This window comes from Sporomusa rhizae, assembly GCF_041428845.1.
Classification (GTDB): Bacteria; Bacillota; Negativicutes; order Sporomusales; family Sporomusaceae; genus Sporomusa; species Sporomusa rhizae.
In genome coordinates this window covers 3,842,501-3,957,843 of the sequence record NZ_CP156925.1, presented here as the reverse complement: position 1 = coordinate 3,957,843, position 115,343 = coordinate 3,842,501, and the positions used below count along the sequence as shown (strand labels likewise).

The 115,343-nt window shown below is 42.7% G+C and carries 103 protein-coding genes, 3 rRNA genes, 1 pseudogene, 2 riboswitches and 2 other annotated features (2 of these 111 running past the window's edge); of the genes and pseudogenes, 83 read left to right on the top strand and 24 right to left on the bottom strand.

Annotation, left to right across the window (positions count from 1 at the left end):
- Positions 1-734, bottom strand: the 5' portion of a protein-coding gene (locus SRRS_RS18745) for a sodium:solute symporter family protein (protein ID WP_371362654.1). It extends 667 nt beyond the left edge of the window; 734 of the gene's 1,401 nt are visible here — the first part of the coding sequence; the start codon lies at positions 732-734; the stop codon falls past the left edge of the window.
- 82 nt (positions 735-816) lie between these two features.
- Positions 817-1,090 (bottom strand) — a binding site (T-box leader).
- A gap of 152 nt (positions 1,091-1,242) precedes the next feature.
- On the opposite strand from SRRS_RS18745, the gene SRRS_RS18740 reads away from it, so the two are divergent.
- Together SRRS_RS18740 and SRRS_RS18735 are read left to right on the top strand one after the other, a co-directional pair.
- A complete protein-coding gene (locus tag SRRS_RS18740; RefSeq protein ID WP_371362652.1) occupies positions 1,243-1,428 on the top strand; it encodes a hypothetical protein in 186 nt (61 codons plus the stop codon).
- A gap of 153 nt (positions 1,429-1,581) precedes the next feature.
- Positions 1,582-2,109 (top strand): nitroreductase family protein, encoded by a 528-nt coding sequence (locus SRRS_RS18735; RefSeq protein WP_371362650.1) that lies wholly within the window; start codon positions 1,582-1,584, stop codon positions 2,107-2,109.
- A gap of 241 nt (positions 2,110-2,350) precedes the next feature.
- Here the strand turns inward: SRRS_RS18735 and SRRS_RS18730 are convergent, their stop codons facing one another.
- Positions 2,351-2,554 carry a CD3324 family protein gene (locus SRRS_RS18730; protein ID WP_371362648.1) on the bottom strand — a complete coding sequence of 68 codons (204 nt, stop codon included), beginning with the start codon at positions 2,552-2,554 and terminating at the stop codon, positions 2,351-2,353.
- Between the two features lie 774 nt (positions 2,555-3,328).
- On the opposite strand from SRRS_RS18730, the gene SRRS_RS18725 reads away from it, so the two are divergent.
- Positions 3,329-3,616 carry a YciI family protein gene (locus tag SRRS_RS18725; RefSeq protein ID WP_371362646.1) on the top strand — a complete coding sequence of 96 codons (288 nt, stop codon included), beginning with the start codon at positions 3,329-3,331 and terminating at the stop codon, positions 3,614-3,616.
- 306 nt (positions 3,617-3,922) lie between these two features.
- Positions 3,923-7,030: an EAL domain-containing protein gene (locus SRRS_RS18720; RefSeq protein ID WP_371362644.1), complete on the top strand. Its 3,108-nt coding sequence runs from the start codon at positions 3,923-3,925 to the stop codon at positions 7,028-7,030.
- A gap of 143 nt (positions 7,031-7,173) precedes the next feature.
- On the opposite strand, the gene SRRS_RS18715 is transcribed toward SRRS_RS18720, so the two are convergent.
- Positions 7,174-9,033 (bottom strand): APC family permease, encoded by a 1,860-nt coding sequence (locus tag SRRS_RS18715; protein ID WP_371362642.1) that lies wholly within the window; start codon positions 9,031-9,033, stop codon positions 7,174-7,176.
- Positions 9,034-9,171: 138 nt separating this feature from the next.
- A complete protein-coding gene (locus SRRS_RS18710; RefSeq protein WP_371362640.1) occupies positions 9,172-9,390 on the bottom strand; it encodes a hypothetical protein in 219 nt (72 codons plus the stop codon).
- A 199-nt stretch (positions 9,391-9,589) separates the two neighbouring features.
- Here SRRS_RS18710 and SRRS_RS18705 point away from each other — a divergent pair, with 199 nt between their 5' ends.
- Together SRRS_RS18705 and SRRS_RS18700 are read left to right on the top strand one after the other, a co-directional pair.
- A complete protein-coding gene (locus SRRS_RS18705; protein ID WP_371362638.1) occupies positions 9,590-10,864 on the top strand; it encodes an Nramp family divalent metal transporter in 1,275 nt (424 codons plus the stop codon).
- Between the two features lie 735 nt (positions 10,865-11,599).
- The gene (locus tag SRRS_RS18700) at positions 11,600-12,967 is read left to right on the top strand and encodes an amino acid permease (protein ID WP_371362636.1); all 1,368 of its coding nucleotides are present in this window, start codon (positions 11,600-11,602) and stop codon (positions 12,965-12,967) included.
- 65 nt (positions 12,968-13,032) lie between these two features.
- Here SRRS_RS18700 and thiT read toward each other — a convergent pair whose 3' ends face one another.
- The 3 genes from thiT to SRRS_RS18685 all read right to left on the bottom strand — a co-directional run bounded on the left by thiT (position 13,033) and on the right by SRRS_RS18685 (position 15,408).
- Positions 13,033-13,683 carry an energy-coupled thiamine transporter ThiT gene (thiT, locus tag SRRS_RS18695; RefSeq protein ID WP_371362634.1) on the bottom strand — a complete coding sequence of 217 codons (651 nt, stop codon included), beginning with the start codon at positions 13,681-13,683 and terminating at the stop codon, positions 13,033-13,035.
- A 61-nt stretch (positions 13,684-13,744) separates the two neighbouring features.
- Positions 13,745-13,847: riboswitch (TPP riboswitch) on the bottom strand.
- Between the two features lie 46 nt (positions 13,848-13,893).
- Entirely contained in the window at positions 13,894-14,610 is a 717-nt protein-coding gene (locus SRRS_RS18690) for a thiamine diphosphokinase (RefSeq protein ID WP_371362632.1), read from the bottom strand.
- A 234-nt stretch (positions 14,611-14,844) separates the two neighbouring features.
- Positions 14,845-15,408 (bottom strand): helix-turn-helix domain-containing protein, encoded by a 564-nt coding sequence (locus SRRS_RS18685; protein WP_371362630.1) that lies wholly within the window; start codon positions 15,406-15,408, stop codon positions 14,845-14,847.
- Positions 15,409-15,798: 390 nt separating this feature from the next.
- On the opposite strand from SRRS_RS18685, the gene SRRS_RS18680 reads away from it, so the two are divergent.
- From SRRS_RS18680 to SRRS_RS18645, 8 genes are all read left to right on the top strand, one after another.
- Positions 15,799-17,145: a D-serine ammonia-lyase gene (locus SRRS_RS18680; protein ID WP_371362628.1), complete on the top strand. Its 1,347-nt coding sequence runs from the start codon at positions 15,799-15,801 to the stop codon at positions 17,143-17,145.
- Positions 17,146-17,225: 80 nt separating this feature from the next.
- On the top strand, positions 17,226-17,603 hold the full coding sequence (locus SRRS_RS18675; RefSeq protein WP_371362626.1) for a RidA family protein: 378 nt from the start codon (positions 17,226-17,228) through the stop codon (positions 17,601-17,603).
- 18 nt (positions 17,604-17,621) lie between these two features.
- The gene (locus tag SRRS_RS18670; RefSeq protein ID WP_371362624.1) at positions 17,622-18,320 is read left to right on the top strand and encodes a DUF5058 family protein; all 699 of its coding nucleotides are present in this window, start codon (positions 17,622-17,624) and stop codon (positions 18,318-18,320) included.
- 23 nt (positions 18,321-18,343) lie between these two features.
- Complete coding sequence (locus SRRS_RS18665) at positions 18,344-19,024, top strand: hypothetical protein (protein ID WP_371362622.1); 681 nt, start codon at positions 18,344-18,346, stop codon at positions 19,022-19,024.
- On the top strand, positions 19,017-20,636 hold the full coding sequence (locus tag SRRS_RS18660; RefSeq protein ID WP_371362621.1) for an amidohydrolase family protein: 1,620 nt from the start codon (positions 19,017-19,019) through the stop codon (positions 20,634-20,636). Before SRRS_RS18665 ends, SRRS_RS18660 begins: the two co-directional genes overlap by 8 nt.
- Positions 20,637-20,694: 58 nt before the next feature.
- Complete coding sequence (locus SRRS_RS18655; RefSeq protein ID WP_371362619.1) at positions 20,695-21,831, top strand: alanine racemase; 1,137 nt, start codon at positions 20,695-20,697, stop codon at positions 21,829-21,831.
- A complete protein-coding gene (locus SRRS_RS18650) occupies positions 21,828-22,649 on the top strand; it encodes a cache domain-containing protein (protein ID WP_371362618.1) in 822 nt (273 codons plus the stop codon). Before SRRS_RS18655 ends, SRRS_RS18650 begins: the two co-directional genes overlap by 4 nt.
- An 8-nt stretch (positions 22,650-22,657) precedes the next feature.
- Positions 22,658-23,404 carry a methyl-accepting chemotaxis protein gene (locus SRRS_RS18645; RefSeq protein WP_371362617.1) on the top strand — a complete coding sequence of 249 codons (747 nt, stop codon included), beginning with the start codon at positions 22,658-22,660 and terminating at the stop codon, positions 23,402-23,404.
- A 93-nt stretch (positions 23,405-23,497) separates the two neighbouring features.
- Here the strand turns inward: SRRS_RS18645 and SRRS_RS18640 are convergent, their stop codons facing one another.
- Both SRRS_RS18640 and SRRS_RS18635 read right to left on the bottom strand, forming a co-directional pair.
- Positions 23,498-23,815: an AzlD domain-containing protein gene (locus SRRS_RS18640; RefSeq protein ID WP_371362616.1), complete on the bottom strand. Its 318-nt coding sequence runs from the start codon at positions 23,813-23,815 to the stop codon at positions 23,498-23,500.
- Positions 23,808-24,494 (bottom strand): AzlC family ABC transporter permease, encoded by a 687-nt coding sequence (locus SRRS_RS18635; RefSeq protein ID WP_371362614.1) that lies wholly within the window; start codon positions 24,492-24,494, stop codon positions 23,808-23,810. Before SRRS_RS18635 ends, SRRS_RS18640 begins: the two co-directional genes overlap by 8 nt.
- A 254-nt stretch (positions 24,495-24,748) precedes the next feature.
- On the opposite strand from SRRS_RS18635, the gene SRRS_RS18630 reads away from it, so the two are divergent.
- Together SRRS_RS18630 and ltrA are read left to right on the top strand one after the other, a co-directional pair.
- Positions 24,749-25,321 carry a helix-turn-helix domain-containing protein gene (locus tag SRRS_RS18630; RefSeq protein WP_371362612.1) on the top strand — a complete coding sequence of 191 codons (573 nt, stop codon included), beginning with the start codon at positions 24,749-24,751 and terminating at the stop codon, positions 25,319-25,321.
- Positions 25,322-26,509: 1,188 nt separating this feature from the next.
- A complete protein-coding gene (gene ltrA / locus SRRS_RS18625; RefSeq protein ID WP_371361643.1) occupies positions 26,510-27,892 on the top strand; it encodes a group II intron reverse transcriptase/maturase in 1,383 nt (460 codons plus the stop codon).
- 107 nt (positions 27,893-27,999) lie between these two features.
- On the opposite strand, the gene SRRS_RS18620 is transcribed toward ltrA, so the two are convergent.
- Positions 28,000-29,265, bottom strand: coding sequence for a cation:dicarboxylate symporter family transporter (locus SRRS_RS18620; protein WP_371362610.1), 1,266 nt, complete (start codon positions 29,263-29,265; stop codon positions 28,000-28,002).
- Positions 29,266-29,430: 165 nt separating this feature from the next.
- On the opposite strand from SRRS_RS18620, the gene SRRS_RS18615 reads away from it, so the two are divergent.
- The 5 genes from SRRS_RS18615 to SRRS_RS18595 all read left to right on the top strand — a co-directional run bounded on the left by SRRS_RS18615 (position 29,431) and on the right by SRRS_RS18595 (position 35,378).
- The gene (locus SRRS_RS18615) at positions 29,431-30,717 is read left to right on the top strand and encodes an ATP-binding protein (RefSeq protein ID WP_371362609.1); all 1,287 of its coding nucleotides are present in this window, start codon (positions 29,431-29,433) and stop codon (positions 30,715-30,717) included.
- 5 nt (positions 30,718-30,722) lie between these two features.
- Positions 30,723-31,649, top strand: a complete 927-nt coding sequence (locus SRRS_RS18610) for a response regulator (RefSeq protein ID WP_371362608.1) — start codon at positions 30,723-30,725, stop codon at positions 31,647-31,649.
- Positions 31,650-31,748: 99 nt separating this feature from the next.
- Positions 31,749-31,919, top strand: a riboswitch (M-box (ykoK) riboswitch).
- Between the two features lie 285 nt (positions 31,920-32,204).
- The gene (locus tag SRRS_RS18605) at positions 32,205-33,491 is read left to right on the top strand and encodes a magnesium transporter (protein ID WP_371362606.1); all 1,287 of its coding nucleotides are present in this window, start codon (positions 32,205-32,207) and stop codon (positions 33,489-33,491) included.
- A gap of 6 nt (positions 33,492-33,497) precedes the next feature.
- On the top strand, positions 33,498-34,766 hold the full coding sequence (locus SRRS_RS18600) for an Nramp family divalent metal transporter (protein WP_371362605.1): 1,269 nt from the start codon (positions 33,498-33,500) through the stop codon (positions 34,764-34,766).
- Positions 34,767-34,961: 195 nt separating this feature from the next.
- Positions 34,962-35,378: an acyl-CoA thioesterase gene (locus SRRS_RS18595; protein ID WP_371362604.1), complete on the top strand. Its 417-nt coding sequence runs from the start codon at positions 34,962-34,964 to the stop codon at positions 35,376-35,378.
- An 18-nt stretch (positions 35,379-35,396) separates the two neighbouring features.
- Here SRRS_RS18595 and ytaF read toward each other — a convergent pair whose 3' ends face one another.
- From ytaF to SRRS_RS18560, 7 genes and pseudogenes are all read right to left on the bottom strand, one after another.
- Positions 35,397-36,035: a sporulation membrane protein YtaF gene (gene ytaF / locus SRRS_RS18590; protein WP_371362603.1), complete on the bottom strand. Its 639-nt coding sequence runs from the start codon at positions 36,033-36,035 to the stop codon at positions 35,397-35,399.
- Positions 36,036-36,377: 342 nt separating this feature from the next.
- Positions 36,378-37,736: pseudogene (locus SRRS_RS18585) on the bottom strand (IS1182 family transposase); the annotation flags it as partial.
- 132 nt (positions 37,737-37,868) lie between these two features.
- On the bottom strand, positions 37,869-39,089 hold the full coding sequence (locus SRRS_RS18580) for an LCP family protein (RefSeq protein WP_371362602.1): 1,221 nt from the start codon (positions 39,087-39,089) through the stop codon (positions 37,869-37,871).
- Positions 39,090-39,399: 310 nt separating this feature from the next.
- The gene (locus SRRS_RS18575) at positions 39,400-40,341 is read right to left on the bottom strand and encodes an LCP family protein (protein WP_371362601.1); all 942 of its coding nucleotides are present in this window, start codon (positions 40,339-40,341) and stop codon (positions 39,400-39,402) included.
- Between the two features lie 181 nt (positions 40,342-40,522).
- Complete coding sequence (locus tag SRRS_RS18570; protein WP_371362600.1) at positions 40,523-41,026, bottom strand: CBO0543 family protein; 504 nt, start codon at positions 41,024-41,026, stop codon at positions 40,523-40,525.
- A gap of 110 nt (positions 41,027-41,136) precedes the next feature.
- Positions 41,137-41,310 (bottom strand): hypothetical protein, encoded by a 174-nt coding sequence (locus tag SRRS_RS18565; protein WP_371362599.1) that lies wholly within the window; start codon positions 41,308-41,310, stop codon positions 41,137-41,139.
- Positions 41,311-41,504: 194 nt separating this feature from the next.
- Positions 41,505-42,383, bottom strand: a complete 879-nt coding sequence (locus SRRS_RS18560; protein ID WP_371362597.1) for a LysR family transcriptional regulator — start codon at positions 42,381-42,383, stop codon at positions 41,505-41,507.
- Positions 42,384-42,553: 170 nt separating this feature from the next.
- Here SRRS_RS18560 and SRRS_RS18555 point away from each other — a divergent pair, with 170 nt between their 5' ends.
- The 20 genes from SRRS_RS18555 (at position 42,554) to SRRS_RS18460 (ending at position 64,166) form a co-directional block, all read left to right on the top strand.
- Positions 42,554-43,204: a LysE family translocator gene (locus tag SRRS_RS18555; protein ID WP_371362596.1), complete on the top strand. Its 651-nt coding sequence runs from the start codon at positions 42,554-42,556 to the stop codon at positions 43,202-43,204.
- 54 nt (positions 43,205-43,258) lie between these two features.
- Positions 43,259-43,684 (top strand): response regulator, encoded by a 426-nt coding sequence (locus tag SRRS_RS18550; RefSeq protein ID WP_371362595.1) that lies wholly within the window; start codon positions 43,259-43,261, stop codon positions 43,682-43,684.
- Between the two features lie 158 nt (positions 43,685-43,842).
- A complete protein-coding gene (locus tag SRRS_RS18545; protein ID WP_371362594.1) occupies positions 43,843-43,989 on the top strand; it encodes a hypothetical protein in 147 nt (48 codons plus the stop codon).
- Between the two features lie 83 nt (positions 43,990-44,072).
- Entirely contained in the window at positions 44,073-45,398 is a 1,326-nt protein-coding gene (locus SRRS_RS18540; protein WP_371362593.1) for an MATE family efflux transporter, read from the top strand.
- Positions 45,399-45,706: 308 nt separating this feature from the next.
- The gene (locus SRRS_RS18535) at positions 45,707-47,158 is read left to right on the top strand and encodes a DEAD/DEAH box helicase (RefSeq protein WP_371362592.1); all 1,452 of its coding nucleotides are present in this window, start codon (positions 45,707-45,709) and stop codon (positions 47,156-47,158) included.
- Positions 47,159-47,200: 42 nt separating this feature from the next.
- A complete protein-coding gene (locus SRRS_RS18530; RefSeq protein ID WP_371362591.1) occupies positions 47,201-48,352 on the top strand; it encodes a polynucleotide adenylyltransferase in 1,152 nt (383 codons plus the stop codon).
- Positions 48,353-48,421: 69 nt separating this feature from the next.
- A complete protein-coding gene (locus tag SRRS_RS18525) occupies positions 48,422-48,685 on the top strand; it encodes a GlsB/YeaQ/YmgE family stress response membrane protein (protein ID WP_371362590.1) in 264 nt (87 codons plus the stop codon).
- Between the two features lie 493 nt (positions 48,686-49,178).
- Positions 49,179-49,553, top strand: a complete 375-nt coding sequence (locus SRRS_RS18520; protein WP_371362589.1) for a GntR family transcriptional regulator — start codon at positions 49,179-49,181, stop codon at positions 49,551-49,553.
- Between the two features lie 18 nt (positions 49,554-49,571).
- Positions 49,572-50,513 carry an SPFH domain-containing protein gene (locus tag SRRS_RS18515; RefSeq protein ID WP_371362588.1) on the top strand — a complete coding sequence of 314 codons (942 nt, stop codon included), beginning with the start codon at positions 49,572-49,574 and terminating at the stop codon, positions 50,511-50,513.
- 2 nt (positions 50,514-50,515) lie between these two features.
- The gene (phsA, locus tag SRRS_RS18510; protein WP_371362587.1) at positions 50,516-52,816 is read left to right on the top strand and encodes a thiosulfate reductase PhsA; all 2,301 of its coding nucleotides are present in this window, start codon (positions 50,516-50,518) and stop codon (positions 52,814-52,816) included.
- 15 nt (positions 52,817-52,831) lie between these two features.
- A complete protein-coding gene (locus SRRS_RS18505) occupies positions 52,832-53,401 on the top strand; it encodes a 4Fe-4S dicluster domain-containing protein (protein WP_371362586.1) in 570 nt (189 codons plus the stop codon).
- Complete coding sequence (nrfD, locus tag SRRS_RS18500; protein WP_371362585.1) at positions 53,401-54,420, top strand: NrfD/PsrC family molybdoenzyme membrane anchor subunit; 1,020 nt, start codon at positions 53,401-53,403, stop codon at positions 54,418-54,420. The genes SRRS_RS18505 and nrfD overlap by 1 nt, the downstream gene beginning before the upstream one ends.
- Positions 54,421-54,562: 142 nt before the next feature.
- On the top strand, positions 54,563-55,591 hold the full coding sequence (locus SRRS_RS18495; RefSeq protein ID WP_371362584.1) for a 4Fe-4S dicluster domain-containing protein: 1,029 nt from the start codon (positions 54,563-54,565) through the stop codon (positions 55,589-55,591).
- A 262-nt stretch (positions 55,592-55,853) separates the two neighbouring features.
- Complete coding sequence (locus SRRS_RS18490) at positions 55,854-56,882, top strand: ABC transporter substrate-binding protein (RefSeq protein ID WP_371362583.1); 1,029 nt, start codon at positions 55,854-55,856, stop codon at positions 56,880-56,882.
- A gap of 90 nt (positions 56,883-56,972) precedes the next feature.
- Complete coding sequence (locus SRRS_RS18485; protein ID WP_371362582.1) at positions 56,973-58,091, top strand: ABC transporter ATP-binding protein; 1,119 nt, start codon at positions 56,973-56,975, stop codon at positions 58,089-58,091.
- Positions 58,084-59,739 carry an ABC transporter permease gene (locus SRRS_RS18480; RefSeq protein ID WP_371362580.1) on the top strand — a complete coding sequence of 552 codons (1,656 nt, stop codon included), beginning with the start codon at positions 58,084-58,086 and terminating at the stop codon, positions 59,737-59,739. The genes SRRS_RS18485 and SRRS_RS18480 overlap by 8 nt, the downstream gene beginning before the upstream one ends.
- Before the next feature lie 36 nt (positions 59,740-59,775).
- Positions 59,776-61,473 (top strand): sensor histidine kinase, encoded by a 1,698-nt coding sequence (locus SRRS_RS18475; RefSeq protein WP_371362578.1) that lies wholly within the window; start codon positions 59,776-59,778, stop codon positions 61,471-61,473.
- Positions 61,474-61,513: 40 nt separating this feature from the next.
- A complete protein-coding gene (locus SRRS_RS18470; RefSeq protein WP_371362577.1) occupies positions 61,514-62,320 on the top strand; it encodes a response regulator in 807 nt (268 codons plus the stop codon).
- A gap of 13 nt (positions 62,321-62,333) precedes the next feature.
- Positions 62,334-63,152, top strand: a complete 819-nt coding sequence (locus tag SRRS_RS18465; protein ID WP_371362575.1) for a Cof-type HAD-IIB family hydrolase — start codon at positions 62,334-62,336, stop codon at positions 63,150-63,152.
- Between the two features lie 255 nt (positions 63,153-63,407).
- Positions 63,408-64,166, top strand: coding sequence for a hypothetical protein (locus SRRS_RS18460; protein WP_371362574.1), 759 nt, complete (start codon positions 63,408-63,410; stop codon positions 64,164-64,166).
- Between the two features lie 85 nt (positions 64,167-64,251).
- On the opposite strand, the gene SRRS_RS18455 is transcribed toward SRRS_RS18460, so the two are convergent.
- Both SRRS_RS18455 and SRRS_RS18450 read right to left on the bottom strand, forming a co-directional pair.
- Positions 64,252-65,328 (bottom strand): Glu/Leu/Phe/Val dehydrogenase, encoded by a 1,077-nt coding sequence (locus tag SRRS_RS18455; RefSeq protein WP_371362573.1) that lies wholly within the window; start codon positions 65,326-65,328, stop codon positions 64,252-64,254.
- A gap of 213 nt (positions 65,329-65,541) precedes the next feature.
- Entirely contained in the window at positions 65,542-67,302 is a 1,761-nt protein-coding gene (locus SRRS_RS18450; RefSeq protein WP_371362571.1) for a sigma 54-interacting transcriptional regulator, read from the bottom strand.
- A gap of 344 nt (positions 67,303-67,646) precedes the next feature.
- Here SRRS_RS18450 and SRRS_RS18445 point away from each other — a divergent pair, with 344 nt between their 5' ends.
- Entirely contained in the window at positions 67,647-69,449 is a 1,803-nt protein-coding gene (locus tag SRRS_RS18445; protein WP_371362569.1) for a von Willebrand factor type A domain-containing protein, read from the top strand.
- A 116-nt stretch (positions 69,450-69,565) separates the two neighbouring features.
- Here the strand turns inward: SRRS_RS18445 and SRRS_RS18440 are convergent, their stop codons facing one another.
- On the bottom strand, positions 69,566-70,042 hold the full coding sequence (locus SRRS_RS18440; RefSeq protein ID WP_371362568.1) for a hypothetical protein: 477 nt from the start codon (positions 70,040-70,042) through the stop codon (positions 69,566-69,568).
- Between the two features lie 265 nt (positions 70,043-70,307).
- Between SRRS_RS18440 and SRRS_RS18435 the strand changes: the two genes are divergently transcribed.
- The 10 genes from SRRS_RS18435 to SRRS_RS18390 all read left to right on the top strand — a co-directional run bounded on the left by SRRS_RS18435 (position 70,308) and on the right by SRRS_RS18390 (position 81,433).
- Positions 70,308-70,973, top strand: coding sequence for a YkgJ family cysteine cluster protein (locus tag SRRS_RS18435; protein WP_371362566.1), 666 nt, complete (start codon positions 70,308-70,310; stop codon positions 70,971-70,973).
- Positions 70,974-71,198: 225 nt separating this feature from the next.
- On the top strand, positions 71,199-71,786 hold the full coding sequence (locus SRRS_RS18430) for a hypothetical protein (RefSeq protein WP_371362564.1): 588 nt from the start codon (positions 71,199-71,201) through the stop codon (positions 71,784-71,786).
- 142 nt (positions 71,787-71,928) lie between these two features.
- Entirely contained in the window at positions 71,929-72,303 is a 375-nt protein-coding gene (locus SRRS_RS18425; RefSeq protein WP_371362563.1) for a zinc ribbon domain-containing protein, read from the top strand.
- 122 nt (positions 72,304-72,425) lie between these two features.
- Entirely contained in the window at positions 72,426-73,487 is a 1,062-nt protein-coding gene (locus SRRS_RS18420; protein ID WP_371362561.1) for a hypothetical protein, read from the top strand.
- A 113-nt stretch (positions 73,488-73,600) separates the two neighbouring features.
- Positions 73,601-74,317 carry a peptidase C39 family protein gene (locus SRRS_RS18415; RefSeq protein WP_371362560.1) on the top strand — a complete coding sequence of 239 codons (717 nt, stop codon included), beginning with the start codon at positions 73,601-73,603 and terminating at the stop codon, positions 74,315-74,317.
- 281 nt (positions 74,318-74,598) lie between these two features.
- Positions 74,599-75,195 carry a hypothetical protein gene (locus tag SRRS_RS18410; protein WP_371362559.1) on the top strand — a complete coding sequence of 199 codons (597 nt, stop codon included), beginning with the start codon at positions 74,599-74,601 and terminating at the stop codon, positions 75,193-75,195.
- 186 nt (positions 75,196-75,381) lie between these two features.
- The gene (locus tag SRRS_RS18405; RefSeq protein WP_371362558.1) at positions 75,382-76,386 is read left to right on the top strand and encodes a GNAT family N-acetyltransferase; all 1,005 of its coding nucleotides are present in this window, start codon (positions 75,382-75,384) and stop codon (positions 76,384-76,386) included.
- A 56-nt stretch (positions 76,387-76,442) separates the two neighbouring features.
- The gene (locus SRRS_RS18400) at positions 76,443-77,810 is read left to right on the top strand and encodes a carboxyl transferase domain-containing protein (RefSeq protein ID WP_371362557.1); all 1,368 of its coding nucleotides are present in this window, start codon (positions 76,443-76,445) and stop codon (positions 77,808-77,810) included.
- A gap of 173 nt (positions 77,811-77,983) precedes the next feature.
- On the top strand, positions 77,984-80,176 hold the full coding sequence (locus SRRS_RS18395; protein WP_371362556.1) for an ATP-binding protein: 2,193 nt from the start codon (positions 77,984-77,986) through the stop codon (positions 80,174-80,176).
- 111 nt (positions 80,177-80,287) lie between these two features.
- Positions 80,288-81,433, top strand: coding sequence for an HD-GYP domain-containing protein (locus tag SRRS_RS18390; RefSeq protein WP_371362555.1), 1,146 nt, complete (start codon positions 80,288-80,290; stop codon positions 81,431-81,433).
- An 84-nt stretch (positions 81,434-81,517) separates the two neighbouring features.
- On the opposite strand, the gene SRRS_RS18385 is transcribed toward SRRS_RS18390, so the two are convergent.
- Complete coding sequence (locus SRRS_RS18385; protein WP_371362554.1) at positions 81,518-81,895, bottom strand: DUF4870 domain-containing protein; 378 nt, start codon at positions 81,893-81,895, stop codon at positions 81,518-81,520.
- 135 nt (positions 81,896-82,030) lie between these two features.
- Between SRRS_RS18385 and SRRS_RS18380 the strand changes: the two genes are divergently transcribed.
- Together SRRS_RS18380 and SRRS_RS18375 are read left to right on the top strand one after the other, a co-directional pair.
- Entirely contained in the window at positions 82,031-82,909 is an 879-nt protein-coding gene (locus SRRS_RS18380; protein ID WP_371362553.1) for a DUF6612 family protein, read from the top strand.
- A 206-nt stretch (positions 82,910-83,115) separates the two neighbouring features.
- On the top strand, positions 83,116-83,379 hold the full coding sequence (locus SRRS_RS18375) for a DUF1294 domain-containing protein (protein WP_371362551.1): 264 nt from the start codon (positions 83,116-83,118) through the stop codon (positions 83,377-83,379).
- Positions 83,380-83,515: 136 nt separating this feature from the next.
- On the opposite strand, the gene SRRS_RS18370 is transcribed toward SRRS_RS18375, so the two are convergent.
- On the bottom strand, positions 83,516-84,031 hold the full coding sequence (locus SRRS_RS18370; protein ID WP_371362549.1) for a hypothetical protein: 516 nt from the start codon (positions 84,029-84,031) through the stop codon (positions 83,516-83,518).
- A gap of 33 nt (positions 84,032-84,064) precedes the next feature.
- On the bottom strand, positions 84,065-84,487 hold the full coding sequence (locus SRRS_RS18365) for a PaaI family thioesterase (RefSeq protein WP_371362547.1): 423 nt from the start codon (positions 84,485-84,487) through the stop codon (positions 84,065-84,067).
- 217 nt (positions 84,488-84,704) lie between these two features.
- Between SRRS_RS18365 and SRRS_RS18360 the strand changes: the two genes are divergently transcribed.
- From SRRS_RS18360 to SRRS_RS18240, 25 genes are all read left to right on the top strand, one after another.
- Positions 84,705-85,175, top strand: a complete 471-nt coding sequence (locus tag SRRS_RS18360) for a DoxX family protein (protein WP_371362545.1) — start codon at positions 84,705-84,707, stop codon at positions 85,173-85,175.
- A gap of 116 nt (positions 85,176-85,291) precedes the next feature.
- Positions 85,292-85,576: a binding site (T-box leader), on the top strand.
- A gap of 79 nt (positions 85,577-85,655) precedes the next feature.
- Positions 85,656-85,763 (top strand): symporter small accessory protein, encoded by a 108-nt coding sequence (locus SRRS_RS18355; RefSeq protein ID WP_371362543.1) that lies wholly within the window; start codon positions 85,656-85,658, stop codon positions 85,761-85,763.
- Between the two features lie 79 nt (positions 85,764-85,842).
- Positions 85,843-87,426, top strand: a complete 1,584-nt coding sequence (locus tag SRRS_RS18350) for a sodium:solute symporter (RefSeq protein WP_371362542.1) — start codon at positions 85,843-85,845, stop codon at positions 87,424-87,426.
- Positions 87,427-87,607: 181 nt separating this feature from the next.
- Complete coding sequence (locus SRRS_RS18345) at positions 87,608-89,590, top strand: sigma-54-dependent Fis family transcriptional regulator (protein WP_371362540.1); 1,983 nt, start codon at positions 87,608-87,610, stop codon at positions 89,588-89,590.
- Between the two features lie 269 nt (positions 89,591-89,859).
- Entirely contained in the window at positions 89,860-90,222 is a 363-nt protein-coding gene (locus SRRS_RS18340) for a Lin0512 family protein (RefSeq protein ID WP_371362539.1), read from the top strand.
- A gap of 200 nt (positions 90,223-90,422) precedes the next feature.
- The gene (locus SRRS_RS18335) at positions 90,423-91,385 is read left to right on the top strand and encodes a thiamine pyrophosphate-dependent dehydrogenase E1 component subunit alpha (protein ID WP_371362538.1); all 963 of its coding nucleotides are present in this window, start codon (positions 90,423-90,425) and stop codon (positions 91,383-91,385) included.
- 25 nt (positions 91,386-91,410) lie between these two features.
- Positions 91,411-92,379, top strand: coding sequence for an alpha-ketoacid dehydrogenase subunit beta (locus SRRS_RS18330; protein ID WP_371362536.1), 969 nt, complete (start codon positions 91,411-91,413; stop codon positions 92,377-92,379).
- Between the two features lie 25 nt (positions 92,380-92,404).
- Positions 92,405-93,397, top strand: coding sequence for an ATP-NAD kinase family protein (locus SRRS_RS18325; protein WP_371362534.1), 993 nt, complete (start codon positions 92,405-92,407; stop codon positions 93,395-93,397).
- 95 nt (positions 93,398-93,492) lie between these two features.
- The gene (locus SRRS_RS18320) at positions 93,493-94,689 is read left to right on the top strand and encodes a dihydrolipoamide acetyltransferase family protein (RefSeq protein ID WP_371362533.1); all 1,197 of its coding nucleotides are present in this window, start codon (positions 93,493-93,495) and stop codon (positions 94,687-94,689) included.
- Positions 94,690-94,745: 56 nt separating this feature from the next.
- Positions 94,746-95,072 carry a carboxymuconolactone decarboxylase family protein gene (locus SRRS_RS18315; RefSeq protein WP_371362531.1) on the top strand — a complete coding sequence of 109 codons (327 nt, stop codon included), beginning with the start codon at positions 94,746-94,748 and terminating at the stop codon, positions 95,070-95,072.
- Between the two features lie 14 nt (positions 95,073-95,086).
- On the top strand, positions 95,087-95,956 hold the full coding sequence (lipA, locus tag SRRS_RS18310) for a lipoyl synthase (protein WP_371362530.1): 870 nt from the start codon (positions 95,087-95,089) through the stop codon (positions 95,954-95,956).
- Between the two features lie 41 nt (positions 95,957-95,997).
- The gene (locus tag SRRS_RS18305; protein ID WP_371362529.1) at positions 95,998-96,297 is read left to right on the top strand and encodes a DUF6506 family protein; all 300 of its coding nucleotides are present in this window, start codon (positions 95,998-96,000) and stop codon (positions 96,295-96,297) included.
- On the top strand, positions 96,294-97,013 hold the full coding sequence (gene lipB, locus SRRS_RS18300; RefSeq protein WP_371362527.1) for a lipoyl(octanoyl) transferase LipB: 720 nt from the start codon (positions 96,294-96,296) through the stop codon (positions 97,011-97,013). The genes SRRS_RS18305 and lipB overlap by 4 nt, the downstream gene beginning before the upstream one ends.
- A complete protein-coding gene (locus SRRS_RS18295) occupies positions 97,010-98,101 on the top strand; it encodes a biotin/lipoate A/B protein ligase family protein (RefSeq protein WP_371362526.1) in 1,092 nt (363 codons plus the stop codon). Before lipB ends, SRRS_RS18295 begins: the two co-directional genes overlap by 4 nt.
- Before the next feature lie 63 nt (positions 98,102-98,164).
- The gene (locus SRRS_RS18290; RefSeq protein ID WP_371362524.1) at positions 98,165-98,581 is read left to right on the top strand and encodes a glycine cleavage system protein H; all 417 of its coding nucleotides are present in this window, start codon (positions 98,165-98,167) and stop codon (positions 98,579-98,581) included.
- A gap of 168 nt (positions 98,582-98,749) precedes the next feature.
- Positions 98,750-100,204, top strand: coding sequence for an FAD-binding oxidoreductase (locus SRRS_RS18285; RefSeq protein ID WP_371362522.1), 1,455 nt, complete (start codon positions 98,750-98,752; stop codon positions 100,202-100,204).
- Positions 100,205-100,207: 3 nt separating this feature from the next.
- A complete protein-coding gene (locus SRRS_RS18280; RefSeq protein WP_371362521.1) occupies positions 100,208-101,377 on the top strand; it encodes a (Fe-S)-binding protein in 1,170 nt (389 codons plus the stop codon).
- 26 nt (positions 101,378-101,403) lie between these two features.
- A complete protein-coding gene (locus SRRS_RS18275) occupies positions 101,404-101,814 on the top strand; it encodes a glycine cleavage system protein H (RefSeq protein WP_371362520.1) in 411 nt (136 codons plus the stop codon).
- On the top strand, positions 101,807-102,928 hold the full coding sequence (locus tag SRRS_RS18270) for a hypothetical protein (RefSeq protein WP_371362519.1): 1,122 nt from the start codon (positions 101,807-101,809) through the stop codon (positions 102,926-102,928). Before SRRS_RS18275 ends, SRRS_RS18270 begins: the two co-directional genes overlap by 8 nt.
- A gap of 2 nt (positions 102,929-102,930) precedes the next feature.
- A complete protein-coding gene (locus tag SRRS_RS18265; RefSeq protein ID WP_371362517.1) occupies positions 102,931-104,013 on the top strand; it encodes a geranylgeranyl reductase family protein in 1,083 nt (360 codons plus the stop codon).
- A gap of 43 nt (positions 104,014-104,056) precedes the next feature.
- Positions 104,057-105,130 carry a radical SAM protein gene (locus SRRS_RS18260; RefSeq protein ID WP_371362515.1) on the top strand — a complete coding sequence of 358 codons (1,074 nt, stop codon included), beginning with the start codon at positions 104,057-104,059 and terminating at the stop codon, positions 105,128-105,130.
- Positions 105,123-106,007, top strand: a complete 885-nt coding sequence (locus SRRS_RS18255; RefSeq protein ID WP_371362514.1) for a radical SAM protein — start codon at positions 105,123-105,125, stop codon at positions 106,005-106,007. The genes SRRS_RS18260 and SRRS_RS18255 overlap by 8 nt, the downstream gene beginning before the upstream one ends.
- Positions 106,008-106,065: 58 nt before the next feature.
- The gene (locus tag SRRS_RS18250) at positions 106,066-106,704 is read left to right on the top strand and encodes a biotin/lipoate A/B protein ligase family protein (protein ID WP_371362512.1); all 639 of its coding nucleotides are present in this window, start codon (positions 106,066-106,068) and stop codon (positions 106,702-106,704) included.
- A gap of 47 nt (positions 106,705-106,751) precedes the next feature.
- Positions 106,752-107,663 carry a DUF116 domain-containing protein gene (locus SRRS_RS18245; RefSeq protein ID WP_371362510.1) on the top strand — a complete coding sequence of 304 codons (912 nt, stop codon included), beginning with the start codon at positions 106,752-106,754 and terminating at the stop codon, positions 107,661-107,663.
- Positions 107,664-108,104: 441 nt separating this feature from the next.
- Positions 108,105-109,160, top strand: a complete 1,056-nt coding sequence (locus SRRS_RS18240; RefSeq protein WP_371362508.1) for a 2,3-butanediol dehydrogenase — start codon at positions 108,105-108,107, stop codon at positions 109,158-109,160.
- 98 nt (positions 109,161-109,258) lie between these two features.
- Here SRRS_RS18240 and SRRS_RS18235 read toward each other — a convergent pair whose 3' ends face one another.
- A complete protein-coding gene (locus tag SRRS_RS18235; protein WP_371362507.1) occupies positions 109,259-111,175 on the bottom strand; it encodes a sigma 54-interacting transcriptional regulator in 1,917 nt (638 codons plus the stop codon).
- Positions 111,176-111,576: 401 nt separating this feature from the next.
- Between SRRS_RS18235 and bfr the strand changes: the two genes are divergently transcribed.
- The 4 genes from bfr to SRRS_RS18215 form a co-directional block, all read left to right on the top strand.
- Complete coding sequence (gene bfr / locus SRRS_RS18230; protein WP_371362505.1) at positions 111,577-112,044, top strand: bacterioferritin; 468 nt, start codon at positions 111,577-111,579, stop codon at positions 112,042-112,044.
- Positions 112,045-112,503: 459 nt separating this feature from the next.
- A 16S ribosomal RNA gene (locus SRRS_RS18225) occupies positions 112,504-114,058 on the top strand.
- Between the two features lie 149 nt (positions 114,059-114,207).
- Positions 114,208-114,324, top strand: a 5S ribosomal RNA gene (gene rrf, locus SRRS_RS18220).
- 318 nt (positions 114,325-114,642) lie between these two features.
- Positions 114,643-115,343: ribosomal RNA gene (locus SRRS_RS18215) — 23S ribosomal RNA — on the top strand; it runs 2,214 nt beyond the window's last position.
- The 16S, 23S and 5S rRNA genes sit together here, the layout of an rRNA operon.

Here is a 115,343-nt window from a genome sequence, read left to right as displayed (position 1 = left end):
CTTTGCAGGGACAAGTTGACCGTCACTAAGACGACAATCCAGCTGATAATGCCAAGGATACCAACACCGTCAAAGAAATCCATATAAGGAATGTTGGCTGGAAGCTGAGCCTTGATGTTGGCAATTCCGCCGGCATGATTTACGCCGACAATAGTAGCAAGGATGATGCCGATATACTTAAGGCTAACATTTAATAGATTGGATAGGCTGGCAGACCACATACCGCCAAGGGAAGTGATACCAATAAATACAACTGCGCTTGTCAGCATACCTGTGGTTAAGGTGAAAAATTCAGGCATGAGGGCACACAGGATACTGCCGCCGGCGATATACTGAAGGGACATGACGACAAGTTGAATGACAATCTGGCAGGCAATGCCGGCGATCATTCCCTTTTTGTCATAATAGCGGCCAAGCAATTCGGGGATTGTAGTGATGTTGAGTTCCCGGTATTTTTTGGCAACTAGCAGGCCCATAGCAATGGCACCAAGTCCCCAGGCCGTAGTGTACCAGCCGGCGGAAAGGCCGACTTTATAGGCCTGTTCGGCCACGCCAATTGTGGAGGCACCGCCAACGGCAAGGCCTACAATAGATACTGTAATCAGCGGAGTAGTGAGCTGTCTGCCAGCAAGCACATAGTTTGTTGAATTACCGGCGGAACGCCGTTTGGCATAATAACTTATCAAGAACAATAAGATAATATATAGGCAAACAATGATAAAAGGAATATGCATAATAACCTCCTAAAATATTGAGCGCATTCAAATTTTGTTTTTCTTCTATGCCGGCTATAGAAGAAAAAAATCGCCCCTCTAAACGAGGGACGATAGTTATCGTGGTACCACCCAACTTTGGATCTTAGATAAATAAAAAAAGGGTGTACCTAAGGGGCGAAAAAGCCGCGGTACCACCCTGTTTTAATCCTAAGATCTACTCTAAGTCTGTAACGTAGACAGTACGGCAGGGCCTACTATTGGTTCAGCCTGCAGTTCGGGAAGGAACTTCACCCGGCATTTTCAACTAGTTCACACCAACCACTAGCTCTCTGTATGAAAAGTACTGAGTTACTTTTTTCCGTCATTACTGATAAAGTTATTTTGTTTATTCATGATTATAGGCATATGATGGACATTTGTCAATAATAATTTTACGAAAAAATTACAAATATGCGATAAAAACAAAAAAATATAAAAAGAATATTACATTTTGTAATGACCTAAATTTGTATGAGGAGGTATTATTATGGCTGGAGCTCCGACTATCTGGGTAAATGGGGATATGAGTGAACAAATAGCCGATTTCAACGGTCAATATGTCCTGATAACGACAAATGATATGAAAAAGATAGTATTGGGGAAAACACTGGAAGAGGCGAGAGAAAAATTAAAAGAGATTGGCAGGCCTGATATTGCTAATCAGCTAAAGTAACATCGACTTCCGCTTTCGCCAAAGGCTCGGCACAAGCCGTGTTTTCTTTAGCGGTATGATTGGTTCGTAAGCAAGGTCCTTCCTGTTGTTGCCAGCTCATTTTTGTTATATAATAATTATTATAGCAACTAATAAGGCAATGAGGTGAAATGAATGGACTTTGAACAGGTATTATCTTTACGGAAAACTACCCGGAAATATCAGGAAACACAAATCCAGGAATCAGATTTACAAAAAATATTAGATGCCGCGCAGACAGCGCCTTTAGCTGCGGGGGATGATAAAACTACACATATTACTGTTGTACAGGATCCAACCTTACTCAATAGTATTCGAGAAGTAACTCAAGTAGTTTCACGTAAGACTGGTAATCTAATGGATGCATTTTATGGAGCGCCAACCCTTATCTTTGTTTCTGCGACCGAATTATCAGAGGACTCTATTGAATATGCCAACGTGGGTTGTGTAATGGAAAACATGATGTTACAGGCAACTGCACTGAATCTTGGCAGTACTTATATTTGGGGATGCTTAGAAAAATTACGTGCTAAGCCAGAATTATTACAAAAAATGAATATTCCAGATCAATATAAAATCTTATCGGCGTTGTCTGTTGGTTATCCCGTTAAGCCACTAGAACAACGTGAGAAAAAAGATAAAATTGCAGTAACTAGAATTTAGCTTTAACATAATGTAAGCTAGGGACTATAAATAAAACCCGTGAATTTTTCACGGGTTTTTTGCTGTTTTGGACGGTAGAGATTTATTGATTGTCAAATTAAAACTCGATCTCAAACACAGTAACGCACAGAAGAAAAAGAACGCCATACATGAAATATGACATTCTCCTAAGTATTCACCTTTTCATTTTAGCTACAATCGCATAAACTGTTTTAATGGATAAAAAGTATTCTTCTGCCAATCACCCTGCTGAAGTACCAGACAAATACCTGCTGAAAATTTCTCTGTTTCGTTCAAGGGTATATTGCTTGCTCTGCTTAGTTGTTCCCCATGACTTTTTATTACATGGCTTGCGGGGGATATAAATGTATTCTCCGTCAACATATTCTTGGATTGCGGTCAACAGATTTTTCGGTAATAATAATTTGCCATTATAATAGTCCATTACGCTTCCTCCTAATGTTCGGTAAAATATTAGGATTGAAGCAAAGGCTATTTAAGTTTCAGGATTCACTACAAATAGCCTTTGCTATTCGTAACGAACCGACTCTAGTGTACTTGTTAAATTGATACGTCATGCTCCTCTCAAAATATGGTATATTTTATTATATCAAATTATCAGCTCAGAAGATATAGCGGATTAAACTTACCGCCAAGGAGAGGTAATGCGGTCAAATAGAGCAATAACCAGACCGACTATTAAAATTACTGCTATGATTGCAATTATTGTCATTAGTTTCTCCTTGTTTTGCCTCAGGGCGTAGTTTTTCATTATAAGTTTATCCGGGATCGGATTATTTATGCTACCAGACCATATGGCCTGGCATAGGATGATGTCTTTAAGATCTATTAGATTTCTTTATCAATGATTTAAACCAGCTCAAATGGACTACCAGATGCAGCATGACAAAAAAAGTTAAGATGTAACTAACCCATTCATGCAAGTGCTTGACGTTTATGGTACTTAGAAACGGTTTTAACACCGGTAGTTTTACTGACATTGCAAATCCCGTGAGAAAGCTAATTGCTCCGAGTATTATTAACGTTATATTTAGATATGCGTTACTTTTCGGCTTTAAAATCATAATAACCCTCCTATTCTTTTTTAATTAATATACACGAAGAATGTGTCAGAAGTATGGCGTAAATGTGACAAAACTTGTTCACCTTATGGTAGAATTAAGACTGACAATATTACTATTGCTGAAGGAGGGTTGTAATGTTTCTTATTATATTAAAATATGTTAAACCCCTGGAATACTTGGATGAATTAATACCTGCTCATATCGAATTCTTGGATAGGTTTTATAACCAATATAAGTTTATCGCTTCAGGAAGAAGGAACCCGCGCGTAGGTGGAGTTATAATTGCTAAAGCTAGTAGTGAAGAAGAAATATGGGAAATAATCAAACAAGATCCATTCTATACTAACGGCGCTGCAGAATATGAAGTTATTGAGTTTATTCCTTCTAAATATGATCCGCGCTTCGAATGTTTTGTAAGTTAATTATTTATTGAACGGCAAAACCGGTCTAGTTGTCGACAGTCTGACCCGCGAATTCTTTCGCGGTTTTTTTTGTCCTTAGAAAGTATAACTTTCGCCTGGATAAGGGCAACATCGGCTTCGCTTTCGCCAGGGCTCGGCGTAAGCCGTGTTTTCTTTATGGGCATAAGAATTTACGATGGAAGCATTACAAAGTATGGTGTACAAAAAGGAAAAAATATCTTTAGCAAGGATTTGGCAAAGATTTGTCGAAATTCGTAAAAAATACATTACTGGTAATGAAATGCGACAGGAAAAGAGTGAATTTGTATGTTTTACTCAATTCGTCAACAATTTACTTTAATTATATGCTCGTTGATTTTGCTCGCGATGGTTTCAACTCTAATGATTAGTCGCTCTTTAATTTCCCAAGATTACGAAACGAAAATGCAATATAACAATTCTGTTATGGCGGAGAGTCTGGCGTCTAATATTGCTCAGTTTATGCAAAACGCCTATAATATTAACCAACTTATAGCTCAATATCATGATTTAGAAAAACTGGATGCCACAAAACAACAAGAATTATTGATGGATACGGCAAGTCGGTATCCATTTTTCCAACTTTTGGCTATTAATAATCTTAATGGAGATCAAACAGCCAGATCCAGTGGTCCTTTGGGTAACCGGGCCGAACGCTGGTGGTTTAAACATTTTATGGCGGAAAGACAGCCATACATATCGAAAACTTATTATTCTGTAACTTCCGAGTCCCCTATCACAACGATTGTTCATGGCATATATTCACAGGGCAATTTAGTCGGTGTTCTCATGGCCGATATTGAAATAAATAAATTACAGCAGATGGTCGAGAATTACAATTCAGGAGCAGGCAGCTATGCCTATCTTTTAGATGGGGAAGGTGCGGTAATTGCTCATCCTGACCGGCAACAAGTTGCCGAGCTGTATAATTACAAAACTCTGAAGAAAAGAGTATTATTAAGAGATTCTAACGGTAAAATGCTGAAGGATTACAAGAATAATGAAATCACTAGAGAGCTTAACTTTGAAGTTGCGCCTTCCCTTGAGGCCATTGTTGCTAAGGTTATGGCAGGCGAGATTGGGGTAGGGGAATACACTGAACTTGACGGTGAGAAGTACATATGTGCTTACCGGGCTATTTTGCTGCCTGGAGCATCTAAGCCATGGAGTTTAATCGTTGTGCAAAAGAAAAGTGCTGTGATGGCTTTTATGGGTCAGGTGACATTAAGGACCACGGGTGTGGGACTGTTGGCCCTTGGGTTTTCAGTACTATTGGCCATTTGGTTCTCAAGGAAAATTACTAATCCTTTAATCGATATTGTGAATGCTACTAACAAAATCAAAGAGGGTGATTTGGCAGTGCGGCTTACCACTAAATCATCCAATGAAATTGACAGGTTAGCTGCAAATTTTAATCAGATGGTATGTGAATTGCGCCAACATCGCGAGAAGTTAGAGGAATTGGTGGAAGTACGGACAGCTGAGCTGGGTGCCGCCAATCAAGAAATGGTAGCCATGAATGAAGAACTGGAGGTTACCAATCAACGCCTGCATGCTGAAAACAAAGTCAGGCGTCGGACGGAAGAAAATCTTTTATTGCGGGAACGGCAATATAGAGCTATTACCGGTCTCTTGGCACAACCGACTGATGAAACGGAAGATATTCTCGAGACTATCCTGTATAATGCAGTCCAGTTACTCGGCGCGGTAGTCGGTTATATCGGCTTGTACGAGGATGATGGAAAGACTTATCATATTAAGCATGCCATTGGGATTGACAAAGCCCGGTGCAAGGAAGACAAGCCAGCGCAATCCGGGATGCAAGGGCACGTCTATGCTACCGGAGCGTTATATTATGTAGATGACTATCGTGTATATCCCCAGCGCATCAGCGACCCATGGGTGGGGCCATCAGCCACTACGGTGATTATGATCCCGCTGAAACAAGCGGATAAGGTCAAAGGTATCCTTGTTGTAAGCTGGGTGGACGTCGTACATTCTGTCAGCAGTGAAGACCTTAATGCATTGCGCCAGTTTGGTGTTTTGGCATCGGTGGCTATGGAACAGGATACTACCCAAAAGAAGATCCACCATATGGCATTTTATGATACGTTAACAGGTTTGCCGAATCGTGCGAGTTTGAACCTTCATCTTGAGATGGAAATGGAGAAGGCTCGTAGCGGTGAAGCAAAGGGTGTTATTCTGTTTATTGATATCGATGATTTCAAATCGGTAAATGATAGTTTTGGGCATTCTTTTGGCGACAACTTCATTGTTACAGCAAGTCGGCAGATTATTGCTGCCGTCGGTGAACCAGCTTTTGTATCCCGCCTCGGTGGTGATGAGTTTGTTGTTGTTGTGCCGGGAAAAAATGATCGGGAAACAGCGGCTCAAATTGCTGATAAAGTGATTAAAAGCCTCTGTAAGGAATATGAAGTAGCTGTTGAGAAACTATATATATCGGCCAGTATTGGCGTGTTAGTCTATCCTGATGATGGAAATGTGCCGGAGGATATTCTGAAAAAGGCCGACAGTGCCATGTATGCCGCTAAGAAGGCGGGAAAAAACTGTTGGCGTTTTTATCAACCAAGCTTACTGGAAGAAGCGTATAAAAATATGATGCTAACAAACGGATTGCGTCGGGGGTTGGAACGGGGCGAATTTTCCTTGTATTATCAGCCTCAGTTTACTGTGGATGGGGATCGTATTGTTGGTTTTGAGGCCTTGCTGCGGTGGAATAGTTCTGAATATGGGTTTGTATCACCCGCTAGCTTTATTCCGTTGGCCGAGCAAAGCGGACTTATTTTGCCTATCGGTCAATGGGTATTTGAAGAAGCCTGCCGGTTTGCCCGGAGGCTGGGTGATATGGGCAAAGAAAATGTTGGTGTAGCGGTAAATATATCGCCACGCCAGTTGAATTCAGAGGATTTTGTTACCCATCTTCGCAGGAGTATTGAAGTGACAGGTATAAAACCGCAGCAGATTAAAATTGAAATTACCGAAAGTGTTCTTATTGAATCCATGGAGGATAATGTTTTTAAACTTTGTCAACTACGTGATATTGGTGTGCTTCTCGCGCTTGACGATTTTGGCACAGGCTACTCTTCGTTAACTTATTTAAGAAGCTTGCCGGTTGGGATATTAAAGATAGATAAATCATTCATTGATAAGATTGTTGAGGATGAAATACAGCGGCAGGTGGTAGGTTCAATTATTGATTTAGGTCATACGCTGGGCTTGACCATAGTGGCTGAAGGAGTAGAAACGAAGGAACAGCTAAAAATATTGAAGAAGCTCGGATGTAACCATATACAAGGATATGTTTTCAGTAAACCATTAGCGGAGGAAGCTGCCGCTGTGTTAGTGGTGAATTCAATCCTTAGTGAAAATAATTAAAACCCGCGAATTTTTTCGCCGGTTAACTTGTCCGGATAGAAAGTATAACTTTCGCCTGGATAAGGGCAACAGTGGCTTCCGCCTTCGCCAAGGCTCGGCGTAAGCTGTGTTTTCTTTATGTTTAAAAGAAGCGTGATAAAATTTTATTTTTTTAAATGATAGGGTAGTGTAGATACAATAACGTTTTCACGTAAGATTAGCAAAGTTCTTAAAATCCAACCGGTCTGGTTGTGAAGTATTCGATGCCACCATTTAGCCGTTTCAAACTCCGGAATAACGATGGTTATGTAATGGTAGATACTCCTGTGCATCTCTATTTCATTCACGTAAGCTAAGATAGGTTGGACGATGGAGCGATAAGGAGAATAAAGCAGGCGCAACGATACGTCGATGTTTAGACTATTCCATTTTTCTTCAAATTTTTCACGTTCTTCCTCGTCAGTATAGATATATAGGGCGATAACATCCCCGCCCATCGCCTTAGAATATCTAATTGAGGCAGCAACTATTTTGGTTATACCGGATACGGGAACAATAATAAGATTTTTTGGATTTTGTATTTCGAGATGCTCAGCAAAATCAGCCGTTGAAATCCGTAATTGTTCCGCGGTAGTTTTATAGTGACGATGAATCGCCTTAAATATAAAAATCATGGATGGAATAAAAATAAGGACTATCCATGCGCCGTGACTAAACTTCGTAGTTGCTATGACTACTACGACAATACCCGTTACACAAGCGCCAAAACTATTAAGGATAGTACGGGATATCCAGCCGGAGCTTTTTTCTCTTATCCACTTAACTACTAAGCTGGATTGGGCAATGGTAAAGGATAGAAATACGCCGATAGCGTAAAGTGAAATCAAATGCTCGACATTACCTTGAAAAACAATAATTAATGCAGCGGAAATCAGACTTAAAAATACTATTCCTTTGCTATACCCTAATCGCTCACCTCTTTCACCAAGATATCTGGGCACGTAGGAGTCGCGTGCCATGATAGACAGAAGGGGTGGAAGACCGTTATAAGCAGTATTGGCGGCCAAATACAAAATAAGCATGGTTGTCAACTGGATGTAATAGTATGCCCATCCTCTGCCAAAGACTTGCTCGGCCAATTGCGAGAGCATGGTCACATTTTCGACGGGAACTAAATGATAATGTAAAAATAAAAAGGATATTCCGGCAATCATGACGGCAAGTAAAGAGGACATTATATAAGTAGTTCTTATTGCGTTATTTACGCTGGGCTCTCTAAACATTGGGACTCCATTAGAAATGGCCTCAATACCAGTCATAGAACTACACCCATTAGAAAACGCCCGTAGAGCGAGCAAAATCACTACCCAGTCTGCCTGTTGGCGTTCGAGTGATTCGGCAGGCACAATTGGCGATGTCCCGGTGAAGGAGTTGTACAAGCCTGCCAGGATCATACATATTATACCTAAAATGAAAAAGTAGGTAGGCCATACAAAAACGTTAGAGGACTCCCTTACACCTCTCAAGTTGATTAGCGTCAAAATAACGAAAAGAACAATCAAGTCTAAAGTAACTTCCCAGCCAATAAGGAGAGGAAACGCTGAGACGAGGGCTTCGGTTCCTGAAGAAATACTTACTGCAACAGTGAGCACATAGTCGGCTACCAGGGCAGCGGCGGCAACAAGTGCGGGTAATTCCCCTAGATTATGGAGCGCAATGGAGTAGGAGCCGCCGCCCCCGGGGTTAGCTCTGGCAACTTGGGCATAAGACAATGTCACAATGGTTAAAAGCGCAATTACAGCTAGTGTAGCGTAGCTAAAATATCCATAAATCAACAGGCCCGGAACGGCCAGTGTTACGATAATTTGCTCCGGGCCATATCCCACTGAGGATAATGCGTCAGAAGAAAAAATCGATAGTGCCTTCCATTTGGGTAACTTTTCGTGAGACGCCTCTTCTGACCTAAGTGGTTTGCCGGTAATTAGTCTACGAAAATTCACGAGCGCTTGATCCTCCTTGGTCATATCTAGTAGTGCGGAGCGAGCAAGGAAATTAGACGGGGATTATGCACAATTGGCATTACTATAAGATGCAGTGTTTCCTATTAGTTTATATACCATACCTTTTGGTTTTTTGCGTAATTGAACAAGAGCATGTATAGGTTAGACATCTGTGTCGTGTTCTGTATCCAATTTGTTTTGCATGGGTAGGTTGGGTGTGTGAAAATGTCCCTGGAAAAGAGCAATTATACAAAAGAACATGACTGCAATTTCAAATACAAACCCGGCGATTGTTAAGGCATACTTAGCAAACGGCGCGTTTATTAATATTCCTAAGACTATAGATATAGTAATTAAAACACCATATATTATGACACTCATATTTGTCATCTCCAATAATTTAGTCTTAGTATTTCATGCTTTTTATTAGCCGTCTGTTTGCAGGCGGCTATATTTTTTATATAAATAAATCACCGATAATCTGTTTTCTTCATATTCTAAAGTAGCTGCACAAAATTTGTAGCTAGTCTAATACTTAATGTTTGGGGTGGTTGTAGTCAATACGGAGGGACAATAGTACATGAAAGAGGAGCCGCTTACATCGAATCTCCCGTTGACCGTGTTAGCGGAATCGGAAGAAGTGAAGGAAAAGGCCAAAGGAATTTTCAAATATCTTGGCCCCGCGTTCATAGTTAGTGTAGCATATATGGATCCTGGAAATTTTGGTACGAATATTACCGGTGGATCGCGATTTGGTTATAATTTAATTTGGGTTATTCTATGGAGCAATCTAATGGCCATCTTCATCCAGATTTTGTCGGCTAAACTAGGGATTGCTACCGGAGTTCATCTACCTGATCACTGTGGGAAAATTTTTTCACGGCCTGTTAACTGGGGCTTATGGTCAATAGCCACTGTGGCAGCGATGGCTACAGACCTTGCAGAATTTCTGGGGGGAGTACTTGGGTTTTACCTTTTATTTGGAATACCGCTTGGATGGTCTGCAGTTCTTACCGGTGTAATTACTTATGGAATTTGTCATATGCAAAAATATGGGCAACAGATTGTCGAACGTGTTATCACAGGGATGGTAGCCGTTATTAGTATCGCCTATGTCTGGGAAATGTTTATTGCAAAACCCGATTGGGATCAGGTAGCTTACCATGTTGCCGTGCCAATACTTACATCCGATAGTGTCCTGGTAGCAGTTGGAATGTTAGGAGCAACTGTAATGCCCCATGTAATATATCTTCATTCTCATCTAGTTCAAACAAGAAGAACAGAATGTATGGAAGATTGCAGGCGGCACCTAAAAATGGCAAAAATTGATGTGTTCGTTGCGATGAACATGGCGTTTGTTGTTAATGCCGCTATGGTGATTGTTTCGGCAGCCGTTTTCAAGGGTAATGGCTTTGACGTGGATAGCATTGAGGCCGCCTATATGACTTTGCAACCGCTAATGGGTAACATGGCTGCCGGGGCTTTCGGGCTGGCTCTCTTGGCATCGGGATTATCCTCATCTACTGTCGGCACGATGGCTGGCGAGGTTATTTTAGGCGGATTTGTGGGCTTCGATATACCTGCAAGTATTCGTCGGTTAATCACGATGGTTCCTGGCTTAGCGATTCTAATGTCAGGTGTGAATCCCATGGAGGCGCTGGTATATAGCCAAGTATCACTCAGCTTCGCTTTGCCGGCAGCAATCATTCCTTTGATGATTGTAACTAACAAGGCGGGCATTATGGGCAAATTCAAAAATGGGTTACTGACAAATTGCGTTGGTTGGGTTATCGTAAGTCTGATTTTAGTACTAAATGCTGTTTTATTGTACCTTACCTTTACGGGCCAAGCGTAACCGGGTTTGTTCCGCAAGGTTTGAATAGGTGGCAGCCTATTTTAAATCTTGCGGAATTTCTTTAAGAAAATTAGAAAAGACCTTTATATCCAGCAGAATAGTTGGATATAAAGGTCTCGCTAAAGCAGTGGTGCTGCCAGTAGGGCCGGGCTTGCGCCAGTGTGTCGACCCTACTCACGGAAAGGTAATCCGTTAGCTACTCCCCTTTATGGGATATTAATTTACTGTATAATATGATTCTCGTTACTATAATGACACACCTATTTTTTTGAACCCTGAAATAATTTTAGTATCGTGCGAGTTTATAACAGCACCGATACTAGTTAATACATATATTATGCTGTTTGTTGGGTGTTGCCACTGCTGTCAATAATTATTTTACCCCTTCTGCCGTAAACAAAAAAGTTGTCTAAAACTAAATTAATAATGGCCTTTAAAATCCAGCCTTGTTATGGTGGAGAATTAAAGGCCATTTCTGTATATGTGGAGTCCGTCTACCAATCCTATTCAAAGATAACAAAATCATCTCGTTAATTCCTTTTTAGGGTAGCCTGTATTTATTTTTGCTAACAGAGCATTCTATAAAATGTAATATTGGCAGATTCCTGGAGGGTTCACCCTTGTCAGCCGTAATTGATGTCGAGGCAGTCGTAAAAGATAGCGGTCTTTCTTATGCAATAAAAATCTTATGGAACTAAATGCGCATTGTATGATGACTAGGAGGGTACGAAAGTAATGGAAGAGAAAGAATTAGCCCGTGGGCTAAAGGCTCGCCACATTGAATTAATAGCCTTAGGCGGCACCATCGGCGTCGGTTTATTTATGGGGTCAGCAAGCACAATTAAGTGGGCTGGGCCTTCGGTATTGCTTGCCTATATGTTAGCCGGTATTGTTATGTTCTTTGTTATGCGTATTATGGGAGAAATGTTGTTCCTCGAACCAGTCACCGGCTCTTTTGCAACTTATGCCCATAAGTATATTAGTCCTTGGGCGGGATATCTGACGGCCTGGTGTTATTGGTTTTTGTGGGTTACAGTAGGAATGTCAGAGGTTACGGCAATTGGAATTTACATGAATTATTGGTTTCCCACGCTGCCGCAATGGCTGCCGGCGCTTGTTGGCGTGGCGATTATTGCGATGGCTAACTTAGTTTCTGTTAAATACTACGGTGAATTCGAATTTTGGTTCGCGCTCATTAAAGTTGTTACGATTGTGGTTATGCTGGTAGTGGGACTAGCGATTATCTTTTTGGGTATTGGTAATGCGGGCCAACCTGTGGGGATTGCCAATCTTTATATTCATGGAGGATTTTTCGCTGGCGGTTGGGAAGGATTCCTGTTTGCACTATGCCTGGTAACGGCTTCTTACCAGGGGGTTGAACTTGTCGGCATAACTGCTGGTGAGGCAGAAGATCCTAAAAACACCTTGCGTAGAGCGATAAAAAATATTATCTGGCGTATTTTAATTTTCTATGTCGGAGCTATATTTGTTATTGTAGCTATTTATCCTTGGAACCAGATCGGCACGATCGGCAGTCCTTTTGTGTTGACGTTCGCAAAAATCGGGATTACTTCGGCAGCCGGTATCATTAACTTTGTAGTTCTTACTGCCGCAATGTCCGGTTGCAATAGCGGTATATACAGCGCCGGGAGAATGCTTTATACGTTAGCAGAAAACGGGCAGGCGCCAAAATTTTTCGGAAAAGTTTCAAGTGGTGGCGTTCCCAGCAATAGTATTAAAATCACCATCGCTTGCTTAGTAATCGGAGTCTTTTTCAATTATATCTACCCGAATTCAAAACTATTTATTTATATTTACAGCGCCAGCATTCTGCCTGGCATGATTCCGTGGTTTGTACTATGCATTAGTCAAATTAAATTTAGAAGGAAATGGGAAAAGGAAATGGATTCGCATCCATTTAAATCATCGCTATTTCCGATTAGCAACTATATAACAATTATCTTTTTATTCTTAGTCTTAATCGGAATGTGGTTTAATAGTGACACGCGAGTATCATTAATTGTTGGCATAGTTTTTTGTGCGATTATCACAATATTCTATTATGCGCTTGGTATTGGAAAAAGAAACGAAACAGCTGGATAAATGAAGTCAGGCAGTGTTCAAGTAAGAGAAAATCCGCATGATGTATGCACGCGGATTTTTTTGTTTTATTTATAATTATCGCTGACTAACGGTTGACGCCTAATCGTCATTTCAATTCGCTCAATAGGCAAAACTCGCATTAAAACAAGGCAAATAATGCATTCTACACCTAGATAGCTGGCGTTAAACAGGAATGAATACAGATACGGTGAAACCCCTTGTGGTGCATAGCTGGCAAAAAACACGATACCGGAAATGAAATGAAACAAAAACCGACCAATAATACCGACGACTGTTCCCACCAGATATCGGCCTTTAAAATATCCCGCCAAGCCTAAAGCCATAAAGGGCAACGGATAATCAAACAACACCTGTACCGGGTGCAAGATAAAGGGGTCTTGGATCAAATTAATCATGCCATACAAAAAACCGGTGAGATATCCGGTTTCTGCGCCATAAAAAAATGCTATAAGAAGTATAGGAATCATACTGCCCAGAGTTACACTGCCACCTTGCGGCATATGGTATAGTTTAAATGCATGCAGAATAGCGGCCAGAGCAAGTGCTAGACCGATATGAGCCATCATTCTTGCGCTGAAATTAACCTTCTTCATTCGCATCAATGCCACGACTAATAAAATAACACCCGCCAGAATCAGTATCGTAGTCGGACTTGCTGCAATCGTTGCTATGTTGTCGACAAAGGTACCCTTCATATCTTTACCCTCCAATAATAAAAAATTTAAGCCGCAACCAATTGTAGGTTTGCGGCTTTCTCTATTATTCAAGTCGCTTCCCTACGCTGGCATTATCCAGATCAGGTTAAGGGTTAATGAAATAATACTCATCTCTCAGCCCGTAGGCACCCCTAGCACATATGTCATTTTATTCCACTATAACACTATTTTATGCACAGGACAAGTAATTTATAAATGTTTATACTGCAAATAGACTCCCAGTAAACCTTTACCCAGTGAAACAAATACTTCCTGGCAGTTGACTAACGGCTGATTGCTAATTGCGTAGGGCAGGGTGCGCTTAAGTTCTGCGTTTTGTAACGGCCAGCGCACGCCGGCAATAGTAACACCTAAACAGCGGTTTGATAGGGAAATCAGGGATATGACGTCAGGCATTACTTCTGTTTTTATTTTTACATTATCCTGACCTGATAAAAAAAACAAGACTTCAGATTCATCGGCGGCAATACTTTTGATGCCAAGCTCTTCATAACCGGCTAGTGATTGTATGTTGCCAAAAGCATGGTCAAACCGTCCTCCCCATATCCCGGTGATAATTGCGGTAGTCGTACCATATATTTCTTTCGCTCTAAGCAAAGCAAGCTGGAGATCAGTATAATCCTTATCTTCCGGATAAATCTCAACCGGTACACCCAGACTTCTCCCCCATGCCCAGGCTTCAGGATTGGCACTGTCACCATCACCAATAATTCTGTCCGGCGTTATACCGGTTTGCCGGCAAATATGGATACCACTGTCGATACACCATATAGGCAGGCCTGCTGCCAGCGTCGAAAACCATCTATTTTCCGGCGGCCTGCCGCCGGCTGTCATCAGCAGCGTTGTTTTTGGGAATGATTTTTTAAACGTAAGCTCAGTTTGTGGTAGTTTTAAACTTTGTATCATCGATTACACCTGTCCAAATTCCAGTATTTCAAGATGCTTATTTCACCTTTATTGCTTTATTATCCTTCTTTATTCCGATGTATTCGGAGTTGGTAAATTGTATCGCATTTAAAATCACATCCATAGCATGAGGATGATCGCTTACGAAATGAAGCACCTGAGATCCATATATATTTGGTTCTCAGGTGCTTTATTGTGAGGCAATGAGTAATGGCCTTCTGCCTTGGTTAACAGTTAAAAATCCGGCGGAGTTACGGCAAAGATTACGTCGGCATTGGAGCTGTTGTCATTTTTCCACATATGACGTGAGCCGGGGGGGATTTTTACACTATCACCTTTTTCGAGTGTTTCCATGGAGTCCTCAAGATAAAGTGTAACAGTACCAGACAATACGTAGGCAATTTCCTCTCCTGTATGGGATAAAGGAATCTCCGAGGATTGGGCATGAGGAGGGATAGTCATTAAAACCATTTCAATTGCTCCGCTTAGATCTGGGGAAAGCAGTGTATATTCCCAATTACTATGCGGAAATATGATTTTTTTGCGATTGTTGGCACGGGTAATTAATTTATCAACATTTGCAGGTTCAGTAAAAAGACTAAAAAGGGGTATATCCAAAGAAACTGCAATCATACGAAGCGTATTAAGTGATGGATTTGCAAGTCCGCGTTCAATTTGGCTTAACAATGAAGGCGTAACATTTATCCTTTCAGCCAATTGACGTAGGCTAAGGTTTTTACTAGTTCTTGCAGCAGCAATTCTTTGTCCAAGTTCGACACTGTCGTCGGTATTTTGCATGTAAGTATATTCTCCTAACAAGATTTTATTGTGTTCAATACAATTTAATATTATCAAAACTTGTATTATTTAACAACCATGTATAGCGAGTTTTCTTTATTAAATTAGTATGGTGACTTATATAGGTTGATTATTAACCAAAATGCTATTTTTGTCTTTTAAAATCTAGTATAAAGATGAATTTTAAAATATTACAAATAAAGAAAAATTTTATTTTTTATACTATTGCAAATAGTAGGGACATGATGTATATTAAATGTGATTAAACAATTCAATCACATTTAACTAATGTAAAATATAATTAAATATGGTTGAAAGTTTTATGGAAAGACATTGATAGTTGATGACCGCAATATCTGATTTACTTAAACTGAATCATCGGAGGGCTATATGAAAAATTCTACTGTTTTGGAGAAAAAAATCGAAGAATGGAAAGCGGAGTTCCCACTTATCGAGGATTTGATGAGTACCCGCGAGGTATTTTGGGTGAATCCGCTTTATGGAAATAAACAAGAAGAATCTCTTCATTCTATTACGGAAAAAGATATTCAAGATGCCGAAGCAAGACTTGCTAGATTTGCACCATTTATTATGAAGGCTTTTCCGGAAACTGAACAGAGTAATGGCATCATTGAATCTCCTCTTGCGTTCATTCCGAACATGCAGCAAAAACTTAGTGAATTATGCGGCTTAAACATTCCAGGAAAATTATGCGCAAAATTTGATAGTCATCTTCCAATTTCCGGCTCAATAAAAGCGAGGGGAGGCGTGTATGAAGTACTCTATTTGGCAGAAGCCATTGCAACGAAACATACTAACTTATCGTGGACAGATGATTATTCAATATTAAAAAATGATGATTTTCGAAACCTGTTTCAAGAATACACAATTGTTGTTGGCTCTACGGGAAATTTAGGTTTGAGCATTGGAATTATGGGGGCAGCACTGGGATTTCGAGTAGTTGTGCATATGTCTGTGGAGGCGAAGCAATGGAAGAAGGATATGCTTCGGAGTAAAGGCGTAATTGTAGTTGAACATACTGCTGATTATTCTCAGGCAGTTGAAGCGGGGCGTAAAGAAGCCGAGCAGGATTCTAAGAGTTATTTTATTGATGATGAAAGTTCACGTCACCTTTTCTTGGGATATGCGGTAGCTGCTAAAAGATTACAGCAGCAATTAATAAATCTTAATATAGTTGTCGATGAAGAACATCCACTTATCGTACATTTACCTTGTGGCGTTGGCGGAGGGCCTGGGGGTGTTACTTTTGGCCTGAAATCAATATTTAAAGAAAATGTTCATTGCTTTTTTGCAGAACCCACTCATTCGCCGGCAATGTTACTCGGTTTGATGACAGGTTTGCATGAAAAAATAGCCGTACAAGATTTTGGCATTGATAATCGTACTGCTGCAGACGGCCTAGCTGTTGGTAGACCCTCTGGATTGGTTGGAAGAATTTTGGAACGGGATATCGCGGGTGTATTTACTGTGCAAGATGAACATCTTTATCTGCTGCTAAAAATGTTAGCTGACTCCGAAAATAAGTTTTTGGAACCATCTGCTTTAGCTGGATTTTTTGGGCCTATGCAATTGATGGCAACGAAATCAGGCAGAAGATTCCTGAAGGAAAGAAATCTCTTAGATAAAATGCCTGGCGCTACACAGATAACTTGGGCAACCGGAGGAAGTATGGTGCCAAAAACGGAAATGGATAAATTTTACCAACAAGGTGTGTAAGTTGCTGAAATCGTACGTGTGCTTAAGGAAAAGCAGGGTATTAGAAATTTATACAAATAACTAGAAAGAAGGTTTGCAAAATGAAAAAAATAGTAAATACGGAAAAAGCACCAAAAGCAATCGGGCCATACTCTCAAGCTATTGCCGCCAATGGTTTTTTATTTGTATCTGGACAAATTCCGGTCAATCCTGCCACGGGTGAAGTTGCTAGTTCTATAAAAGAACAAACGCAGCAATCATTGGACAATATAAAGGCTATATTAGCTGCTGAGGGAAAAACATTAGCCGATGTCGTTAAAACCACTATTTTTATAAAAAATATGAATGATTTTGCACTTGTAAATGAAGTATATGGGACTGCTTTCGCTGAAAATCCTCCGGCCCGTTCCTGTGTGGAAGTTGCTCGACTTCCTAAGGATGTGTTGGTTGAAATAGAAGCAATCGCGTTAGTCAAGTAAAAAAAAGGGGGGTTATTTGTGGATTTAAAAACAGTTATGAACAGTCCGGGTATGTGGTTTGCTTCAAGCATAATAGTTATTGTGATACTGTTTCAAAGTCTTATTTATTTGCGTGAAGCGTTTAAAACAGCGGAAAAACTAAATATGCCCCGGGAAAAGTGTTATGCAGGCATGAGATCGGCAATGATTACAGCCCTTGGACCGGCGTTGGCTCCCGTCATCGTACTTCTTGCACTAATTGCTGTGGTAGGTGCACCTACTGCATGGATGAGATTAAATGATATAGGTGCTGCACGGACCGAATTGGCAATGATTACATTAGCCGCAAAAGTAATTGGGGTCGATCCTCAATCCGCTGCGTTTAATTTAAAAGCATACACGTATTCTTTATGGGGAATGGCGCTTAATAATATGGGGTGGATGCTGGTCGCTTTACTGTTTACGCCCCAAATGGGCGGTATGGTTACCAAATTAAATCAGAAATATGATCCTAAGTGGATAAAGTATTTAATGACAGGAGCAAGTGTAGGGTTATTTGCATTTTTGTTATCAGGGCAATTGGTTAATGCTAAAATTGGTAACTGGTATGCAGCGTTTATTTCCGCAGGCTTCATGCTAATAATATCTAGAATATTCAGAAAGTATCAAAGGCTGCAGGAGGTAGCGCTTGGTATTTCGATGATAGCAGGGATGATGCTGGCAACGGCGATATCATAAAATTCGGGCAAAGGAGAGGTACAATGAATAATGACAAGGTTGCTTTAAATTCGCGGTTGATAAAAATCGGAGCCGTGACATTGAGTGCGGGCATTATTGCGAATTTTGCTCCGGTAATCTATTTATGGATGGCATATGGAGAAATACCGCCCCTTGAGGATATTTTGAAAATATGGACGGTAGCGCTTGTAACTTTTGGTGTTTCGTGGCTGGTTCAACCACTTACCTTTTTTAGTATGTTGGGGACAAGCGGTTCATACATCGGCTGGTTAGCAGGCAGCGTTGCGGATCTAAGGTGTCCGGCAGTTACCATGGCCCAGAAGGTTTCTGGATATGAGGCGGGTACACCGGAAGGGGATGTTATCTCGACGATTGGTATTGCGGGGTCGGTACTGTTGTCTGTATCGGTAATTACTGTTTTTACCATTATAGGCGCGAATATTATTGAAATTTTACCGGCCTTTATCAAAGCGTCATTCAAAGTAATTTTACCCGCGGTATTTGGTGCAGTTTATGTGGAGTTAGCCAGCAAACACTTAAAAATGGGCGCAGCCACCATTCTAGTTGCATTGGGTTTTAGTTTTTTGGCGATTAAACTCGGAGTTCCTGGATGGCTCCTTAATATAGCTATCATCGGCGCAGGTATTGTGATTGCAAGAATCCAATATTTGAGTGAAGCAAAAAGGAGTGGGGCAAATGTTTGATTTGAAAATTACTAATGGATTAATCATTGATGGAAGTGGTAAAGCTGCTTTCCCCGGCGATATTGGGATAGTGAAAGATAAGATTGTAGCAATAGGGGATCTGAGTGCGCAGGACAGCGTCGAAACAATCAATGCCAATGGCAATATGGTGGCACCTGGATTTATTGATATGCATACTCATTCGGATTTGTCGTTTAAGTATGATAGACGCGCTAATAGCAAGCTTTTTAGTGGCGTAACAACAGAGGTCACCGGAAATTGCGGAATTTGTGTAGCTCCAGTTCGGGAAGAAAATAGACAGCTTTTAATTGATTACCTGGGAACCCGGCTTATTGGATCTATTCCGGTTAATCTGGAGTTGCCATGGACAAGTTTTAAAGAATATGTAAACTGGTTTGACGAAAATCCACCATCCATCAATCTTGCTCCACTCTTGGGTCAAGGTGTTGTGCGAATTGCAGTTATGGGATTTGCAAAAGGAATGCCCAATGCTGCAGAATTAAAGGATATGCAGCAAATTACTGATACAGCTATGTCGGAAGGAGCTCTAGGATTAAGTTCCGGTTTGGTATATCTTCCTGGTGAATATTCTTCGAAGGAAGAAATTGCGGAGTTATGTAAGATGATGATTCCTTATCAGGGCATCTATAGTACCCATATGCGCACGGAAAGCGATGGCATTATGGATGCAATTGACGAAGCCCTTTGGATCGGTGGAACAGCAGGGGTACCTGTTCATATTTCTCATTTGAAACTTTTAAGCCAGAATATGCTGGGAAAAACAGATTTAGTATTAGAACGTATGGCGCAGGCAGAGCGTTCAGGCATTGAAGTATCGTACGATATTTATCCGTATACCGCAGGGTTAACTTCTCTTTCCGCTTGCTTACCTCCCTGGATTTTTGAAGGGGGAGTTGCGAAAATGATTGAACGGTTACAGGATCAGAGCATTTGCAGCAGAATCCGTAAAGAAATTGCAGAAGGTTTACCAGGATGGCAAAATTTTGTTAAATCTGCAGGCGGTTGGGGAAAATTCTTTGTATCATCTGTACGCAGTGAAGAGAATAAACATCTTGAAGGAAAATTTATTACAGAGATTGGCGAAATGCAGGGGAAAGATCCTTATGATGCAGCCTTTGATTTGCTTATCGCAGAGAACGGCCGGGTTCAGATGAATTATTATGCTATGTTAGAGGAAGACGTAATGACCTTCCTGCGTCAACCCCGGGCTATGATTGGATCGGATGCTATGAGTTTATCTGCAGAAGGCATTATGTCTTTTGGTAAACCTCATCCCCGGGCGTTTGGCACTCCAACGAGATTTTTGGGAAGATACGTACGTGAAAAGAAAATTCTATCTTTTGAAGAGGCAGTCAAGAAAATGACCAGTTTGCCTGCTAAAAGATTGGGACTTAAGGCTAGAGGTCTTATAAAGGAAGACTATTATGCTGATATTGTCATTTTTAATCCCGAGACAGTGCAGGATAAGGCAACTTATGTAGATCCTAAACAATATTCTCAAGGTATTGAAAATGTTATTGTCAATGGACAAGTTGTAGTGGATCATGGCTTGCAGAAGGATGTATATGCAGGAAAAGTTCTAGGTAGATAATAAAAAAGATGAAGTCTTAAATGGCTTCATCTTTTTGTGAAATTGGAGGTACCAAGATATGATAAGAATAAACCAACTTACTACTCCTAGCTTTTTGGTTGATCTGGATAAAATGGAACAAAATATTAGCGATACGGCTGAATTATGTAAAGTTAACAGCAAAATGCTCTGCCCTATGGTGAAAACACATAAAAGTATTGAGGTTGCCAATCTGCAAAAAGATCATGGAGCTACAGGATTTTTGGTTGGGACACTTGATGAAGCAGAGAAATTGGTGCAGCATGGTTTTAAGGAAATTATCCTTGCCTATCCCGTTGCAGCTATAGAAAATATTGAAAGAGTGATTGAGCTTGCCAAAAAGGCCCACATTCTTGCAAGCTTTGATGGAATTGAAGCGGCTTTGCAGATGCAAAACTTACTCGTAAAGGAAACGTTGAACATAGATTATCTAATTATTATCGATTGTGGTTTACACCGGTTCGGGGTTAAGCCGGATAAAGCTGTGGATTTAGCAAGAGAACTAAGTAAATTATCCGCTTTAACGTTTAAGGGCGTTTCCACACATCCGGGACATGTATATGGAATCAATAATCTATCTGATATTGAAAGAGTTGCCAAAGAAGAAATAGAAGCTTTAGAAATGGCAAAAGATTTGTTAGTTAAAGCGGGCTTTGCCGTAGAAATAGTTGCCACTGGCAGTACTCCAACGCTGCCATTTGCTGTGCATAATAAAACGATTACTACCGTACGACCAGGAAATTATATTTTCTATGATGCGATTCAAGTCGCATTAGGCATAGTTCCAATCGAAAGGTGCGCGCTGACGGTACTAGCAACAATTATTGCTAATCCAAGTGAAAATATCTTTATTATGGATGCGGGAAGTAAGTGTTTTGGCTTAGACAAGGGAGCGCACAGTGCTTCCCTGGTAAGCGGATATGGTATTGTAAAGAAATATCCTGAACTGATTGTGGAAGGATTGTCAGAGGAAGTTGGCAAAATTAGAGCCACTAAGCAGACTAGTTTAAAAGTCGGCGATAAAATTGAGGTTATTCCCAATCATGCATGTGCTGCTGTGAATATGTCAAGCTTTTTATTCGGACATCGGCAGGGATTTGTGGAAAAAGTGATAGATATTGATGCAAGAGGAGGAACAAATCGAAAGATAGGAATAAATGTTGAGGCGAGTCTATGAAAAGTATTCAAACTAAATTGACCATAACTGTACTCTTGATTTTTTTCCTGGCACTTAGTTTTCTGGGGGGAATTAATTACTGGAAGGCCAGAGAGATCATCACCGAAAGTATTACAAAAGATATAAAAAGCCAGACGACAGATTGCGCCAACAGTCTTGGGGATTGGCTGGAGGTGCGCAAGACTGAACTTTCGATTATTTCAATGACACCAGCAATAAGGAGTGGCAATCCGGAGAGTATTTTACCTCTCATTAGTAACGTTGCAAAAGAGAAAAATATATATTCTATCATTGGTTATATTTTTCCTGATGGTAAAGTCATCAATACATTAGGGACTTCTGTTAATCTTAAAGAGCGTGAGTATTTTAAAAAAGCAATGCAAGGGGAGACTTTTATTGCTGATCCTTTTCCGTCTAAAACTTCCGGCCATTTGAATATCGTCGTTGCTGTTCCTGTTAAGGTAAACGGTATTGTGACCGGGGTTCTTTATGGAGCCATTGATGTAGAGGGATTGACGGAAAAAGTGTTAAATATAAAAGTTGGTCAAAGCGGATATGGTTATGTAGTACAAAGTGACGGGTTGGTCATTTTTCATGCCGATCAGGGGATTGCAATGAATTTTAATGCCCTGCAAAACAATAATGTTCCCGGTGAACTTAAGGCTGCAACTGAGCGAATGGTAAAAGGGGAAACCGGGATGGTGAGATATCTGGATGAGGGTACTAATAAAATGATGACGTACGCTCCAATTCCCGGGGTTAATTGGTCGCTGGGGCTGAAAAACAGCAAGCATCTGTCGATAAAACTGCTACAGTAGTAGGACAAATGTCAGATACTATCCAGCATATTGTTTCAAAATCCAATTCAATTGCTTCTGCTTCCACTGCATCAGCTAAAGCTGCTCAGGAAGGCAGTGAAGCGGTAGAAAAAGTTATTATGCAAATGAAAAATATTGAAGAAACTGCGGCTCGGTCATCTAAAATTGTGGGTACTTTAGGAGATAGATCACAGGAAATAGGAGAGATAATGAATACCATCTCCAATATTGCCGGGCAGACTAATCTCCTCGCACTTAATGCTGCTATTGAGGCGGCCAGAGCTGGTGAACAGGGGCGTGGATTTGCGGTTGTAGCCGAGGAAGTTCGTACGTTGGCCGAGCAGTCGCAAAATGCTGCTAAAAAGATTGCCGGTCTTATTTTAGAAATAAGGCAAGAAACCGAAAATGCTGTTGCAGCCATGAACGAAAGTACCAAAGAAGTTTGTGTTGGTACCGAAGTAGTCAATCATGCAGGACAAAGCTTCCGTGAAATCTATAAATTAATCAACGATGTTTCAATACAGATTCAAGAAATTTCGTCTACAATACAAGAAATTGCAAGTGGCAGCGAAAAAATTGTTGTTTCTATACACGAAATTGATATTATTAGCAAGAACACTGTAAGTCAGTCGCAAATGGTATCGGCTGCTACCGAAGAGCAATCTGCAACAATGGAAGAAATTGCGGCTTCAAGTAGAGAACTGGATCGTTTAGCTCAAAATTTGCAAAGTTCTATTAGTAAATTTGAGATTTAGTAAAAATTTTATGATCAGGTGCTGTAGCCAAGTTTAAAAACAAACAACCCGCGAGTTTTTTCGCGGGTTGTTTGTTTTTCACATTATTTCAACTTAACTTATAAAATAGCGAGTTAACCACCCAATCATTGCTCCAAACATCACAGAGGGAAGAAACCTTCTTGTTAATTTAATTGTTATTGCTGTAAAAAGGCAGCCCATAAGAACCGGAAAGGAAACAGCGAGTTGTCCGTCAATGGGAACGAGGATTTGTTTTACCATGAGGGCTGAGATAATGCCAACCGGAACATAGTTAAAATATAATCGCCAAGGTGGACTCATTTCTCGTCCTGCCATTATTTCGAGGCCGATGATTCGGGATATATATGTGGACAGTGCCAGCAATACAATGAGCATCCAATTATTAAGCATCTTGACCCCTCCTCGCTAAATAAAGACCAACAAGTGGTGATAAAACTCCCGTAATAATGATCGTAAATTCATTACCCGGCAGTGAATACTCCAGTCCCAAAGTTATTATTACAGCAGTCAACGCCGTTGCGATTACCGGTTTATCTTTAAGACTTGGCATAAGAAGCGCTATAAAAGTAACGGGGAACGCTAAATCTAATCCCCATTTTTGCGGATCGATCTGATTCCCAATTAAAGCTCCCATGAGCGTGGAAAAGGCCCAAGCCAGATAAAAAGTGCCAGTAACTATGCCAAAATAAAGGGGATCCGGTCCATATTTTTTAAACCTGGAAGTACCTAAGACAAACGGCTCATCCGAAACACCAAAAGCTAACAACCACTTCCAATTCTTCGCCGGGGCAAGGCCCTCCGCCAGAGCAGCTCCGTATAATAAATTGCGAAGGTTCAGTAAAACCGAGGTGAAAAGTACACTACCTAGGCTTGCACCTGTAGTTAACATTGCAACTGATACCATTTGAGCAGACCCCGAGAACACTAGCAGGGACATTGCTACCGCGCCTATTACTCCCAAATTAGCTTGAGCGGCAAGTACACCATACGATAGACCATATGCTGCAATGGCTATGGCCAGTGGTAAAGCTTCTGTAAAACCGGTTCTCATTATCATCTTTTTTTCCATCTTAAAGAATGCCCCCTACCTATACTCGCTGTTTTAACTATCCGAATTAAAAAGATTTATCCTATTACCTTACCATATACCCGAAAAGAGTATCTTTTGTAGTGAAATATGCGCTTAGATGGTATAATAAAATAAACTTATATATTATTATAATATAAAAAACATCATAATGGTATAATAAAATAAACTAAAAATATTAATAAAATATACCATATCGATGTAATATACTAAGGTCTCTTGATAGGGGGAATAAAATGAATAAGGAAAACCCTTGGGAAGAAGGGAATGTGGGACGGTATGTTGGTGCGAATTTACGGCAATTCCGGACAAATAGAGGAATTAGCATGGACGTCTTGGCCAAGCAAATCGGGGTTAGCAAATTAACATTGATCAATATCGAACGTGGGGAAGCCAATCCTACGTTGTCGGTAATTTGGAAAATCGCAAATGGTCTAAAAGTACCAATAACCGCTCTACTATCTATAGATTCGGAGGTTTCCATCAGCCGGAAAAAAGATGGGATGAAACTAATCAGTTCAAACGATGTGTTTGTCGCTGAGCCATTGTTCCGTTCTCATGGCATGATTGAGCTTTACCGCGGATACTTACAGCCGCATGGAGAATATCTATCTGAAGCTCATCAACAGGGAGTGATGGAATTTATCACCGTTATGTCCGGCCGGCTGACCGTGGAAGTGGACGGTGAGACGTATAAACTAGATGACTATGACTCTATTCGCTTTAAAGGGGATCGCCCCCATAAGTACGTCAACCCATCTTCAGACTTGGCAATTTTGCACTTTATTATTTCCTATAATAATCTTTAAGTTTGTCTACCGACGTAAAAAAGGACAAGAACCCGCGCAGAAGTTTTAACTTCACTAAGTGTCTACTAAAAGCGGGTCAGTCTAACACTTTTGCTTTTTCTACGAAATAATACTGCTCCCGATTTTACCGGGAGCAGTTACATAATGTCATAGGTGGCGAGAACGATCCGCAACAAAAAGTACTAAAGAGCTTTTGCGATTGGCCAAGCAATTATTTATGCTTAAATCCATGTTTATTATATATAAGTAGTAGCTACGTTGGTGCATCCTATGCGATGCAATTGTAGGGCAGATAGTGAGTTTTGATTAAAATCAGATAGGACGACATGGCCGGGGGACACATGTTCTGCTAGGGAAACAGATGGGCATACATGAAGTGCGCGGGCTGCAATTTTGTCTTGGTGCGCAGACACGACGAGGAAAACAGAGCGGCATGCAGGAAGCGCGTGGATTACAAGATTGTCGTGGAGCACATGTTGAAGGGAGACAGAGTCTGGCAGAGTCTTCCGATGTGGTATCATCATCGGAATCAGACATTTCCGGATATTCCCAATCTGTATCGTTGTATTTATTTGACATACTATACCTCCGATAATTTTTTTTGTGGTTCTAATAATATCTTATGCATCATTATGATGTGACGTTAGGTAAAATTAATGGAAATATGTATTACAGCGCATAACAATATAATGATAGGGCAGAATGGGCCAAGTGTTTTAAATAGGTAAGACAAAAAATGCTGCTCCCGGCTTACAGCGGGAGCAGCATTTCTATGTGCGCCCGGCATGGGCGCAATCTAACGGGTGAAAGTCCCGAGCGCGGGTAGATAGTGCCAAGCGCATAGCTCAAGACAAGGGTGTCCACCGCGAGGTGGAATCTGAAGGAAGTCGGCGGCAAATCTCTGGTCTGACGAACAGAAATCACATATAAGGCAGTGTAAACTGGGTAAGGTTGCATAACAAACCGAAGCCCGAAACTATCCGAAAGTTTGCGCTGTAAATGTGGCAGATAGATGGAGAGAAAGATTGCGTTCTTACCCGGGGAGATCTCACAGACATGTGAAGATAACTCAATCGAAGCATGGTTGAAATAAGATTTACTGTGAGAAGTCAGCAGAGGTCATAGTACCGAAGTTTTTCGAGAAGGACTGAACAATAATCGAGTTCTTGAGCAAAGGAAGGTGAAGTCATGTTAAGAGAGCAGAAAACCAGTAAAATGGGCTGCCCTTGCCAGGGTATGCTGGAAGCAGAGAGTAACAAGGGAGCGCGGAGCATGACGACACTGGAAGATGCAAAAGAGAACCGCGTAAATCTGTTAGAAGAAATACTAGACCGAAACAATCTCAATGCAGCATATGCCCAGGTACTGCGCAAGAAAGGTGCAGGCGGAGTGGATGGCATGCAGGTTGGAGATATGAAGCAGTGGCTGAAAGACAATAAAGAAGAGTTTCTTGAATCCCTGCGAACCGGAAGATACACCCCTCAACCCGTGAGAAGGGTAGAAATACCTAAGCCGGACGGAGGAACCCGAAAGCTAGGAATACCGACCGTACTAGACAGGTTAATACAACAAGCCATAACCCAAGTGTTAACGCCCATCTTTGAAAAGAAATTTTCAGAAAGAAGTTATGGTTTTCGAGTAGGCAGAAATGCGCATCAGGCGATAAAGCAAGCCGAAGCATACTATAGGGCAGGATACACGAAAGTAGTAGACATTGACCTGGCGCAGTACTTCGATACGGTAAATCATGACATGCTTATCAACATGCTCCGTGAAGAAATCAAGGATGAACGAGTCATCGTCTTAATCCGGAAATACCTGAAAAGTGGAGTCATGGAAGGCGGTATAGTCAGCCCCAGTACATCGGGAACCCCGCAGGGAGGAAACCTGTCACCACTGCTATCCAATATCTACCTGACGAAATTTGACCAACTGCTGGAGAAGCGCGGACATAAGTTCGTAAGATATGCAGATGACTGCAATATCTATGTCAGGACGGAACGTGCAGCCAAGCGGGTCATGGCGAGTTGTGTGAAATTTCTTGAGGGAACTTTGAAGTTACAAGTAAATCAGCGGAAAAGCCAAATCGGCAGTCCGCTGAGGGTGAAGTTTCTGGGCTTTGCATTGCATAAGGTAGCGGGACAAATCGGAATACGTCCGCATGGGAAAGTCTTGAAACGTTTCAAAGAGAAGATCAAGGAAATAACCAACCGAAGTCGTGGGTGGGCAATCCAAGACACACTGCAAGAACTGAGGAAATATACAACAGGCTGGTTGAACTACTTTTCCATTGCAAACATGAGCAATAACATGAAAGAAATGAACAAATGGATACGGCGCAGGCTGCGAATGTATCTATGGAAGCAATGGAAGAAAGTTCAGACTAAGTTTGTGAATCTACAAAAGCTGGGACTGGATAGGAATAGAGCTTGGCAGTATGCCAATACACGGTTAGGGTATTGGCGTGTTGCGGGAAGTGCTATTTTACAAAGGACACTAACAGACAAATACCTCGAATCTCTAGGCTATATGAACATAGCGAAGAAATACGAGGCATTTCATTTACGTTAAAATTATTGAACCGCCGTATACCGAACGGTACGTACGGTGGTGTGAGAGGTCGCTAAATAAATTAATTATTTAGCTCCTACTCGATTGTTATAGATGGCTAAAATTAGTTAGGCAGCCATCTGTTTGATAATAGCTTCTTCTTTATGAGAATCATATTGGTTTTCCCACTTGGAAATAACTATGGCAGCCAAGGCATTGCCGATAACATTTACAACCGTTCTGGCCATATCGAGGAAGCGGTCAATACCGGCAATGAAAGCTAAACCTTCGGCAGGAATACCTACAGCGCCTAAAGTGGCTAACAGCACGACAAAGGAAACGCCCGGAACGCCGGCGATACCTTTCGAGGTAACCATAAGCACCATCATAAGGTTGATTTGTGTAGAAATAGGCAAGTCAATTCCGTACATTTGCGCCAGGAATATGGCGGCGATAGCCTGATAAAGAGTTGATCCGGTTAAGTTGAAGGAATAGCCTGTTGGAATAACAAAGGAAGTTATGGCTTTAGGACAACCCATGGCTTCCATTTTGGTCATTATATTGGGTAATACGGCCTCAGAACTTGCAGTTGTATAGGCCAGAATAAGTTCGTCCTTGAGAACTTTGATAAGATTCATGATATTGATGCCAAATAATTTAGCGGTTCCGCCCAGTACCAGGATAACAAAAGCGGCCATTGACGCGTAAACAGTAATTGCCAGCTTTGCCAGGGGAATGAGAGACAGAATACCGAATTTTGCAACAGTTGTACCGATAAGAGCGAAAACGCCGAAGGGAGCAAACTTCATAATTTGTTTGGTAACCCAGAACATGGTCTCGGCAGCGCCTTCACAGAAGTGGATAATGGGGCGGCCTTTTTCACCAATAGCAGCAACTCCCAGACCGAACATAACAGAAAAGAAAATGATAGCTAGTAAATCGCCTTTTGCAAGAGATTCAAAAATATTACTGGGAACAATATTTACAAAGGTATCGGCCAAGCTGTGATGGCCTACAGTTTCAGCAGTATTCACGTAGGTTGCAATGCTTACTTTGGTTAAGTTTCCGTCATTAATGCCAATACCAGGTTGGACAGTATTGGCGACAAAGAGCCCCATAACAATAGCAACAGTTGTTACTAGTTCAAAAAATAGAAGGGTTTTACCACCGATTTTACCTAACTTTTTTACATCGCCAACTCCGGCAATGCCGACAATAAGAGAAGAAAGAACAATTGGTGCGACAATCATCTTAATTAACCGGATAAAAGTATCACCGATGGGTTTTAGGTACCCTTCAATGGCGGGATTGCCATAAAACACTGAGCCAACAATGACACCTAGAATCAAGCCTAAGAGGATTTGCGCCCCCAAACCAAATTTTAATTTCTTCATTTTCTGAATCTTTCCTTTCTGCTAAATATTCTGGTACAATAAGAACGTCTTACCCTAAGCTATTCTCTTTACACTAAAAATTTATCACACGGTCTATCAAATCCGAGAAAAAACTAGAAAACTATTAAAAAAATATTTTAATAACTCAGTGAATGGAGTCTCTACATGAAGAACAATTGGCTTGCTTTTGTCTTGATGATCATCCTTGTACCCTTGGCCGGGGAGCTTAAATTTTATCCATTTAGCAACGAATTAAGTAATTTTCGCGTAAGTTTTGGGTCACCTGCTTTCTTATTCTTTATCCTGTGGGTGCAGAAATTACCGCTACTGCTAACAGGCCTGCTATGCGGTTTATCTGTCCTAAGTTTCCGGATGATTCTCGATGTGTCTACCGGTGCTGCTATGGCTCAGCAAAGCTTTATGCTGCATGTACCGGCGTTTTTTTACTATGTAACTTATGGAGCTATTTTTTATCTGGCCAATGTGAAAAACGTTAAAAACCAGCCCTGGACAGTAGCTGCTTTATCGATACTTGCTGAGATATCGGCAAGTATGCTGGAATTATTTCTAACAAGCACAACGAATCCTTCCGAGGTTTTTCATTTTCCTGTTATCGGGGAAATTATGGTTGCTGCTGTTATCCGCAGTTTTTTTGTTCTTAGTTTCTTTTATATCATCCAGCTTCGCCAAACTGAGTTAGTTGCTGAGCAGCAAAAAGAACAAAATAAACATATGCTCCTAATCATCTCAAGCCTGTATGAAGAAATGGTTCAACTTGCAAAATCTCAAAAATATGCTGAAAATATTACCAGAGATTGTTATAATCTATCCAAAAGCCTGCAAGCTAACGATCAATCCCTTGATAAAAGCGAATTATCTAAATCAATTCTTACCATTGCTGGCCAAATACACGAGATCAAAAAAGACAACCACCGTATTTATGCCAGCCTAACCCGTCTTATTTCCAATGGCAAGATTAATGATTATATGCCTGCCGGTGAACTTGTTGAAGTAGCAGTGCAATCCCATCAAAAATATGCCCGCTCCTTGGGAAAGCACATTGAGTTTGAGATGGACGTTGCTGACAGAATCCCGCCGCTCCATGTACATACTATACTGTCGATAGTCAATAATCTGATATCGAATGCTGTGGAGTCAATAAAAGACGCCGGGCAGATAGCCACTGTTTTTACTCTAAATCATGAATGCTTGGAAATCAGGGTAGCAGACAACGGCCCGGGTGTGCCGCCTAAAAAAAGAGAAACAATTTTTCGTCCCGGCTATACTACCAAGTTTGATGCTTCCGGGAATCCTTCCACAGGTATGGGATTGCCCTATGTTAAGGACTTGACAGAAAGCCTAAATGGTACCGTTTCTCTCCAAAATTCTACTGAGTCGGATGAAACAATTTTTGTCATAAAGCTACCTCTAAATAGTGTAACGAAGGAGTGAACCATATGCGCTTTTTTATTGTTGATGATGATGCTGCTATCCGCTCTATGCTGGCCGAGATAATCGAGGATTATGACCTAGGTGAAGTAGTGGGGGAGGGAGAAAACGGTTCTATGGTGGATGGCGCCATATTGTCCATGAGAGCTGTCGATATTTTAATTATTGATTTGCTTATGCCTGTAAAAGATGGCATTGAAGCTGTCGCTGATTTAAAAGATTCCTATACCGGGGGTATTATTATGTTGTCCCAGGTGGAGGATAAAGAGCTAATTGGCAATGCCTACACTAAGGGGATAAAGTATTATATAACTAAACCCATTAATAGGCTGGAATTAGTTAGTGTCATTCGAAATCTCACAGAACATCTGCGTCTACAGAAAGTAATCAACTTTATTGAGCGGGATTTAAATATACTTCAGGGAACAAAGATTTCGACTGTTCCAATACCAGCCACACCGGACAGCAATATTATTACTTCCGGCCAGTATCTGCTAACCGAACTTGGCATGGTTGGAGAAAGTGGCAGTAAAGACATCTTGGATATACTCGAGTTTCTTAGTAAATGCGAAGCAGAACATTCTCTTTCCAACAATGATTTTCCATCTCTAAAAGATATATTTATAAATGTCGCTCAAAAACAGTTGGGTGCTGCCTCGCAGGATGATAAAGAAGTCAGTAAACGGGTAAAATCACTTGAACAACGGGTTCGCCGCGCTATCTTTCAAGGTATGATGCACATGGCATCCATCGGGGTTACTGACTACACCAATCCGAGATTTGAAGAGTATGCGGTCAGATTCTTTGACTTTCAAGAAGTTAGGAGAATAATGCGCGAGCTCGAAGAAAATGATAAGCCTTCTATCTCTAATACGCGTATAAATTTAAAACGCTTTTTAAAAGTAGTTTATCTGGAGGCAAAAAAAAGACAGTAATATTTATTTTATTGATCAGTACCGACCTTTACCATTTATTACATTCTGTTTATTATATTGACATTTAGTTTTCTTGCATCATACACTATATTAAACTAAATAATTCTCTGTTAGGTGAGGCTCCTGCATAAAAAAATGCCACTGCCCGGAAACGTCGAGAGACGCCAATGGGTTAACAGGTACTACCGAATTAAGGTTTTACTTAATGTGGCTGAGTGAGAATGCGGCTCTACGTTATGCAGTGCTAAAACTAAACGAGTAGAGAAGGTCGTAGATATTGTTATTTATTGACTATTGATAGACCTTCTTCTTATAAGGAGAAGGTCTATATTTATTTATCTGGTGACTAACCATTCTAAAAACTCCCTCTTCTCCAAGTGGAAATTTACCTAATGGGTAAAGAAGCTAAGTCTGTTTTTTTGGTATTCCTGATTTAAGGAGGTGGTGTTATTGGATTCCGGCCCTGATAGTACCCAGAGAATCGAGCAAAAAGTTCTGCCTATCATGCATAGTAAAATCGGTAGGCCGGAACAATGCACAATAGGAGGTATTGATATGAATACGGTAACGAATATTGGTGAATTTTATTTCAGCCAACTCCTGGGAAAACCAATTCTTGATGAAGCTGGTCGGTGCATTGGTAAAGTTAAAGACATGGTAGTAAAATGGGATGGCGCAGCGCCGCGAGTAACCGGAATCAAGTATGGGCGAAATACCAAGGGGTTAGTTCCTATACAGTTTGTAGCAGAAATAAACGGTAAACATCTTAAACTGACCGGACAGTTAGCTTCCGCTATATTGCTGCCGCTCAAAGATGATGAAATCTATGTCAGCAAATGGCTGCTTGATAAACAAATTATTGATTTTAAAGGGTCCAAACTGGTTCGGGTTAACGACATCACCCTAACATGGGTAGAGCATGATAATCAACGCGGGTTAGTATTAGTGGCTGTAGATATTGGCTTACGCGGCTTGTTCAGACGTCTTGGTCTAGAGTTTTTAGTTAAAAATAGGGAGCACAATTTTATTGGCTGGCAGTTTATCAAGCCCCTGGAAGACCGAACCTCAAGTTTGCAGCTTAGCCGTGATAAAGAACGGTTCAGCCAATTACATCCCGCGGATATTGCGGATATCATCGAGCAGTTGGACTATAACAGCAGGGCTAGTTTCATTAAAAACTTAGATTCTCGGCAGGCTATCAATGCTCTGGCGGAAATGGATCTGGATACACAGATCGAGATTATTACCCAGATGGATCAGGAACAAGCCTCCGACCTGCTGGAAGATATGCCGCCTGATGAAGCCGCTGATATACTGGGTGAGCTTCCTGATGAGAAATCACAGGAATTGCTTAGCCTGATGGAGTCTGATGATGCCGAAGAAGTACAGGAGTTAATGAATTATCCTGATGACACGGCAGGAGCCCTTATGACTACCGAATATATTGGGTTGTCAGCTAAAATTTCAGCCGAAGAAGCCATTGAAAGAATTCGTCAAATGGCGCCAACTGCAGAAACAATTTATTACATTTATGTTCTGGATGATAAAGAAACCTTGCTGGGAGCACTTTCATTACGTGAACTTATTTTAGCTTCACCGCAGGCTGCTTTAGACGGTATAATGCATGAAAAAGTAATCTATGTGCGTCATGATGACAGTCACCGAAAGGTAGCCGACATAATACACAAGTATGGACTACTGGCAGTTCCCGTAGTTGATGAACAAAATGCTATGCTAGGAATTATAACCGTTGACGATGTATTAGAAATACTGCTTCCTGAGCGCGGCAGAGGGGATGTAAGTTCCGGGTACATTATCAACAGACGGCTCTGGAGGTGGTGATAGGAAATGGTTCAAGGGATACGCGGACGTATTGGCATCTTTTTAGCTGTTATGGGGCCGGGTATTGTAACTGCCTTTGCTGATAATGACGCAGGCGGCGTTGCTACTTATGCGGCTGCAGGTGCAAAATATGGCTATACTCTATTATTTACTATGTTCGTTTCTACTATCTGTTTAGCTATTGCGCAGGAGATTTCGGCCCGCACCGGAGCTGTCACCGGTAAGGGGCTTGCCGACTTAATCCGCGAACAATTCGGTGTAAAGTGGACACTGTTTGCTATGGTTGTCCTGCTTATCGCTAATATTGGCACAACTGCCTCCGAATTTTCGGGTATTGCTACAAGCTTTGAAATATTTGGTTTGAGTAAATATTTTTCAGTACCTTTAATGGCGGGGGTGGTCTGGTGGCTGGTGTTAAAGGGCAGTTATGACCGGATTGAGAAAATCTTTCTGGCGCTTTGCGTGACTTTTATTAGCTATGTATTGTCAGGCATAATTGTAAACCCACCATGGCAGGAAGTAATGCTCGCCTCAGTCACACCGTCTTTCTCCCGGGATGCCGAATTTCTTCTAATGGCAATTGGCGTAATTGGCACAACCATTACTCCCTGGGGACAGTTTTATGTTCAAGCTTCCATCGTAGATAAAGGGATTACGGCCAAGGACTACGCCTATACCCGCTGGGATGTCTTTATCGGCTCCTTCTTTACCGGATTTGTTGCATTTTTTATTATCGTGGCTACTGCAGCAACTTTGTATGTTAACAATATATCAATAGAAACCGCTAAAGATGCGGCCCTTGCTTTGGAACCACTTGCCGGAAAGTACGCCAGCATGTTTTTTGCTTTTGGTTTATTAGGTGCGTCCATGCTTGCGGCATTTATTCTACCACTTAGTACTGCCTATGCAATCTGTGAAGCATTTGGTTTTGAACATGGGATTAGTAAATCGTATGAAGAAGCACCGGTATTTTTTGGGTTATATACAGCGCTGATCGTAATAGGGGCGGCACTGGTGTTGTGGCCTGGTTTATCACTCTACAATGTTATGCTGACCTCGCAGGTGGTAAACGGCGTATTATTACCGCCAATCTTAATTTTTATGGTTCTAATTGCCAGCGATAAGAATATAATGGGTGATTATTCAAATTCGCGCACGTATAATATTATTTCGTGGATGTTTACCATTGTTTTGATTATATTAACCGTATTGTTACTAGCTGCTACGGCTATGCCGGAATTGCTGGACTCGGTAGTACATTACTTAGGAGGTTAACTATATAGAATTAAGTAAAAATAGCGATATCATTACGAGATTCTAATGATATCGCTATTTTTTGTTAGTTCAAAAAGGGGAGTACTTGTTTTTTTCTTTCCGGAAGAGTTATTTTAGCCTGGTACTTTTTACTGGCGGTGGGTATAATAGTAAATCATATTGCAGATAGCAATGTGTTTATAGGAGGGAACAAGTTTGGAAGTTAAAACAGTATCGATGTGCCGTTTAGTCAAGGGCGGGGATCTCAATCATCATGGTACTTTATTTGCAGGGAGGGGAGCAGAATGGTTTGTTGAGGCAGGTTTTATTGCCGCTGCTTCGCTTACTTCACCAGAAAGCACTGTCTGCGTCAAAATTCATGGGATGGTCTTTACTAAGCCAGTTAGGAAAGGTAGTCTTATACGGTGTGAAAGTAAAGTGGTACTTGCCGGACGAACCAGCTTAGTAGCTTACGTAAAAATAGTACTCCATCCTTCTGAAGAATTCATCGTAGATGGCTTTCTAACATTTATAAACGTGGATCATCAAGGCAAGCCAACTCCACACGGAATTTCGATGGAAGCAGTTTCACCGGAAGATATTGAGCTTCAAGCCAAAGCAAAGTCTTTATAGCTACTTGTCATCCATCTCTTATACCAGGCGGGCTAATCCGATGAGGATAAGAATAGCGCCAGGTAAAAAGGGAAAGCGTTTTTTTAAGCTCTCCGATACCAGATGAGAGGAAGACCAACTGCCACAGGCGAGGAACGCCATTTGGACAACGCCCATAATGAGTGGGGTGTAAAAAGGCAGGAATCCCATCAAACTGGCGGCAAAGGTAGCAACCATGTTATCAATGCCCAGCGCAAGTCCCAGGAAAATAGCTTCCATAGGGCTGATAGATTTCGATTTATCAATGTCGGCTATTTCCGGATTCGCCATAATACAAATTATTAGTTTCCCTATTTTCAAAGTTACTTTACGGGTGTCAAATTCATTTTCTATATCAGAGGCGGGAATATCTTTGGTTAGATATTCTTGGAACAGATTGAAGCCGCCTAGCGTAATCAACAGTAGCGAACCGAAAATAACGGCGATATGAACATCGATAAATTGGCCAAGCATTTTGGCGCACCACATGGAAAAGCCGGTGCAGGCGGCAGTGATCAGGCCAATTATGGTCAGAGAACTAAACGGCATGCGAATGGCTTTTAAACCATAAGCGATACCTGCTGCAAACGAGTCAAGACTGACAGCAAAGCCTAATAGCAGTACGTAAAAAACACTCATAATATTGTCCTCCTCCAAGGTAGTGATATTTCAAATCCATGTTAATATATGATTTAATTTAAAACTTGGTTACCAACCGCGGGTTACCTAATGACGAGGAGGAGGGCCGGTTGAAGAACTCTATCAAGCAGTTGATGGTTAAATCAGAGATGTTTAGATGTGAATAGACTAAGGTCGTATATAAAAAAATGACTGCCCTTAGCGGGCAGTCATTTCAGAGTGTAGACAAATCCCGCTTCAGGCCGGAAGGCCAACAAGCGGGATTTTGTTAATAGTTACGAGTTTCATAAATTTTGATAACATAGACGGAAAAGTTCTTGAAAAAGGCGGTAACATACCGCGCTTTTTTTTCCACATTGCTAACTTCTTTAAATTCATACACGCAAAAAGAAGCGTGAGGTAGTGTTGTACTTTCCTCAAGCCACGATAGCGAGTATAGCGCATTCCATGTCTTTCTTTCGCATCTGCGAAGACACGTTCAATGGTTTGGCTTCGGCGGCGATATAGGTCTTGGCCTTGGTGAGTATGACGGACATCCTCTGCATATTCAACGCAAGATTCCCAGATATGCCGGTTTACGACTTTTGTAAAGTTTTGGCTTTGGGTACATTGCATACGCAGTGAGCATTGGACACATATCTTGGGATTGCTTTTGTATTCCCGATAGCCTTCTCTATTTGTAGTGGAATATTTTAGCACTTGGTTATTGGGGCAGATATAGCAGTCATAGTATTCGTCATAAACATACTCGTATTTCTTAAAGTATCCTTCTTTAGTCATAGGGCGTTTGTAGGGCATAACCGGTATTTTATTTGCTTGCATAATTTCACGACATACTCCCGGCGTTTTGTAACCAGAATCGGCAACTACTGCTTTTATGTCATTAAATTTTTCAATGACATCTTGAAATACATCGGTAAACACCTGACTATCATGAACATTACCTGGGGCTGTTTTAACACCAAGAATAAAATTGTTGCGCTCACAGGCCACTGTGGCGGTGTAAGCAAAGCAACGCTCTTTTTCACCTTTATGGAACATACCACTTTCTGGGTCAGTTGTACTTTCTTTGACTTCCTTTTCTTCAATCATTGTTCCGTCAGAATCATTGTCGTTGTCATCGGTAAAAGGTTTCTTGCCATGTGATTCACGGTCAGCGTTAATTTCAATCATCAATTCACGCTTATATTTATGTACTCGATGCTGGGCCATCTTTTTAACATACTTGTTTTTATTGGCGTTGGCCTTAACATGACTAGCATCAAAAAATACAGCATCTGCTTTGATAAAACCACATTCTATGGCCTCAAATAACACTCTTTCAAAGATTTTTTCAAAGAGGTCACTTTCTTTAAACCGTCTTTCATAATTCTTCCCGAAGGTAGAAAAATGCGGTATCTTCTCCTGAAAGCCGTAGCCTAAGAACCAGCGGTAAGCAAGATTGACTTGAGCATCGCTAATTGTTTGACGCATAGATGTAATACCGTACAAAATCTGCAGTACTAGCAATTTTATCAGAACGACCGGATCGATACTGGGTCTGCCAGTAGTATCACTGTATAAATCTTTAACTTCATCATATATAAAATCGAATTTTATGCTTGCATCAACTAAGCGCAGTAAATGATCTTGTGGAACTAGCTCGCTTAGACAAACAAATTCGACTTGGTCGATTATCACTCTGTTTTTCTTCTTAAGCACGATTATCTCTCCCAATCTCTTATTATCTCTATTTTACTATATTTCACACCGGATTAGAAGAGGTTCTCAAATATAAAAAGGCTGCCGACTTTGTCGACAGCCTGAAATGACTGCCCTTAGCGGGCAGTCATTTTATTGTTTTGACGTTGTGCTGGATGTTGTATTCTTTTGAACTTTGTCGCTTGGTTCTTGTACGGTAGGATTATTGGTATTACCGGTTACAGGAATTGTTTTTGGGGTGGCAGTACTTTTATCATTTTGCTGGGTAGTTTCGGTTTTTGGTTTACTAGGTTCCGCAGAAGTTTTCGTGGTCGCTGCGGGTTGCTTTTCTACATTTGTTTGCACAACCGGAGGAACATCTGCAACCTTTATTTCTTTTGGTATCGATTGCTTATATTCGTTTGATAATAGCTCGGCCGCGCGATTATATTTTTCATCAATTGGGATTGCCTGGATTTTAGCAACTTTAGCGCGAAGCTCTTTGATATCAGGCAGCCAGTAACTAACATCTTGTATCCAAATGGGGGTTCCGTCAATCCATTCTGTTTCTAGCCCTGATTTTGCAGCGTCACTTACAATAGGCGCTAATTTAAGCATTTCACCTGCAGGCATGTCCGTACTTACTGTGGTAGAAAATTGTTTAACAATATCCGGGAGCTTGGTAATAAGCTGTGGTTTAGTAAATTCCTTCATTAATGCTTTTAAAAACTTTTGCTGCCGGGCTACACGCCCAATATCTCCTTCATCATCCCGGTAACGAACATATTGAATCGCCGTTTTACCATTCATTCGTTGAACACCTGGTCTAAGATCTATATATAATCCACCGTTATCATCGTAGGGATCGGCATACAGCATTCGTTTATCAACGTCAATTGTAACTCCGCCGATGGCATCAATCATGCGGACAAACCCATTAATGTTTATTACAACAGTATAATCAATTTTTATTCCCAGCAAATTCTCGATAGATGTTTTGGAGAGTTTCGATCCACCAAAGGCATACGCATGGTTGATTTTATCCCAGCCATGCCCGGGAATTTTTACACGGGTATCACGCGGTATTGACAGCATTGTTGCCTTTTTGGTATTGGTATCAATGGTAACCACAAAGGTGGTGTCAGAACGCCCAACATCATCCTCGCGTTCATCCGCACCAAGAACTAAAATATTAATTTTCCCCTTTGCAGCAGTCGCAATTCCAGATACAGGTTTACTATCTTCAGAAAAAATAGCATACGTAATTCCCATAATAATACAAAGGACAAATGCCAGTAGAATTGCTGCACGGCCTTTTCTTAGACGGCGCTTCGCCCTTCTGCTAGGAATAGTCTCGTGTGAATTTTGAGCCATGTATCCACCTTCTATGTTTAATGTAAGCGATTACTAAATTTTCTAAGAAAAATAAAAGCAATATCTCCATGGAATAGGAAACCATTGCTTAAGACTACTATTATCTATAGTTAGAAATTGGCGTATACCAATACAATTGTTAGTGTATTACTTACTATTATTATTGTCAAGTTTCAAATTAGTTTGCAATTAAGTGCATTTATCTTATCTATTACAGTTATACTTTTTGAACAATTGCGTAAAGTATGGAGTTCTCACTCAAATAAAAGGCTAAGCATAAATAAATGTGCTTAGCCTTTTTCAACGTTGGTCATTGGTTTGTAAATTTACTATTTACTATCTTTTGCAGTTCTCCTTTATCCGGTACCCAATAACTAAGTTCGTCAATGGTTGCAAAATCGCCGGGTACCATTTGGGTGTGGAGAAAATCGGCTTTCATGTCTTTGAATATCGTTGCAATTTTAACCATTGTATACGTGTTCATATCGGTTTGAACATATTGGCTGATTGTTCCTACTAAAGCAGGTAATTTTAAAATTGTGCCTGCCTGAAACATTTGATTGGTAAGCGCTTTTAAAAAATGCTCCTGACGTTGAACACGGCCAATATCACCAAGCTCATCATGGCGGAATCTTACATATTCGCCTGCTTGTTTCCCGTTTAAGTGTTGATATCCTTTTTTTAGATGAATACTTAGGTTTTCATAAGGGTCGTCATAGTTCATATCATGTTCAATGGTTAGGTCTACGCCTCCTAATATGTCGACGACTCTGATAAATGCCTTCCAGTCAATTGCAATATAATAATTAATCGGGATATTAAAGTTATCTTCCACAGTACGTACTGCAAGATTGGGGCCGCCGTAAAAGTATGCATGCGTTATTTTATCATAACCAGGGCGACCGGGGATGGTTACTTTCGAATCGCGGGGAATGGACAAAATAGTAACGTTCTTATCATCGGGATTAATGCCTGCCACGATCATAGTATCAGAACGTCTAGGACTTCCTGGGTTATCCGGATCGCCATCATCCAAGCCAAAAAGCAAGATATTGATACGGTTGGTTACTTTTTTCTCCGGCGGTTTCGCAGCCAGTGCTGGAACATCTGATGACGATTGTTTGCTTTCCACAGCCGGTGCCTGGATTTTGCTAATAAAAGCATATGCTGCGATACCGCCGATAGTGATAATGGCTATAGTTAAACTAATTATAATAAGCAGTATTTTTTTCCATGAGATGTTAGAAATCATACGCAATACCTCCCTCCACAGTATGGAATATAAAAAGAGCCTGTTTGTTCCTATTAACAGACTCGGATTGCGCTACTTGTCATAAAGTAAGCAATGTACTAAATTATTTTAACAAAGCTTAAGAAACCATTCAACCAACTAATTATGGAAGTAAATTTGCCAGGTTTTTAATACGTTTTTCTTATCGATTATTTTTACCACGCACCTGACCGAAATAGTCGCATCCCCAGTGATAAAAGGCAATAAAAATCCTTGAAGCGAGAAATGTAATTACTAATGTGTAGAAACTTGTAAACCAGCTCCATTGAATGTATTTAATAAGGCCGGTATAAAGTTGAAGAGGATATTCTATGGCAGTTATAACTGCACTGAACAATAATGCGTACCAGATTATTGCTCCTATGCCCCGTGAGCGGGTAACCTGGTTATATAGAACACCTAGTAGTGGGAATACCCACAACTCAAAAAGTATACTTGTTTCGAAATACTCCGGAAACAGGCGGATCGGATATTTTAAGAGTTTAAGGTTTTCAACCGCGGCTCCCCAAGTAATACTTAGGGTACTTTGAAAAAGGAAAACGACGACCCAATCTCTAAAATATCGCCAATCTACCGCAAAAAGCAGTAGCAATCCAGTAGCAAGTGCCGCTATTATCATAACTATATATTCAAAGCTGAAAATCATTGAAGATATACTCCTTCAAATTGAGCTAGTAAAACCGTTCGAAATCTTTATAAAAATAAGATTATGACAGTTCGTGAAATCAATAGGCGCCCAGATTTTGGGCGCTGTATTTATTTTGTATTTTTTGCGTACTTGGCTTTCGCCTGCTCTAAGGCTTCATCTATTTTGTTATTGAACTGTTCCGTAACTGCGTCCGAATTTTGATTGCTTACGCCTTCTAATGAGTTAGCTGCGTTATCGGTAGCCTCATTCATTAACTTGCTAGAATTCTTTTTGTCCAGCATTTCCATCACCTCCTAATTAAAGTGTGCTCGATTCTGGCGATAAGTAAACCTAAAAAAGTGGGCTAATTTACTAAGTGTGGTAAATGAACAAAAAAATTATGAGGAGCATCAAGTTTAGAATAATAAAAGCATAAAAGGATTAAACAAAATGAGGACACCTGAAAAAACAGGTATCCTCATTTTGTTTAATCCTTTTATTTAAAAGTTTCCCTCAGTAATTCTAAGAAGTGCTTACTGCTAGCAGACAGCTTGCGGTTTCGCAGCCAGACAATAACGGTTTGTGTTGATACCGTGGGTTCTATTATTTTTTTATAAGTCAACGCGGAATCTGAAATGAGTCCTTCCGTAGACTTAGGTACTAAAGCCATACCGATTCCTACTTTTGTCCATAGAATATTAAGTACAATTCCATCACTTATGCAAACGATTTTCGGCGTAAAGCCGGCTTTGGCGCACCAATCGACGAATAAATTTTTCCACCTAAGTGGAATGATAAGCGGCTGGTTATTAAGCTCAATCAGTCGAACATTTTCAGGATCTTCTCCGCAATAGCATTTATCCTTTTTCATAGCAATAACTAATGGTTCATCGGGGAGAGTAATTGATTCGTAAATTTCTGAATCGAACGGTGCGCGCAAGATGCCAACTTCGATTACTCCGTTGTCCAAAAGCTCTAAAATCCGAAAGCCATCACCTTCCCATAATTGGAAAGTGACATTAGGATATAAACTGTGAAATCTACTAATCAGATTTGGCAGCAATGTAAATCCCGACGTAGTAACCGTACCTATCGAAATTGTACCGCCTAAGCCGGAATTGAATTCAGTCATTTCTTTCATTGTGCCGTCGACTAAGCCTAATATCTGTTCTACCCGTGCACGTAATAGCTGTCCTGCTTCCGTTAGTCTTATTCTCCGGCTGCCACGTTCAAACAATTGAGCTCCAAGAGCACTTTCCAGTTGTTTCATTTGTCTGCTTAGAGCCGGTTGCGCGATATTAAGCCGCTTAGAAGCGTTGCTGATGTTTCCTTCTTCAACAATAGTATAAAAATACCTCATGTCCCGGATGTCCATGTACGCACCTCTTGTATACCTTTTTGATATATAAAGTATATGAAATTGATAATTTTATTATAATTCGGACTATGTTATAATTGCAACAAATAGTAATCTTTTCGGGGCGCTCCTACGGAAATATTAATAGTATGCCAGGAAAATGGTTGTATAAAAGGGGGCTTTCTCTATTGAACTTGCCTATTGGTGGCCATGAATTGTATTCCTTTATTATTGTCATGATGCTAATGATAGTAACTCCTGGTGTCAATCAGGTGTTAGTACTCCAATCGGGACTTAGTTTCGGACATAAAGCGGCTATTTATAATGTTGTAGGAATAGCCAGTTCGATGTTTGTTCATACCACTCTTTCCGGATTAGGAATAGCCCTTGTTATTATGAAATCACCAAGTCTGCTCAGTCTGTTTAAGGTGCTGGGGGGCGGGTATCTCGTTTATTTAGCAATTAATAGTATTGTGAGTGCCTATCAGCTAAGTAAGGTATCTGAAGATACAATTGATGAAACCTACGTAAGTAATGAATTAGAAAACGGCCGTAAATCTTTTACCAAAGGATTTACTACCAATGTGTTAAATATCCAGACATCTTTTATCTTTTTGTCTATTTTTCCACAATACATGAATCTTGAGAATAATTTATTCATGCAATCGCTATTGCTTACGTTGGTATTCGTAGGTTTGTTGCTGTTATGGTATGCCATAATAATAGCTTTGATTTTTAAAATACGCCATTATTTGCTTGATCGCAGAGTTCAGCTAAGAATAAAGGCAGTTACCGGTTTTCTCTTGTTGGTAATGGCAATAAAAATGCTCCTGAAGTAATATTGCTGTTTCCATAGTAAAGATTAGTTAGAAACTAGGTGAAATCATTTGGAAATGCGATTCTTAATTGTTGATGATGACATTGGTTTTCGCAGGACAATCAGTTATATAATTGAAAAATATCATTTAGGGGTAGTTGTTGGTAATTATGGTGACGGCCTGGAGGCTGAGACCGGCATTCGTAAATTACGACCCGATATTGTCGTGGTTGATTTACTGTTACCGGGTCAAAGCGGTATTGAATTAACAAAGAAGATCAGCAGTATAAACAATAAAATCTCTTATATTATGATCTCTGCCTGTAGTAATAAATCGATAATTACCGAAGCAATGCTTAGCGGCATTGATTATTACCTCCAAAAGCCTATAAATGTTTTGGACTTTAATTCAGTAATAAAAAAGATAGCAGAAAGGAAAAAAGCGGGGCCCAAGCGGACAGGTACGCTCTGCCATAAATTAAAGACGATTTGCCGGCTTTAATGGATAAAAAAGTCGTTTTTTATCTTCTTATTTCATAAGCGAGAGATCGCTAGAGTATATTACTTCTCTTCCTATCAAAAATGATGGCGACAGATTGACAAAACAGCAAATGTTTCATAAAATGTAAAAGAAATCCATGTGAAAGGAGGCCAAGAGTGATGAAAATTGTTTTTGAGTATATGATGCTTCAAGACGTCAAATCACCTGTTCGCGCAAGCGTTTTGGACAAAAATTGGATTAGTCTGCCCATTTTTAAGCAAACCGCATATCGAAAACAGGGACCGGAAGCTCTTGGCTGCAAATAGAGAAGGATACTTCTTTTTAAAAAAATTACTGCAAAAGACGCCGGTTTATTCGGCGTCTTTTTACTTTTACAGGAGGATAATATATGCAAGAAATTATTAGCTACCAACAAATCGGGAAACTCGCTTTTCCTGTTATTATTGCCCAGTCAGTTGTATTAATTAATGGTATGACTGACCTTGTGTTCATCAGCCCCTATGGTACGGAGGCTATTGCTGCTATAGCAATAGCGAACGCCTTATGCGCAACAGTATTTAATTTTTTAGAAGGTTTTAGACTTGGTACGACTGTCTTGATCTCCCAGGCTGCGGCTGCAGATGATAGGCCGAAGGCAACAGGTGTGGTGAATACCGGATTGTTTTTAGTTGCCATTATCGGTATTGTACTCCTTGTCTTTGCCCCGCATATCAGCGAACTTGTTTATAATATCGCAGGTAACGAGCAGCTCAAGTATTACGGTTTGGATTATCTTAAAGTTTGGCTTTGGACAATACCATTCATATTATTCTCTTATGTATTTATAGGATTGTTTAGAGGACTCAGGGACACGGCGACACCTCTATATAGCAGCGTCGTAATTTGTCTTTTAAATATCTTCTTTGATTATTTATTTGTTTGGGGAGGGTTCGGCTTTCCGAGCATGGGAGTAAAAGGAGCGGCTTGGGGAACTATGTTTGCCAATGTTGCAGGATTATTGATCATTGCCTATCTGGTGTTAAAAAAATCATTTACCCGTAAATACATTCAATTGAATCAATCGTTCTTTAGATACGTTCCAGAGTATATTACTCTTGCTGTAGATGTGGGACTTAATACTGGTTTTACACTGCTGGCACTGCTGTTTTTCATCTATATAATAAAACCGCTGGGACCAGCCGCATTAGCAGTACATCAAATTACTTTGCAAGTTTTTAATTTTGCTTATCTTCCTGCAATCGGCTTTTTAATCACCGCATCCATTATTGTGCCGAGGTTATTGGAGAATCATCAGGATTCCTTGCTTATCTCTACGGTTAAGCGGATAAGCAAGATGAGTTTCGGCATTGTGTTAGTTACAAGCGGCTTGCTTTTTACCTTCGCCTCATGGGTTAGCGGTTTTTTTAGTCCTAACGATAGGATGGTAGCAGAACAAGCAGCGCACACGCTAAGACTGGTTTGCCTAGGTCAATTATTTTCCTCTGTCTATATGGTTTTGCGAGGAGCATTAACCGGCTGTAAAGATACTCGCTTTATTGTATATGAAGGTATGGTGTCAGGATATTTGATATTCTTGCCTCTTGCTTATCTTATGGCTGTACAATCTGGCTATGGGATATATGGTGGTTATATAGCTTTCCTACTATGGTGTATTACTGACTGTTTGGCGCTTGCTGGCAGATTTTATCTCTTATACGTTAAAAAATCATTATAAGTTAATATTTCTAATTGGTCAGGTGACGGTCCTGAAGCTCATCGAGTCAATGGATTCCTTTATAATTAAAGCTGGATTTTATTACAAAAACCAGGAAATGGCTAATTGTCTGTTTGATAGGCAATTAGCCATTTCACGTTAATGCTATTTTGGAGATCGTATTACTGGAACTACGAAAAATGTTTTTACGGTATTTGATGGGTTCGGATAAAAGGGGCGTGCTTAATGCTATTATATGTATAGTGAATATACAAACTACAGCAGGCTAGAGCTAGGATAATTCAAGGAAAAATGAGGGTTGAAATAGTATGGGTTTTCAAATTATCAAAAAGTATTCTTTAAGTAGAGAAATAGCAAAAGCATTAGAGGACTTGGGGTACGAGGAACTCACTGAAGTTCAGGAAGTGGTGATACCTTTAGTTCTTGCAGAGAAGGATAGCATAGTGAGATCCCAAACGGGTAGTGGTAAGACAGCGGCTTTTGCCATCCCAATTTGCGAGAAAATCGAAGTTGAGCAAAAAAATCCCCAGGTATTGGTTCTAACACCCACTAGAGAATTGGCTGTACAATTAAAACAGGACATTTCTAACATAGGAAGATTTAAAAGAATAAGATGCGCCGTTGTTTTTGGCAGACAACCGATGGAAATACAGAGAAGAGAGTTAAGACAACGAGTGCATGTTGTTGTCGGTACACCGGGGAGGACCTTAGATCACATTGACAGAGGCAACATTAATCTGGACGAAGTGCAGTATCTGATCATTGATGAAGCAGACAAAATGTTGGATATGGGATTTATTGAACAGGTGGAAGCCATCATAAAAGTGTTGCCTGCTAACAGGCATACGATGCTATTTTCAGCTACTATACCAGACAAGATTCAGGAAATCTGTAACCAATACATGAAGGAACCCGTCAAAATAGAAGTTGATTCGGAAAGTCCTAGTTTAGAAACCATTCGGCAATTTTATTATGAAGTAGAAGAAGAAGAAAAGTTCAATTTAGTTACTAAAATAATATATACTGAAAAGCCAAATAGTTGCATTTTCTTTTGTAATACAAGGGACAAGGTAGATGATGTTTTTGAAAAGATGAAGCAGCAAGGCTATTCCTGTGGAATATTGCATGGAGGTATGGAGCAACGGGATCGATTGTATTCTATTCATGATTTTAAAAGGGGAGAATTTCAGTTTTTGATTGCGACTGATGTGGCAGCCAGAGGAATACATGTAGATGATATATCTCTAGTGGTCAATTATGATATGCCGCTCAATAGCGAAAGCTATGTACATAGAATTGGCAGGACGGGACGGGCTGGGAATGTAGGAGCAGCTATTACTCTTGTAGCAAGGAGTGAATATAGGACTTTACATGAGATTGAGGAATATGCTCATTATAAGATACTCAAGCTGGAAATTCCGATGGTGGAAGAAGAAACTTTGCTTTTAAATAATCGTGATGGTCTTGAACCTATATCAAAAATTGATAAAAGCGAAAAGTTAAATAGACAGATTACTAGAATTAGGATAAATGCAGGCAAGAAGACAAAGATGCGGCCAGGCGATATACTTGGGGCGATTACTACCATTCCAGGCATTAGTGGAGGCGATATTGGTATTATCGATATCCAAGATACATGTTCCTATGTGGAGATCCATGGAAATAAAGGCGAGCTTGTCATGGAGGCGCTTGGGGCGACGAAGATAAAAGGTAAGATACATAAGATAAAAGAAGTAGGTTTTTCTAATAAGTTGTATTAGAATACTGGGAGAGCTGAAAATTAGAGGGGAAAAGAGCAAAGTATGAGTACTAGTGTATTAACAGAGAAAGATTTCGCCGAAATTATTGCAAAGAACGGTGGACGTGTTTTTAGAGTCGGTGATTGTGTCTGCGATAGCTTTATGGGAGTAACACCAAAGGATATTGATTTTTGTATTGTTGGTATGGTTAAGAAAAATTTTAAAATGATATTCCCCGAGGCTGAAGAATGTGCCAAGTCTATTTCTGTTTTTCGCTTGGGGATCGACGGCATAACGCGGGAAGTTGCCTTTGCGAGAACGGAGCGGAAAGAAGGAAGCGGCTACAAAGTATCAACTAAGCCAAAGATTACCATTGAAGAAGATCTTTTTAGGCGTGATATTACGGCTAACTCTATGGCAATCGATGTTTTAACAGGAGAAATTATCGATCCTTACCATGGAAGAAGGGATATAGAAGGCAAGATAATTAGAGCGACTAGTCAGCATTTTTCCAATGACCCAATGCGCGCCGTGCGGCTTGCAGGCCAATCTGCCCGCTTAGGTTTTGATATAGACGGCGATACGTTGCCTCTTGTGAGTGCTGCTGCAGAAGAACTTGCTCATAAACCTGTAGAACAGATTGCTACGGAGTTGGGAAAGGTTCTATCAGAAGCACGCGAACCGGGACGATATTTCGAGGTTCTGGCAAAGACTAGTTTATTGCAGATTACATTTAAAGAAATCTCAGATTTGTCTAAAGAAGAGTTTAAAAGAGTAATAGCAGGACTAGATTCAGTGGCAAAAGCTACACAGAATTCTAAGCTAAGGTTTGCCGCCTTTGGCGTAGTACTGGGTAAAGAGCGTTTACTCTTATGGAATAATAGAATGACATTGCCTGGTGATTGGCTGGATGCCGCCGTTACTGTTAGCGAAATAATAGGCTCTTTGGAAAATCCCACTCCTGATAAGATTGTAGATACCATTAATAAATTAAGGCGTGGCTCTCTTACTATTGAGGATTTCGATCTCATTGCTCAAGCAGCAGGATTAAAAATTCCGCAACTGGGACCACTGAAAGATATAACGGTTTTGCCCGCTGGAGAGGTTGTCCCCAAGACATTAAAGGGTAAAGAAATTGGTGAATGGTTGAGAGCGAAGCATGTGAAAGCCATTTCAGAACACTTACATTTTGAGTCAAATTCGAGGCGGCAATAGTGGAAAAATTTCTCTGCTTAATAATTTCCTTATTATTGGGGATACTAGAACGAAAAGGAGGGGAATTTATTGAGTAGTACAATTTGGTTGTTAATTGTTGGGGCCGTTGCAGGATGGTTGGCTGGAAGTGTTGTGAAGGGGCATGGATTTGGAATATGGGTAGATATGATTGTTGGGGTAATTGGCGCATATATAGGCAGCTTTCTACTCTCGCTAATTGGTATAGCGACCTTTGGTTTAATCGGACAACTTATCTCGAGTTTTATTGGCGCCGTGGTACTTGTTTCGATAATTAGAATGTTTAGTGGTAATAAGATGACAAATAGAGACTAAGTCAGTATAGTGTTTTTTCCTAACTAAGTTAGTCGGTATGATATTTTACGGATTGGTTCACTATTTTAAATCCATAAGGTTCAAAAAAACAGCTATTTGCTATTCGCAATAGCTGTTTTTACTTTTTGAATAAGTTAGAAAGCTTGATTCCTGCCTTTAAGCGGCGGGAATTTTTATTTTATGATTAATTTTTATGATTAATTTTTATGATTAATTTGTTATATTCTGCAGGAATTTTTTTTCCTATGGCTAATAATTGTATTAATGAATTAATACAATAAGTTAATACGATATTGGATTGGCATACATACAAAGAGTAGACGAATCAATGTGAAGGCTGGTATGCGTCGTGCCGATAGCTCTATTCGATGACTAACCCGCTCGAAGATTCCCTCTTCCCCAAGCGAGAATTAGACTCCTGCACGGGTACAGGTGAGCGGCTAAGTCTCTGGATAAGGGCGACAAACTTTAACTTTTCTAAGGGGGGCTAGTAATGTTGCCGGCAATAGATCATAAGAGCGGCGTGCCCTTATATATTCAAGTGCAAGAAGGACTAAAAGCGCTGATTATCAAAGGAGCCTATCCACCAGGAGAGCAGTTACCGACAGTGAGACAACTGGCAGTAGAGCTTCGTATCAATAGTAATACGGTAGCACGAGCTTATTCGGAATTAGAACGAGCCGGTATTATTTCAACCCATCAGGGAAGGGGAACCTTTGTCTGTGGATTGCCGGAAGTTTTTGAGGCGGAGGTGAGAGAACAGCAGCTTGACGTTTTATTGGAGCAGTTATTATCTGACGCCTATTTGTTAGGATTTCAGGCTAATGATGTATTTTGCCGCCTAGAGAAAAAAATTAAAGAAGAGTAAGACGTTAGGAGGGATCACATGAAGAATAATAACGAACGGTCGCGAATGAGTAAATCCGCTCAGAACCAACGCAAACCTTTACGGAGTGCATTGCCGTTTGCCGTTTTCTTAGTGATTGTAATAATTGCGGCAGCATTAGGCTTGATGCATGACAATCATTGGATTATAATTGTTGGATTTATTCTGGGTCTCTTGGGGTCGCAATCTGTCAAAGTTGCTCAACAATGGGAAAAAGCAATCGTGTTGAGGCTGGGGAAGTTTCATTGCCTGGCGGGACCCGGAATATTTTTTACAATACCAATTATTGATACAATACCGTTCTGGATTGACCAGAGAGTGATTGCCACTTCTTTTAATGCCGAGCAGACTTTGACGAAAGATAATGTACCGGTGGATGTAGATGCAGTACTGTTTTGGATGGTTTGGGATCCTGAAAAAGCGGCTTTGGAAGTGGAAAATTACCGGGAGGCCGTTTCCTGGGCGGCCCAGACAGCCCTTAGAGATGTTATTGGCAGAACCATGCTGTCGGAGATGTTAGCCGGACGGGAGAATATCGATACAGAATTACAGGAAATGATTGACAAGCGGACAGTTCCGTGGGGGGTTGCAGTTCAATCGGTGGAAATTCGGGATGTTATTATTCCCGAAGGGCTGCAAGATGCAATGTCCAGGGAGGCTCAAGCCGACAGGGAACGAAAGGCGCGAATTATTCTGGGGTCTGTTGAACAGGAAATTGCCGCGAGCTTTGTCGAGGCTGCCAAAATTTACGGAGACAGTTCGCTGGCTTTTCAACTCAGGTCGCTGAATGTTCTCTATGAAAGCCTGAAAAAACAAGGCGGATTAGTGGTAATTCCCAGTCATCTTGCTGATGCCGCCAATCTGGGTGCATATCTAGGTATTCAGGCACAACTAGAAAAGAATAAACACGTTTCAAAAATCACGGAAGAGGAGGAAGGTTGAAAATGGGCAGAAATTTTACAAGACGAACTTTTTTAAAGCTATCAGGAGCTACCGCGGCAGCCATCGCGGTTTCCGGCTCAGTAACCAAAATGGTATCGGAAGTTTCGGCTGAAACCAAGGCAGAGGAAAGTCAATTTGTACGCAGCTTTTGCGAAATGTGTACCTCAAGATGCCCCATACAGGCCAAAATCGAGAATGGGAAGGTTACCTATATAGCCGGTAATCCTGACTGGGCAGCTACGGGAGGAACAGTATGCGCCCGTGGCGGGGCTGCAGTTTCCCAGTTATACGATAAGGACCGGGTGAAAAAACCGTTGATTCGTACCGGGGAGCGCGGTGAAGGTAAATGGAAAGAGGTTTCATGGGACGAAGCTTATTCTTATATCGCAGAAAAAATGCAGGAGATTAAGAGTAAGTATGGCGCTGAAAGCATGGCATTTGCTTGCCGTGGCGGCACTCATAAAGCTTATATGGATACGTTAGCCAAAGCATACGGCTCGCCGAACACATTTACGCATGAATCGACATGTCCGATTGCCCGGACGGTTGCTAAGGAAGTTATATTTGGCACAGCGGCGGTATCTCTTGATTATGGTAATGCTAAGTATTTGTTGTCATTGGGACGCAGCTTCTTTGAGGGAATCAATGTATCACAGGTTCGTGGCGTAATGAAAGCTATGGCAAACGGCGGCAAGTTAGTTTCGGTAGATCCTCGCTTTTCGGTTACGTCTGCAAAAGCCGATGAATGGCATGCAATTAAACCAGGTACAGACTTGGCCTTAGTCCTGGCTATTATTCATGTATTGATTCGGGATAATCTGTATGATAAAGAGTTTATTGAAAAGTATACGGAAGGTTTTGACGCAATAAAAGCTTCTGTTGTCGATACTACTCCGGCTTGGGCTGCCCAGGAAACCGGTATCAGTGAGAAAGATATCGAACGTATGGCTAAAGAGATGGCAGCAGCTAAACCCAGAGCTATAATTGACTGGGGCTGGCGTACGACATTTTCACCCGAAGAATTTGAACTTAGACGGGCCTCGATTATTGCCAACCTATTATTAGGGAGCTTTGAAGTGCCGGGAGGAATGTATCTCGATAAGAGCGCGGGGTTCATTAATGGTCTAGTTGGCAAAACCGTGGTTCCGGGTCTGGCGGCACCAAAGCTTCCGCCTTTTCCAAAACCGGCTAAGCCTAGAGTAGACGGAGCTCAGGTAAAAGGTCAGCCGCATTTTCTTGTTCCTGCCAGCGACGGAGTTGTTCAGGAGGTTCCTGAAGCTATTCTTACCGAAAAGCCTTATCCAATTAAAGGCTGGTTTGTTTTGCGCAATAATCCGGTAGTAAGTCAGTCTAATACCACTCGCGTTATTGAGGCGTTAAAGAAACTGGATTTACTTGTTGTCTGTGATGTTAACCTTTCTGATACAGCCTGGTTTGCTGATGTGGTTCTACCTGAAAGTACTTTCCTGGAACGGGATGAAGGCTTTAATAATGCCGGTGGCAGTGCGCCTTCCTATACTCTCCGCCAGCAGGTTGTAAAACCGGTTTATGATACTAAGCCGCACTGGCAAATATTCAAAGAGTTGGGAGAACGTCTCGGCTTAGGGCAATATTTCCCTTGGAACAATATTGAGGATATGCGGGCCATCCAAATGGGCGGTAATACAGAGTTAATTAAAGCGGCCAAAGACAAGGGCTTCATTAATTTTGGCATTAAACCGCTGTTTTTACGGGATAAAAATTCCGTAGCGCAATTTGTATCAAAATATCCGGAAGCAGTAAGTAAGGTAAATGACCTGGGAATAATTGACGGACCCATCCTGAATTTAAAGACCCACAGCAAAAAGATTGAGCTTATGTCCCATGAAGTTCAGGAGTTATTCGGCAGACCGGTTCCTATTTACCGTCCGGTCAAGCTGAAAGAGGATAATGAGTTGTACTTTATTCAGGGTAAATCGGCTATACATACCAATGCTCACACTCATGATATACCATGGCTGTACGGATTAATGCCGACAAGCCGGTTATGGGTTAATCCGGATACTGCAGCAAAACTGTCCCTCCGGGCAGGCGATACTGTTGAAGTTACAGCCGAATCCGGTAAACAAAAGGCGGTTGTACTTGTAAGTAAGGGTGTGCGCCCGGATACGGTATTTACGTATTTTGGTTTTGGGCGGGTATCGCCAGGTTTGAAGCGGGCTTACAAGCAAGGGGTTAATTCCAGCTTGCTGCTGCCAACAGTAATGGGGCCGGTATGCGGTACGGCGCTTCATACTGCCGGAGTTCAAATCAAAAAGGTATAAGGAGGAATAATCGTTATGGCAGATAAACGCTATGGTATGCTTTTTGACAGTAATCGATGTATTGGCTGTCAGTCTTGTTCGGTAGCCTGCCGGGCCGAAAATAAGGTTCCGGATGATGTCTACCGGCTGCAAGTTCGCATAGATGGACCCAAAGGAGAATTCCCCAAGCTTGTAATGGATTTTGAACGGCATTCTTGTGTTATGTGTGATAAGGCTCCCTGTGTATCTGTATGTCCAACCGGGGCTTCGTATATAAATAACGACGGTGTTAACATGGTAGATGCCAAAAAATGTGTTGGTTGTAAGTACTGTATCAATGCCTGCCCCTATCAAGCCAGGTTTGTTAACCCGGTTACCGGTGCTGCCGATAAATGTACGTTTTGTTATGAAAACCGGGTTAAAAAAGGCGAAAAGCCGGCTTGTACATCAATTTGTCCGGCGGGGGCGCTGATTTTTGGCGATCTCAATGATCCCAAGAGTGAAATCCGCCAAGCTATGCAACAGTATACCGTAAAACCAAAAGAACATTTAGGGACACATCCTAAGCTTTATGTTATTCCCGATAAACGGGGAGGTGGACAATAATGGATCAATTATGGGGATCTATGGCGCAATATAGTGCTATACAGTGGGAATGGCCGGTAGCTGTGTATCTATTTCTGGCTGGCTTAAGTGCCGGTGCACTTATTGCAGCATTACTGGTAAAATGGAGGAACGGTAATGTCGGCGATTATGATGGAATGATTAAGGCTGGCGCTTTGTTGGCCCCTATTTCGATCATGATTGGTCAGGGTTTGCTGATCGTTGATTTAAGTAAACCGCTATCTTTTTGGATGCTGATGCTGCATTATCAATTCCAGTCGGTAATGTCTATCGGTGTGGTTTTACTGATGATTTACTCCGGCTTGTGTACACTGTTTGCCGCCATCATATTTAAAGATTGGCTGGCTGAATTTGAATGGTCAGAGTGGTTTTTCAAACCACTGCTTCCACTTATCGAATGGTTTGAAAATAAGACATGGCTAGAATGGATAATGTGCCTTGTGGCTATCTCTATCGCGGTTTATACCGGCTTTTTACTCTCGGCTTTGGGGGCAAAACCGTTGCTTAATGTTCCTTTGCTGCCGCTTCTATTCCTAATCTCCGGAATGTCCGCAGGCTTAGGTGCATGTATTGCTTTGGGTGTGACACTGTTTAAAGATTCGGTGGAAGAACTCAACTTACAATACCTATTGTCGCTGGATACCAAATTATTGCCGATAGAACTGTTTGTCCTGTTCGTTATGTTTACCGGCTTGGTAAATATGGGCGGCCAATATGCAGTAGTTGCCGTTAAGGCCTTGACCAGTGGTGTATGGGCAAATGTCTTCTGGATTGGGGTAGTTGGGATCGGGTTGATTTTACCCATTATTGTGTCGGTCACTTCCCTGCATGGATCGAAACTAGCGGCGAGTGATACTGTCAGCCTAACAGCAGGTGGCGCAAGTTATCAAGTAGCGCAGCAAGTACCTCGTGGAACGCTGCTGATAAACTGTACGTTGGTAATGCTCGGAAGTGCGTTGCTCAGATTATATATTGTCTATGCCGGACAGATATTTATCTGATGACTAACCTGCTCTAAGAAGTCTTTGGATAAGGGTGAGTAGCCTTCAGGTGGGGGTAGAACCCCATCTGAAGCTATGCCTCTTTATTTAGCGATTTTGGTAAAAGAGCAGAATATGCCCCTAAAGAAAGTGAGGAAGAAATATGTCCTTGGCGGCAGTGGCGCAGTATGCTGACGTTAACCAGAATAAGTGTTTAAACCGGCGAATTCGTAAGGTAGAATGTCAAAAATGCGAAACAGCTTGTCCTAACAAAAGCATTCGCGTAAATCTTTCCGATCGCAATGTGCCGGTTAGACTTATAGACAGTTGTACTGGTTGCGGTTTGTGTGTGGCGGCTTGTCCTGCAGAGGCCATTGCCGTTTTGCACAAACCGCCCAAACTGGTATTGAAAAACGGTGCCGTTGAGCTTATGTGCAATAAACAGCAGTTGGACAGTTCTATTGCATGTTTGGGGATGATGGACGCCTACGTTCTGGCCTATCTTGGCATGAAATTAGAGCACGTGAAGATTGTCCTGGTCAACAACCGTTGTAAGACGTGCAACCCTGGTGTTGCCAATGGCATCAAGCAAACAGTAGAAAAGACAAACCATGTTTTGCGCAAACTGGGGAGACCGGAAATACAGTTGGTTTTGCGATGCGGTAAGGAAGAAGTAAAGATTAACCGGCGCGATCTATTTTCGTTTTGCTTTTCAAAGGCTAGGGAGACTTTGCTGGATATGCTGCCATTTTCGTTACATCAGGAAAAGGCTTACCGGGAACTTTTCGTCGAAAGTATAACCCCTGCAGTACAGAATGCCAAGCTGGACCTGAGTCCGTTATTTTGGGGGAGCGAGGTAAGCGAGCAGTGTGATTTGTGCGGAATTTGTACCAGGAGCTGCCAGCAAGCTGCGTTAACCATTACGGTCAATGAACAAAATGGTCGCCGGGAGCTGCTTCATAACCAGAGTAAGTGTATAGGATGTATGGCTTGTACCTTGCTTTGCCCGCATAATGCTTTGCGGATAGCAGATTCATTAAGTAGTGTAAAAATAGTTGCCGGCCAAAAATCAATTGTCTTAATAATTAAAAAGTGCTGCACCCAATGCGGCAGAATTTTGCCAAATGACTCTCCGTTAGTATGCGAGCAATGCTCGCAGGAAAAAAAGCCGTATTTACAATCAATATACTAACCTAAATTAAACTGAAGCAAGGACTTAACCATGTGAATTGCAGGGTTAAGTCCTTGTCCAGTTTACAAAACTAATCTTATTGTACTAAACTCAAAGTCAACATGGTGATGTAATGAATAGTGCGGTACTCAAGCCGCGCTAATTGTGACAAATATCTGACAAGTTCATTTTTCCCGATAGTTATAGATGATTTGGGATGGTTCAAGCTGGCGAAATCATTATATAATTTTATTACAATAAACTAAATAGGAGGAAAATTCAAATGAAGAAATTGATATTTTTGATTGCTATCTTTCTATTACCTTGTTTGATTTTGGCTGGTTGTGGCGATAAAAAGGCAACTAGCGAAAAACCCGCAAAAACAGATAAACTTGTTATTTATTGTCCGCACCCCTTGGCCTTTATTAATCCTTTAGTAACTGAGTTTGAAAAACAAAGCGGTGTCAAAGTAGAAGTTGTTGCCGCCGGCAGCGGTGAATTGCTGAAACGGGTTGAATCAGAAAAAGCAAATCCGCTTGGTGATATTTTCTGGGGCGGCTCGCTTGGCACTATGAAGCCCAAAGCAAACTTATTCGAAAACTATACTTCGGTCAATGAAGATAAAATTCAACCGGCATTTAAGAATACAGAAGGTCCATTGACTCGGTTTACTGATATTCCAAGTGTAATTATGGTTAATACCAATTTGATTGGCGATATAAAAGTAGAAGGTTATGAAGACTTACTGAACCCAAAATTAAAAGGAAAAATTGCCTTCTGTGATCCGGCAAAATCTTCGTCCTCTTATGAGCATTTAATTAACATGCTTTATGCTATGGGCAAAGGTGATCCGGAAAAAGGCTGGGATTATGTAAAAGCTCTTTGCGCTAATCTTGATGGTAAACTGCTTAGCGGTTCTTCGGCTGTTTATAAAGGAGTAGCCGATGGTGAATATGCCGTAGGCTGTACGTTTGAAGAAGGCGGCGCCACCTATGTTGCTGATGGCGCACCGGTAAAACTGGTTTACATGAAAGAGGGCGTTATTTCCAAGCCAGATGGTGTTTACATCATAAAAAATGCTAAGAACATGGAAAACGCCAAGAAATTTATTGATTTTATCACAAGTAAAGATGCACAAACCATTATCGTAAAACAATTACATAGACGTTCCATCCGTACGGACGTTGAACCTCCAAAAGGTTTGATTGATAAAGACAAAATCAATATTATCAATGATGATGAAGCGGTTGTTGTAGCAAATAAAACAAAATGGTTAGATAAATTTAAAGATATATTTACCAGCGTTAAGTAGTATCTGTTCAGTGCTTATACAGCCCACGCAAGGCTATTTGTGTGGGCTGTAGTTATATAATATCAGACGTGTTAAACGGAGGTTTTATGAATGAGTGTTGCCATTCATATCGATCATGTTGTTAAACGATATGAGCAAGTAACCATCATCCCGGATTTATCGGCACATATTAAAAATGGCGAGTTCTTCACTTTATTGGGGCCTTCAGGCTGTGGCAAGACGACATTGCTAAGAATGATTGCGGGATTTAATAGTATCGAGGGCGGTCAAATCAAATTTGATGAGAGGCTGATTAACGATATTCCCGCCCATAAACGCAATATAGGTATGGTTTTTCAAAATTATGCGATTTTCCCCCATCTAACTGTCCGGGAAAACGTCGAATACGGTTTGAAATTACGCGGCTTAGATAAAGCCGCAATTAAGAAAAAAGTGGATGATATTTTAAAGGTAGTAAAAATAGAAGACTACCAGGACAGGTTGCCGGAACGGCTTTCCGGCGGACAACAGCAGCGGGTTGCGCTGGCGAGGGCTATTGTTATTCATCCGAATGTCCTGTTAATGGATGAGCCGCTTTCTAATTTAGACGCAAAGCTTCGTATTGAAATGCGCAGCGCCATTCGCGAAGTCCAGAACCAAGTGGGAATTACCACTGTGTATGTAACGCATGACCAGGAAGAAGCGCTAGCTATTTCCGATAGAATTGCAGTTATGCATGCCGGTGTTATTCAGCAAATTGGGAATCCCCAATCAATTTATACAAGACCGTATAATGTATTTGTTTCTACTTTTATCGGCCACTCCAATTTGTTTGCAGGCAAGATCAAGGTCGATGCATTGAAAACCTTTGTTGTATTTAACGACGGCTATCAAATCGAGCTTGAACATCTTGGTGAGGTAACAGACGGGCAAGAGGTTATTATTTCAGTTAGACCGGAAGAATTTTCCGTGCAGGAAGATGGCCTGCAATGCACAATTAGTTCACGAGTATTTCTCGGGAAATATGTGAATTACAAGCTGGCATTTGCTCCTAATATGCTGGTAGCTAATCAAGTATCAATCGAATTTTCTCAGGATTTAGGACATGCAGAAAGAATCTTTGAGCAGGGTGACATGATTACCCTGCGCCCTAATAAAGCTAAGATTAATATCTTTACGGCAGACGCCGAGGCCAAGAACTTAATTAAGGGTGTGAAGCAGTATGAATAAAAAACTGCTCACCTGGAATTTTTGGACAGCGGTTACGGCCTTAGCTGTTGTTGTATTTGGATTATTCTTGATTTATCCGTTACTTTCGCTATTTATCAGCAGTTTTCAAGACCCGGCGACAGGCGCTTTGACTATGGAGAATTTCGCTAAGTTTTTCAGAAAGAAGTATTACTATCAGTCGCTAATCAATAGTATGTGGGTTACCACTTGTGTAACCATCCTTTCTATTATAATTGGTACGGCACTTGCCTATTTTATGACAGCGTATAAGGTAAAGTTCAAGGGGGCAGTTGAAATATTTGTGATTATTTCCATGCTGTCACCGCCCTTTATCGGCGCTTATTCGTGGGTGTTATTAGGCGGGCGCAGCGGAATCATAACTCAATTCTTAACTGAGTTATTTCACAGAGAATGGCCGTCTATTTATGGGTTTAGCGGCATACTCTTAGTGCTTACGTTAAAATTGTATCCCTTTATTTATTTATATGTTTCAGGCGCATTGAAAAAGATCGATGCCTCCTTAATTGAGGCGGCCGAAAGTCTTGGCTGCAGCGGCATGAAAAAAGTGGCAACCGTGATTATGCCCCTGTTGTTGCCAACAATTCTTGCGGGCGCTTTGATGGTTTTCATGAATGCATTAGCCGATTTTGGTACACCCATGCTCATTGGTGAAGGGTTTAATGTTATGCCTGTAATGATCTATTCTGAATTTATTAGTGAAGTGGGCGGGCAGGCCAACTTTGCCGCCGCTATGGCAACGATGATGGTTATTCTTACATCAACGATTTTCTTGTTGCAGAAGTACATTGTCAATAGGAAATCCTTCACGATGAGTTCTCTAAGACCAATGCAGGTTAAGCAACTATCCGGATTTAAAAATGCAATTATGCATCTGGGTATCTATGTACTGGTATTTGTATCGATGATTCCACAGTTTACGGTTATGTACACTTCTTTCTTAAAAACCAACGGGCAGCTTTTCTTGCCAGGGTTTTCTTTGAACAGTTACGTTATTGTTTTTGACAACCTGGCTTTAGCTATTACCAACACCTATACATATTCATTTGCCGCTATTTTTATCATTGTTTTGCTTGGTATGCTCATTGCGTACATTACCACCAGGAGAAAGAACTGGCTTACCGATATTATTGATACCCTCAGTATGTTCCCTTATATTATCCCCGGTTCGGTGCTTGGTATCACTTTGCTCCTGGCATTTAATGATGAACCGCTTATTCTGTCCGGAACTGCACTGATAATCATTGTTTCCTTGGTAATCAGACGGCTACCCTATACCTTGCGTTCCAGCTCAGCCATTTTGTATCAAATAAGTCCCAGCGTCGAAGAGGCGTCCATTAGCCTGGGGGCGTCACCGCTAAAGACTTTCTTTAAAATTACCGCGGTAATGATGCTGCCAGGTGTATTATCCGGGGCTATCTTGAGCTGGATTACGTGTATTAATGAGTTAAGTTCCTCCGTAATTTTGTATACCGGCGGAACCAGAACAATGTCTGTTGCTATTTACACCGAGGTTATTCGTGCAAGTTACGGTACGGCAGCAGCACTTTCAACAATACTGACAGTGACAACTGTTGCTGCATTACTCTTATTTTTTAAGGTTTCCGGCAGCAAGGATATTAGTTTATAATTAAAAAAGCATTACACGCATGATCGGGGTGAGAACATGAGTAGAAAAGAGAACCATTTAAAGGATGAACTGCGGCGAACTTTTACTATTTATGCGCTTATCCCGACTTTTATTATTGCCAGCTTCATATTTATTCTCGCCTTTGTATATTGGAATACCAATGTACTAGAAAAGAATCAAAGCAAGCTAGCTTTTGCCAGCAAGCTGATAAGTACAACTATCTCCGGTCATATGGAGAAAGCCAGCGAGATTGCAGCCTTAAGTGATATCGACGGGCTGCGGGATAGCAAAGCCGCACGAACTGAAATGTACGAGAATTTATATCAATATATCAATAGTACCGGGTTGCAAACCGAATTTTATCTTTACGATCAACAAATGGCCCGGCTGATATCCAATCAAACTCAAGATCCGGAATTTGTTCAAACAGCAAAGATTGCTGATTGGGGAATTATTGGGCAAATCAAGAAAAAGCCAACCTTGCCAACCTTTGCTTTTGTCAATTCAGTTAGTAATTGTGGCTTAGAGAGGAATTTGGTTATTGGTAAGGCAATCCTTGAAAAAGGTAAAATTGCCGGTTACATTTTCTTTGTTTTGCCGAAAGAGCAATTTTTAAGTATGCTGATTAATCCCTATGCGGATTTTGTTGTAAAAGATCGTTATGATTATGCGCCAATTTATACGGACGGGTTTTTTTGCGATACCTTGAATAAAATGAAACCGGAGTTCATAAATGCCGATGGTTTTTTTCCTTTTGCCGATAGAAAGTATTATATTAGCAAAGCCGAAATTTTGAATGGAGATTTAACAGTTTATGCGTTGACCTCAGTCGGCGGTATAGTTAGTCAATTGACTAATTCCTTGCTTATGCTCATTGGTATATTAATTATCTTGTCAATATCCATAGTAATCAGTGTAAAAAAGCAGGCTGAGCAGAAAACAAAAATGATTGATCAACTTGTGGAAGCGTTTTCGGCGGTAAAAGAAGGTAATCTTGATATGCGTCTTGCTATCAATACCAATAACGAATTTCAAATTATCAGCGAGTCGTATAATATGATGCTTTGCAGCCTTAAAGAACTTATGCAAACAAATCATGAAGAGGCAAGAGCAACGGTTATTTCAGAAATTAAACAACTAGAGTCCCAATTTAATCCGCATTTTTTATTTAATACATTAGAAAATATTAAATTTATGATTAAACTGGATCCTACTGCCGCAAATAAAATGATTGTTGCTTTATCTAATTTATTACGCTACAGCATTAATAACAATTGCAGTGAAGTCACGATTCAAGAGGATATGGCCTATACGCAAAACTATCTCGATATTCAAAAATATCGGTTTGGGCAGCGGCTGAACTATATACTGCAGATACCGGCTGAACTGAATAATTGCATTATTCCCAAGCTAATTATTCAGCCAATAATCGAGAATGCCATAAAGTATGGTTTTCGCGATTGCCAATATCTGCGAGTTGAAATTGAAGCCTGTATAATTGAAAATCAGCTTGTAATTAGTATTAATAATAACGGAACGGAAATTGATGAGCAGTCGCTTAACGAAATCCGCACGATGCTGGCGGCCAACGCCAATTGCTCCCAGCATTCAGGGTTATATAATGTTAAGCGGCGGATTCAGTTGATGTATGGTGACGCCTATGGCCTGGAAATTATGAGCAGCAGGCAGGACGGTACTACCGTGAAAATTGTTTTGCCGATTCGTAAACAATAAATGCTTGCTTTGATTACATTAAGATAAGGGAGTAAGAGGTATGCTCAAAGTCTTGATTGTCGAAGATGAAGAGATAATACGCCGGGGTTTGGTTTATACAATTGATTGGTTAAGTATGCACTGTATGGTGATAGGTTCAGCCGCAAATGGCAAAGAAGGGCTTGCTATGCTGAGACGGTATGAACCAGATATCGTTCTTGTCGATATACTTATGCCGGAAATGAATGGTATTGAAATGCTGGAAGCCGCTCAAAGCTTGGATATTAAGCCATTCAAAAGTATTATTTTAACAAGTTATACCAATTTTGAGTTTGCGCGTAAAGCGATTTATCTTCAGGCAACGGATTATTTGCTTAAACCGGTGGATGAGGATGAACTTAGAAACACAGTTGATAGAATAAGAGCAAGGCTTGAAGAAAGTAAGGCTTATTCTAATATTATTGCACTTACTAAAAAGAATGATATTGAACAGCTTGTCGATTGGGATGTTTATTTAAATAAAGATAATCTGAAAAACAGCTATGTTGCCCAGGCGTTGTATAAAATTCGCGATCATTATGATGAAAAAATCAGTATTGATTCTATTGCCGAGGAATTGCACGTAAGTGCCAGCTACCTCAGTCGCAAATTTAAGGAGGCAACATCACATACATTCTTAGAATTATTAATGCGTTATCGTATTCAAAAAGCGATTTGTTTATTAAAAAAAGGCACTTACCGGGTATACGAAGTGTCTGATATGACAGGTTTTAGTGATTATAAAAACTTCTGCGTAGTATTTAAAAAATACACAAAAACATCACCTACAGAATTTATGAAACAAAGCGGCTGCATTATTCATAAATAAAGGAGTTGAAAGAGTGAAACGGTATCAGGATTTTTTCCTTATTTCTGATATAGATGGAACACTTGCGAATAATGAGCATAGGGTTTCAGAAAAAAACAAAGAGGCTATTGCTGATTTTGTTGCGCAAGGCGGGCATTTTGCGGTCGCAACAGGACGTACACAAAGAAATGTTGTACCGTATATGACAGGACTAACAATTAATGCACCCTGTATACTTTATAATGGTGGCGCACTTTACTCTTGGCAGGAAAAGCGCTTTTTAAAAACCAAGCATCTGGAAAGTCGGGAATTAGCGGGTTTCCTCAGGCATTGTATAGCGCTATTTCCGCAAATGTGCATTGAAGTATTTACCCACGAACAGCTCTATGTGATTACAGACCCTGCTAATGTTGATGAGCATATGATACGGGAAAAGCAGGAATTTACCTATGCGGCGCTTGACGACATTTTGGACAAGACTTGGATAAAAATTATTCTTTGTGATAGCCACGAAAACTTACTTGCCAGCAGGGCAATATTATCGTTATTTCATTTAGAAGATAAAACTAATAACTTTTTTTCTGCAGTTACATATTTAGAGATTGTGGCTAACCATGTTTCAAAAGGAAATATGCTTGGTGAGTTATTAAAAATTCCCGGGTTTCACGGCAAGAAAATAATCGCCGCCGGTGATTTTCAGAACGATATCGAAATGTTACAAATTGCTGATTGTGGGGTTGCACCTGAAAATGCACAAGATGATGTGAAAAAGATAGCAAATGTAATCGCTGTAAATAATGATGAAGATCTGATTCATGATATTGTTTATCGGATTATACCTACTTTGCTATGAATTTTTGTTGAAATCGCCAACCATAATTCTAGTAATGAGTTATGGTTTTTTTGTCAGTAAGTAGAAGGGGATAAAATGGTCTTTACCAGGAGTGATAATCGAACTATAGAGGCGAAGGGACTTAAGTCAGAACGAAAATAGTTTAAAAACAGAAGGATTAATTTCGTAAGACATAGAACAGGTAGTAAATACCAAGTGGATTAAGGAAGGGGTAACCCCTTCTGACTGTCAGGAATGCAATAAGGAGGATACACAATGCAAAAAAACAAGCTCTTTGTGGTAATATTTGTAATGACAACTTTTTTGGTCATGGCAGGAACTGCTTATGGTGCATCGAAGGAAAACAGTACAAAGGATTGGAATATACAGTTCTTGGGTACGCTGCAAGTACCGGCACAATTGGAAATTATTGATGCTAAAGATGTCATAACAGCAATTGGAAAAATCAGCGAGAAAGTTGAGAAAGAAAAGGCGGCTAAAGGTCAAAAACAAACAGCTGAAGTTATGTCGGCGCAAGATATTGCGGCAAACTTGGAGAAGAACAATGTTGGCCTGTACGAATTCGCTCTAAAGAATAATGGTACCTATAATACAGCCTTGGTCATTGCTTTTAAAATGCCTGAGGAATTTAAGCCGACAGGATTAAGTTTTTTTGATAACATACAAAAGATGGATAAAAAACAGCAAGCTGAGCTTCAGACACAAATTATCACCGGAATGAATAAAGTTTTCACAGAAGTACCGGAATTAAAAGATATATTTGAAATGGAAATTCTAGAGTTTTATCCGTTCGAACACATGACAAATAAAAATGCCCAAATAGTAAGTGTTGGCGGCAGTGTAGCCTTCCGGATGTATAAAATGATTCAACCTTCTGCATTTAAAGTATATTTTATTAAGAAGAATACTCAAATGTATGTGTTTGGGGTTATCAATTCCGGGCCTGACAGAAAGATGTGGGATAACATGACCAAAGAAATGCTTGGCAGCGCACGGTGGAAAGTGTTCTCTTAATCTAAGTTCATGAAAAAGTAATATTAAACGAGGAAACCGGCCATGGCTAAAGCCTGGCCGGTTTTCCTTGTTGTGACTGTTTATCTTAGTAGTTCGTTGCTATTTTTTTGATGTGACGCATAGTGGCGATGCGTTCTTCGGCTAAAACTTCAGCGGCTTTGTAGGTAGGAATGTTATCCCGTTTGGAAATAGCGATTACTTGTTCGATGTTTCTATAAATACCATCCACTTTTCTCAGGGCGCGCTCACGGTTGTAGCCGCCATCAAGAAGTTCGTCAGCAACATTGATTACGCCGCCGGCATTAATAATGAAGTCAGGGGCATATACGATACCTTTATCTTGGATAATTTGACCATGGCGTTCTTCTTTCAATTGGTTGTTGGCGGCACCGGCAATAACGCGGCACTTCAGTAGAGGGATAGTTTCATCATTGACAATTGCGCCCAAAGCACACGGTGAGAAGATATCGCAGTTTACGCCGTAGATTTCGTCAGGTTTAACGGCTTTAGCGCCAAAATCGGTAACAACATGATCCACATTTTCCGGGAAGATATCGGTAACAATAAGGTTGGCGCCTTCTTCATGGAGATGTTTGCATAAGGTATAACCAACATGGCCGAGACCTTGTACAGCAATGGTTTTACCTGACAGCGAATCAGATCCCCAAGCTTCTTTGGCGCTGGCTTTTACGCCTTTCCAAACGCCGTAGGCGGTAATTGGGGACGGATCACCGCTGGAGCCGGCGGTGGAACCAAGGCCTGCTACATGATTGGTTTCCATTTTAATATAGTCCATATCTTCCACGCAGGTGCCAACATCTTCTGCTGTAATATAACGGCCATTCAAACCGTCGACAAAACGGCCAAAGGCACGGAACAGTGCTTCGCTTTTATCTTTTTTGGAGTCGCCGATAATAACTGCTTTAGCGCCGCCAAGATTGAGACCGGCTGCTGCATTCTTATAGCTCATACCGCGAGCCAGGCGTAAAGCATCGACAATAGCTTCTTCTTCTGTAGCATAGTTCCACATACGAGTACCGCCCAGAGCTGGGCCCAAGGTAGTGTCATGAATACAAATAATTGCTTTTAAACCGGAAACTTCGTCTTGGCACATCACCAGTTGCTCATACTTATAATTTGTCATGTACTTAAAAATTTCCATTTGTAAATCCCCCTCTAAAGTAGTGTTTTTGTGTGCTGCTAGTATGTAACGCAAGTATTGTGCCAAGCATAGGAATAAATTTCCAAAAACCGCCAAACAGCTTAATTCAAAGGGAAATTAAGCTGTTTGGTGGTTTATAGCAGATATAAAAAAAGCTTAGACTGCAATTTATTGCACTGCAATTAATTGCAGTACTGCAGTGGGTTGCAGTTGTTACTTGTGACGGTATTTTTCAAGTTTGTAATATAGGCTGCGGACGGCGATCCCCAGGGTATCCGCGGCTTCTACCCGGTTACCGCCGTGGGCGGCCAGGGCATCCTCAATGGCTTTTTGTTCTGCTGCTTCCAGTATTGACGCCAGGGATTGGCAGCCGCTTTTGTCACCAGTTGGCTGAGAATGTTTATGTCCGGCAGTATGCCGGTCATAGGTTGCGAGCGGCGGCAGATACTGCGGCAGAACTGTGTTTTCGGTAGGACGCATGTTAATGAGTGCCCGACCTAATACATTTTCCAATTCGCGTATATTACCAGGCCAATGGTAGTGACTTAACACGGCCAGCGCTTCCGGTGACATTTGACGAACATCACGCCCGTACTCTTTGTTTAGTTTTTTTAGTAAGAAATTAACCAATTCAGGCAGGTCTTCTAATCTTTCTCTAAGCGGCGGAATAAAAATGGGAAAAACGCTAATACGGTAGAATAAATCTTCGCGAAAAGCATTTCTTTGTACGGCTTTTTCTAAATCAACATTGGAGGCAGCAATAATACGGGTATCAACTTTGATCGATTTGGTACTGCCTACCGGCGTAATCTCTTTTTCCTGTAAAAATCTAAGCAGCTTGGCCTGAATCATTGGTGGAATTTCACTGATTTCATCCAAAAAAATTGTGCCGCCGTTAGCTTCAGCAACAAGGCCTTTTTTACCTGTTTTACGGGCGCCGGTAAAGGCTCCTCCCTCATAGCCGAACAGTTCACTTTCAAGCAGCGTATCCGGAATGGCAGCGCAGTTTACCCTAATGAACGGACCGGACTTGCGGCTGCTGGCATTGTAAATGGCATGGGCAAAAAGCTCTTTGCCTGTACCGCTTTCTCCTGCCAGGAGTACGGTTGCGGGCGTTGCAGCGGCCTTGAGCGCTTGTTCAACGGCCATCCGGATGGCCTTGCTGCTCCCAATAATATCGTCGGCAGTATATTGACTGATCATGCGCCTGACCAGTGATTTCATATGATCCAGTTCGGCAGTTAAGTGCTTAATTTCTGATACGTCATGAGATATGGCGACACTGCCGCGCAGCCGGCCATTAACAATAATCGGCGCAGCGTTGACAATGACTTCTTTGCCCTGTGGTCCGGCATGCAACGGAACTCCTCTCACTGGCCGCATGGTCTTCATGACTTTCAGATGCATGCTTTCGCCTTCCTGAATATCGACAGTTGGAGATTTGCCAAGCACTTCTTCTTTGGTCATTCCTACCAGGCGGGTATAGGCCGGGTTAACCAGAACGATTTTTTCATTTTCATTAACTACCGATATGGCATCTTGAGAGGAATTGATAATGGCTTCCAGCATTTCCTGAATTTCTTTAAGGTTGGTTATTTCCTCAGCCAATTGCCTGATCTCGGTTATGTCCCGAAACACCGCTACTGCACCCACTACTTGGCCTGATTCATCGCGGACAGGCACGCGGTTTGTAACAATACAGGCAGAACCGATGTGTTGCTGCTGGTTCAATTCAGGTATGCCGGTCTTTAACACTATCTCTAACCGTGAATTGGGGATAACATGATGAACTGGGCGCCCCAAAGCCTCTTGGGCAGTTACGCCGAGAAACTTTTCGGCCGCATTATTAACTACATTGACAATTCCTTGTTTATTTACAGCGATCATCGCGTCATGAGTAGAATTTAGTACAACTTCGAGTTCGTGAAAAGTTGGCGTAAATTCTTTTTCAGTACACAAATGAAGGTGATCCATAATAGTAAACCTCCCATTTGGTCTTTGCTGACGTGTCGAATTTCAAAAAAAAGTCCACTGTATGTGGAAAATTCAACATAAAATGGAAAAAACCTGCTGGATGGCTGTGAACTTACCCGGCTTAGTACCGGTAGTGGTAAAGCAAATCTTTATTAGAGTAAAAAATTTGTTAGTTGCTCCTTTATGAAAACCGGGTTATGATGGAACTGGTAGTTTTTCCAATATGCTGGAATTTATGAAGGTTCTTATTTTTGAGGAGAGTTTAATTTTCCGCATTACTTTTTTCTATTTTTTACGTTTATTGTAATATAGATGGAAAAAAGATTGAAGGGAGCATTACAAAAATGAAAAGGATATTAATGATCTTACTAAGTTTACTGTTAATAACGACGATTGCCTTTGCGGCAGGAAATCTGGAAGAGCGAATTAAGACTACCGAAATCCAGGTGCCAGTACAGATAAATGGAATGCAGCTGGAAGATCTTCTGACTTTATTAAGTAAAGAAAGCGGCATTAGGATTCTGGCTACGCCGGAGGTTGCCGGAATCAAAATTGATTTGGAGTTACCGGCACAGCAAACCTTGGCTCAAGTGTTTGAAGCGTTAAGAAATAAGTATTCACTTGAATATAAGATGCAAAATATGCAAAATGCAATCATTGTGCTAAAGAATCCGGGATATGATACCGTCTCGGCGTATCCTAATGGCAATGTAAAAAGTTATCTGCGGCTCCGACTAAATTTTGCACCCTTGGAACAGGCCGCGATTCATCCCTACCCTCTGCCAACCAGTGCCGAGGAATATAAAGGTGTAACAGATAATGGTTTTAGGGATACATTAAAGAATCCAACCTCGACATTTTCCATTGATGTGGATACCGCTTCCTATAGCAATGTGCGCCGGTTTATTAATACCGGTATGCGCCCGCTTCCCGATGCAGTTAGAACAGAAGAACTTTTAAATTACTTTACATATGATTATCAGCAGCCTAATGGAAGCGAGCCGTTTTCCATAACAACAGAGGTCGGGCTCTGTCCCTGGCAGCCAAACCATAAACTGGCCCTTATTGGCTTACAGGGAAAAGATATCGCTACCGAGAAAATGCCGCCGAGTAATCTTGTTTTCCTAATCGATACCTCTGGTTCCATGATAGCGGAAAACAAGCTGCCGCTTCTTAAAACAGCCTTTAAGATGCTGGTTAATAAACTGAGGGCGCAAGATAAGGTAGCTGTTGTCGCATATGCCAACAGTGCAGGTGTGGTACTTAAGCCGACTCCCGGTAGTGAAAAGGAAAAAATTATCGAGGCAATTGACAAACTTCAAGCAGGTGGTTCAACCGCCGGCGGCGAGGGAATCCAACTGGCTTATAAGCTAGCCAAAGAGAACTATCTCAAAGAAGGTAATAACAGAGTTATATTAGCTACCGATGGCGATTTTAACGTTGGTGTAAGCAGTGAAAACGAATTAACCAAATTAATCGAGGAAAAACGCAATGACGGAATTTTTTTAAGCGTTCTCGGGTTTGGTATGGGTAATATAAAAGATAACAAAATGGAAATTTTAGCGGATAAAGGCAATGGCAACTACGCATATATTGACAGCGCCCAGGAAGCCAAGCGAGTCATGGTTGGCCAAATGGCCGGAACGTTATATACCATCGCTAAAGATGTTAAACTCCAGGTGGAATTTAATCCGGATAAAGTAAAATCTTACCGCTTGATTGGTTATGAGAACCGAGCTTTGAAAAACGAAGAGTTTAAGGATGATAAAACAGACGCCGGTGATATGGGGGCAGGTCACAGCGTGACTGCTCTTTACGAAATAGTTCCGCAAGCATCCGCAATCCAGCCCAATGATAATCTAATGCAGGTAAATATCCGTTATAAAAAACCTGAAGAAGCGACAAGCAATTTGTTGACAAAGACAGTTTCCGGTGCCGATAACTGGATAACCTCCGATAACTTACGGTTTGCAGCCGCGGTGGCTGAATATGGCATGTTGCTCCGGAATTCTGAACATAAAGGACAGTCTAATTATAAGCAGGTACTGGAATTGGCAAAAGGGGCAAAAGGCATTGATGAGGAAGGATACCGGAGCGAATTTATCAGGGTAGTAGAGATTACTCAGATGCTTGGGCAGAAAGACTAAAGTTAAATTAGTAAAGGAAGAAGGCTCAACTTGCATTTATTTCTGCAAGTTGAGCCTTCTATATGTTGGAATAATTCTCTTTTCCGCTAATGTTTTTTAATGATGTTATGAAAAAATCAGAGCTGCTCCTTTTGTGGAAAGTGAGGCTTGACAACTGTTCTTTCTGTTTCATTATTATTTACGCCTATATTCGATTCCATATTTCTCATCATTTCCCGCAACTTTTTCTGATAGTAGGCCGTAAGGCCAAGCATGCGGGAGTCTGTAAGAAAACTGGCTTCTTCAAGCTTTTTTTTGTTTAAAGCTGCTTGTTTGTCCTCTGTTGTCTTGGTTGACTTATCAGCACCGTTTTTATCGTCTGTGGTTTTTCCGTCTTTTTTATCTTCTTTGTCTTCGTCAACAGCAGATTTGCCGATTAAAACCTTCATATTTTTCCCGATAACGATATAGGTGCAAACGATATTTCCCTCTCTGATGCTTACATATTTAAAACCGGCTGAATCGCTGCTGTCATCTTGTTTTGATAACGAGCTGTCAGTCTGCAGATTAGAAGCCTGATTTTGTGCAAAATAAGAAACTTTGGGCACGTTCATGAAGAATTCATCTCCTAAATATTAGTTACTTTTAATAAAATATCGTTAGTTTCCAATAATTTCTTAATAGTTTTTACTAAATTTTACAAAACAATTTTCTTCGAAGTATACTTTGGGGATCGATAAGCGCAACAGATTTTTTAAGTTGCTACAAGCTCTTTCAGGCCGCGTTTTCTGTAACTTGTTAAGAGTGCCGGAACTTTTCTCTACAAGGATATTATTACATTTTAGCGAATATAAGCACTTACTGATATTACTGAAAGGAATGATCCACCTGAAACTATGTTTTAACCAAGAAAACGAAGTAGATGTTATTGGTTTAACTGGTAAATCGACTGTGCAGGAATTTTTTGATGCCGTTGATGAGTTTTTGATTGAGAATCCGCTGCCGTGCGAGGCATGTAAGGAAAATTGCTGTAAAGGCAGATTTAAGATCAACATGGACAGCATCAGCGCTAAAAAGATAGCAAGAGGTAAAATGGAACGGATAATTCCTAAGCTGTTTGTAGACGTGGGTGAAAATAAATTAGAAGTATTTATGGTCGCAGGTCAAAAGAAATGCCGCCACTTGGACGGATTGGGCAGGTGCCTTATTTACAAGGAACGGACGGCAAGCTGCCGGACCTATATCTGTATACCCCGCAGCAAGTGCTATAACATTCTTGAGGCGTCAATTGTCGCGGAGATGCATCATGCCATGCGGGCAGAATATCTTAATGCCGTTATCAAAGACCCGGCAACACCTGCGGCTGCCATTGAACCGGCCCAAGCCTTGCTTCAGGAAGTAATAGACTCCAGTGTAGCTTATGGCTGCAATAATTATAGTGAGATATTAATTAAAGATTGTGTACGATCTGATTTTGCGCATTCCAACGTAACAGACGAAGACGTTCATTTATTTCAGGAAATCATCAGAAGAGCAGATGCTTAATTTGTGCGCAAGGGTTGCCGGCTAGGGCAGGACTTGTTGACAGAATCCGCCTTTGTCCTCATTGTCATACCGGAACTTATTTAGCGGCTACCGAGGATTCGGGGCTAAACTTATTTAATAAAGAAATGTTTACAGGATATATCACCGCAGATAGCGAAAATAACCGTAGCTTATATAAGATAATAGGCTGCGGTTATTTTCGCGAACGGATAGGAGGCAGACGGTATGAGAATATGGAAGAAGATTGCAGTTCTAGTTATGGCGTTGTTTATTTCTAGTACAGCAGCGGCTGGTTATGCCATAACACCACGTAAGGTGGCTGTATTACCGCTGATCAATACGGCTCAGTATAAGTACTTAGCTGATATTCAAATTATCCAGGATACGATTAAAAAACCGTTCAAATATCCATACTACACAGTAATACCGGCGGATATATCAGCAAAAATAAGCCAGGAGCTCATAACAGAAAATAAGAATGCTAAGCTGTCAGATGAAAAGTTTATGGCAGCAGCTGCAGATAAGCTGGAAGCAGATATTATTGTAGTTATGGAGCTGTCTAGAGCTAGATTTGATCGATTACATACTTGGAATTATGAAGAAACGTATGTGGAGTCTGATGTTGAGCTGAAGTGCTATTCTTACGCAGCCGCTGCTAAGAAGTACTCGGTACTAAAGGCCGGCAAATATGACAGAGAGAGCGAAAGTATTAATACCAACGCAGATGTTATTTTTAAGGATTTGACGGAAACTATTTTGGAGAAACTGCCTTACAAACGTATTCCGGTTGATAGTAAGCCTAATGATCAATGAAAAAAATTATCTAAGGCAACGCCCTATTCTTACAAAAGAATGGGGCTGTTATTTTAAACGGTGTTAATTTTGATATCCATATGGAATACTATAAATAATATGGAACATTATAGATAAAAAGGATATTGTGCGAGGAAAAACCATGTATTGCGATTATTGCGGAAAAAACTTATCAACTAATGTAAAGTACTGCCGTCATTGCGGCCGCATGTTAAGAGACAGGCTGGCAGACACAGCTCCCCTGCCTGTAATAACGGAATCAATGCTAAATCTAAGTAATATCAAGCGTCAGGCGGCTAATTCCTTACCCTGGTCTAATCTGTCGTTAAGAAGAAAAATTCCATTTACATATAATAAAGCACAAATATACAAGAAAGCGTATGGACTGAGTTCTTTTGCTGTCGTTATCGCATTTGTATATGTAATCATGAGTTTTAAAACAATCTATGAATATCAAATACTGACTACACTCTGGGCAAGTCTGCTGACGATTTATAGCTGGTGGAAAAGCCAGTAACCTTAGAATTTTACCATAATACAAATTACTGCAGGATTTCTCTATTTTTGACAGAATAATATAGAGAGCATTCCCCTACGATGCTGGCATCGCTAGGGGTTTTTAATTTTGTGGAGGTTATAATGAAACAGGTCTTTGTACTACTACTAGCTATTCTAATAGTAAGCAGCTTAGGCGGTCAGCAAGCACTTGCGGCCGCCGGAATAAACGGTTTGGACGTTGAAAGGCTTCCAGAGTGGCAAGTGAAAAGCGTTTCCAATGGCGGCAAATTGTTGTTGTCCGACAGCCCGGAGATGGTAGAGAGCGACGGGATATTATATCAAGACAAGGTAACCGGAACGGTACGCCTCTTTTTTTATCACGTAAATTCTTCCCCCGATGTTAAAAAAATGGCTGTAATTCTGGAAAATAGCGGGGATAAACCAGCTCATATCAATGTCTCGCAAGCTGTGTTGGTCGGGCCGGGACGCAGCTGGATGGCAGTAGGCAAACAAGCCCAGCTTGCCTACCTTGGTGAAAAAAGGACAAACCAGCTGACGGTTCCTCCTGGGGGACGGATTCCTTTGTCGGCAAATATAGAGGAAGAGCTATTGATGCCTAATACTCTTATCAATGGGATTTATGATTTTACAACAGACCGTCAGATTAATGTCAAAGTCCTCATGCTGCCTGTGACTGACAACAGCATAGAGTTTTCCCGGAAGGCACAGGTATTACCAACCGATCAGTATCGTTTGCGCGGAACCTTTGAAGGTGCCAACAGGCAGATTACACCGATTGAGCCTTACGACCCAGCGAGTGACACTATACTGGGCTTAACCCTGGCTGATAATAGAATTGATACATATTTAGAGGGGATAGACGCCACTGACGGCAGTCCGGTTGTCAATTATGGAAATTACGGTGTAGTTTATCAAATAGCACTTCCTTCCAAAAAAGGCGCGAGGGTTGCCTATTACCTTGCACCGCTAGGTGGGGAATATGCCGGGGCCATTGGCATAAATCATCCTGATGTCTATTGGAGCCCGTTGGCAACCCCGCGTGACCGGTTGTATTTCGGTGCAAAGAAAAATAATGATTCTGCTTTTTTAGGAACTTATGAAAGTGGAGACCCGCTTTCACTTGTTTTCAGTCCGCCGGGGGCATCCAATTTACCGGTGAGGATTGTAGTAGTTCCGCAGTAAAGACGAAAATATAAGTCAGTGTAATTTTTCTAAATGTTAGTTGGAATTTATAAACCCTCCGGATACTACAATGTAAGTATAACGAATTAAGAGGTTTAGGAGGGGCTGCAAGTATGTTTACGAAATGGGTGTATTCTAACCGTTGGAAGATTGTCTTGCTTTGCCTTGCTTTTTTCGTGTGTTTTGCCAAAGCCAGTCTTGCCGGGGAAGAAACGAGTTTACCGTCGCCGAGCTCTACTTGTGCCGCTAATTATTACGAAATGACTCCTAACCCGTACTACGTATCCCTAGGGGTTAAAGGTTACCAACAGACAACCGACTATACCTGCGGCCCGGCTGCTGTTATGTCGCTTTTACACTGGTATACTGTTTTGAGTGATCAAGCCATGAATCATGATACGGAAATGGTAGTTGCCAAAGAAATGGGAACCGGTGATATCACAGCGAAATACCCAGGAACTAAGCCGGAGCAAATGGTAACCTGGTTAAAGAAAAACGGATTTGAGGTAACGTTGGGCTATAACGGAACTCTAAAAATGCTGCGGGAAAACCTGCGGCAAGGCATTCCAACGCTTGTTGAATGGATTGACTGGGGCGGGCATTGGGTAATTGTAACCGGTTATTATGCCGCATCAGAAGCTTCGGAAAAAGGAGTAGATACGATTTTTTTTGCCGATCCGGCAGTACATTGGTCATCGGAAAATAATCCGGACGGAATTTCATCATTTAATGCCTTGCGCTTCCAGGATATGTGGTTTGACGCGCAGTATTTGAATCCTGGGCAGTTGGTGCGAAATGTATATATTGTTGCAACCCCTCGCAAAAAATAGATAACTATCTTAAGACCGGTTGAAACCATAGCGATTCAGCCGTTTTTTATCCTGTAGAAAGTATAATTTTTCGCCTGGATAAGGGCAACATCGACTTCCACTTTCGCCAAGGCTCGGCGCAAGCCGTGTTTTCTTTATGTAAAAGGTGTAATTCTTGTTTTTAGCAGATAATTCATTATACTTAATTAATCGTAAGCGTCTGACCGTAAAAAAAGGGGATGGCTGATGAATGAGGAATATGATAATATGAGGATCATCTGAGTTATGAAGGAGTTTTTATTATGCCTGTAGCACCTACCCCTCCAACCAAGCCTACACCGCCGGTAGCCCCTGCACATGCTACGACAGGTGATTCGTCGTCTGCTGCTACGGCAGCTGGGACTGCAAGTACTTCTAGTACTTCTAGTACCGCTAAACAGGTCAACCCCGGCGTAGCCGGTGTGGCAGATAAAATTGAAGGTTTAGGCAAGGCCTTTCAGGGCAATACAGCGCCAGCCAATCCGGCTCAAAATAAAGAGACCAAAAAGAGCGAACCTGCTGGAATAAACAATCAGAACCAAGCCGGCGTGACAGCCCCTATGAACTCTTTTGCCACTCAGAATAATGTTGCTGCTCAGACGACGGCGCCAGCTAAAGTATCAGCACTTGATAACCAATCGTCAAGTTTTAGCTATCTTCCCTTCCTGGGGATTCTGGTAATTGCCGCGCTAATTTTAGTGGGAATGCGGCTGTTTAAAAACAGAACAGCGACGCCGCGAACCAGTATAGCTTATCATAAGAACGCAGACAAAGTTACGCCCAAAGAGGGATTAAATATAGTAGCTTCTCCTGATTCAAAAGGACCCAAAGCGAAAAGCAGCTTTGAGGTGCGTGTGTAATAGGACTAGGATAATTAAATATAGCTGTTTGAAGGTAAAAGCCTTGAACTCAAGCCAGCATTTGGCGGGAGTTTGAGGCTTTTTTCTTTTTCGAAAAGGAAAGGCAGAATAACACAATGAACAATCTTCCTTAGTAATAAATAACAATTATGGCATATAAAGCCATAAGCTAAAGGAGAAGAAAAAATGAGTGTTATTCAAGAACAGCTAAATTTGCAAGAGGAGAGCAATGTTGTCATCCGGGCAATGCGTCCGGAAGAAGCAGCAGCTGTATGCAATTGTGTATACAGCTGCTACGGGTATTCGTATCCTAACAGAGATATGTATGATCCTGCCCGGGTGCTGGCGCTGAACCAAGAGCAAAAAATCGTTTCCTATGTGGCGGTCGATTATTGTGGCGGGGTAATCGGTCATGCGGCCTTGGAGCTTGATAGTGCTAATCCTACAGTTGGCGAGATGGGCAACGCTTTTGTACTGCCTGAACATCGTGGCAGCGGTTTGCTTAATGAATTTGCCGATGTATTAGTTAATGCAGCTAAGAACAGAGGCTTGGCGGGAGCCTTCGTAGGATCGGTGTGCTCTCATTATTATTCACAAAAAGCAGCGCATAAGAGGGGCTTTAGTGATACTGCCCTATTGCTAAACCGGTTGCCGCACATGCAATTTCGCCGTTTGCATTCGATCGTGAAGCGCAGAGAAAACATTTTGCACTCATTCCGTATATTTGCGGTAGATAAACCTCTATCGCTTTATGTTCCGCCGCGGCACAGGAATATGGTTGAGCAAATCTATCAGCATTTGGGGTTAACTGTTTCTTGGCAATCAGCACCAGACAGCTTAACCACGCCTAAGGGGCTGATTCGCGTGAATGCCGATCCATATGGAGCGGTTCATATCTTTATTAGACAAAACCCAGGTGGTTCTACAACTGGTTTGGCAGAGGTTAAGCCAAATGACCAAACAGAGGTAACGTACTTGTACTTAAATCTGGCAGAGCCAGAAACACCGTTATTATGCGGCATATATGAATACCGTGGGTATTTTTTTGCGGGGATTTTGCCTGGGGCAGGCGATTGTAATTGGTTGGTTTTACAGAAGCCGCGGGATAAATGTGATTACACCAAACTGGAGGTGGCTTCTGCGTTGGGACAAGCTTTAACAGACTATGTAAAAAGTCAGGAACCGCGCTAGCAGATGCCGCGAAGGATCATACAGTTATAAATATTATTAAAGAGGAGATGGCGGAAATGAATGTAACGCGTCAACGTATTGAAAAATTATTGGATAATAATAGTTTTGTAGAACAAAGCCCGGAGATTGGAGGTTTGGCTATAGTTGGCACTGGCCGGGTAGAGGGAAGACCAGTCTTTATCGTGGCTTTTCAATCAGCACCTTTTCAACCGGACGAGGTTTTGTCGACGGTTCAAAAAATAGTAGCTATTTTAGAGCAGGTACTTGCAGATAAATACCCATTGATTTTTATTCATGATAACCCGGCAGCAACTGCCGGAACGGGAGGGACACCGCTCAGCAGCGATTACTTACGCTTATTAACCGATCGGCGTGGTATGGGGAGAATATATTGTTTACAAGCCAGAATTTCCGGTGTAGTTCCAACCGTTTCTCTGCTGTTAGGGAAGGTAGCTTCTGCCCAAGCTTTTCCGGTTACTTTTAGTGATGCGGCAGTAATGACCAACCAAGCCGGTTTATGTATGGGGCGACCCAATGTGGTACGGGAAATGATTGGGGAGGATGTAAGCTTTGAAGAATTAGGGGGGGCTAAGGTTCACAGCCAGGTATCAGGAATTATAGACGTGGTAGTCGACGATGAGCTAGAAGCTATTGAATGGGCCCGAACGTATCTCTCCTATTTTCCCGTCAGAGCCGGAGAAATTTTGCCACAAAAGGCAACAATCTCTCCTTGCTGCAACTTTCCGGAAAATGGTGAAGCTGTTGCTAAAGACAAACCTTTTGCTATGACCGGCCTTATTGATAGTTTTGTGGATGCTGGTTCATTACTCGAAATTAAGAGGAATTTTGCCGGGGAAGTTATTACTGGCCTAGCCCGGGTCGAAGGAATGGCAGTGGGGATTGTCGCCAATAATTCGGCGTGCAATGGAGGAATTTTATTTGCGGCGACTTGCCGAAAAATGAGCAGCTTCGTTGCGTTATGTAACTCATTTGGAATTCCTTTATTATTTTTAGCGGACGTTCCTGGCCTTATGATCGGCAGGGATGCTGAAAGAAGCGGTATTGTCCAAGCCGGTGCTCAGTTATTTGCCACTTTAGCCCGAGCCACTGTCAAAAAAATGTGTGTTGTAACACGAAAGGCATTTACCGGTGGCTTGTATGCAATGGCCGGACCGGGGTTTGATACAGACTTGTTTCTCGCTTTTCCGGAAGCTGAGATTGGTGTTTACGGTACCCAGACAATAGAAAGAATAACTCGTCAGCAGGCGATTGAGGGAGATAACTGCCGTCATTTGTCGCAACCGGAAACGGCTGTTCAAAAGTTACTTGCGCAGGGGTTGTTGGACGGGATTATAACACCCCAAGAGTTGCGAGCGGCACTATGTGGCTTTCTTAAAACAAGTTACCTGTGCCAGTCTGAGTGAGTCGCTCTTTAGCGTGTATTCTAGCAAAAAAAGGTTTTATTGTTACAATTTGGACATTTAGCAGGAGTGTTATGCTTATTGGAGAATATTTCTATATAGCAACTGCGTAATTATGTGCTCGTGCTTTCAGAAGATTACGATGTTGTAGAATCTGAGTATAGGCGAGTGTAATAATGAATATGTTTAGATTTAGAACAATTAAGAAGCGGTTATTAACGGGCGTGTTTCTGGCTTGTGCACTTTCGTATGTATTCTGCGGTTTTGTTGTTACTTATCTTGCCGAAAAAAATGTGCGTGATGATTTTAATAAATTAGCCCAGGAGTATGCGGTCGGTGTACAAGCCAGAATCAATGATAAGATTTTGGCTCCGGCTAAAGAGGATGTCGCGATGCTGGCCGGTGACAAACGTACAGAAGTACTGGTTACAAAATTGGGTTCGGATTTTAACAATAGGATGCCTGGAACGATGGAAGAACAGGATATTCAACACTTACTTGCGTTTATTAAGACTCATGATAAAGTACTGGGAGCTGCCATTGCTAGCGAAGAGGGAGGCTATTTACCCTACACCTATGTACCCAATGTTGGTCATTTTGATCCACGGGTACGCTCCTGGTACAAAGCGGCAATGGCAAATCCGGGAAAGCCTGTGCTCTCTGATCCGTACATGCAAATAGGCAACCGTATGGTACTGGCTGTGTCGCAGACAGTGGGGTCCATTGATAAGCCTGTTGGTGTTATTGTCTGGGGCTGGAGTTTGGACACGCTTACCCAGGAGTTGAATTCTAAGAAAATTGGCAAAACCGGTTATGTAATGCTGCTTAACGAAAATGATAAAATTGTTATCAGTCCTACGCGGGCCGAGTGGCTTTTAAAAACTCCGGCTGAACTGAATATGCCGGAGCTGTCCAAATTGGAAAGTGCTCACGGCCAAATCCGGAAAATTTCTTTAGAGGGAACGGAAAAGCTTGCCTATATTAATGTTGATCCCACTACCGGCTGGAAGGCATTGTGTCTTATTGATTCCGCCGAACTGACAGCAGAGGTCCGGCGTTTGCTGCTGGCTATATGGCTGGTGTTTGGTTTATCGGTACTGGCGGTTTTTCTTTTGGTTACCTGGGTGGCGACAGATATTACCCGCCCGATAACCGACTTAGCCTCTTGCACCCGGACGGTGGCTAAGGGGGAATTTCCTGAGGGAATTTTATCCCTGCGGGAAGATGAACTGGGTATGCTGTCAAGGAGTTTTAACCATATGGTCAATGAACTGGCGGCAGCGGCTAGAGAGCAGAAACAGTATAGGCAAACGCTGGAGGAAAAAGAACGGCAGTTTCGCTTGCTGGCAGAGAATGCGGCAGATGTCATTTATCTATACCGGTTTAAACCTGAACGGAAACTGGAATATGTCAGTCCTTCGGTAGCTGCGGTAACAGGCTATAGCCCGGAGGAATATTATGTGGACCGGAGATTATTGTCTAAAGTCGTTCATCCGGAAGACCTGATCCAGGTAAAGGCGCATTTGGCCAATCTTTTAGTTCATGGCACAGTTTTAACAAGTTTTAGAGTCTTTCGCAGGGATGGCAGTATCATTTGGGTTGAACAGAAATGTGTGCCTGTGTTTGATGAGGCAGGCGCTATTATCGCGTTGGAAGGCATTATTCGCGATGTAACTGAGCGAAAAAAAATGGAGGATGAATTTTACCGCCTGGATCGGCTTAACGTCGTAGGGCAGATGGCCGCCAATATTGCGCATGAAATTAGAAACCCCATGGCTGTCGTGCGGGGATATCTGCAATATATCAGCCGGAAGCGGGATTTTGCCAAGTATAAGGAACAGTTTCAGATGATGACGGATGAGCTTGATCGTGCTAACCATATTATTACCGAGTATTTATCGCTAAGTAAGCACGGGTTTGTCGATTTTAAGACAGCCTGTTTAAACAATGTTATTGAGGCTATATCGCCATTATTACAGGCCGAGGCTGCCGGTTTGGAGAAATCTATAACATTAGATTTGGAGAACATATCCGACTTATATATGGATGAGAAACAAATCCGGCAATTACTGCTAAATTTGGTACGAAACGCTTTGGAGGCTTCGCCGCAAGGCGGAGTAGTTACTATTCGTACCTATGAGGATAATGGTGATGTAGTTCTCTCGGTTCAAGATCAAGGGGAAGAAATACCTCCTGATGTTATGGAAAAATTAGGAACTCCATTTTTTACTACAAAAGAACAAGGAACAGGGCTTGGATTGCCGGTATGTTATCGAATTGCCGACAGTCATCATGGCGTAATTCAGGTCAAAACCGGTTCTAACGGAAGTCATTTTGACGTACGCTTTAGCGTAGCCGCTGTCTTGTAAATCTTTGAGAAGCCAAAATACTACCAATTCCACTTTAAGTATTTTCGTCTATGCTCGATATATATATTAGAAGAACTGGTGGGCGGCATGCTTATCGTTGGAGGGGATTGTATGTATAGCATAACGTTAGATGAAATACAGCCAGGTATGTATTTGACAAGGCCGCTTATTTCAGCTGATGGAACGGTTTTACTGCATGAAGGCATAGAAATGAAGGAAAGATACATTCAGTACCTACGCAATAGTGGTATTACATCCTTATTTGTAGGAGAGCCGGAAATTGACGTTGCCAAGGAAGCGGATGAGCATTTCTATGATGAAGAGCATAGACAGGCTACGGTTAATGCCGCACGTGAGGTAGTTGACCAATTTTGTGTTGGTAAAGGGATAAACCTCAGCAGAGTAAAAAACTTTGTTAATGATCTGGTAAATCAGCTTGGGCAAAAACCGGAGAATATGCTTCATCTTTTGGATATACGCCGCAAGGAAGAGTATATGTTTTCGCATTCTGTCAATACCTGTATCTTATCTGTGATGACCGGCATTGCGTTAGACTATACTACTGAGCAATTAGGAGAATTGGGTTTGGCGGCGTTGCTGCATGATATTGGTAAAACCAAGTTTTCGCCGCAGTTAGCAGCGCAGTATCCGAATTACCTAACACGGCAGGATAAAGAAGAATACCGGCGGCATACCTTTTATGCTCTGGAAATATTACGGGAAAACCACAACTTATCTGAAGACATTATTAATGCCTGTTTTCAGCATCACGAACGCTGGAACGGAAGTGGTTATCCCATGGGAATAAAGGGTGATGCTATTTGTGAGTTTGCTCAAATTATTAGTATCGCCGATGTCTATGACCGGTTGATTGCGGGGATGCCGCATCGCCGTCCGACTCCGGTATATTATGCGGTGGCTATTTTAAATAAAGCTTCCGGAGAGTATTTTAACCCGGAAATTGTTGAGAAGTTTGCGCAGAATGTAGCGATTTACCCGATAGGAAAAACTGTACGTCTGAATAACCAACAAAGCGGCTTGATTCTGGGAGTGGGGATAAAAAATAAAACAACTCCGGTTGTTCGCATTTTGGCTAGTTCCGATCGTGGTAGTATTAATCAGCTCGTCGAACTTGATCTAGAGAAGAATCCGGATTTATTTATTATAGACTTCGAAGAAGTGTACTCTACTCAGGCTCAGTCTTATGCGGATTCAGCGGCGCCTATTCAACACCCTTCTAAAGGCCATCAGGTGTAAGAATCTTGTTGAAGAATAATTCCAAAAAAAAGGGAACCGATGAGCGAGTCATCTGGTTCCCTTTACTACCCTAACAGAGTGGCTTTATATTTTTGTTACGAATCTTTGAATCATTGGATATTCATAAAATTGTCCATCCAATGCTTTGATTGCGGCAATGATTGAAGTAATAAACAACATCAGCCAGAAGATGGCAAGTATTGGCATGAGTAAGAAGCCAATTAACAAGAAACATAACATGCTGGTAATGGCCGACGCTATTAAAATAACCAAATGAGCAACCAAGGCTTGCTTAGCGTGTTCATAAACAAAGGGATCTTCCTTTTTTAATAAAAAAATACATAATGGAGCGACAATGAAACCAAGTCCTCCTAGAAAATAGCCTATGTGAGCCAAGATGGCTAGTAATTTTTGTTCGCCTGTAACCTCTATGATAAGCCCCCCCTTTATTAAATTTAGCAATTTTCATCCAAATGCTTTTTATATAGTATATAACTCATTATAGCAAATATCTACTATAGTGTGTTGATCGTAAACATAGTAATAAATAACAGTTGTTCATGCACAGTGTAGTTGCGGGGCATGGGGAAATAGTCGATGGTATCTGATGAAAAGAAAGGGCTGGTAGAAATGGTTAGAATGAAAGCATCGATAATGGTAGTAATGATCTGTTTGTTAACAATGGTCGTGTCGGTTTGCAGTGCAAATGCAGTACCTAATGATGATTCTAAAGAGTATGTAATTCAGGCCTATGAGAAAATGAATAAATTGAATAGCTATCATCTCACTATAGAGACTGTCGGGTCGATGGAAGTGCAAGGGCGGCCGATGAATATTGTCATGAATGGCGAAGCTGATTATCAGGTTAAGCCGGTATTGTTTAAAAGCGTGATGGCCATGAGCATGGACGTTAATTCACAAAGAAATGAGCAAACTATTGAACAATATATGGAGCAAGTTGGCAGCCAGCTGGTCATTTACACCAAAGTGAATGGGAAATGGGTCAAACAGGTCATGCCTTACTATGACCCGCTTGCTGAATACAGCAACTATTTTAAAGCCATTAAAAGTGCTAAACAAGTCGATGAAACAAGTGACGACAAGGTGTTTGAAGTTGTTATAAGCGGCAAGTATTTGCAGGAAAACATTAAGCGTATTATGGCTTCAACAGGGACGGCTAAAGTTGAACTGCCTGCCGAACTTTTTAATAACCTAGGCGATTCTACCTTTGCTATAGCAATTAATAAAGAAACGAATTCTGTTTCTAAAATCACTATGGACATGACCAATTTTTTGGCTCAATTCGGTAAAAATATTGCCGGATTAAAAGAAGTACCTAATAACCAAAAGGAAATGGTTAGAGCTATGTTCAGCAGCATGAAGATGACAACCGCAGTTACATTTTCCCAACCTAACAGTGTGGAGAAAATAGTTATTCCTCAGGAGGCTAAGGCAGATAATGTACCGGTAATGTGATAAAGCATCGTAAAAAAACTTAAGTCCGTGCTGCAAGGCGGTACGGACTATTTTTCAAAAGATTATCTTTCCTCCGCCTTCTATCGCTGGTAGCTGAAAGGACAAGCTCGCATTGCATTTTACTATATTAAACAGTATTCGAAACAGGGTATCTAGCATAAATGAGTTTTGAACCTTAACATGCTATGTCTTGGGGGGACTATTTTTTGGATACTACAATGCTACTATTATACCTGACATGGAATTTTGCCGCTTTTTGTTTAGTTGGTTCCGATAAGCGGCGGGCACAGAGCAACCGCTGGCGGGTTCGTGAGCGAACTTTCTTTGGCATGGGGCTATTTTTTGGTGCAGCAGGAGTACTTGCAGGCATGTATCTATACCGTCACAAAACACGTCATATGACTTTTGTAATCGGGATGCCGCTGCTCCTGATACTTAATTTACTTTTTCTATATATAGCGTGGTCATAACAGGCATGCTTCTGACAAGGGGAAATATATCTACCCTGCTGCTTTCGGCTGCGGTACCTAGTTTAATACAGAATAGCCTTTGAACAAGAAAATGTCCTGCATTCCATGTGAATGCAGGACATTTTTCTTGTATGCCTTATCTACAATAATCAATTGGATTGAGCGTATAACAGAACTCTTTAATGATTTTCTCGGAAACAACCAGCCTTACCCCTGGGGCTGGTATTGGCAAGAGTTTGGCGGGAGTTGTAAAGCCCATTATTTGACCGACGGTATTGAAGATGGAATTACTGTTCATTTTGTAGATATGCTGCCAAAGATTAGGATAACGCAATTGTAAAGCATTAATTGCCGAAAGGGCATTTAGGGCCGCCTGCCAACGTTCGCGCACTACTGTTTCAAGACCTAAGATGCAAACCACAATCGGTTGATTTGGTTGAAACGACCAGGTAATAGTGTGGTCATGGATAGCAAGCAATAGGTGAGAAGAATTTCCGATCGCTTTGGTCATTCTCGTTTTGGGATCAAAGGCGAGGCCGTGAATTTGGTCGACAACCTCTCCTTTAGGTTCAACTAACGCCCAAAAGTTATGAGCAAACGGTGTGAGTGGAATTTTAAAAGCGCGTGCTTGAATACTCCATTTACCAAGCATGGTGCACCCCTCACTTGTTTTTACATAATATGATTATAAAAAGCTTCCGGTTACAAAGAAAGTAGCTCTGGCTTTTACAAGTAAATTATTATCAGCGTCCAGAACTTCTGCTTCGGCTACCATAGTTTGTTTGCCATCGTGGATAAGAGTCCCGACACCGGTTAATAGTTGCTGGGATTCGGCTCCGCGAATAAAGTTCAAATTCATATCAAGTGTCACTACTTTTTTGCCGGTTGTGGCACAGGCGACTCCCATTGCGGTGTCAACTAAGGCAGCCAGAGCGCCGCCATGCACCATTTTATATAAATTGGTGTGGATTTCTTTATTTACAGGCATGGATAACTTAGCTTTACCCGGTTCTAATTCGATCAGTTTCATTTCTAATAAATTTACAAAAGCGTTTTGCTTGTAGATGTTTTGCAGATGGTCGTTTAACAGCAATTTTTGGTTTGTCATAGTCTGCCTCCCTTGGATTAATGATACTATTTTACCACATTCGTCCGTATTCTGGTTATTCTTTACCAAATGGTTATTAAACTTAGTCCCGTATAGTCCCGCTAAATGGGTTTTGTTTGCGGTGGATTATATAATTTTGGCGCTAAAGAGGTAAACTGTAGTTAGATAAATGACGATACTAGAGCTGTAGTAAATTTTCTAAGGAGACGTGATTTTTTTGAAGCAGTTTTTACGACTAGTTTCATGTATATTATCAAGGTATCGGGATTTGGGACTTCTGCTATTTCGCCTTGGTTTAGGCGGCATGTTTATGTGGCATGGCTGGCCTAAGATTAGCGGTGGGGTAGAAAAATGGACTGGGCTTGGCAAAACGATGGGAATTTTTGGCGTTGAATTTGCTCCGGGCCTTTGGGGGTTTATGTCAAGTTTTGCCGAGTTTGGCGGCGGTTTATTATTTGCCCTGGGATTATTTTATCGTCCGGCTTGTTTTCTCTTATTTAGCAATATGTTTATCGCCTATGCCAGCCAAATGATTGATGGTAAGGGGCTGCAAAAAGCTTCCCAAGCATTAGAGGACGGAATTAGTTTTTTTGGAGCTGCTTTTGTTGGTCCAGGTAAATACAGTATAGATCACTTGTTAGGTTTTGAAGAGGATACGAAAGAAACATTCCGAAATAAGCTTAGGTAAAAAAAACAGGCGAATATTGACAAAGTACATGTGTATTGTTATATTATACACAAGAAACAATGATTTTTCTAAAACGAGAAAAATAATATTGATATTTACAATTGTATATAGTTTTCCTAAAGACTATGAAGAGGAGAAGTAGCATTCGATAACAGCACAGAGAGCCGGCGGCAGGTGGAAGCCGGACTGGAGTTGAATTGTGAAGTACGCCTCGGAGTTGCTAGCTGAAGATACTGGAGATGTAGTGATGGTCTCTTGCATTGGTAAGCGTGGCCGGAGCTTCCGCCGTTATTGGGAAGGGGGTATCGGCAGGCTCGGTTTTGCCTGTACTCTAATAAGGAGGAGTCAGTAATACATGACTCTATAAGGGTGGTATCGCGGGAATAACTCTCGTCCCTTTTGGTAAGGGGCGGGAGTTTTTTATTTTTCAAAACAGAAAGTATAGCTTTGTGTGTTTTCTTTACCTAAGGAGGTGATTAGATGCTTGGACTTACCGATCCGTGGATTGCGTTAGCTTATTTATCCTGCATTGGGTCGACCGTTCTGTGTGTTGGCTATGGAGCCTGGAAAAGTAGAAAAGAAGTATAGTAGGGTAGAATGGTAGCAAAGAAGCATGGAGTGAAAAAACGAGAAAAGAGAAGTATGGTAGTAAGGAGAGAAAGTTTTTATGAATAATCAACTGCTTTACATGATGTTGGTAGCTTACCTGGGATTGACGGTGTTTCTTGGGTATCTTGGCTTCCGACATACGAAGTCAGCTAAGGACTATATGATTGCGGGAGGCAACGTTCACCCCGTACTTATGGCGTTAGCCTACGGTGCTACGTTTATTTCCACTTCCGCAATCGTTGGTTTTGGTGGTGTAGCGGCCGTTTATGGCATGAGTCTGTTATGGCTAACAGCATGCAACATATTGGTAGGTATTTTTGTTGCTTTTGTTTTCTATGGTGTTAAAACTCGTAAACTTGCTCACGAACTTCAGGTAAAGACATTTCCCGAGTTTTTGGGGGCGCGTTTTGATTCTCCTTTCATTCGAAAGTTTTCTGCCAGTGTAATAAGTTTAGCTATGCCGCTGTATGCAGCAGCCGTAATGATTGGTGGAGCCCGTTATATGGAAGAGGCTCTTCAGATGAATTATGGTACGGCGGTTGTTATATTTGCGCTAATTGTATTTGCGTATGTTTTCTTTGGAGGCTTACGCGGGGTTATTTATACCGATGCTATGCAGGCGATTATCATGCTGGTAGGTATGATTGCGCTGCTTTTTCTTACCTATACGGAATTGGGCGGAGTTGTTGCAGCGCATGAGAAATTATCAGCTCTGAAAAATCTTGTCCCTAGCGCCTTAGCGGCTAAAGGCCATCAAGGGTGGACGGCTATGCCGGTTATTGGATCAGAACTATGGTGGTTTGTAACTTCTACACTGATCTTAGGGGTTGGAGTAGGTGTTTTAGCACAACCGCAACTGGCTGTCCGGTTTATGACGGTGGCCAGCTCCAAGGACATTTATAAAGGACTGGGTATAGGCGCGTTATTTATTTTGTTTATCCCTGGTGTTGCTTATACGGTGGGGGCTTTATCCAATGTTTATTTTATAGAGCATGCCGGGCAGCTTGCTTTAGCGGCAACTGCAGCAGGCGGGGGTGCTGCCAATGTAGATAAAATTATTCCTTTATTTATAACCCAGGCCATGCCGGAATGGCTTAAGTATCTGTTTTTATTCACTCTGCTATCTGCGGCTATGTCTACACTAAGCGGGCAGTTTCACATCATTTCTACGTCTGTCTCCTATGATCTTAATCCCCGTAACCGGGGAAATGACAAAAAAGCATTACTACTCGCCCGGTTGGGGACTTTATTTGGGTTTGGTGTCACCATTTTACTAGCTTTTCAATTGCCCTTAGGGGTGATTGCCATCGCTACTGCACTGTTTTTTGGAATGTGTACCGCTGCTTTTTTGCCAATGTATACGGCAGCGCTGTATTGGCCTAAAGTTACGCCGAAAGGGGCAATTTGCAGTATGATCGCAGCATCTGTAGTGTACTTGTTGATTGTTTTGCTAGTCCACGAAAAGGAAGCTGCAGTGTTTGGGCTGTGTCTCAAGCTATTTGGCGTTAGTACATTGGCAACAGCGCCTTGGACATATATTGATCCGTTAATTATTGCATTGCCGATTAGTTCAGTGGTGCTTGTTGGTGTGAGTGCAGTTACGCAGCCGGTACAGCAGACAGCAATTGAAAATAGCAGATAAAATGAGACTTATTCAGATGGAGTGGTAAGCGCAAAAAAAATATGAACATCATTGCAGGATTTTTAGAATGTCATTAGAACCTCTTCCAGTAATAATTATGATTGTACTAATTTAGGCGAAAGAGGGAATAGGGTAGACTAGTACAGATTGCTTTTTGGCAATGAGTAGGTAGGTGTTGTAAATGTTTAAAGACAAACCGACAGACATGCCGCGCAAAGATTGGATCTGGAAAAAGTTTATTAGTAATGGCAATTTTGAAAATCAGGGTGCTTTACCGCCGCAGATTGCGGACTCCTGGCTAAGGTGTTCTCAGATGGAGCTTAATCCGGATGATGGCCGGGCTCAGAACATTCTCGAACATACAGCTGTCCGTATGTTACTGGAAAAAAATCAAGAGATCATCAATATTGCCAAGCCGTTCATGGCCAATATTTACGAGTTTTTTCGCAACTCGGGCTTTATTGTTGTATTGGCAGATGCCAACGGCTATGTCATGGAATGCTTTGGCGACAGAGAAGCACTTACAAGTGCTAGGAAACTTCACTTTGTCCGGGGGGCAAGCTGGCAGGAATGTGATGTGGGAACAAATGCAATTTCTGTCGGGTTAGTAACTGGTAAACCTGTACAAGTTTCAGGAGCAGAACATTTTTGTTTAAGGCATCACTGGTGGACTTGTTCTGCAGCTCCTATTTTTGGAGTAGACGGTGAGATTATAGCCTTTCTCGATTTATCAGGACCGGCTCAGGCCGCTTATTCTCACACCTTGGGGATGGTTGCGGCAGCTGCTAATGCTATTAGCACACAAATTGGAATTCAGCAAAAAAATTATGAGCTTTTGCTTATGAATAAGCACTTATCCAGTATTTTCAACACAATATCGGATGGTGTGATTTTATTTGACCGGTTTGGCCGGGTAAAAGAGTATAATCTCATAGCCCAAAAGCTATTGGGAAAGAACGGAGAAAAGCTAACTGGAACTCAAGTACAGACGCTGTTTCGGAATAATGACCAATTAATTCAAAAGATGCTCAATGGAAAAGAAACATACGCTGACATAGAATTTCAGACAGATGGCCGGATAGGGCCTAAGCGTTGTGCTGTATCCGGGGAAATAATATTTGATAAGCAAGGCGGCATAAATGGCGGTGTCATCATTTTGCGGCCTGTTGAAAAGGTGCATAATCCGGTTAACCGCCTGAGCGGTCATCATACAGCTTTTACCTTTAACGACATTCTGGGAACCAGTGCCTCGCTCTTGGGTACTGTTCAGCAAGCGTCCATGGCTGCGGCTACTTCATCAAATGTTATTTTGCATGGCGAGAGCGGCACCGGTAAGGAAATGTTTGCACAGGCGATTCACAATAAAAGTGCGAGGCGAAGTGGTCCTTTTATTGCTCTGAACTGCGGCGCAATTCCCCGGGAGTTGGTCGGCAGTGAACTGTTTGGCTATGAAGATGGTGCTTTTACCGGGGCCAGACGTGGTGGCAAGCCTGGCAATTTTGAGTTAGCGTCAGGCGGCACGCTGTTTCTTGATGAAATAGGTGATATGCCTTTGGAACAGCAAGTGGCCTTGCTCAGAGTACTGCAGGATAAACGGGTTACCCGGATCGGCGGTAATAAAGTCATACCGGTGGATGTGCGTATCATCTGTGCTACTAATAAGGATTTAAACAAATTGGTTGCAAACGGAACCTTTCGGCAAGATTTATATTACCGGTTAAATGTATTTAAAATTGAGATCCCGCCGTTACGAAACCGGAGGGAAGATATCGAATTATTGTTTTGTCATTTCATCAGCCAAATCGGATGTGAACAAGAAAGAAAGTTTATAATTAATGCTAATGTACTGGAATGTATAAATAGGTATACTTGGCCGGGAAATGTCCGTGAGCTGCATAATGTAGCTGAAAGAGCCTGCCATATGGCCGAGGATAATACTATTTCCCTATTGTGTTTACCGTCTGAGTTACAGTGTTCAAAAGACAGGTATGAGTACAGGGCGACCGGAAATAGAGAAATTAAGCAGAGACTGCTTGAGGAAGAGCTCGAGAAAATCAGGACACTGCTTGAGCAGGAAGGTGGGAACATAAGCCGTGTAGCCAGTGAATTGGGTATTGCCCGTAGTACGCTCTATCGCAAAATGAGGAAATATTCAATTTGCTGAGCAATTATGTTTCAAAGTGTAGCGGGTACTACGGCAACGCTACAAAGCGCTACAGTGACTGCTACATAATTTTCAGTGCGCCAGTAGGAGATCTGATCCTGCACTTAAAAAGCTGATATTTCTGAATAGTGATTATAAAGGGAACTGCTGCCCCGGCTGAGGGGCAGCAGTTCCCTTTATTTGGTGTTGGCATAAGATTTGCAATTATAGTGAGATGCAGGGTCATTCTTATAGCTACAGTGTAAAACTTTTAGAACGGAGGTGATAGGGTGAAACGCAAGCGATATGTTGTCGAGATTGGTATGGGGGCTGATTTGCACGGCGGCGATGTTACTAAAGCGGCCCAGCGGGCAGTAAAGGATGCGATGTCAAGAAGCTGCCTCTGCGGTTTATTTGACATTGCGGAAATCCGTGATCCAAATCAGATGGTTGTGGAAGTGCGGATTGGTTGTCCTCAGCCGGAAAAAGTCAGGCTGGATGAGGTAAAAGTGATGGTGCCGTTTGGCTCGGTAACTGTAGAAGCGGTATTAGGGGGGATTGATGTTAAAGGCCTGCACCTACCGTCGTTAGGCGAGGGGGATACCATTATGGTAGCTGTAGCGGCGCTTACTGTGTCTGTCGATTTATCCTGAGACTAACCCGCTCTAAGACTCCCATCTTCTACAAGTGGGAGTTATACCCCTACGGGCACAGGCGAGCGGCTAAGCCCCTGGATAAGGGCGACTAACCTTCAGATAGGGTTAAAACCCCACCTGAAGCTAAGTCTACTTTACCGCAAATGGATTAGGGTTAATGCCATGTTGTATTTATATTAGAATCTGGAGGGAGAATTATGGAACTTACAAAGGAGAAATTACTTGGTTTTTATGAAACCATGCTGACCATAAGAGCCTTTGAAAGCAAGGCTGTAGAATTGTTCGCCGATAACCAGCTTCCGGGATTTGTTCACCTCTATCTTGGTGAAGAAGCAGTGGCCACCGGGGTTTGTGGCAGTCTGACAACCAAGGACTATATCACCAGTACGCATCGCGGTCATGGTCATTTGCTTGCTAAAGGCGGCAAAGTGGATCTCATGATGGCCGAATTATTTGGGAAATCAACAGGGTATTGCAAGGGAAAAGGCGGCTCTATGCATATTGCCGACGTTGAATTAGGTATCTTAGGTGCCAACGGCATTGTGGGTGCCGGGCAGCCCATTGCCGCGGGTGCCGCCTTTGCCTGTAAATATAAAAACACGGATGCAGTAACCGTATGTTTCTTCGGTGATGGAGCTTCCAACCGCGGCACCTTCCATGAGGCTTTTAATATGGCCGCCATCTGGAAGCTTCCACTTGTCTTTGTTTGCGAAAACAATATGTATGGTATTTCCAACTGCCAACGCGAACATATGCGGGTAACCGATGTTTCTGACCGGGCTGCTGCCTATGGGGTACCTGGTGTCACAGTAGACGGCAATGACGTAATTGCTGTGTACGAAGCAGCCGCCGAGGCCATTGAACGGGCCAGAAAAGGAGACGGGCCCAGCCTGATTGAGTGCAAGACCTGGCGGTGGCGTGGTCACTTTGAAGGCGACCCCGGTGCTTACAAAGATCCGGCAGAACAAGAGGCCTGGCTCAAGAAAGATCCTATTCCCAGATTCGAGCAAAAACTTGTGGAGCTTAACTATGCAACCCAAGCAGAGCTGGCAGAAATTAAGGCCAAGGTGGAAGCCCAAATTGATGCAGCCATTCGTTTTTCGCAACAGAGTCCGGATCCCACGCCGGAAGACGCTTTGACTGATGTTTACGCGGAATAATCTAGTTGAGGAAGGGTGAAATCGGATGAAAGAAATGACATATGCAGAAGCCATTCGCGAGGGAATGCGGGTAGAAATGAAAAGAGACCCCAATGTGTATATCTGGGGTGAAGATGTTGGTAAATTTGGCGGCTGTTTTGGGGTAACCAGCGGCTTATTTGAAGAATTCCCCGGCAGGGTCCTTGACACTCCCATTAGTGAGACAGCCATTGTCGGTGCGGCTGTAGGAGCGGCAGCGGCCGGGCTGCGACCCATCGCCGAAATCATGTTTGTTGATTTTATGGGCGTTTGTATGGACGAATTATTCAATCAGGCTGCCAAAATGAGATACATGTTTGGCGGCAAAGCCAAGATACCTATGGTACTGCGCACTCCCTGCGGGGCGGGAATGGGAGCGGCGGCTCAACACTCTCAAAGCATGGAAGCCTGGTTTACTCATATCCCTGGTATAAAGACGGTCATGCCTTCTACACCGGCGGATGCCAAAGGCCTGATGGCGGCGGCTGTCCGTGACGACAATCCCGTTATGTATATTGAGCATAAACAACTGTTGGGTGTAAAGGGAGAAGTGCCTGAAGGTGAATATGTTATTCCGCTCGGCAAAGCTGACATAAAGAAAGAGGGCTCTGATGTCACCATTGTTGCGTGGTCCTGGATGGTTCATAAAGCACTGGCTGCTGCCGAAGCGCTTGCTCAGGAAGGGATCAATGCCGAAGTGCTTGACCCCCGTACGCTGGTACCTCTTGATACAGAAAGCATTCTCAAATCGGTAGGCAAGACCGGCAAGCTGGTTATTGTTCACGAAGCAGTTAAAACCGGTGGTTTTGGTGGTGAAATTGCGGCCATTGTGGCCGAAGACGGCCTTGATTTGCTGGATGCGCCGATTAAACGGGTCGCCATGCCGTTTACTCCCATTCCGTTTAGTCCGGTACTGGAAAACGCCGTTATTCCCAGTGAAGAACAAATTGTCGCGGCAGTTAAAAGCCTGTTCTAAGTCATAGATAAGGTGGTGAGGAAGTATGGGGCATGTCGGTATAATCGCTAACCCGGCATCTGGTAAAGATATCCGGCGGCTTGTTGCTTACGGGACTGTCGTCGACAATCTGGAGAAAGTAAATATTGTCCGGCGTCTTATCCTAAGCCTGGCTGCTACCGGAGTATCCAGGATCACATATATGCCCGAGTACTATGGGATTGTAACCGGGGCCATGGAGAGTATCTGCCGCCAGCATCGGCCTGATATAGAAATTTCAGCCGCTGATATGTGTATGACCGGTACGCAGATCGATAGTTTTCAGGCTGCAGCTGTTATGGCAAAGAGCGGGGTTCGCTGTATTATTACACTTGGCGGTGATGGAACCAACCGGATGGTTGCAAAAGGATGCAGCCATGTGCCCATTCTTCCTATTTCCACCGGGACAAATAACGTTTTTCCTACCTTTGTTGAAGGCACTATCGCCGGATTGGCGGCTGCCGTAGTAGCAAAAGGGCTGGTAACAGGAATTCCGGCGATAAACCACAGCAAAAAGTTGAATATCTATAAAAATAATCAACTGGTGGATATTGCTATTGTGGATGCCGTAGTTTTAAAAGATACCTTTATCGGTTCACGCGCAGTCTGGGACGCTTCAAGAATAAAACGCATTGTCGTGACCCGGGGTGAGCCGCACAATATTGGAATATCTTCGATTACAGGGAATCTATTACCGGTATCCCCTGGTGACGCCTGCGGGGTTGAGCTTGAGGTAGGCACAGGTAACCTTCGATTGCGCGCACCCATTGCTCCCGGCCTAATAGCCTGTATCCCGGTCAGAAGCTACAGAGCTATTAAAATTGGTGAAGTTATTGAAATCGCTGAAGCTTGCGTAATTGCATTGGACGGAGAGCGGGAAGTCGAAATCCGCGAGGGCGAAAAAGCACAGATTGAGTTGACTTTTGACGGCCCCCAGGTGATAGATGCTGAAGCGGCGTTACAGGCAGCCGTAAAGCAAGGTTACAGCTACATAAAGTAGACCATATATTCCGCAATAAAGAAACTGGGAGGCGCAGGTGGGCCTGCCAAATGTTTAGTACGTTGTAGAAAATGTTCAGCACAAGGAGGAGCACTATGGCAACAGAAGTTAATATGCCGAAACTAGGCCTGTCCATGAAAGAAGGCACTGTAGGCAAATGGCTGGTTAATGAGGGAGATACAATCAAAAAGGGCGACGCATTGCTCGAAGTAATGACAGATAAGATTGCTAATAAAATTGATGCCCCTGCCGATGGGGTTTTGTTAAAAATCGTTGCCAATAAGAAGGCAAAACTGCCGGTCGGTGGTCTCCTGGGGGTTATCGGCAATGCCGGGGAAGACATTACCGAACTCTTGAAAAGAGCTGCCGGCAGCACTGCAAAGACTGCACCTGCTGCTAAAGCAGGAGGCGGACAACCCGCCAGAACCGCAGTGGTTGCTGCGCCGGGAACCAAGGTGAAAATTTCACCGGCCGCCCGGGCCTTGGCTGAGGCCAACGGAATTGACTACACGGTAGTTGCCGGAACAGGCCCCGAAGGGAGAATTGTAAGGGAAGATATTGAACAGGCCATAGCCAACATGAGTACAGTAACCGATGATCGCGCCGTTATTGAAGTCATACCTTATGAGGGCATGCGGCAGGCAATCGGTGAAAACATGGCTAATAGCTGGGCAGTAGCGCCTAAGGTTACCCACCATGTCGGTATTGACTTAGCGGCATTGCAGGCTTTGCGGGCCACTATCAATGCCGATGTCAAAGACACAGAAAAAATCTCGGTAACCGATATTCTGGTGAAAGCGGTAGCTAAAGCGCTGCAGGCTCACCCCAGGATTAACTCGACCCTAATCGGTGAGGAAATCAGAGTTTTGCAGGATATCAATATCGGAGTGGCCATTGCCATCCCTGACGGGTTAGTCGTACCGGTCGTAAAAAATGCCGGCCAAAAGAGTTTGGCCGAGGTAAGCAAGGAAGTTAAGGATTTTGCCAAACGGGCCCGGAAAAATAAATTGGATCCGGAAGAAATGACGGGTGGGACCTTTACCATTACCAACCTGGGCGGCTATGGTTCAGTGGATTACTTTACTCCTATTATTAATCAACCTGAATCCGCTATTTTAGGTGTTGGCCGGACGGTCAGGCAGCCTGTTGTCCAGGGGGAGCAGATTGTGATTAAACCAATCATGGGTTTATCTCTGGCATTTGATCATAGGGTGATTGATGGCGCACCGGCTGCAGAGTTTTTGGCTATGCTAATTAAACTGATTGAGCAACCCCATAAGATCTTTATATAATCTTTACTTAATAAATAATAGAGAAAAGGCAGGGAGATACAATGGCAGGAGATTGCATGGATTTAGTAAGTGAACTGCAAGCTGGCATGGGGCAGGTACAAAGTGAGAGCCCTGAGCTTATGGCAGCCTTTGTGCAGATGGATCAGGCGGCTTATGTGGAAGGGGAATTGGAGCGCAAATACAAAGAACTGATTGGTATCGGCATTGCCCTTGCCGTGCGTTGTGAATACTGTATGAACATTCATGTTAAGAATGCCTTGGCCGAAGGAGCTACCAGAGAAGAGATTTTGGAAGCGGCAGCCGTTGCCGTAGCTTTTGGTGGTTCACCGGCTATGGCTTACTTATCTACTACTCTCATGAAAGCGCTTGACGCTTTCGAGTAGCTGCAGTTGCCGGTATGAATACAGACAGACCGCAGTGGTTGACTCTGCCAGTTCCTGAGGAACTGGCGCTCAACCGGATGAAAGAGCTATTGGACCAGGGCAGGCTGCACACCGTGTGTGAAAGCGCCGATTGCCCCAATATCGGCGAATGTTTTGCCAACAAAACATGTACATTTATGATCTTAGGCAACCACTGTACCCGCAATTGCCGTTTTTGTGCCGTTACGCATGGAATTCCGGCGGCAGTCGATGCTGACGAACCCTATATGCTGGCAGCAACTGCCCGGCATCTTGGGCTAAAACACGTTGTTATCACTTCAGTAACCCGTGACGACCTTAGTGATGGCGGGGCGGGACAGTTTGCTGCTGTGATAAGAGCTGTGAGGGAACAGTTGCCGAATGCGGGTATTGAAGTGCTTATTCCGGATTTTAAAGGAAGTTTTGAGGCGCTGCAAACTGTACTAAAAGCTAAACCCGACATTCTTAATCATAATGTTGAGACTGTTCCCAGACTGTATTCCGGCGTCAGGCCACAGGCCATCTATGTGCGGTCATTAGAACTAATAAAGAGAAGCAGCCAAAGGAGAGAGGGGATATTGACCAAGTCAGGATTGATGCTGGGGCTGGGGGAAGAAATGGATGAAGTCATTGATGTAATGCACGATTTGTACAAGGCTGGCTGTAATATGCTGACACTGGGACAATATCTTAGTCCGTCGCCGGAACATTTACCTGTTGTGGAGTACATTCACCCTGATGTTTTCAAATGGCTGGAGCAAAAAGCTTTAGGAATAGGCTTTAGTCAGGTAAGTGCCGGTCCTATGGTGCGTAGTTCCTATCACGCCGGCTATTCCTTTGCCGGACTGGTACCGTATCAACCCTAATCCTGTGGCGTGAGAAATGGTCTGATATGAGGAGGGATAGGATGCTTAAAGCTGCTTTTATTTTTGTTGCACCTGAAGCTGACAGCAAGCAGCATCGGTCAGTTATAACTACACCGGCGGTGGAGCTGACCGTTGTGGGGGTAAGTAATGTTCAGTCTGCACGAGCGGTAGTGGAAGAACTTGTTGAACAAGGTATAGGTGCTATTGAATTATGCGGCGGGTTCGGACATGAAGGGGTGGCAGCCGTAAAAAAAGCCGCCAGCAAGAAGGCTGTTGTCGGCGTAGTACGGTTTGATATTCATCCCGGACTGGAAGGCAAAAGCGGCGATGATGTTTTTTGAGAGAAAAAATTAGTCGTAAAGACTGCCTGTTATTCCAGTTAGGCCGTCTGCCTTATACTGCGGCCTGGCAGATACAACAGGAGTTTGCCATGGCACGCCGCAGCGGCTCTGGCCAGGATACCTTGCTGCTTGTGGAGCATCTGCCTGTCTATACGATGGGACGGTCTGGCAGTAAGACAAATGTTAAGGTTTCTGATGAAATGCTGTCAGCTGAAGGGTTGGAGGTCATTGAAGTCGATCGGGGTGGTGATGTAACTTATCATGGCCCCGGTCAACTGGTAGGGTATCCCATTTTGGACCTTCGGGGTTACAAACAAGACCTGCACTGCTACTCAGAGATGCTCGAAGAAGTCATTATCAGGACCGTGGCGTGGTATGGAATTAAAGGCTACCGGGAACGCGGACTAACCGGAGTATGGACCGATACTGGTAAAATTGCCGCGATCGGTATTGGCGCACGCGGCTGGGTAACCATGCACGGTTTTGCCTTGAACGTACATCCTGACATGAGCTACTTTGGATTAATCAACCCTTGTGGGATTACCGATCGCCCGGTTGCGTCCATGCGGGACTTTGGTGTTGAAGCCAATCTTGCTGAGGTTGGCAAAATCCTGGTTGAGCAGTTTGCCGAAGTTTTTAGGGTAGAATTTTCGGCATTTAGCCAGGAATGTTTAGGGCCGGAGCTACTGAGTCGGTACGGAGGACGTCAGCCATGAAGCTATATCGGCTGGGGGCCATACCCTGGGATGAGACACAAGCCATTTATCATGCTTTGGCACAAAATCAACAGGAAGGGCTGGTGATTTGCCGCCCTTCTGGCCGGTGTGTTTGCCTTGGGTTGCATGACGATTTAGAGCAGGAAGTTAACATGAAGTATTGCCGGGAAAACAATATACCGGTTATCCGACGGGATATCGGTGGCGGGATGGTACTGCTCGCCGAGGAGCAAATCTTTTTTCAATTGGTATTACGTGCTGACAACCCACTTCTAAAAGGACAGAGAGAAGCATTTTTTGTGCAGTTTTTACACCCTGTGGTAAAAGTATTGTCTGATTTTGCTATTACTGCTTCCATAAAACTTCCCGCCGATATTGTAGTTAACGGCAAAAAAATATCCGGGAATGGGGCGGGCGATATTAATGGGTTTTCGGTATATACAGGTAATATTTTATTGGCCTTTGACCGGCCAGCCATGGCTAATGTGCTTAATGTCGCCAGTAGCCGGTTTCGGAAACAGATAAAATTATCTATGGAGCGGTATTTAACAACCATGGGAGAAGAACTAGGCTATCTGCCGGATTATGAGGCAGTGGAAGCGCGGTTAGTACATCATTTTACATCATGGCTGGACCTTGAACCGGGAGAATATACGCAAGCGTTGAGGACGACTGTCAGGGGAGTGACAAAGTACTTAACCAGCCCCGACTTTTTAAGTTTGCCTGGTAAGCGGACCAAGGTGCGTCAAGTAAAAATCAACGAAGGAACGTATGTCCGCCTACACCCGTTTCCACAGTGCATCAAGACAACGGCTGCAGGTCAAAGTGACTGCGGCAATAGGCACGGCGGGCCTTGCTTAGGCTATGCTGTCCTGGTAATCCAGAATAATAAAATAGTTGAGTTTGAAAGCCAGGGGCTAACCTGTCTGGAGAAATACAACATAAGCTTACTGGCAGCTTCTCTGGCCGGATGCTGTTGGCAGGAGGACGATGTTAAGATGGTTTTGACGCAATGGCTCCACAAGGATGCAAGTGGCGCAGTAAAAATATTTAGAGACACATTAGCCGATTGGATATTAGCTACCTAGGATGCATTACACCTAGTACAAATTCTGTAAGCTAAATATTGATAGAAGTTGGGAGTGGTCTTAGTGTCGCAGTATGACATTCCAAAAGGACTTTATTATACAAACGATCATGCCTGGGTAAAGGTGGAAGGTAACCAAATTCGTATTGGTATAACCGACTTTATGCAAAAACTGGCAGGAGAGATTACCTTTATCCGTATCCCCCGTGCGGGGAAAGCACTTGCAGCCGGGGCAACGCTCAGTTCCATTCAGTCCGGCAAATGGGCCGGGAAAATTCAGGTGCCCATGGCGGGGAAAGTCGTAGAGGCCAATAGCGAATTGCCAGCCAATCCAAAGTTGTTAAACAGCGACTGCTATGGCGCAGGCTGGATTTGCGTTATGGAGCCCGACGATTTGGCAACAGGACTTAAAGGACTAATTCATGGTGATGATGCCGATAAATTCTTTACCGAGGAACATGCCAAGTTTGCAAAAACTTAAGTAGGCTAAATCCAACCTTTTATCCGATGACTAATCCGCTCTAAGACTCCCTCTTCTCCAAGTGGGAGTTAAGAGCGGCTAAGTCCCTGGATAAGGGCGACTAACCCTCAGGTGGGGTTAAAACCCCCATCTGAAGCTAAGTCTACTTTATGAGGAAGGAGTATAGATATGGACGCTCAGACAGTGGACAGATTAAAGCAAATGTATGGGGATCGCGCTGCTACAGATTTGTTTGAACGAGGGTTTTATGAGCGGGATCTGGCACCTGTACCGAATTTTTTAGTTAAGCCTATTGCTGATACACTGCCGGATATAGTAATCAGACCTAAAAGTACCGAAGAAGTAGCTGCCATTGTTAAGACGGCTGCCGTACAAAAGATTCCGGTGACCACACGGGCCGGGGGCTCTACCGTTTATTTCAATACCGTCTGTACGCGTAAAGGCATAGTGGTAGATATGAATGGTATGGACGGTTTATTAGCCATAGACAAAGAAAATAACATGGTTCGAGTGGAAGCAGGGCTTACCTGGTGGAAACTGGAACGCGCTCTAAACAGAGTTGGCCTGGCTACCTGCTCTTACCCAAGCAGCGCCCAGGCGGCTACCGTTGGTGGCTGGCTGGTAATGATGGGCTATGGGCTTGGCAGCTTAAAGTACGGTTCGGTCCTGGAACAAATTAATTCAGCTCAGGTAGTCTTACCTGACGGTAGTGTAAGAGAATTGAATGCAACAAGTGAGCCGCCTATTTCCTGGTTTGCCGCTTCTGAGGGAACCTTAGGAATTGTGACGGAAGTCGGACTGAAAGTGCGGCCGCAGCCGGAGCATGAGTGGCATGGTTTGGCTGAGTTTGAAAATGCCGAACAAATGCAATGCTTTATTGAGAGTGCGGTAACACTAGGCAATAAACCTTTCAATCTGCATTTCAGTGATCCTGGCTGCAATTTGCTCAGACACCGGTTGGGGATGGCCAGTCCGCAAGCCGCTGCTGCCTATACGGTTGCATTTGATGCCGATGGTACAGAAGCTGAAACTATTGCGGCCTGCCAGGACTATGAACGCTGTTTACAAAAGGCAGATGGCGGTGATTTGGGGGAAGAAGCCGGTCATGAGTGGCAGCACCGGTTCTTTTCTTTAGTCCTGAAGCGGGAAGGTCCATCCCTGCTAGGGGCAGAGATCTGGCTGCCTATTTATAATTTGGCAGATTATTTGTCAGATGTGGCTGATTTTGAAACTCAGAAAAGCCTGGGTTTAAAAAGCTACGGACATGTTGTGACACAAAAACATGCCATGGTCATGACCATGTTTAACGCCGATGAACGCGATACCATTGGCTATCTGCAGGGGTTGGCGCTGGTAAAAAAACTACACGATATTGGCGCCAGACATGGCGGTATACCTTACGGAATAGGGTTATGGAATACACCTTACTTAAAGAGGTGCCAATCGCCAGAAGAACTTGCAGAACTTAAAAAACGTAAAAAAATGCTTGATCCGCATAATATTATGAATCCCGGTAAGCGGTATGAGCCTCCCTTGCTGCTAAAACCAGCACTCTTTGGTCTGGGGATGGATTTGTTGGCAGCCACTACATTGGTATACAAGGGAAAGGAAGGGAGGAAATAAGTTATGAGCTCAGGCAGTTTTTATAAAAATCTAACAGAGGAATCCCTAATCTGCGGCAGATGTGGCAACTGTCGCAGTGACTGCCCGGTATACCAGGAAATTGGCTGGGAGTCGGCTGCTCCCCGCGCTAAAATCTCGCTGGCCCGTGAACTATTTGCCAGAAACGGCGATGGTAAGATAAGCGCGGAATATGCCAGGCGGATTACGCAGTGTACAATGTGCGGTGCGTGTACGCGGGCCTGTGCTGCCAGAATTGATCTACAAGCCTTATGGAAGGATTTACGGACAAAATTAGTTGCCGAAGGCAAGGCGCCGGCAGCCTATACTGCCATGGTAGATAATTTAAAGAGCAAGAAAAATATTTCTAACTTCGCTAATGCCACCAGACTCGACTGGGCAGAAGACCTGGAGGAGATGCCAGATTACCTCGACCAGGAACAAGGCGTTGAAATAGTCTATTTTGTTGGATGTGTATCTTCTTTTTTTCCCCGTGCTGCGCAAATACCGGTAGCCATGGTACAACTCTTAGAAAAAGCAGAAGTTAGTTTTACAACATTAGGACCGGAAGAATGGTGTTGCGGTTTTCCGCTGCTGGCGGCCGGACATGCGGCGGAGATTGCTGAGTTTGCCCGGCATAATGTAGACAAGGTACGTAAGCTTGGTGCCAAAACCTTAGTTACCGGCTGCGCCTCCTGTTATCATGTCTGGAGTCACGTGTATCCGGAGATTTTAGGTGAGAATCTTGGTTTCCGGCTGGTTCACGCGACCGAAATGTTGTCAGAATTGATCCTTGAAGGCAAATTGGTTCCCAATGAGCTAAATGAAACTGTTACCTATCATGACCCTTGTGATTTGGGACGTAACAGCGGGGTTTTGGCTGCACCGCGAAATATCATTAACAGTATCCCGGGAATCAACTTTGTTGAAATGGCTACTTGTGGTGAAGAATCCACCTGTTGTGGTGGCGGCGGTAATTTACAGGGGGCCGACCAAGGGCTGGCCGATGCCATTGCCCAAAAACGCATCAAAGAAGCCGCGGCAACCAAGGCGTCGATCGTAGTATCTGCTTGCCAGCAATGCGAACAGATGCTGGAAAAAGCAGCAAGGACAGAAAAACTGCCGCTTAAGGTCAGGGACGTCTCGGAATTATTACTAATGGCGATAGACGGTTAAGCTGTCAACGAGGGAGGAATAGGGAGATGAATGGTAATACACGGAATTTCCCGGATGGGCTGCTGTATGATACACATTACCAGTGGGTTAAAAAAGCAGGAAACAAGGTCTTATTCGGCTTGACTCCTTATGGCCTTGAAATCACCGGTGAAGTTCTATACTTATCATTACCGTCTGTCGGAACAGAAGTTGACGGTGGCGGTACATGCGGATCACTGGAAGCCGGAAAATGGGTGGGGCGTGTATATGCTCCGGTAAGCGGCAGGGTAATTAACGTAAATAATGCCATTGTAGCCAGTCCTGCTCTCATTAGCCATTCTCCGTATGGTTGCTGGTTTGCGGAAGTTGAGATGTCACAACCTGACGAACTTCATAATTTGATGTCCGCAGATCGACTGAGCTCCTGGCTTATAGAGAATAGGAGAGAAAATGCCTAGCGTGGATAACAGTGCTGCTTTCCGGGTCTTGGATTCGGCGCCACGTACTGCCACCGAACATATGACCCTGGATAAGGTAATTATTGAGGCCCACAGCCAGGGGCTTATTCCAAACACACTGCGTTTTCTGCAATTTAAACCATGCGCTCTTGTCGGGCTGCACCAAAATACTTTTCTGGAAGTAAATGTTCCTTATTGCCAGGAAACTGGCATTGATATAAACCGGAGAATTACCGGCGGGGGGAGTTTGTATTGGGGGCGGCTGGAATTAGGCTGGGAAATGTATGCCGGTAAGAACACCCCCGGTATTCCCCGGAAGGTTGAGAGTATGTACCGGTTATTGTGTGAGGCCATGGCTTTAGGGCTAAAGGCTATGGGGCTGGATGCGGCCTATCGGCCGGTCAATGATATTGAAATAAACGGTCGTAAAATTTCCGGCACCGGTGGCACTGAACTGGCAGATTCTTTTGTATTCCAATGTAGCGTGCTGGTGGATTTTGATGTTGATGAAATGCTCAGGGTACTGCGGTTTCCGTTAGAAAAACTGAGTGATAAAGCAGTTAAATCCATGCGCGAACGGGTAACCTCCCTGAAAGAGCAGCTGGGTTATGTTCCAGAAGACAGGGTATTAAAACAGGCAATTTTAACAGGCTTGCAGAAAACCCTGGCTTGTGAATTCTCACCTGGTGAACTTACTGCGCAGGAAACAAAATTGTTTGCCGACTATTTGCCATACTTCGAAAGCCCGGAGTGGATTTATGGCAAAGCCGGGCAGGTGATAAATACAGTTGACTGCACTGCCAGCTACAAGGCGCCGGGCGGGCTCATAAGAATTCAAATGCGTCTGGATGAAGCGGTCAGGGTAATTAAATATTTGATTATTAGTGGTGACTTCTTCGCGTATCCGGCCAGGATCATTAATGATCTTGAAACAGCTTTAAAAAATACGCCTATTGATCGGGACCGGATCACAGGTACTATCAGCAGCTTTTTTCGCAGCAACCGATCTGAGATTCCCGGCGTTGCGCCCGCGCACTTTAGCGAAGCCGTATTACTTGCCATCGACAAGGCAAAAGAAGCTCAAATGTCACAAATGAGTTTCCGGGGAGGTTAACAGTGAAACCAGCAAGTGAACACTTTGATGCTATCGTTGTCGGGGCCGGACCCGCGGGAATCACTGCGGCAAAACACTTAGGCCAGGATGGCTTCAAGGTCTTAGTGATTGACCAAAAGAAGGAAATCGGCAGTAACGTCCAGTGTGCGGAGTTCGTTCCACTTGTTATTTCACGGCATGCTATGCTCCGGGAATGCGACATTGCTCAGCAGGTTCATGGCATTAAAACCTTTATTAACGATGAGTTAGTAAATACGCTGCGCGCGCCAGGGTATGTACTGAACCGGGGGCTTTGGGAACAAAACCTGGCTCAAAAGGCAGAAGCTGCAGGGGTTTCGTTCAGGAACGCAACCCGTGTTGTTGATATTGAGGGTAAGGTAGTATCTGTATTGAAGGGTACGCAGTTAAGCCAGATTAGCGCAGAGTACATTCTTGGCTGTGACGGTCCAAGGTCTATCATTAGCAAAAAGCTTGGTAATGTACCACAGGAGATGTGTGCAGCCTTACAGTATGAAATGCTGTTGGCTAAGCCGTTGGAAGCTGCCGCAATCTACTTTGATGCTGCCTATTATGGGGGATATGCCTGGGCTTTTCCAAAAGGGAAAAGCGCAAATGTTGGGGTGGCAGTCCATGACTCTTACAAAGATCAATTGAAGACTCTGTTGGCGGATTTTTGCCAGAAGCTAATCAAAAGGCAAGTCATTCAGGCTGAAGCCGGTTTAGCCACGACCGGCGGACTAATACCGGCAGGCGGCTTGGTCGCCTGTATGGCCAATGAACATATGCTGGTAGCCGGAGATGCTGCCGGCTGTACTCATCCAATCACCGGAGCCGGGATTATGAATGCTGTCGTTAGTGGTCATTTGGCCGCCATGGCAGTAACTATGCACCTTCGTAGCCAGGGCAGAGATCCGGCTGGTAAGAACTACACACAGGCCTTGCTGGCAGAGTACGGGATTCGGTTTGCCGTTGCGAGTGACCGGTTGGTAACTCGTAATCAAGGCTGGACAAACAACCAAGAGGAGTTTACGGCACTTATCCGGCGCAGTTGGATTGCTTTTCCTGAGTATTATGCACAACAGTAATGGAATATTTAAAAAAAGCTATTTTTGATGGGGGGGACCGGTCATGGGTGATTCTGGCAGACTGGAAAGCCCGGATTTTGTACAGACCAGCTTGGCTGGTGCAATGGCGTTAGGTCTGGAACCTGGCAGCTTTTACCGCAACGCATATCCGGGAAGCTTAAATTTATTAATGACCTATCAGGATGGGTGCCGTGCTAACTGCAGTTATTGTGGACTGGCCAGGGAGCGGTGTTCCGCACCTGCGGAAAATACCTTTATCCGGGTAAAATGGCCGGTATATAAGCTGGCGGCTATAATCGATATTCTGCGGCGACCGCCGCAGGCTGCGGCCAGTAAAGTACAAAAACTTGGCCGGATTTGCATATCTATGATTACTCATCCCCGGGCGGCAGATGACTGCATTAATATTGTCAGACAGTTGGGCAAGGAAACACAGTTGCCAATCAGTGTATTGGCGTCGCCTACCGTGCTGGCGGACGCGGTTTCTTTTTTTAAGGATATTAAAGTGGCCGGCGCAGACCGGGTAGGGATAGCGGTAGACGCTGCGACACCAGAGTTGTTTTCCGCTATGCGGGGAGTGGCGGTAGGCGGACCACACCGGTGGGCGCGGTACTGGGAGTCTATAGAGCAAGCAGTTACCGTGTTTGGCTGTGAACAGGTAAGTGTACACCTGATTGTAGGGCTTGGTGAAACAGAACAAGCCATGGTACAGGCAATAGCCAGGGCCAATCAATACGGTGCTCAGGCTCATTTATTTTCATTTTGCCCGGAACCCGGCAGTAAGTTAGGCAGCCAAGAACCACCTTCCTATGGTCAATACCGGCGTATTCAATTGGCGGCTTACTTTTTAAATAAGAAGCAAATTACTATTGACGACTTCGAATTCAATTCGCAGGGGAAAATAGTGGGTTACGGCAGAAGCTTGGATGCGATATTAGGGGACAATCTGGCGGCAGGCGAGCCATTTATGACTTCAGGCTGTCCGAACCGGGAAGGCTGTGTGGCCTGTAACCGTCCCTATGGCAATGAGCGGCCTGGTCCTATTCTGCGCAACTATCCTTTCCGTCCGGAAGCAGGCGATATACTTACCATTAAAGGGCAGGTATGGGATGAATAAGATTGCATTTTTTGTGCCCGGAGCACGGCACTATGACAATGGCTTATATCAAAATAGTGCAAATTCGTTTGTTAACATAAGTATAACTGCCTCCGAATGTCAATGTTGCTGCGAACACTGCAAAGGACAATTGTTAAAAAGTATGCTGGCAGCTACAGAACCTGAACTGCTGGTGGATTTGGCAACCGACTTACACGGGCGAGGGTGCCGGGGTATACTTATCAGCGGCGGTGCCTGCCAGGATGGCAGTGTACCGCTGGACCGTTTTGCCGGCGCGCTGAAACATATTGCCGCTATGGGATTGTCAGTAGTAGTTCACCCCGGTTTGCTGGCAGCGGACACGGCAAATTTACTCGCTGAATCAAATGTAACAAGGGTAGCGCTCGATCTAATCGGAGACAGTGCTACCATTCGCGAGGTATATCATCTAAAGCGTACGCCCGCAGACTATCAAAACAGCCTGCGGGCAGCGCGGCTAGCTAGTCTAAAGGTTTGCCCGCATATTGTTATTGGGCTCCATTATGGAAAAATTCGCGGAGAATATGAGGCCTTGAAAATGGTGGCGGCTGAAGGGGCGGAAAGTTTGGTTCTGGTAATGCTGAATCCTTTACAGAATACGCCTATGGGTGGCGTAACTCCGCCGCCACTGGAGTCGGTGGCCGAAATCTTCAAGACTGCCAAACAATTATTGCCCAATATCCCGGTTGCCCTGGGGTGTGCCCGCCCACCGGGAAACTATTCGCATGCGATCGAAAGGCTGGCCGTAGAAGCCGGATTCAATGCCATTGCCTATCCAGCCCGCGAAACTGTCGATTATGTTCTTTCGCTTGGTTACCATATTACTTATCAGGAAACGTGTTGCGGCATGTTCGCATAACAAAAAGATCCCGGCTGCGTAGTGCAAGCCGGGATCATCTTTAGGAGGGGAAGTCAGGATGAAGCCAGTCTGGCGGGTTATAGATACAGGCTGCTTAGCGTGTTCACAAAACTTGGCTTGGGATAAAGCTTTGCTGTTTGCTTGCAAGGAGGGATTAATCCCCAATACCCTGCGCTTTTTTCAGTTTGCCTCAGACTGTGTTTTGCTGGGACACTACCAGATCGCCGGACAGGAAATTCGACTGGATTTTTGTCAAAAGCAGTCTATTGACATTAATCGCCGGTTGACAGGTGAAAGTACTGTTTATTGGGACAGCTCCATGCTAGGCTGGGAAGTTGTATTGCATAGACCAGAGTATGCTGCAAAACAGGTAGAAACATTGTACAGACAAATTGGTGCTGCCATAATCCGGGGGTTACGAGCGCTTGGCGTAAATGCTCAATACCGGTACCCTGCTGTCATAGAACTGGAGGGCCGTCAAATTGGTTGGTTTAGTGGTACACGGCAGGGAAATGCATTTTTCTATCAGGGCTATATCTATGTTAGTGATATTAATGTCAATACCCTGCTGCGTGCGTTACGTATTCCTACCGAAAAGCTAATAAACAAAGAAATCAATTTATTTAGAAAGAGTCTTGCCAGTCTTGATTCGGTTCTCGGCGAAACTCCCTCACTTACTACCACAAGTCTGCGATAACAGACGGGTTTTGCCAGGCTTTCACCGTTTCCGCTATTCAGGGAAAAATGAACGCAGTAGAAGCTTCCTATTATGACACGTTATACCGGGAGGTTTCTTCGCGGCAATGGGTGTTTGGTAAACAGGAAGCCATCCGTCCATCCGGCTGTCAACTACGGAGTACCTCGAAGGAACAGTCAGTAATACACGTTTCTATGTCAATAGATATTTGCCAACAACGTATTTGTGCTATATCAATAGCCGGTGATTTCGACGCTTATCCCTTAGAGATAATTCCTAAGCTGGAAACCGATTTATCAGGTATTGCAGCTGAGCCGGAGCTCATAAGAAATGCAGTGAATGATTGCTTTACAGCATATCAAGCTTGTGTTATGACATCGACAGCAGACGATTTCAGCAAAGCAATAATAGGAGCTTTTGAAAAACTACATCTTTTAAATTGGGGTGCCTTTCCTGAGGATCTAAATGACATTACTGTAATTGGTAAGTGGGTAATAAAAAATATTTATGAACAAGCGGTAACACCGCTGCTAATTCCGTATTGTGCAAAGGATATAGGCTGCAAATACCGTTATATAGAAGGGTGTGGTCGCTGCGGCCGCTGCGATGTTAGCGATGCTTACATGATGGCAGACGAATACGGCTTGGAACCAATCACAATTCAAAATTATGAGATGCTTGAGGAAAAGTTGAAAGCACTTAAAAAGAATGGGTGCAAGGTTTTTATTGGAACTTGCTGTGAATCCTTTTGGGTAAAACATACCAAGGATTTTGAAGAGATTGGATTACCTGGTATCCTTATTAATGTTGATAACAGTACTTGTTATGAACTCGGAACAGAGCAAGCTGCTCATCGGGGGCGCTTTGAAAATCAGACTAAGTTAAAGAAAAAGCTTATTAGGCAGATAATAAATGGCCTTTTAAACAACAAAGACTCGTCAATAGGGCTGACAAGCTAAAAATTACTGTTACGACTCCCAGCTATAAAGCTGGGTCTTTTTTTGCCAGAGGCCTACTTTGCTAATAGCAAAGTAACCTCATTTCCATAGATGCCGCTTGTTCTGTGTAGCAGAACTGTCCGATAAGGCTACATTATCGGATAATTATGAGACATTGGTAAAACAACGTTTGTTTTCAATTTGTTAATTGACGAAAATATTGGTGGGTTTTCCTTGTTTTAACGATGAAAAATTATGGAAAATATTGGCACATTAATTGCAAATAGAATAGTTAGGACATACACCCACTATCATGGAATCATTTTGAAAATTGTTAATTCTTTAAACCGACGGGGTATGTCGTTTAATAAAGAGGAAGCGGGAGGGGGAAAAATATGAATTCCTCGTAATGGCATCACGGTTTCTTTTTATTAACGGATCCATAATAGAGGAGGGATTTAGGTGAAAGCAGCGGTATGGTATGGTAAAAAAGATGTGCGGGTTATGGATGTTCCTGAGCCGCCAAGTCCGAAAGCAGGCTGGGTAAAGGTAAAAGTGCACTGGTGTGGGATTTGCGGTTCAGATCTTCATGAATATCTTGCCGGTCCTATTTTTATTCCGGTTGATAAACCCCATGCTTTAACTGGCAATACAGCTCCAGTAATTCTTGGACACGAGTTTTCCGGTGAAGTAGTCGAAGTTGGCCCTGGTGTAACCGACGTGAAAGTGGGCGATAGAGTGGCTCCCGACGCCTGTCAGGTATGCTGGGAATGTCCGCGCTGTAAGGAGAAGCGATATAGCCTATGCGAAAAGCTTGCTTTCACCGGTCTAATGACTGACGGGGCTTTTGCTGAGTATGTAAATGTACCGGCTTATACAATATATAAAATTCCTGACCAGATGTCTTATGAAGTTGCCGCACTCATTGAGCCCTTGGCTGTGGGTATGCATGCCGTCCGGCGTGCTCCTTTGGTTCAGGGTGATACTGCCGTAATCATGGGGGCAGGGACAATCGGCCTGGCTACTTTGATGTGTGCCAAGGCTGCCGGGGCTAGCAAAGTTTACATCATAGAAGTGGCTAAGGCAAGAAAAGAATATGCATTAAAAGCAGGTGCTACGGCAGTCCTGGATCCGACCGAGGTTGATGTGGTAAACAAAGTGAAAGAACTAACCCATGGAGGCGCCGATGTAGTATTTGAGTGTGTGGGTAGCGACAAAACAGCACCTGTTGCTATCGAACTAGCCCGCTCGGCAGGCAAGGTGGTTATCGTTGGTATTTTTGAAAAAGCCGCTTCCTTGAACTTCAATGCTTTATCCTTCACGGAAAAAAATGTGATGGGTTCCTTAGCTTATTACGGTGAGTTTGCTCCAGCCATACAACTGGTGTCTGATGGCAGAATTGATGTAGCGCCATTGATTACAGGCAAAATCAGTATTAATGCTATTGTGGAAAAAGGTTTTGAGGAACTGGTAAACCGCAAAGAAGAAAATATCAAGATTTTAGTAAAACCATTCTAAGAAAATGGCCATAAGATGCAGTTGGAGAACAACTCACATCTTATGGCCATTTTCGTCCTGACTGAAAGGATAACTTTCTTTGGCTAGAACGACTAAGTTCAATTGGATATATTATATTGGCGCATTTTTCGATACAGTGTGCTCCGGGCAATTCCCATCTGTTTGGCGGCATGACTTATGTTGCCACTTGCTTTCAGTAAAAAATCAAGTATCTGCTGGCGTTCCTTTTCATTCAGATTTTGCTTAATGATTTCTCTTGCGCGAAGAGATTCATTCCTACTTGGGCCAAGCGGAAAAATAGTCAAATCTATATGATTTATAATATGTTCAGGTAAATGTTCAACTTTGATTGTATCCTCGTTGGCAACGCTAATAATTCTTTCCACAATATTCTGTAATTCCCGAACATTACCCGGCCACCGATACTGCTTCAGTAATGTAATTACTTCGGGGTCTACTTTTCTCATGCTTTTTCCCCACTCGCGCCCCATGGTATTGAGCATGTAATTGAATATTAACGGGATATCTTCCTGGCGCTCCCGTAAGGGAGGGATTTTTAGGGAGATAACATTTAATCGATAATATAAGTCTTGACGGAAATTACCTTTATCAACTTCGAGGGCCAGGTTTTTGTTGGTGGCGCAAATAATTCTTAAGTCGACGGGAATAACTTTGTTATCCCCCATACGGGTAATTTTGCGTTCCTGTATTACTCTAAGTAAAGCCACCTGAAGTTCGAGCGGAGTATCTCCAATTTCGTCGAGAAAAATCGTGCCGCCGGAAGCGAATTCGAACTTGCCAGGCCTGCCCCCTCGTTTGGCTCCGGTAAAGGCGCCTTCCGTATAGCCGAATAACTCACTGATCATGAGCTCTCTGGGGATGGCTCCGCAATTGACCGCTACAAAAGGTCCTTTGCGTCTGGAACTCTGATTGTGGATTGCCTGGGCAAAAACCTCTTTTCCCGTACCGCTTTCTCCCTCGATGAGAACATTGGACATTCCGGCGGCTGCTTGGGAGGCTAACTGAATGCTTTTGAGAATTGGGGGAGACTGACCGATAATATTGCCAAACCGGAAAGTAGCCTGAGCACCGCTTAAACGGTTAATAAGATTATGTACTATTTTTATCGGGCGAAGGATAATAACACCACCTGATATTATTCCTTCGTCATCCAATATGGGTCTACCGGAAGAAAGACAGTGGAGACGGCCTAGTTTAGCGTCAATAAAAATTTCAAAGTCGTTATAGGCTGCTTGTTCTTTATAAACGTTCTCTATGAAAGGCGTTTCGCTTCCCATTAAATCTTTAATAGATTTATTTAGAAGATGGGAACCCGGCCTGTCAAAGATTTCTTCAGTAATCCCATTGACTTGTTTTATGATGCCTTTATCATCAATTATTAAGACTCCATCAGACATAGTGTTGAAGATATTCTCAAGACGATTATACGAAAGAGCAATTTCACGGTTATTCTCTTTCAGTTTTAATGCTTGATAGGCATTCTTAGATAAAGTGTTAGCTACAGAAAAAAGGACTTTGGCAGCCGCCTGGATCTTTTCTTTTGCGACAACTGGAATTTCCTTTATAGACGCGGTATATTTGTCTGAATTGACACCGAGTTCCTTGGCATTTTTACGGCAATGCTCTTCAGAAAGCTGTTCAGTTAGAACTTGACCGCCGAAAATCGTACCAAGAACTTTCCCGTTAAGTATAATGGGCGCTGCGAAATCAATTAAGCCTGCATGGCATTGGTATACCGCAGGCTTTCCTGTTCGCATAGCTTCTGCTGCTCCCCGCATGTCATCAACCAGGCAGCGTTTTAACCCGACCTCACTAGTTCGGATGATGTCTTTGCAAAAGGTGGAAAAGCAACTAGGGCAAGTGATAGCTTGTCCTTGATTATCCTCTATTAAACTAGCCACACCTACACTTAAGGCGAAGTTATCCTGGAATTCTTGTAAAAAAGACGAATCAATCAGGTCTTGCAGTTTTACGGTGCTCATTTTCGTCATCATTGGCCTCCCCTAATAATTCAAAGTTACGACCAAAGGTTTGGGTGGACATAGGTTAAGTTGCGACACTATTATTGTATAGCAGAATTATAAATTTGTCCTGCGGAAAAGAGCGAAAATTACAACTTTTATCCAAATGAGTATAAGTGAGCAAATATATATAGTAAAGGGACTGCACCATGCCTTGAACTACGCTCTGTCAAGTATACAGTTAGAAAACGCTTTGGTGTGAACTTGTACAACAGACAAGCCCATTATAGTGGGGGATATTCCCCCGGATACAATCCAGCCGCAACGAAATAAGTGTCTCTGAAAGCGAATAATTTTTATTGCATTGTATGGATAAAAATGGTATCGTAAGCTTAGGTTTAAGCCTAATACATACAGGAAGGAGTTTTTAATGAATGAAAGGAAATCCAAAATTAATTGAAACCTTAAATTCACTTCTTGCTGACGAGCTTAGTGCCATTAATCAGTACATTGTTCATTCTGAGATGTGCGCCAACTGGGGTTATGACAAACTGCATAACCAATTTGAACAGAGGGCTATCTCTGAAATGAAACATGCCGAAAAGTTAATCGCCCGGATACTATTCTTAGAGGGTACTCCTATTGTTTCTAACCTCAAGGCTATACACATCGGTAGTGACATCCCTAAACAACTGGAATACGATCATGCGGCAGAACAAGGGGCTATTGAAGCTTATAACGAAGCCATAAAATTGGCAGGCGAAGTTTGTGATTTTGCTACACGAGAGATTCTCGAGAGTATTCTTAGTGATGAGGATAAACATATTGACGGTATTGAAGAGTTGCAAGACCAAATCTCTCACATGACGCTTCCTATATTCTTGACAACGCAAGTGCAGTAAGATCATTTCATAATGAGCGACGTCTTTTCTACGGAGAGACGTCGCTTTTTTACCTTGAACAAATAGTATTATATTTGTTTGGCTAGTGTAAGCAGGTTGATTTATGTGTTGACAAAGAAATACGGATTTGATACATTAATAGTCCTGCAAAGGCAAAATGAGAAAAAGATGATGATTGCCTAAAATTACATTTGACATTATTGAAAGCTCATGATATTCTATAAAAGTCGCTAAGCGCGGCGGTAATAAATGGAATGCATAATAATGTTGACATAAGCAAATGAAAATGTTATTATGATATTCTGTCGCTAAGCAAACGGCGAAAAAAACAACGTTCCCTGAAAACTGAACAATGTAAGTAATGCATCATAAAAAGCCAGATGTGCGGTGCTCATTGAGCACACAAAAACAATTTCTTTTTTGAATTTTATGAGCCATCAAGGCTCCATAAATATATTTTTTATGGAGAGTTTGATCCTGGCTCAGGACGAACGCTGGCGGCGTGCCTAACACATGCAAGTCGAACGGAGTATTCATTTATGGATACTTAGTGGCGAACGGGTGAGTAACGCGTAGATAACCTGCCTCTAAAATGGGGACAACACCGCGAAAGTGGTGCTAATACCGAATGTGGTATCTTTATCGCATGATAAAGATAAGAAAGATGGCCTCTATATATAAGCTATCGTTTAGAGATGGGTCTGCGTCTGATTAGCTAGTTGGTGAGGTAAAGGCTCACCAAGGCGACGATCAGTAGCCGGTCTGAGAGGATGAACGGCCACACTGGGACTGAGACACGGCCCAGACTCCTACGGGAGGCAGCAGTGGGGAATCTTCCGCAATGGACGAAAGTCTGACGGAGCAACGCCGCGTGAGTGAAGAAGGTTTTCGGATCGTAAAACTCTGTCGTTTGGGACGAACGTGCTTTGGGTAAATAATCTAAAGTAATGACGGTACCAAAGGAGGAAGCCACGGCTAACTACGTGCCAGCAGCCGCGGTAATACGTAGGTGGCAAGCGTTGTCCGGAATTATTGGGCGTAAAGGGCGTGTAGGTGGATTCTTAAGTCGTGTGTCTAAGTGCGGGGCTCAACCCCGTATAGGCGCAGGAAACTGGGGATCTTGAGTGCAGGAGAGGAAAGTGGAATTCCCAGTGTAGCGGTGAAATGCGTAGATATTGGGAGGAACACCAGTGGCGAAGGCGACTTTCTGGACTGTGTCTGACACTGAGGCGCGAAAGCTAGGGGAGCGAACGGGATTAGATACCCCGGTAGTCCTAGCCGTAAACGATGGGTACTAGGTGTAGGAGGTATCGACCCCTCCTGTGCCGGAGTTAACGCAATAAGTACCCCGCCTGGGGAGTACGGCCGCAAGGTTGAAACTCAAAGGAATTGACGGGGGCCCGCACAAGCGGTGGAGTATGTGGTTTAATTCGACGCAACGCGAAGAACCTTACCAGGGCTTGACATTGAGTGAAAAACTTAGAGATAAGTTCCTCCCTTCGGGGACACGAAAACAGGTGGTGCATGGCTGTCGTCAGCTCGTGTCGTGAGATGTTGGGTTAAGTCCCGCAACGAGCGCAACCCTTATCCTTTGTTGCCAGCACGTAATGGTGGGAACTCAAAGGAGACTGCCGCAGACAATGCGGAGGAAGGCGGGGATGACGTCAAGTCATCATGCCCCTTATGTCCTGGGCTACACACGTACTACAATGGGCTTAAACAAAGCGAAGCAAGCCTGCGAAGGTAAGCCAAACGCATAAACAAGCTCTCAGTTCGGATCGGAGGCTGCAACTCGCCTCCGTGAAGTCGGAATCGCTAGTAATCGCAGGTCAGCATACTGCGGTGAATACGTTCCCGGGCCTTGTACACACCGCCCGTCACACCACGAAAGTTGGAAACACCCGAAGCCGGTGGGGTAACCGAAAGGAGCCAGCCGTCTAAGGTGGGGCCGATGATTGGGGTGAAGTCGTAACAAGGTAGCCGTATCGGAAGGTGCGGCTGGATCACCTCCTTTCTAGGGAGAACCGTTCAAGCTAGCGCTTGAACTACTTCCAGGTCGGTACATTTGGCAAGCATTACGATATTAGACGCACCTTATGCGGTGGCTGTAGTATCTCTTACATTGTTTGGTTTTGAGGGAATGCAAATTCCTTCAAACAAAAATCTAGTGACGATAGCTGCATGGAACCACCCGTTCCCATACCGAACACGGAAGTTAAGCATGCAAACGCCGAAGGTACTTGGCTGGAAACGGCCTGGGAGATTAGGAAGTTGCTGGTTTAGGAACGAAAATTACCAGAAGATACTTGTTGAAACATACAAGTAAATCTGATAACATAGATGTTCCGATGTTCCTTGAAAACTGCACAGAAGAAAGCAAAAGTAAAGTAATGCCTCATATATAAATATGAGAAGTTCTTTACGCGCAATTAGGATATACTGAAGGCAAAACGTAAGCTATGTAACGGCTTAGGCTGTTTAGTGTGCGTTAGCTGCTAGGCGGACCGGAGAAGTGAGTCGCGCGCGTACTGGTAAGTACGTAAGCAAACACTTCGAGGACCAACGACGCAGATGACGTGCAATAAACTGCCGTAATTAAGTCAAGTTAGTAAGGGCATACGGTGGATGCCTAGGCGCCAAGAGCCGAAGAAGGACGCGGTAAGCTGCGAAAAGTCATGGGGAGTCGCAAGCAGACATTGATCCATGAATTTCCGAATGGGGGAACCCGGCGGTGGTAATGCACCGTCACCTAACGTAAGTTAGGAGGGCACCCGGGGAACTGAAACATCTAAGTACCCGGAGGAAAAGTAATCAAACGAGATTCCCTAAGTAGCGGCGAGCGAACGGGGAAGAGCCCAAACCAAAGAGCTTTGCTCTTTGGGGTTGAGGACTGACAGAAGTTAGGTCAGGTCTAGTCGAACTACCTGGAAAGGTAGGCCACAGAAGGTAAAAGCCCTGTAAGCGAAAGACAGAGCCTAATGGTCAGAATCCAGAGTACCACGGGACACGAGGAACCCTGTGGGAAGCAGGGGGGACCACCCTCCAAGGCAAAATACTCCTTGGCGACCGATAGCGCATAGTACCGTGAGGGAAAGGTGAAAAGCACCCCGGGAGGGGAGTGAAAGAGAACCTGAAACCGTATGTCTACAAGCAGTCGAAGACCTTTATATGGTCGACGGCGTGCCTATTGAAGAATGAACCGGCGAGTTACAGTAACTAGCGAGGTTAAGTGGAAAACACGGAGCCGAAGCGAAAGCGAGTCTAAAAAGGGCGAGAGTTAGTTATTGTAGACCCGAAAC

What these genes read in the sequence shown, in the direction of transcription:
- SRRS_RS18740 (WP_371362652.1), top strand. Translation starts at nt 1,243, where the DNA reads ATGGCTGGAGCTCCGACTATCTGGGTAAATGGGGATATGAGTGAACAA.
- SRRS_RS18735 (WP_371362650.1), top strand. Translation starts at nt 1,582, where the DNA reads ATGGACTTTGAACAGGTATTATCTTTACGGAAAACTACCCGGAAATAT.
- SRRS_RS18730 (WP_371362648.1), bottom strand. Translation starts at nt 2,554, where the DNA reads ATGGACTATTATAATGGCAAATTATTATTACCGAAAAATCTGTTGACC.
- SRRS_RS18725 (WP_371362646.1), top strand. Translation starts at nt 3,329, where the DNA reads ATGTTTCTTATTATATTAAAATATGTTAAACCCCTGGAATACTTGGAT.
- SRRS_RS18720 (WP_371362644.1), top strand. Translation starts at nt 3,923, where the DNA reads ATGTTTTACTCAATTCGTCAACAATTTACTTTAATTATATGCTCGTTG.
- SRRS_RS18715 (WP_371362642.1), bottom strand. Translation starts at nt 9,033, where the DNA reads ATGACCAAGGAGGATCAAGCGCTCGTGAATTTTCGTAGACTAATTACC.
- SRRS_RS18710 (WP_371362640.1), bottom strand. Translation starts at nt 9,390, where the DNA reads ATGAGTGTCATAATATATGGTGTTTTAATTACTATATCTATAGTCTTA.
- SRRS_RS18705 (WP_371362638.1), top strand. Translation starts at nt 9,590, where the DNA reads ATGAAAGAGGAGCCGCTTACATCGAATCTCCCGTTGACCGTGTTAGCG.
- SRRS_RS18700 (WP_371362636.1), top strand. Translation starts at nt 11,600, where the DNA reads ATGGAAGAGAAAGAATTAGCCCGTGGGCTAAAGGCTCGCCACATTGAA.
- thiT (WP_371362634.1), bottom strand. Translation starts at nt 13,683, where the DNA reads ATGAAGGGTACCTTTGTCGACAACATAGCAACGATTGCAGCAAGTCCG.
- SRRS_RS18690 (WP_371362632.1), bottom strand. Translation starts at nt 14,610, where the DNA reads ATGATACAAAGTTTAAAACTACCACAAACTGAGCTTACGTTTAAAAAA.
- SRRS_RS18685 (WP_371362630.1), bottom strand. Translation starts at nt 15,408, where the DNA reads ATGCAAAATACCGACGACAGTGTCGAACTTGGACAAAGAATTGCTGCT.
- SRRS_RS18680 (WP_371362628.1), top strand. Translation starts at nt 15,799, where the DNA reads ATGAAAAATTCTACTGTTTTGGAGAAAAAAATCGAAGAATGGAAAGCG.
- SRRS_RS18675 (WP_371362626.1), top strand. Translation starts at nt 17,226, where the DNA reads ATGAAAAAAATAGTAAATACGGAAAAAGCACCAAAAGCAATCGGGCCA.
- SRRS_RS18665 (WP_371362622.1), top strand. Translation starts at nt 18,344, where the DNA reads ATGAATAATGACAAGGTTGCTTTAAATTCGCGGTTGATAAAAATCGGA.
- SRRS_RS18660 (WP_371362621.1), top strand. Translation starts at nt 19,017, where the DNA reads ATGTTTGATTTGAAAATTACTAATGGATTAATCATTGATGGAAGTGGT.
- SRRS_RS18655 (WP_371362619.1), top strand. Translation starts at nt 20,695, where the DNA reads ATGATAAGAATAAACCAACTTACTACTCCTAGCTTTTTGGTTGATCTG.
- SRRS_RS18650 (WP_371362618.1), top strand. Translation starts at nt 21,828, where the DNA reads ATGAAAAGTATTCAAACTAAATTGACCATAACTGTACTCTTGATTTTT.
- SRRS_RS18645 (WP_371362617.1), top strand. Translation starts at nt 22,658, where the DNA reads ATGTCAGATACTATCCAGCATATTGTTTCAAAATCCAATTCAATTGCT.
- SRRS_RS18640 (WP_371362616.1), bottom strand. Translation starts at nt 23,815, where the DNA reads ATGCTTAATAATTGGATGCTCATTGTATTGCTGGCACTGTCCACATAT.
- SRRS_RS18635 (WP_371362614.1), bottom strand. Translation starts at nt 24,494, where the DNA reads ATGGAAAAAAAGATGATAATGAGAACCGGTTTTACAGAAGCTTTACCA.
- SRRS_RS18630 (WP_371362612.1), top strand. Translation starts at nt 24,749, where the DNA reads ATGAATAAGGAAAACCCTTGGGAAGAAGGGAATGTGGGACGGTATGTT.
- ltrA (WP_371361643.1), top strand. Translation starts at nt 26,510, where the DNA reads ATGTTAAGAGAGCAGAAAACCAGTAAAATGGGCTGCCCTTGCCAGGGT.
- SRRS_RS18620 (WP_371362610.1), bottom strand. Translation starts at nt 29,265, where the DNA reads ATGAAGAAATTAAAATTTGGTTTGGGGGCGCAAATCCTCTTAGGCTTG.
- SRRS_RS18615 (WP_371362609.1), top strand. Translation starts at nt 29,431, where the DNA reads ATGAAGAACAATTGGCTTGCTTTTGTCTTGATGATCATCCTTGTACCC.
- SRRS_RS18610 (WP_371362608.1), top strand. Translation starts at nt 30,723, where the DNA reads ATGCGCTTTTTTATTGTTGATGATGATGCTGCTATCCGCTCTATGCTG.
- SRRS_RS18605 (WP_371362606.1), top strand. Translation starts at nt 32,205, where the DNA reads ATGAATACGGTAACGAATATTGGTGAATTTTATTTCAGCCAACTCCTG.
- SRRS_RS18600 (WP_371362605.1), top strand. Translation starts at nt 33,498, where the DNA reads ATGGTTCAAGGGATACGCGGACGTATTGGCATCTTTTTAGCTGTTATG.
- ytaF (WP_371362603.1), bottom strand. Translation starts at nt 36,035, where the DNA reads ATGAGTGTTTTTTACGTACTGCTATTAGGCTTTGCTGTCAGTCTTGAC.
- SRRS_RS18580 (WP_371362602.1), bottom strand. Translation starts at nt 39,089, where the DNA reads ATGGCTCAAAATTCACACGAGACTATTCCTAGCAGAAGGGCGAAGCGC.
- SRRS_RS18575 (WP_371362601.1), bottom strand. Translation starts at nt 40,341, where the DNA reads ATGATTTCTAACATCTCATGGAAAAAAATACTGCTTATTATAATTAGT.
- SRRS_RS18570 (WP_371362600.1), bottom strand. Translation starts at nt 41,026, where the DNA reads ATGATTTTCAGCTTTGAATATATAGTTATGATAATAGCGGCACTTGCT.
- SRRS_RS18565 (WP_371362599.1), bottom strand. Translation starts at nt 41,310, where the DNA reads ATGCTGGACAAAAAGAATTCTAGCAAGTTAATGAATGAGGCTACCGAT.
- SRRS_RS18560 (WP_371362597.1), bottom strand. Translation starts at nt 42,383, where the DNA reads ATGGACATCCGGGACATGAGGTATTTTTATACTATTGTTGAAGAAGGA.
- SRRS_RS18550 (WP_371362595.1), top strand. Translation starts at nt 43,259, where the DNA reads ATGCGATTCTTAATTGTTGATGATGACATTGGTTTTCGCAGGACAATC.
- SRRS_RS18545 (WP_371362594.1), top strand. Translation starts at nt 43,843, where the DNA reads ATGAAAATTGTTTTTGAGTATATGATGCTTCAAGACGTCAAATCACCT.
- SRRS_RS18540 (WP_371362593.1), top strand. Translation starts at nt 44,073, where the DNA reads ATGCAAGAAATTATTAGCTACCAACAAATCGGGAAACTCGCTTTTCCT.
- SRRS_RS18535 (WP_371362592.1), top strand. Translation starts at nt 45,707, where the DNA reads ATGGGTTTTCAAATTATCAAAAAGTATTCTTTAAGTAGAGAAATAGCA.
- SRRS_RS18530 (WP_371362591.1), top strand. Translation starts at nt 47,201, where the DNA reads ATGAGTACTAGTGTATTAACAGAGAAAGATTTCGCCGAAATTATTGCA.
- SRRS_RS18520 (WP_371362589.1), top strand. Translation starts at nt 49,179, where the DNA reads ATGTTGCCGGCAATAGATCATAAGAGCGGCGTGCCCTTATATATTCAA.
- SRRS_RS18515 (WP_371362588.1), top strand. Translation starts at nt 49,572, where the DNA reads ATGAAGAATAATAACGAACGGTCGCGAATGAGTAAATCCGCTCAGAAC.
- phsA (WP_371362587.1), top strand. Translation starts at nt 50,516, where the DNA reads ATGGGCAGAAATTTTACAAGACGAACTTTTTTAAAGCTATCAGGAGCT.
- SRRS_RS18505 (WP_371362586.1), top strand. Translation starts at nt 52,832, where the DNA reads ATGGCAGATAAACGCTATGGTATGCTTTTTGACAGTAATCGATGTATT.
- nrfD (WP_371362585.1), top strand. Translation starts at nt 53,401, where the DNA reads ATGGATCAATTATGGGGATCTATGGCGCAATATAGTGCTATACAGTGG.
- SRRS_RS18495 (WP_371362584.1), top strand. Translation starts at nt 54,563, where the DNA reads ATGTCCTTGGCGGCAGTGGCGCAGTATGCTGACGTTAACCAGAATAAG.
- SRRS_RS18490 (WP_371362583.1), top strand. Translation starts at nt 55,854, where the DNA reads ATGAAGAAATTGATATTTTTGATTGCTATCTTTCTATTACCTTGTTTG.
- SRRS_RS18485 (WP_371362582.1), top strand. Translation starts at nt 56,973, where the DNA reads ATGAGTGTTGCCATTCATATCGATCATGTTGTTAAACGATATGAGCAA.
- SRRS_RS18480 (WP_371362580.1), top strand. Translation starts at nt 58,084, where the DNA reads ATGAATAAAAAACTGCTCACCTGGAATTTTTGGACAGCGGTTACGGCC.
- SRRS_RS18475 (WP_371362578.1), top strand. Translation starts at nt 59,776, where the DNA reads ATGAGTAGAAAAGAGAACCATTTAAAGGATGAACTGCGGCGAACTTTT.
- SRRS_RS18470 (WP_371362577.1), top strand. Translation starts at nt 61,514, where the DNA reads ATGCTCAAAGTCTTGATTGTCGAAGATGAAGAGATAATACGCCGGGGT.
- SRRS_RS18460 (WP_371362574.1), top strand. Translation starts at nt 63,408, where the DNA reads ATGCAAAAAAACAAGCTCTTTGTGGTAATATTTGTAATGACAACTTTT.
- SRRS_RS18455 (WP_371362573.1), bottom strand. Translation starts at nt 65,328, where the DNA reads ATGGAAATTTTTAAGTACATGACAAATTATAAGTATGAGCAACTGGTG.
- SRRS_RS18450 (WP_371362571.1), bottom strand. Translation starts at nt 67,302, where the DNA reads ATGGATCACCTTCATTTGTGTACTGAAAAAGAATTTACGCCAACTTTT.
- SRRS_RS18445 (WP_371362569.1), top strand. Translation starts at nt 67,647, where the DNA reads ATGAAAAGGATATTAATGATCTTACTAAGTTTACTGTTAATAACGACG.
- SRRS_RS18440 (WP_371362568.1), bottom strand. Translation starts at nt 70,042, where the DNA reads ATGAACGTGCCCAAAGTTTCTTATTTTGCACAAAATCAGGCTTCTAAT.
- SRRS_RS18435 (WP_371362566.1), top strand. Translation starts at nt 70,308, where the DNA reads ATGATCCACCTGAAACTATGTTTTAACCAAGAAAACGAAGTAGATGTT.
- SRRS_RS18430 (WP_371362564.1), top strand. Translation starts at nt 71,199, where the DNA reads ATGAGAATATGGAAGAAGATTGCAGTTCTAGTTATGGCGTTGTTTATT.
- SRRS_RS18425 (WP_371362563.1), top strand. Translation starts at nt 71,929, where the DNA reads ATGTATTGCGATTATTGCGGAAAAAACTTATCAACTAATGTAAAGTAC.
- SRRS_RS18420 (WP_371362561.1), top strand. Translation starts at nt 72,426, where the DNA reads ATGAAACAGGTCTTTGTACTACTACTAGCTATTCTAATAGTAAGCAGC.
- SRRS_RS18415 (WP_371362560.1), top strand. Translation starts at nt 73,601, where the DNA reads ATGTTTACGAAATGGGTGTATTCTAACCGTTGGAAGATTGTCTTGCTT.
- SRRS_RS18410 (WP_371362559.1), top strand. Translation starts at nt 74,599, where the DNA reads ATGCCTGTAGCACCTACCCCTCCAACCAAGCCTACACCGCCGGTAGCC.
- SRRS_RS18405 (WP_371362558.1), top strand. Translation starts at nt 75,382, where the DNA reads ATGAGTGTTATTCAAGAACAGCTAAATTTGCAAGAGGAGAGCAATGTT.
- SRRS_RS18400 (WP_371362557.1), top strand. Translation starts at nt 76,443, where the DNA reads ATGAATGTAACGCGTCAACGTATTGAAAAATTATTGGATAATAATAGT.
- SRRS_RS18395 (WP_371362556.1), top strand. Translation starts at nt 77,984, where the DNA reads ATGAATATGTTTAGATTTAGAACAATTAAGAAGCGGTTATTAACGGGC.
- SRRS_RS18390 (WP_371362555.1), top strand. Translation starts at nt 80,288, where the DNA reads ATGTATAGCATAACGTTAGATGAAATACAGCCAGGTATGTATTTGACA.
- SRRS_RS18380 (WP_371362553.1), top strand. Translation starts at nt 82,031, where the DNA reads ATGGTATCTGATGAAAAGAAAGGGCTGGTAGAAATGGTTAGAATGAAA.
- SRRS_RS18370 (WP_371362549.1), bottom strand. Translation starts at nt 84,031, where the DNA reads ATGCTTGGTAAATGGAGTATTCAAGCACGCGCTTTTAAAATTCCACTC.
- SRRS_RS18365 (WP_371362547.1), bottom strand. Translation starts at nt 84,487, where the DNA reads ATGACAAACCAAAAATTGCTGTTAAACGACCATCTGCAAAACATCTAC.
- SRRS_RS18355 (WP_371362543.1), top strand. Translation starts at nt 85,656, where the DNA reads ATGCTTGGACTTACCGATCCGTGGATTGCGTTAGCTTATTTATCCTGC.
- SRRS_RS18350 (WP_371362542.1), top strand. Translation starts at nt 85,843, where the DNA reads ATGAATAATCAACTGCTTTACATGATGTTGGTAGCTTACCTGGGATTG.
- SRRS_RS18345 (WP_371362540.1), top strand. Translation starts at nt 87,608, where the DNA reads ATGTTTAAAGACAAACCGACAGACATGCCGCGCAAAGATTGGATCTGG.
- SRRS_RS18335 (WP_371362538.1), top strand. Translation starts at nt 90,423, where the DNA reads ATGGAACTTACAAAGGAGAAATTACTTGGTTTTTATGAAACCATGCTG.
- SRRS_RS18330 (WP_371362536.1), top strand. Translation starts at nt 91,411, where the DNA reads ATGAAAGAAATGACATATGCAGAAGCCATTCGCGAGGGAATGCGGGTA.
- SRRS_RS18325 (WP_371362534.1), top strand. Translation starts at nt 92,405, where the DNA reads ATGGGGCATGTCGGTATAATCGCTAACCCGGCATCTGGTAAAGATATC.
- SRRS_RS18320 (WP_371362533.1), top strand. Translation starts at nt 93,493, where the DNA reads ATGGCAACAGAAGTTAATATGCCGAAACTAGGCCTGTCCATGAAAGAA.
- SRRS_RS18315 (WP_371362531.1), top strand. Translation starts at nt 94,746, where the DNA reads ATGGATTTAGTAAGTGAACTGCAAGCTGGCATGGGGCAGGTACAAAGT.
- lipA (WP_371362530.1), top strand. Translation starts at nt 95,087, where the DNA reads ATGAATACAGACAGACCGCAGTGGTTGACTCTGCCAGTTCCTGAGGAA.
- SRRS_RS18305 (WP_371362529.1), top strand. Translation starts at nt 95,998, where the DNA reads ATGCTTAAAGCTGCTTTTATTTTTGTTGCACCTGAAGCTGACAGCAAG.
- SRRS_RS18295 (WP_371362526.1), top strand. Translation starts at nt 97,010, where the DNA reads ATGAAGCTATATCGGCTGGGGGCCATACCCTGGGATGAGACACAAGCC.
- SRRS_RS18285 (WP_371362522.1), top strand. Translation starts at nt 98,750, where the DNA reads ATGGACGCTCAGACAGTGGACAGATTAAAGCAAATGTATGGGGATCGC.
- SRRS_RS18280 (WP_371362521.1), top strand. Translation starts at nt 100,208, where the DNA reads ATGAGCTCAGGCAGTTTTTATAAAAATCTAACAGAGGAATCCCTAATC.
- SRRS_RS18275 (WP_371362520.1), top strand. Translation starts at nt 101,404, where the DNA reads ATGAATGGTAATACACGGAATTTCCCGGATGGGCTGCTGTATGATACA.
- SRRS_RS18270 (WP_371362519.1), top strand. Translation starts at nt 101,807, where the DNA reads ATGCCTAGCGTGGATAACAGTGCTGCTTTCCGGGTCTTGGATTCGGCG.
- SRRS_RS18260 (WP_371362515.1), top strand. Translation starts at nt 104,057, where the DNA reads ATGGGTGATTCTGGCAGACTGGAAAGCCCGGATTTTGTACAGACCAGC.
- SRRS_RS18255 (WP_371362514.1), top strand. Translation starts at nt 105,123, where the DNA reads ATGAATAAGATTGCATTTTTTGTGCCCGGAGCACGGCACTATGACAAT.
- SRRS_RS18250 (WP_371362512.1), top strand. Translation starts at nt 106,066, where the DNA reads ATGAAGCCAGTCTGGCGGGTTATAGATACAGGCTGCTTAGCGTGTTCA.
- SRRS_RS18245 (WP_371362510.1), top strand. Translation starts at nt 106,752, where the DNA reads ATGAACGCAGTAGAAGCTTCCTATTATGACACGTTATACCGGGAGGTT.
- SRRS_RS18235 (WP_371362507.1), bottom strand. Translation starts at nt 111,175, where the DNA reads ATGATGACGAAAATGAGCACCGTAAAACTGCAAGACCTGATTGATTCG.
- bfr (WP_371362505.1), top strand. Translation starts at nt 111,577, where the DNA reads ATGAAAGGAAATCCAAAATTAATTGAAACCTTAAATTCACTTCTTGCT.